Consider the following 115,343-nt stretch of genomic DNA (forward strand, 5'->3'; position numbering starts at 1 on the left):
TACCCGTCGTCGTCCAGGGCGCCGAGGTCACCGGTCGCGAACCAGCCGCCGGTGAGCACGGCGTCGGTCGCCCGCGGGTCGTTCCGGTACGCGGCGAAGACGATGCCGCCCTTGACCAGCACCTCCCCGTCGTCCGCGATCCGTACGGAGGTTCCGGGGACCGGGGGGCCGACCGTGCCGGGGCGCGGCTCGAGGGGCGGGACGATGGTGGCGGCCGCGGTGGTCTCCGTCAGCCCGTAGCCCTCGTAGACCATGATCCCGGCCGTGTAGAAGAAGAGGTTGAGGTCGCGGTCGAGCGGGGAGCCGCCGCTGATGGCGTAGCGCAGCCGGCCGCCGAGCTCCTTGCGGACCCGCCGGTAGACCAGCAGGTCGTACAGCGCCCAGGCGGCGTACAGGCCGGGGCCGGGGCCCTTGCCCTCCCCCAGGAACCGGCGCAGATGCGCCTCTCCGAAGCGGACGGCGACGCGGTCCGCGCGGTCGAAGGAGGCGCCCCGGCCGATCTTCTCGGCGGTCGCGCGGCCGGTGTCGTGGATCTTCTCGAAGAGGTAGGGGACGCCCACCACGAAGGTGGGGCGGAACTCCCTGAGCTGGGGGCGCAGTTCATCCGGCTTGAGGCTCGGGCAGTGGCCCAGCTCGATCCGGGCCATCAGGCAGGCGATCTGCAGGGTGCGGCCGAGGATGTGGGCGAGGGGGAGGAAGAGCAGGGTCGAGGCGACCTGGCCGGTGACCTCCTTGAAGAGGGGGTGCAGGAGTTCGACGGTGTTGGCGGCCTCGGCGTGCAGATTGGCGTGGGTGAGGGCGCAGCCCTTGGGGCGTCCGGTGGTCCCCGAGGTGTAGCAGAGGGTGGCGACGGTGCCGGGGGTGAGCGCGGTGCGGCGCTCGGTGACCTCCTCGTCCGGGATGTCCCGGCCCAGTGCCGCGAGTTGGCCCATGGCGCCGGCGTCCAGCTGCCACAGGCGCGGGCGCCCGGGCAGTCCCTCGGTGCCGGCGGTCACCGCGGCGGCGTTGCCGGGGGTCTCCGCGATCACGAGGCGGGCGCCGGAGTCCCGTACGATCCACTCGATCTGCTGGGGCGAGGACGTGGCGTAGACGGGGACGGTCTGGCCGCCCGCCGCCCACACCGCGAAGTCCAGGACCGTCCATTCGTAGCGGGTGCGGGACATGACCGCGACCCGGCCGCCCGGCTCCAGGCCCGCGGCGATCAGCCCCTTGGCGGTGGCGGTGACCTCGCGGGCGAAGGCGGCGGCGGTCACCGGGCGCCAGACGGCATCCTCGCCCCTGCGGCGCAGGACCACGGCGTCCGGGGCCTCGACCGCGTTGGTGAAGGGCAGGTCGGCGGTGCTGCCCGTGGTGGGCGGCGCCACCAGGGGCAGCGCGCGCGCCTCGCGGACGGTGCCGGTGTCGTCCCTGGTCAGCTCGACCGGGGCGCGGGACGCGAGGTCGGTGCGCCGCCGTGCCCGTCTCAGTTCCCTGCGTACGCCCATGACGGCTCCTGATCGCGGCTCTCGGTGCGGACGTGCTGCTGCCGTACGTGTGGAGCTACTTACTCTGGAGTCAACTTACTCGGGCGTAGCACAAAAGAGAATGGGCGGAGGGCGGCCGGCCCCAGGGCGGGCGGACCCGAGGCGGCCGGCCCTCAGGACACCACGTCCTTGCGGGCGAACCCCCGGAAGGCCAGGGCGAACAGGACGAGCGCGTACGTCACGGAGACCGCCGAGCCCTGGATCATCCCGCCCCACTCCGGCTGCGGCTGTACGGCGTCCGCCCAGGCGAACTGCCAGTGCGCGGGCAGGAAGTCGCGCCAGTCGCCGAGCGCGGTCACGGCGTCGAGGACATTGCCCAGGATGGTCAGACCGACCGCTCCGCCGACCGCCCCGAGCGGCGCGTCCGTCCTCGTCGACAGCCAGAACGCGAGCCCGGCGGTGACCAGCTGGGACACGAAGAGATACGCCACGACGACCAGCAGGCGCTGTGCGGCGGTGCCGGGGGCGAGCGAGCCGCCGGTGGGGATCTCCAGCGGCCCCCAGCCGTACGCGGCCGTCCCCACCACCAGCGCGACCACCGGCAGCAGCACCATCGCGGCCAGGCTGAGGCCGAGGGCGACGGCGAGCTTGGACCACAGCAGCCGCACCCGCGGGACCGGGGCCGCCAGCAGATACCGCAGTGACGACCAGCTCGCCTCGGAGGCGACGGTGTCCCCGCAGAAGAGCGCCACCGGGATGACGAGCAGGAAACCGGCCGAGACGAAGAGGTTCACCGCGGCGAAGTTGGCCCCGGACGCGGTCGCCGTGTCCATCAGCGTGACCCGGCCCCCACGGGAGTCCGGGCCGCCGCCGACGGCGAAGGCGACGGCCAGCACGAACGGCAGCACGGCGAGGACCGCGCCCATGACCAGGGTGCGGCGGCGCTTGAGCTGCCGCACGAGCTCCACGCGCAGCGGGAGCGTGCGGCGGGCCCGGTAGCCGGAGGCCACCTCGGCGCGTTCGGCGAGCGTGGTCATGCGGAGCCTCCGATCAGGGTGAGGAACGCGTCCTCGAGCCGGCGGTGCGGGCCGAGCGACGCGACGGGCACGTCGAGGCGGACGAGCTCGGCCAGGAGCCGGGCCGCGGCCATCGAGCCGTTCGGGACGGGCGCCCCGTCAGACCGCGCGCCGCCTCGGCCGCCGCTCCCGTCGGCCGGGTCCGCCTCCGCCCCGACGGCGGCGCCGGGGACGGTGGCGCCGAGCGGGCCGGCGTCTGCCTCGCGCGCCCCGGCGCCCACGGGGACGGGTGCGCCGCCGGTGGGCGTCAGCCGTACCAGCAGGCCGCCGTCCGCACGCACCGCGGACTCCACGCCCGGCAGCGCGGCCACCTTGTCCACCACCGGATCGGCGATGCCGGCCGCGAGGCCCACCAGGAGCGTGTCGCCGGAACCGGTGATGTCGGCGACCGGGCCCGCCTGGACGAGCCTGCCGCGGTCCATGACCACCAGATGCGTGCAGGACTGCTCGACCTCCGCGAGGAGGTGGCTGGAGACGATGACGGTACGGCCCGCAGCGGCGTAGCGGATCATCACCTCGCGCATCTCACGGATCTGCGGCGGGTCGAGGCCGTTGGTCGGCTCGTCGAGGATCAGCAGGTCCGGCAGGCCGAGCATGGCCTGGGCGAGGGCGAGGCGCTGGCGCATGCCCTGGGAGTAGGTGCGCACGGCGCGGGCCAGGGCGTCGCCGAGGCCCGCGATCTCCAGGGCCTCCTCCAGGTGCGCGTCCCCGGCCGGGCGCCCGGTGGCACGCCAGTACAGCTCCAGGTTCTCGCGGCCGGAGAGGTGCGGGAGGAAGCCCGCGCCCTCGACGAAGGCGCCGACCCGGGAGAGCACCGGCGCGCCGGGCCTGACCGCGTGGCCGAAGACGCGGATCTCCCCCGCGTCGGGCTTGATCAGGCCCATGAGCATGCGCAGGGTGGTCGTCTTGCCCGCGCCGTTCGGGCCCAGCAGGCCGAGGACCTGGCCGCGCTCCACGCGGAAGGACAGGTCCCGGACCGCGTACCGGTCCGCCGACCTCGCGTACCGCTTGCTCAGGTCCGTGATCACCAGCGGGACCTCGGCGAGTCCGGGCAGCGGCGGCGGGGTCGCGGTGCGGCGGCGGCCGGTCAGCAGCAGCGCCAGGGCGGCCGCCGCCCCGGCGGCGGGCAGCCACCACACCCAGGCGGGCAGCGGCGCGGCCGCGGTCCGCACGCCGGGTGCCGTCGGCACCCGCAGTGCGCTCTTCAGGGACACCGTGTACGTCGCCGGGGCCGTCGGAGAGGCGAAGCCGAGGTCGGTGGAGGCGAGGACCAGGCGCAGCCGGTGGCCCTTGCGCACCTCGTGGTCGACGGCGGGCAGCACGACGTGTACGTCCTTGCCGCCGCCCTCGCCCGCCCCCTCGACCCGCATCGGGGTCACCAGTTGCGCGGGCAGGCCGGGCCGGGCGTCGCCGGGTCCGACGTCGTACACCTTCCCGAAGAGCACGGCGTCCTCGCTGGTGGACCGCACGTGCACGGTGACGGTCGGCGAGCCGGTGATCCGCAGGTCGCGCGTCAGGGGCGCCGACTCGAAGCGCGCGAACTGGCCGGGGAAGTCGAGGGCCACGCCGACGCCGAGGGAGGTCAGCTGGGAGAGGCCGCCGGAGTCGCCGAGGCCGGGGAGTCCCGAGATCGCGGGCGGGCTCGCCCCGGCCGGGTTGTCGAAGCTCTGCTCGCCGCCGCGCAGCACGGCGGTGCGCGGTCCGCTCTCCAGGCCGGGGTAGGTGTCGCCGCTCGCGCCCCGCAGCCGCGCCGCGCCGTCGGTGGAGTCGATGCCGCCGGTGCGGGTGACGCGGAAGGCGGGGCCGGTGTCGGCGTTCTCGTCGTCCTTGAGATAGCGGTCGAACCAGGAGGTCACGCGCCCTTCGACGCGGTCGGTCTCCCGGTCGCCGCCGTCGTGGCCGCCCGCGATCCAGTCGACGTCGACAGGCGCGCCGTTCGCCCGGACCGCCCTGGCGACGGCGTCGGCCTGGCCGAGCGGGAAGAGGGAGTCGGTCTGGCCCTGCAGGAGCAGGGTGGGCACGTCGATCCGGTCGCCGACGGCCGACGGGGAGCGCGCGTCGAGCAGCGCCCGCGCCTGGGCGTCCGGGTTCCCTGACTCGGCGACCCGCTGGTACATCCGGCACAGCCGTGCCTCGAAGTGGTCGCAGCCGCCGCCGGAGTTGACGAAGAGCCCGGCCCACAGCTTCTTGAGCACGCCGTTCGGGAACAGCGCGTCCGCCAGGTTCCAGTAGGTGATCGACGGGGCGATCGCGTCGACCCGCCGGTCGTACCCGGCGGCCAGCAGCGAGACCGCGCCGCCGTACGAGGCGCCGGTGACGCCGACGCGGGGGTCGCCGTCGCCGTCGAGCCGGACCTCGGGGCGCTTCGCCAGCCAGTCGATCAGCCGTGAGGCGTCGGCGACCTCGCCCTTCGGGTCGTTCAGGCCGATCTTGCCGGTCGACTTCCCGAAGCCGCGCGCCGACCAGGTCAGCACCGCGTAGCCGTCGCGGGCCAGGTCCTCCGCCTGGCCGCGGACGTCGTCCTTGCTGCCTCCGAAGCCGTGGGCGAGCAGCACGGCGGGGCGGCGGCCGGAGCCCGCCGTGAAGTACGAGGTGTCGATCCGCACTCCACCGCCCATGTCCAGCGCTCTGTCGGCGCGGTGCACCCGGGGCGCGTCGTCGGAGGCGGCGGCCGTCCACGTGCCGGCGCCGGCCAGCACGGCGACGGCGGCCACGGCGGCGAGCCACCGCCTCGGTCCGCGCCCTCGCCGGCCGGGGCCCCCGGCTCGGAGCGGTCGGGGCAGTCGAAGATCCATGCGTCAACCGTAAGGGCGGCCGCGCCCGTCCGACGGGGCCCCGGGGCTGAACCCCCGGCCTCCCGTGGGCGTACGTCCGCGCGGCCGTGTACCGCGTCCGTGGTACGCACCCGGGGCACGGACGTCTCCCTGGGGATCCGTCGCGCCGCCCCCGTCGCCGAACTCACCGCCGCGGGGCATCTGTTCGCTCATCCGGTGCGCCCGGAGCGGGCCCGCCGCTTCCCGGGCGTCCCCGGCCACCACCTCCCGCCCGCCTTCGCGTGCGAGGGTGACCGGGAACACCCCGGCGGGGTCCGTCAGACCTGGGTGTCCTCAGGGAGGGAGACCAGCCAGCGGGTCTCGCTGTGCGGGCGGAGGTAGAGGGCCCAGTAGAGGGTGGCGACGGCGGTGATGCCGCCGGTCCACAGCAGGTAGGCCGTCTCCTGCTGGGTCAGGATGTACGCGAGGACGCCGATCAGCAGCACGGGCACGGTGGGCCACAGCTGCATGCGCCAGGCGGGCGTGTGGGCGTGGGTGCCGCGCCGGCACAGCAGCGCGGCGATCGCGACGAGCAGGTACATGCCGGTGACGGAGACCCCGGTGACCCCGTACAGGGTGTCGAGGTTGACGAAGCACAGCGCCGCGCCGGGGACGCCCACGACGAGGGTGGCGACCCACGGCGAGCCGAAGCGGCCCAGCTTGGAGAGCAGCCCGTTGACCGGTCCGGGCCAGGCCCTGTCGCGGGCCGAGGCGAACAGGACGCGGGAGTTCTGGATGACCATGACGATGCCCGCGTTGATGATGGCGAGGGCGACGCACAGGCTGACGAAGGTGCCGACCGCCGAGTTCGACCAGGTGGTGACCATGGTGCCGATGTCGCCGCCGGTCAGCGCCTCCAGGTCCGGGGCGCCCATGGTGATCGCGACGACGGGCACCAGGATGACGACCGTGGAGATCGCGAGGGTGGCGAGGACGGTGCGGGCGACGTTGCGGCGCGGGTCGTCCAGTTCCTCGGAGAGGTAGACGGCGGTCGAGAAGCCCTGCGTGATGAAGAGGGCGATGGCCAGCCCGGAGACGACCAGCATCGCCGTGACGGTGTCCGCGTGCCCCGAGGGGCCGGCCACCTCCATCGAGACGAGGCTGCCGGCGCCGCGCTCGCCGTGGGCGAAGCCGAGGACCGCCACGACGGCCGCCGCGATGACCTCCAGGACCAGGAAGACGCCGGTGATCCAGGCGTTGGCCCGCAGGTCCAGCAGTCCGGCCAGGGTGGCGAGCAGCATGACCGCCGCTCCCGCGAACGCGGGGTCGAGGTGCACGATCGGCGCCAGGTAGTCCGCCGTTCCCATCGCGATCACCGGCGGCACGATCATGACCACGAGCAGCGAGAGGACGAAGACCAGCCAGCCCGCGAGCCGTCCGGCCATCGTCGACACCATGGCGTACTCGCCGCCCGCGCTGGGGATGAGGGTGCCCAGCTCCGAGTAGCAGAACGCCACGGCGACGCAGAGCAGCGAGCCGATGGCGATGGTGAGCGCGGTCGCCGTGCCGAGCGAGCCGAACAGGTCGGGGACGACCACGAAGAGCGTCGAGGCGGGGGTCACGCAGGAGAGCGTGAGCAGGGTGCCCCCGACGACGCCGATGGAACGCTTGAGCTTCTGGGGAGTGGCCGGGGCCGCGGGGACGGCGTCCGCGGGGGCGGGGCCCGGGCCGGCGGTGGCGACAGGGCGGAGCGTGTCGGTCATGAGGAGCGGTTCCGATCGACTCGTGCGTCAGACGCTGCGGTGGTGCGCTTGGTTCGGTCGGGAGCGCTATCGCCTCCGGCGGCTGTCGGTGCATGTGATGTCGGCCGCTCCCGGCGCTGATAGAACATCGACGAAAACCGTGCCGTCAATGGCTGTTCACCTACTGAATCCGTAGGTAGATCACCGTTTCTGATGCCGTTCAGGTCACAACTGCTCAAGCCGAACGGCCCAGCGCGGCCCTACGGGAACCGCAGCGGATGCCCGAAAAAAAGTGAGGCCGTCCGCAATGCGGACGGCCTCGGTCGCGGATGCGGGAGGGCTCAGTGGTTGCGCGGGAAGCCGAGGTCGACTCCGGCGGGGGCGTCCGCCGGGTCGGGCCAGCGGGTGGTGACGACCTTGCCTCGGGTGTAGAAGCGCGTGCCGTCGTTGCCGTAGATGTGGTGGTCGCCGAAGAGGGAGTCCTTCCAGCCGCCGAAGGAGTGGTAGCCGACGGGGACGGGGATCGGCACGTTCACGCCGACCATGCCCGCCTCCACCTCCAGCTGGAAGCGGCGCGCGGCGCCGCCGTCCCGGGTGAAGATCGCCGTGCCGTTCCCGTACGGCGAGGCGTTGATGAGGGCGATCCCCTCGTCGTAGGTGTCCACGCGCAGCACGCACAGGACGGGGCCGAAGATCTCGTCGCGGTAGGCGTCGGAGTCGGTGGACACCCCGTCGAGCAGCGACAGGCCGATCCAGTGGCCGTCCTCGTAGCCCTCGACCGTGTGGCCGGTGCCGTCCAGGACGACCTCGGCGCCCTGCGCGGCCGCCCCGTGGACGTAGGAGGCGACCTTGTCGCGGTGGGCGGCGGTGATCAGCGGGCCCATCTCGGACGCCGGGTCGTCGCCGGGACCGATCCTGATCTTCTCGGCGCGCTCGCGGATCTTCGCCACCAGCTCGTCGCCGACGGCACCGACCGCGACGACGGCCGAGACGGCCATGCAGCGCTCGCCCGCCGAGCCGTAAGCGGCCGAGACGGCGGCGTCGGCGGCCGCGTCCAGGTCGGCGTCCGGGAGGACCAGCATGTGGTTCTTGGCGCCGCCGAGCGCCTGTACGCGCTTGCCGTTCGCGGAGGCGGTGGCGTGGATGTGGCGGGCGATCGGGGTGGAGCCCACGAAGGACACGGCGGCCACGTCCGGGTGCTCCAGGAGCCGGTCGACGGCCACCTTGTCGCCGTGGACGACGTTGAACACACCGTCGGGCAGACCGGCCTCGGCCAGCAGCTCGGCGAGCTTCATCGCGGCCGACGGGTCCTTCTCGGACGGCTTGAGCACGAACGTGTTGCCGCAGGCGATGGCGAGGGGGAACATCCACATCGGCACCATCGCCGGGAAGTTGAACGGCGTGATGCCGGCGACCACGCCCAGCGGCTGCCGGATCGAGGACACGTCGACCCGGGAGGCCACCTCCGTCGACAGCTCGCCCTTCAGCTGCACGGCGATCCCGCAGGCCAGGTCGACGATCTCCAGGCCGCGCGCGACCTCGCCCAGCGCGTCCGAGTGCACCTTGCCGTGCTCGGCGGTGATCAGCGCGGCGATCTCGTCCCGGTGGGCGTCGAGCAGGGCCCGGAACGAGAAGAGGACCGCGGTGCGCTTCGCCAGCGACGTGGTGCCCCAGGAGGCGTAGGCGTCCTTCGCCGCGGCGACGGCGGTGTCCACCTCGTCCACGCTCGCGAAGGCGACCTTCGTGGTCACGGCGCCGGTCGCCGGGTCGGTGACCGGCCCGTACGTACCCGAGGCGCCTTCGACGGCCTTCCCGCCGATCCAGTGGTTGACGATCTTCGTCATGCCAGAAACTCCCTCACAGATGGCGGCGTCGGGCGGCGACGTGCCGGTCGTACTCCTCGCGCGCCTTGACCGCCGACGCCCTGGTCGCGGTCTCGGCCACGGGTACATCCCACCAGGCCTGGGCCTCAGGCGCGCCCGACACAGTGTCTGCCGTTTCGGTCTCCACGTAGACACATGTGGGAGTGTCCGCGGCGCGTGCCTCGGCGAGCGCGGCCCGCAGGTCGCGGACGGTCCTCGCGCGCAGCACCCGCATCCCCAGGCTGGCCGCGTTCGCGGCGAGGTCCACGGGCAGCGGGGCCCCGGTGTACGCCCCGTCGGCGGCCGGGAAGCGGTAGGCGGTGCCGAAGCGCTCGGCGCCCACGGACTCCGAGAGGCCGCCGATCGAGGCGTACCCGTGGTTCTGCAGGATCACGATCTTGACGGCGACGTTCTCCTGCACGGCCGTGACGATCTCCGTGGGCATCATCAGATACGTGCCGTCGCCGACCAGCGCCCACACGGGGCGATCGGGCGCCGCCATCCGCACCCCGATCGCGGCCGGGATCTCGTAGCCCATGCACGAGTACCCGTATTCGACGTGGTACTGGTCCCGTGACCGCGTCCGCCACAGCTTGTGCAGGTCGCCGGGGAGCGAACCGGCGGCGTTGATGAGCACGTCGTCCCCGGTGACCAGCTCGTCGAGCACTCCCAGGACCTGCGGCTGGGTGGGCCTGGCGTCCACGTCCCCGGCCCGGTAGGCCGCGTCGACCCGGTGCTCCCAGCGCTCCTTGCCCCGCGCGTACCCGGCGACGTACGCGGGGGCGGCGCGGTGCCCGTCGGGCCTCAGTGCGCCGGTGAGTGCCGTGAGTCCGGCGCGGGCGTCCGCGACGAGCGGCAGCCCGGAGAGCTTGTGCCCGTCGTGCGCGGCGATGTTGAGGTTGAGGAACCGGACACCGGGGGCGGCGAACAGGGTGCCGGACGCGGTGGTGAAGTCCGTGTACCGGGTGCCGACGCCGATCACCAGGTCGGCGGTGCGGGCCAGTTCGTCGGCGGTCGCCGTGCCGGTGTGGCCGATGCCGCCGACGTCCTGCGGATGGTCCCAGCGCAGCGAGCCCTTGCCCGCCTGGGTGGAGGCGACCGGGATCCCGGTCGCGGCGGCGAACTCGGCGAGCGCGTCCTCGGCCCGGCTGTGGTGGACGCCGCCGCCCGCGACGATCAGGGGGCGCCGGGCCTCCCGTACCGCCCGGACCGCCGCGGCCAGCTCCGCCCGGTCCGGCTCGGGACGCCTCACCGTCCAGGTGCGCTCGGCGAAGAACTCGACGGGCCAGTCGTACGCCTCCGCCTGCACGTCCTGCGGCAGCGCGAGCGTGACGGCGCCCGTCTCCACGGGGTCGGTGAGCACGCGCATCGCCTGGAGGGCGGCGGGGATCAGGGCCTCGGGGCGGGTGATCCGGTCGAAGTACCGCGACACCGGGCGCAGGCAGTCGTTGACGGACACGTCGCCCGCGTACGGGACTTCGAGCTGCTGGAGCACCGGGTCGGCGGGGCGGGTGGCGAAGACGTCGCCGGGCAGCAGGAGGACCGGGAGGTGGTTGACCGTGGCGAGCGCCGCGCCCGTGACGAGGTTGGTGGCGCCCGGTCCGATGGAGGTCGTGACGGCGTGCGTGGACAGCCGGTTCGACTGGCGGGCGTGGCCGACCGCGGCGTGCACCATCGCCTGCTCGTTGCGGCCCTGGTGGTAGGGGAGGGCGGAGGAGGCCGAGAGGGCGGAGGGAGTGCCGGGTGCGTTGCCGCCGACGGCGGCCGCGTGTTCGACGAGTGCCTGGCCGATCCCGGCGACGTTGCCGTGGCCGAAGATGCCCCAGACCCCGCCGATCAGCCGCTGCCGCCCGCCGTCCCGCTCGGTGTACTGCGCGGCCAGGAAGCGGACGAGCGCCTGGGCGACGGTCAGCCGCGTGGCCGCCGGTTCCCGGGCCCCTTCCCCCGTCGCCACCTGCTGCGTCGCCGCCTGGTCCGTCGCCGTCGGCCTGGTCATCGGTAGCCCTCCGCGCTCTCTCGGTGGTCCGGGTGGAAGCAGATCCGCCATTCCCGCTCCTCGCCCGGCCCCGCCATCACGTTCAGGTAGTACATGGCGTGCCCGGGAGCCGCGATCGACGGTCCGTGCCAGCCGTCGGGGACCAGCACGGCGTCACCGGTGCGGACCTCGGCGAGGACGTCGCTGCCGCCCTCCCGGGAGGGGAACACGCGCTGATAGCCGAACCCGTGCGGTCCGTCGATCTCGAAGTAGTAGATCTCCTCCAGCTCGGACTCGACGCCCGGCCGGTGCTCGTCGTGCTTGTGCGGCGGATACGAGGACCAGTTGCCGCCGGGTGTGACGACCTCGACGGCGATCAGCCGGTCGCATTCGAAGGCGTCGGCGGAGGCGAAGTTGCGCACCTGCCGGGCGCATCCGCCGCTGCCGCGGTCCTCGACGGGTACCTCCGGTGCGGGGCCGTAGCGGGCGGGGAGTCGGCGCTCGCACTTCGCTCCTGCCAGGGCGAAGCGGCCTCCCGCACCGGAGGCGATCTGTGCCTGGGAGTCACGGGGCACGTACGCGAAGTCGGTGACCCCCGCGAACACGTCTGCCCTCCCCAGGAGTGAAAACTCCGTCAGGTCCGTCAGGTCCGTCAGGTCCGTCAGGTCCGTCAGGTCCGTCAGGTCCGTCAGGTCCGTCTGCTTGGTCGGCTCCGTCGGCTCCGTATCGGTCGTGCCCGTCACGGAGACGGTGCAACCGCCGGCGAGCGGGACGACGATCCACTCGCTGCCGCCGGTGGCGAAGGTGTGCGCGGCTCCCGGCTCCAGCTCCACGACCCGCAGGCTGCTGTGGGTCCAGCCGGCCCGGGCGGGGTCGATGTCGAGGGCGTACGGCGCCAAGGCGGCGGCACCCTTCGGGACGTACAGGCCGGTCATCGAGTGGTCCCCGTTCATCCGTTCCTCACAGGAGTCCTACGGCGGTGTCGACCGCGGCCGCCACGTCACCGTCGGCCGGGTAGAGCAGCGAGCGGCCGACGACCAGGCCGTGCACGGTGGGCAGCCGCAGCGCGCCCCGCCACTTCTCGTACGCGCCCTCCTGGTCCTCGCCGACGTCACCGCCGAGGAGGACGGCGGGCAGGGTCGAGGTCTCCATGACGCGGGCCATGTCGTCGGGGTTCTCGGTCACGGGCACCTTCAGCCAGGTGTACGCCGAACTGCCGCCCAGACCGCTGGCGATGGCTATGGACTTGGTGACGGCCTCGGCGCTCAGGTCGTTGCGCAGGGTGCCGTCGCCGCGTCGCCGGCACAGGAAGGGTTCCACGAAGACGGGCAGCCGGCGCTCGGCCATCTCGTCGATGACACGGGCGGTGGACTCGAGCGTGCGCAGCGATCCCGGGTCGTCGTAGTCGATCCGCAGCAGCAGTTTGCCCGCGTCGAAACCGAGCCGCTGGATGTCCTGGGGGCGGTGCCCGGTGAACCGGTCGTCCAGTTCGAAGGCCGCGCCCGCGAGACCTCCGCGGTTCATCGAACCGATGACGACCTTGTGGTCGAGGGCTCCCAGCAGCAACAGGTCGTCGAGGACGTCGGCGGTCGCGAGCACGCCGTCCACTCCGGGCCGGGACAGCGCGAGGCAGAGCCGCTCCAGCAGCCGGGCGCGGCTCGCCATGGCGAACTCGCGGTCGCCGACGGCCAGCGCGCCGCGGGCCGGGTGGTCGGCGGCGATGATCATCAGCCGTCCGGTGTCGTCGACCAGGGCGCGGCGCGGACGCCGGGCGGCCGCTTCCGCGACGGCCTCCGGGTGGTGCACCCGGGTCCGGACGAGGCGGTCCACGTCCACGGGCGCGAGGGGTGCGGGGTGCGCGGGTGGTGCGGGGGTGCCGGGGCGGTCCGTGCCGGTAGGGGCGGGCGCGGGGTGGGCCGCGTCGGCGGCGGGGCGCGCGTTCACCGGACCGCTCCGGCCGCCAGCGCGTCCTCGACCTCGTCCGGGGTGGGCATCGCGGAGGAGCATTCCAGGCGGGAGGCGACGATCGCGCCGGCGGCGTTCGCGTACCGCATCACGCGCTCGACGTCCCAGCCGGCGAGCAGTCCGTGGCAGAGGGAACCGCCGAAGGCGTCCCCGGCGCCGAGGCCGTTGAGCACGCGCACCGGGAGCGGCGGCACCTCGGCGGACGTGCCGTCGCGGTGGACGGCGAGGACGCCCTTGGGGCCCTGTTTGACGACGGCGAGCTCGACGCCCGCGTCCAGCAGCGCGCGGGCGGCGGCGTGCGGATCGCGTTCACCGGTGGCGATCTCGACCTCGTCCACGTTCCCGACGGCGACCGTGGCGTGGCGCAGGGCCTCGGCGTAGAAGGGGCGCGCGGAGGCAGGGTCCGTCCAGAACATCGGGCGCCAGTCGAGGTCGAAAACGGACGTGCCCGCCCCGGCCCGGTGGGCGAGGGCCGCCAGCGTCGCCGTGCGGCTCGGCTCCTCGCTCAGCCCGGTGCCCGTCATCCAGAAGACGCGTGCGCGGCGCAGGGCGTCCAGGTCCAGCTCGTGCGCGTCGATCTCCAGGTCGGGTGCCTTGGGCTGCCGGTAGAAGTAGAGCGGGAAGTCGTCCGGCGGGAAGACCTCGCAGAAGGTGACCGGCGTGGGCAGTCCGGCGACCGGAGCGACCCAGCGGTCGTCGACCCCGAACCGGCGCAGCTCCTCGTGGAGATACGTGCCGAAGGGGTCCTCACCCGTCCGTGTGACGACCGCCGTACGCCGTCCGAGCCGCGCCGCCGCCACCGCGACGTTCGTCGCCGAACCGCCGAGGAACTTGCCGAACGACGACACCCGGGCCAGCGGCACACCCGTCTGCAACGGGTAGAGGTCCACGCCGATCCGCCCCATGGTGATCACGTCGTACGGCTCGGACGCCCCCTCCGCCGCCCGGGGCCCCGCCTCCGGCACTCCCGGCTCCGCCGCTGCCGCTCCGGGCCGCCCGGACACGCCCGGCTCCTCGGACCCCCTGGACCGCTCCATCGAGTTCCCTTCGCGTCGGCTGTCCCCAGGTCTAGTCGCGCCGCGGGAACCCTGTCAACGTTTTGTCCAGACATTCGGACGACGCCTTGACACCTCCCCGGGGGCGCCGGAAGCTGACGCCCATGACGCCGTTGTCGCCTCAGTCCTCCCCGTCCTCCGAGTCCTCCGCGTCCTCACTGTCCCGCATCCGGATCGGTTCGGCCCCCGACTCCTGGGGGGTCTGGTTCCCCGACGACTCCCGGCAGGTCCCCTGGCAGCGCTTCCTCGACGAGGTCGCCGAGTCCGGTTACGAGTGGATCGAGCTGGGCCCGTACGGCTATCTGCCCAGCGACCCGGCCGTGCTGCGGGAGGAGACCGGGCGGCGCGGGCTCAAGGTGTCGGCCGGCACGGTCTTCACCGGACTGCACCGCGGGCCGGACGTGTGGGAGTCCACGTGGGCTCACGTCTCGGCGATCGCTGAGCTCACCCGGGCGATGGGGGCCGGGCACCTGGTCGTCATCCCGTCCTTCTGGCGGGACGACAGGACGGGCCGGGTGCTGGAGGACAGCACACTGACCCCGGCGCAGTGGCGCACCCTGGCCACGCAGACGGAGCGGCTCGCCCGCGAGGTGCGCGAGCGCTACGGACTGCGGATCGTCGTCCACCCGCACGCCGACACCCACATCGACAGCGAGGAGAACGTCACCCGGTTCCTCGACGCGACCGACTCCTCGCTGGTGTCGCTGTGCCTGGACACCGGCCACTACGCCTACTGCGGCGGCGACAGCGTCGAGCTCATCGAGACGTACGGCGAGCGCATCGGGTATCTCCACCTCAAGCAGGTGGACCCGCTCGTGCTGGCGCAGGTCAAGGCGGACGAGGTGCCGTTCGGGCCCGCTGTGGCACGCGGTGTCATGTGTGAACCGCCGTCCGGCGTACCGGCGCTGGAGCCCGTCCTCGCCGCCGCGCGGAAGCTCGACGTCGACCTCTTCGCGATCGTCGAGCAGGACATGTACCCCTGCCCGCCGGACAAGCCGCTGCCCATCGCCCGACGGACCCGGGCGTTCCTGAGGTCCTGCGGGGCATAGGCCGACCGGCTCCGGGCAGGCGGGCGGCGCGGTTTTCGTCACCCCTGTCACAAATGACACCCCCGTGTCACAGGGGTCCCAACTCCGTACGGGCTCCGTCATACCTGGACGACAGGCCCTGTCCCCCGTCCGGGCCGCGCCGTTCACCGGACGAGGCTTTGTGATCGCCGACGCGGCGCCCGGCTCCCCCGACGGCCACCCGGCCGCCGCCGTGGCGCGCGCGGGGAGGACCGCTGATGACCGACCGCAGGCTCTGGTCGTACAAGGAGATCGCCGCGCACATCCGGGTCCAGCCGGACACCGTGCGCTCGTACCGCAAGCACGGTCTGCTGCCCCCGCCCGACCATGTGGAGGGCGGGAAGCCCTACTGGTACGCGGACACCGTCCGGGCCTGGGTGGCCTCCCGGCCCGGCAACCGCGGCCGCAGGCACGACTGACGCCCGCCCGGGACACGACCGGCGCCCGCCACCGGAGCCGCCGGCCGTGCCCCCGCGGCCGATATCGCGTTGCCGCCGCCCCCGCCCGTACCGACAATCCCGAGATGAGCGATCACTCCCTGCCAGCGCCGTCCGCCCCCGCCGCGGACTTCTCCGTGAAACCCGTCCTCCTCGGTGAAAAGGTCCTGCTGAGGCCCTTCACGGAGGAGGACGTGCCGGTGATGGCGCGGATCCTGGACGATCCCGAGGTGGGCCGCCTCACCGGCAGCCCGCCGGGGCTGTTCGACACGGACCGGCTGCGCGCCTGGTACGGCACCCGGAACGATCAGAAGGACCGGCTCGACCTCGGCATCGTGGACCGGGCCGGCGGCGGACTCGTCGGCGAGGCCGTGCTAAACGAATGGGACCCGCACAACCGCAACTGCATGTTCCGCATACTGATCGGCCCGGGAGGCCGGGGCCGCGGTCTCGGCACCGAGGCCACCCGGCTGATCGTCGGCCACGCCTTCGAGCAGCTGGCCCTGCACCGGGTCTCGCTGTACGTCTACGCCTTCAACCCCCGGGCCCGCCGCGCCTACGAGAAGGCCGGCTTCGTGGCCGAGGGCGTCGAGCGCCAGGCGCTGTGGCACGAGGGCGAGTGGATCGACGCCGTACGGATGTCGGTCCTCGCCCCGGAGTGGGCCGCCCACCGAGGACGCCCCTGATACGACGTCCTCACGCCGTTTCGCCGAGGCGCTCGGCCCCCGTCACGGCCCCGGTCACGGCCCCGGTCCACGCACGCGGTGCCGCGCCACTGGTCAGCTCCACGGCTCGATGACCGTGACACCCGCCGTGGGTGCCGTGTCCAATGCCGTCAGGGCTCCCGGTGCCGCGTCCAGGGGGATGGTGGAGGTGATGAGCAGGTCGGGGCGGAGGGCCCCGGACCGGACCAGTTCCATCATCGGCGGGTAGGCGTGGGCGGCCATGCCGTGGCTGCCCAGGAGCTCCAGTTCGAGGGCGATCGCCCGGGCCATGGGGACGGGGGTCGCCCCGGTCTCCGAGGGCAGCAGGCCCACCTGGACGTGCCGGCCCCGGCGGCGCAGCCCGTTCACGGAGGCCGCGCAGGTGACCGGGGAGCCGAGGCCGTCGAGCGACAGGTGGGCGCCCCCGCCGGTCAGCTCCCGCACGGCCGACGCCGTGTCCGCGCCCCCGGAGGCGTCCACGGTGTGGGCGGCGCCGAACCTCCGGGCCAGCTCCAGCGCCCCGGAGGAGAGATCGACCGCGATCACCCGCGCCCCGGCGGCCGCCGCGATCATCACGGCCGACAGCCCCACACCCCCGCAGCCGTGCACGGCCACCCACTCCCCCGGCGCCACCCGCCCCTGGGCGACGACCGCGCGGAACGCCGTGGCGAACCGGCAGCCCAGCGACGCCGCCGTCCCGGACGCCATCCCCTCCGGCACCGCGACCAGGTTCACGTCGGCGTGGTCCAGCGCCACGTACTCGGCGAAGGAGCCCCAGTGGGTGAAACCCGGCTGGGTCTGGCGTTCGCACACCTGCTGGTCGCCGGCCGCGCAGGACGGGCAGCGGCCGCAGGCGCAGACGAAGGGCACGGTGACCCGGGCTCCGGGCCGCCACCCGGTGACCCCGGCACCCACCGCCTCGACGACCCCGGCGAGTTCGTGCCCCGGCACGTGCGGCAGGACGATGTCCGGGTCGTGACCCATCCAGCCGTGCCAGTCGCTCCGGCACAGGCCCGTGGCCTCCACGCGCACCACGACCCCGTGCTCCGCGGGCTCCGGATCCGGCACGGACCTGACCTCGGCCGGATCCCCGTACCGCTCGAACACCACCGCGCGCATCCGTCCCGCCTCTCCCGGAGATCACCCTCCACGTCCGGAGGAACGCTAACCCCGCACTTCGGCCTTGTCCCGGTCCGGATCGCCCGCGGCCTCCCGCGTCCCGGGCGCCCCTGTCCCGGCCGCCGCCTCGTCCGGCGCCGCCTCGCCCTCCGCCGTCTCGCCCTGCGGCCCGGGAGCGTCCGGGCTCGCGGCCGGTTCACCGGCCGGGCGCGGCCGCGGCCCGTCCGCCTCGCTGAGTCCGAAACGGTCGTGGAAGCGCCGCAACGGGCCGGGGGCCCACCAGGTGGCGCGGCCGGTGAGGCGCATCACGGCGGGGACCAGCAGGCTCCGCACGACCATCGCGTCCATCAGGACCGCGAGGGCGATACCGAGGCCGAGCATCTTGGTGTTGGTCACCCGCGAAGTGCCTATCGCGACCATCACCACCGCGAGGATGACCGCCGCCGCGGTGATCAGCCCGCCGGTGCGCTGCAGGCCGAAGCGCACCGCCGACCGGTGGTCGCCCGTCTTGTCGTACTCCTCCTTCATCCGGGACAGCAGGAACACCCCGTAGTCCATGGAGAGTCCGAAGGCGACGCAGAACATCAGCACCGGCAGGGTCGTCTCGATGGACCCCGGGCTGGTGAACGCGAGCGCGCCCGACAGGTGACCGTCCTGGAAGACCCAGACCACCGCGCCGAACATCGCCGTCAGGCTGAGGGCGTTGAGCAGCACCGCCTGGAGCGGGATCAGCACACTGCCCGTCAGCAGGAAGACCAGCAGCAGGGTCACGATCGCGATGAAGACCGCCGCCCAGGGCAGCCGCTCGCCTATCGCGTCCTTCGAGTCGACCAGCACGGCCGCCGTACCGGTCACCGAGGTGTCGAACGGGGCGTCGGCGGCCCGGAGGTCCCCGACGAGGCGCTGGGCGGCGGCGTCGACGGCCTCGCCCTTCGGCAGCACGGTGAAGTACGCCGAGTCGCCCTCGACCAGGGGTCCGTCCACGCGGAGCACCTGGGGAAGTGCGCTGATCCGCTCCTTGTACGCGGCGTACTGGGCCGGGGTCGCCCGCCCCTCGGCGAGCACCTCGAGACCGCCTCCGGGGCTGCCCGGGAAACCGTCCCGTATGTGCTGCTGCACGACGTGCGACTCGGCGCCGTCGGGCAGCTGGCGGTCGTCGGCCGTGCCGAACCTGACGCCGAGGAAGGGGAGCCCGAGGACGACCAGTCCGACCGTGGTGGCCACGGCGAAGACGGGCGCCCTGCGCATGACCAGCGTGGCCAGACGGCCCCACACGGCACCTTCGCCGTCGCGGTCCTTCTCCGCCGTGCCCGAGGGCTCCCGTCCGCCCCGGCGGAACAGCCGGCGCAGGTCCAGCGAGTCGACGCGGTGCCCGAGCAGGATCAGGGCCGCGGGGAGCAGGATCAGCGCGGCTCCGGCGGCCAGCACGACCACGGCGATGCCCGCGTAGGCGAAGGACCTCAGGAAGTACTGCGGGAAGACGAGCATCGCCGCCAGTGACACCGCGACCGTGAGCGCCGAGAACAGCACGGTGCGGCCTGCGGTGCGCAGGGTCGTCCCGATGGCCGCCAGGGGCTCCGCCCCGTCGGCGAGCTCCTCGCGGAACCTGCGCACGATGAACAGCGCGTAGTCGATGGCGAGCCCGAGTCCCAGTGCCGTGGTGAGGTTGATCGCGAAGACCGAGACGTCCGTGAGCTCCGTCAGCCCGCGCAGGACGGCGTTCGTCCCGAGGATGGCGATGATGCCGACGCCGAGCGGAAGCAGCGCGGCGACCGCGCTTCCGAAGACCATCACCAGCAGCACCAGCGTCACCGGGAGGGCGATCATCTCGGCCCGCAGCAGGTCCTCCTGGATGGTCCGCTGCATCTCGTGCCGCACGGCGACCGGGCCGCCCACCGTGACCTCGACCGGGCCGTGCGCGCCCCGGTAGTGGGGTGCAAGGCGGTCCAGGGTCTCGCCCGCCGCCTTCTCCTCCCCGGTGACGCGCGCGGCGACGAGCGCCTCGTGCCCGTCCTCGGCCCGCAGCGCCGGTGAGCCCGACCGCCAGTACGAACCGACGCCCGTCACTCCCGGTTCCGCGGCGAGCCGCTCGGCGAGCCGCTTCCCCTCGGCGGCCACCTCGGGATCGTCGACCGAGGCGCGCCCCGCGTCGACGAGCAGGAGCAGATTGGGCTGGGAGCCGGGGAACTCCCGCTCCAGCGCCTTGGTCGCGTAGGTGGACTGGGCGTCCGGGTCCTCCCAGCCGCCGCTGCCCATCCGGTCGGCGACGCCGCTGCCGGCGACCACCGCGAGCGCGGTGAACAGCAGCGCGACGAGCAGCGAGAGTCGGGGCCGTGCCGTGACGAAACGGGTCCAGCCGCCCACCGGCCGGCCTCCGCTCCGGCGCCCCCGCGCGCTGTTGACTTCGGACATGTTGCGGTGTCCCCTTCACCGTGACCCGTGCCCGGCACGTCGGGCGTCCGGCGTCCGTGCACCTCGGTGCGTCGGCGCCGGTGTGCGTTCCCGCATCCGTGCAGGCAGCATGGGTCGACCATTGCCATAGAATTGGCAAACACGAGTGACCGCTCGCGTTTCACTAGAATGCGAGCGACGTCTCGTGTTTGTCAATCACGTCCCGAGAAGCTGGGGATAACCCGTGCCCGAGAAGCAGCAGACGGAGGGGCGGCGGCCCGAGGGGCGACGGCCCGGAGGGCAGCGGCCCGGAGGACGGAACCGCGAGCAGGGCCCTGCCTCCGAGCCGGAGCGGAGCCGAGAGCCGGAGCAGGACCAAGTGCCGGAACAGAGCCCGGAGCAGGAGCAGAGCCCGGAACCGGAGCAGAAGCCGCGCCGTCGCCAGGCGCGCGGGGAGCGTCGTATCGCCCAGCTCCTGGACGCCGCCGCCACCGTCTTCAGCACGACCGGCTACACCGCTGCCAGCACCAACGCCATCGCCCGCGAGGCCGGCGTCTCCCCCGGCACGCTGTACCAGTTCTTCCCGAACAAGGAGGCCCTCGCGATCGAGCTGAGCGGCCGCCTCATCCACGAGATGCGGGAGACGTACGGCGAGGCGTTCGCCCCGGTCGACGTCACGGCCCCGCTGCGGGAGACCCTGGACGCGGTCGTCGACCGCTTCCTCTCCTTCAACTGCCAGCACCCGGTCTTCTTCGCCCTGATGCACGGCCCGGACGTGCCCGGACGGATGGCCGAGGAGCACGACGCCCTGGAGAGGACCCTGCGCTCCCGGGTCGAGGAGCTGATCTCCTCCTATCTGCCCTCCGCGCCCCCGGCGGAGGTCACCCGCACCGCCCAGATGTCGTTCGGCCTGTACAAGGCGGGCCTGGAGCTCGTGCTCGCCCACGAGGGCGCCGAGCGGGAGGCCTACGTCCAGGAGGTGAAGAACGTCATCTTCCGCTACCTGGATCCCGTGATCGGCGACCGCGCGCCGGGCCGCGCCGGCCTCGCGACGGCGAGTGCGCCCGCCCCCCGGGAAGCCTGACGCCGCGGACCGCCCGCCACCCCGCCCGCGCGCCCGCGTCCGGCGGGGTTTCCGGCTGCCCGCGGCCGGTACCCGCCCCGCACACCCGCCACACGGACCGAGACCGGCACCGCCACCCGGACCCCCGGCACCGGCACCGGCACCGGCACACGAACCCGGCACCGACACCGACACCGACACCGACACCGACACTTGACGATACCCCCTAGGGGTATAAAGTGAGTCCCACAGGCAACAGAACAGGCCGCACGCCGCACGCGGCACCCCGGTGAGGAGAACGCCATGACCGCCCAGTCCGACGCCCGAGGCACCCAGGACGCCCACGACGCCCAGGGTTCCGTCACGACCGTCTACAAGGTGAGCGGGATGAGCTGCGGCCACTGCGAGGGCGCCGTCTCCGGCGAGATCTCCGAGATCACCGGCGTGCACTCGGTGAAGGCCGTCGCCGCCACCGGCGAGGTGACCGTCGTGTCGTCCGCCCCGCTCGACGAGGAGGCCGTGCGCGCCGCGGTCGACGAGGCGGGCTTCGAGCTCGTCGGCCCCGCCGCCTGACGTCCGGACGCCGGTGCCGCACCTCGCCACCGGCGTCCGCCCCACCCACACCGCGCCGCACCGCACCGGCCGACACCGGCTCCGTACGGCACGGACCGTTCGACGGAGCCGGACATGCCCACCGCGACACCCGCGACACCGCCCGCGCCGAAGCGGTCGGCGCCGCCGCAGGACCCGGCGGCCGCCCCGCACCCCGGGACGTCCGACGTCGAGCTCCGGATCGGCGGGATGACCTGCGCCTCCTGCGCGGCCCGCGTCGAGAAGAAGCTCAACCGGATGGACGGCGTCACCGCCACCGTGAACTACGCGACGGAGAAGGCGAAGGTGTCGTACCCCCCGGGGGTACAGGTCGCCGATCTGATCGCCACGGTGGTGAAGACGGGGTACACCGCGCACGAGCCGCCGCCCCCGCCACCTCCGTCGCACGAGCGGGCAGGGGCGTCCACCCCGACCCGGCCCACACCGGCCCCGGACGGCACGGAGGCCGCCGCCGGCACGGCTCCGGGCGCGGACGGGCACGCGGGCCCGGGCACGGCTTCGTACGCGCCAGGGGCGCGGTCAGGACGGCAGGACGCCGAACTCGCCGCCCTCCGGCAGCGGCTCACCGTCTCCGCCGTCCTCGCCGCCCCCGTCGTCCTGCTGGCGATGATCCCCGCCCTGCAGTTCGACAACTGGCAGTGGCTGTCCCTGACGCTCGCCGCGCCCGTGGTCGTCTGGGGCGGGCTGCCCTTTCACCGGACGGCCCTCACCAACGCGCGGCACGGCGCGGCCACCATGGACACGCTGGTCTCCGTGGGCACGCTGGCCGCCTTCGGCTGGTCCCTGTGGGCACTGTTCCTCGGGGACGCCGGGATGCCCGGGATGCGGCACGGGTTCGAGCTGACCGTCCGGCGGACGGACGGCGCGTCCACGGTCTACCTGGAGGTCGCCGCGGGTGTCGTCGCCCTGATCCTGCTCGGCCGCTATCTGGAGGCCCGCTCCAAGCGGCGCGCCGGGGCCGCCCTGCGCACGCTGATGGAACTGGGTGCCCGGGACGTCGCCGTGCTGCGCGAGGGCCGCGAGGCGCGGATCCCGGTGGACCGGCTGGCCGTCGGCGACCGCTTCGTCGTACGGCCCGGCGAGAAGATCGCCACCGACGGCACGGTCGTCGAGGGCGTGTCGGCCGTCGACGCCTCCATGCTGACCGGCGAGTCGGTCCCCGTCGACGTCTCCGCGGGCTCCCGGGTGACGGGCGCGACCGTGAACGCCGGGGGCAGGCTGGTCGTCGAGGCGACCCGGGTCGGCGCCGACACCCAGCTCGCGCGCATCGCGCGGCTCGTCGAGGACGCGCAGAACGGCAAGGCCGAGGTGCAGCGCCTCGCCGACCGGGTCGCCGGGATCTTCGTGCCGGTGGTGCTGGCGCTCGCACTCGGCACGTTCGGCGTCTGGCTCGGAACCACCGGCGACACTGCCGCCGCCTTCACCGCGGCCATCGCGGTGCTGATCATCGCCTGTCCGTGCGCGCTCGGTCTCGCCACGCCGACGGCGCTGATGGTCGGCACGGGACGCGGCGCCCAGCTCGGCATCCTCATCAAGGGACCCGAGGTCCTGGAGTCCACCCGGCGGGTGGACACCGTCGTCCTGGACAAGACCGGCACGGTGACGACCGGCCGGATGACGCTCCAGGAGGTGTACGTGGCCGAGGCGTACGCGGCCGAGGGCGCCGGCGAGCGGGAGCTGCTGCGGCTCGCGGGCGCCGTGGAGCACGCCTCCGAGCACCCGGTCGCCCGGGCGGTCGCGGCGGGCGCGCAGGAGCGCGTGGGGGCGCTCCCGGTACCGGAACACTTCGAGAACGTCCCCGGCCTCGGCGTGCGGGGCCGCGTGGACGGCCACGACGTCGTGGTGGGCCGCGCCTGGCTGCTGCCCGGGGCGCTCCCCGGCGAACTGGCCCGGGCGCTGGACGCGGCCGAGGCGGAGGGCCGTACCGCCGTCGTGGTCGCCCGGGGCGGCACGGCGCTCGGGGTCCTGACGGTGGCCGACGCGGTCAAGGAGACCAGCGCCGAGGCCGTACGGGAGTTGCGGGCCCTCGGGCTCACGCCGGTGCTGCTGACCGGTGACAACCGGGCCGTCGCGGAGTCGGTGGCCCGCGCCACCGGCATCGACGAGGTGATCGCCGAGGTGCTGCCGCAGGACAAGGTGGACGTGGTGCGGCGGCTGCGCGACGAGGGCCGCGGGGTGGCGATGGTGGGTGACGGGGTCAACGACGCGGCCGCACTCGCCGCCGCGGACCTGGGACTGGCGATGGGTACCGGCACGGACGCGGCGATCGAGGCGAGCGATCTGACCCTCGTCCGCGGTGATCTGCGCGTCGCCGCGGACGCGATCAGGCTGTCGCGGAGGACGCTCTCCACGATCAAGGGAAACCTGGTGTGGGCCTTCGGGTACAACGTGGCCGCGCTGCCGCTCGCCGCGGCGGGGCTCCTCAATCCGATGATCGCGGGCGCCGCGATGGCCTTCTCCTCGGTGTTCGTGGTGACGAACAGTCTTCGGCTCAGGTCATTTTCGTGACGGGAAGGTGGGAGTGCCCCTAGAGTCCAACGGCAGCCTCACATAAGCTCTTCACAAGGCTCACGCATCTTCCTTACGCTTGGGGCCCGGATGACATTCCGGACGTCTCGCGCATGTTCAGGGACAAATGCAAGAGACGCAGATCACAGTGATCTGAAGGTAACCATCGAAGGGGTTCGTGAGTCTAAGTTGGCGATGTCAGGGACGTCTTGGGGGGCGTGTCTGGCATCTGGGGACGTCTTGGGGGACGTTCCCGGAACTGCGATGCCGGGGCACGTACACCGGGGAGCTTTGAGCGGCCCTCCCGTCGGTACGGGTCCCGGCACATCGCGGCCACACCGCAGTGCACGGAGTTCTCGCAGTACAGCGAGTTCTGCTCGTTCTGCTCGCAGCTTTCAGGCGCTGCCCCGAACGCCCGGCCGGATCCCGTGGGGGGAATCCGTACCGGGACAAGGAAAGCGCCCCGACTGCCGGCCCGTGGGGGGACCGTCAGCGGGGCGCTTTCCGTTTTCCCGGCTCGCAGGAGACGGGAAAGCTCCCGGGCCAGGGGCCCGGGAGCTGGAGTTCCGGTGACTCAGCGGCTCTCGACCGGGGTGAAGTCGCGCAGGACCTCGCCCGTGTAGATCTGGCGCGGGCGGCCGATGCGGGAGCCCGGCTCCTTGATCATCTCGTGCCACTGGGCGATCCAGCCCGGCAGCCGGCCGAGGGCGAACAGGACCGTGAACATCTCGGTCGGGAAGCCCATGGCCCGGTAGATCAGGCCGGTGTAGAAGTCCACGTTCGGGTAGAGCTTGCGCTCGACGAAGTAGTCGTCGGCCAGCGCGTGCTCCTCCAGCTTCAGCGCGATGTCCAGCAGCTCGTCGGACTTGCCGAGCGCCGAGAGGACGTCGTGCGCCGCCGCCTTGATGATCTTCGCCCGGGGGTCGAAGTTCTTGTAGACGCGGTGCCCGAAGCCCATGAGCTTCACGCCGTCTTCCTTGTTCTTCACCTTGCGGATGAAGGTGTCGACGTCGCCGCCGGAGGCCTGGATGCCCTCCAGCATCTCCAGCACCGACTGGTTGGCGCCGCCGTGCAGCGGGCCCCACAGGGCGGAGATGCCGGCGGAGATCGAGGCGAACATGTTCGCCTGCGAGGAGCCGACCAGGCGGACGGTGGACGTCGAGCAGTTCTGCTCGTGGTCCGCGTGCAGGATCAGCAGCTTGTCGAGCGCGGAGACGACGACCGGGTCCGGCTCGTAGTCCTGCGCCGGGACCGAGAAGGTCATGCGCAGGAAGTTCTCGACGTAGCCGAGGTCGTTGCGCGGGTAGACGAAGGGGTGGCCGATCGACTTCTTGTACGCGTACGCGGCGATCGTCGGCAGCTTGGCGAGGAGGCGGATCGTCGAGAGGTGACGCTGCTCCTCGTCGAACGGGTTGTGGCTGTCCTGGTAGAACGTCGACAGCGCGGAGACCACCGAGGAGAGCATCGCCATCGGGTGGGCGTCGCGCGGGAAGCCCTGGAAGAACCGCTTGACGTCCTCGTGCAGCAGCGTGTGCTGGGTGATCTCGTTCTTGAAGGTGGAGAGCTCGTCGACGGTCGGCAGCTCACCGTTGATCAGCAGGGAGGCCACCTCGAGGAAGGTGGAGTGCTCGGCCAGCTGCTCGATCGGGTAGCCGCGGTACCGGAGGATGCCCTCTTCACCGTCGAGGTAGGTGATCGCGGATTTATAGGCGGCGGTGTTCCCGTAGCCGCTGTCCAGCGTCACCAGACCGGTCTGGGCGCGGAGCTTCCCGATGTCGAAGCCCTTGTCGCCGACGGTGCTGTCGATCACCGGGTAGGTGTACTCGCCATCGCCGTACCGCAGTACTACAGAGTTGTCGCTCACGTCATCCCTCACCGACGTTGTGCCTCTTCTTCGAGGTGCCCTGACTGTCTCTACCATCCCCCATTTGGCCCTGGAGAGTGCACTCGGGGTCGACCATTGGGCCTATTGGCGGCACTCAGTGCCGCCAACCTGCTCATCCTGCCTTCCCGTCTCCGGTTGGGGAAGTGCTCTGTGACCTTTGCGACTCGTTTGATCGATCATTTTTTTCCTGACGGCGGACACGCGGGCCGTGAAGCTTGCGGATCAGGCTCCCGAAAGCCGGAAGTCGAGCGCCGTGCACCGGCGTCCGGCCGACACCGTACGCACCGCCTGGCCGATCGCCCTGCGCGAGCCGACGAGGACGACGAGCCGCTTGGCGCGGGTGACGGCCGTGTACAGCAGGTTCCGCTGGAGCATCATCCAGGCGCCGGTCGTCACGGGGATCACCACCGCCGGGTACTCGCTGCCCTGGGAGCGGTGGATGGTGACCGCGTAGGCGTGCGCCAGCTCGTCCAGCTCGTCGAAGTCGTACGGCACCTCCTCGTCCTCGTCCGTCAGCACGGTGAGGCGCTGGTCCACCGGGTCGAGCGAGGTGACCACGCCGACCGTGCCGTTGAAGACGCCGTTCTCGCCCTTCTCGTAGTTGTTGCGGATCTGGGTGACCTTGTCGCCGACGCGGAAGACGCGGCCGCCGAAGCGCTTCTCGGGCACGTCCGGGCGCCCCGGGGTGACGGCCTGCTGGAGCAGCCCGTTCAGCGTGCCGGCGCCGGCGGGCCCCCGGTGCATGGGCGCGAGGACCTGCACGTCCCGGCGCGGGTCGAGACCGAACTTCGCCGGGATGCGGCGGGCGGCGACGTCCACCGTGAGGCGCCCGGCCTCCTCCGTGTCGTCCTCGACGAAGAGGAAGAAGTCGTTCATGCCGTCGGTGAGTGGGTGCTGCCCCGCGTTGATCCGGTGCGCGTTCGTCACCACGCCCGACTGCTGGGCCTGGCGGAACACGCGGGTGAGCCGGACGGCCGGGACAGGGCTGCCGTCGGCCAGGAGATCCCGCAGCACCTCCCCCGCGCCGACGCTGGGCAGCTGGTCGACGTCCCCGACGAAGAGCAGATGGGCACCGGGGGCGACGGCCTTGACCAGCTTGTTGGCGAGGAGGAGGTCGAGCATGGAGGCCTCGTCGACCACGACCAGGTCGGCGTCCAGCGGGCGGTCCCGGTCGTAGGCCGCGTCGCCGCCCGGCTTGAGCTCCAGCAGCCGGTGCACGGTGGACGCCTCGGCGCCGGTCAGCTCGGCGAGGCGCTTGGCGGCGCGGCCGGTCGGTGCGGCGAGGACGACCTTGGCCTTCCTGGCACGGGCCAGCTCCACGACGGACCTGACCGTGAACGACTTGCCACAACCCGGCCCGCCGGTGAGGACGGCGACCTTCTCGGTCAGCGCCAGCTTGACGGCGGCCTCCTGCTCGGGGGCGAGCTCGGTGCCGGTACGGCCCTTGAGCCAGCCGAGCGCCTTGTCCCAGGCCACGTCCTGGAAGCCGGGCATCCGGTCCTCGTCCGTCCGGAGGAGGCGGCGGAGCTGTCCGGCCAGGGCCAGCTCGGCGCGGTGGAACGGGACGAGGTAGACGGCGGTGACGGGGTCGCCGCCGTCGGGTCCGGGGACCTTCTCCCGTACGACGCCGGGGTCGCCGCCGTCCTCCTCCGGCTCGGCGGCCAGCTCCGCGAGGCACTCGATGACCAGGCCGGTGTCCACCTGGAGCAGCTTCACCGCGTCGGAGATCAGCTTCTCCTCGGGGAGGTAGCAGTGCCCCTGGTCGGTGGCCTGCGACAGGGCGTACTGCAGGCCCGCCTTCACCCGGTCCGGGCTGTCGTGCGGGATGCCCACGGACTGGGCGATCTTGTCGGCGGTGAGGAAGCCGATGCCCCAGACGTCCGACGCGAGCCGGTAGGGCTGGTTCTTCACGACGGAGATCGAGGCGTCGCCGTACTTCTTGTAGATACGGACCGCGATCGACGTCGACACCTCGACGGTCTGGAGGAAGAGCATGACCTCCTTGATCGCCTTCTGCTCCTCCCAGGCGTCGGCGATCTTCTTCGTCCGCTTGGGGCCGAGGCCGGGGACCTCGATGAGCCGCTTGGGCTCCTCCTCGATGATCGTGAGGGTGTCGAGGCCGAAGTGCTGCGTGATCCGGTCGGCGAAGACCGGGCCGATGCCCTTGACCAGCCCGGAGCCGAGGTAGCGCCGGATGCCCTGGACCGTGGCCGGGAGCAGCGTCGTGTAGTTCTCCACCGTGAACTGCTTGCCGTACTGCGGGTGGGAGCCCCAGCGGCCCTCCATGCGCAGGGACTCGCCGACCTGGGCGCCGAGCAGGGCGCCGACGACCGTCAGCAGGTCACCGGCGCCGCGGCCGGTGTCCACGCGCGCGACCGTGTAGCCGTTGTCCTCGTTGGCGTACGTGATGCGTTCCAGGACGCCTTCGAGGGTGGCGAGCCGCCGTTCGCCGGGGGCCGGGCCGGGCTGGTTGGGCATGGTCCGACGGTACCGGTGGGGTGTGACAGCGCGTACGGGACCCGGACGCGGGGCGACGGGACGGACACCCGGCGGATCGGGGACACCTGGCGGATCGGGGAACACCCGGCGGCTCGGGACATGGGGCCACGGACACAGGAACGTGGACGTGGCCGGTGCGCGCCCCGCGGTCAGAGTGCGGCGAGCAGACCGGCGAGGGGAGCGGGGACGCGGCCGGGTTCGAGTGCCTCGACGAGGACACGGCCGTAGTGGATCTTGCGGCCCTTCTTCGTGCCGAGGAAGCGGCGCACCTGCTGCCCGGCCGGGCGGTCTCGCTGCGCGGGCTGGCGCAGGAAGGTCCGCAGGGGCCGCAGGTCGCCCTCCGCCTCGACGAGTTCCGTCACCCGGGCCACGCCCAGCGCGCGGATGAGCTCGTCCTCCAGATCCGCCGCGCAGACGAAGAGGCCGGTGAGCGCCGTGCCGCCGCCCGCGAGACCGGAGGGCGCGGTACCGCTGCCGACGAGGCCGGCGGATGCCGTACGGCTGTGCGGTGCGGGGGCCGCCGGTGTCAGGGCGCGGACGTAGAAGCCCCGCTCGCGCTCGTCGCAGAGTCCCGTGAGGCGGAGGCCGAGGCCGGACGGTCCGAGGACGCGGGCGAAGCGGCCGACGTTCATCGCGCCGCCCATCGGCAGGACGCAGATCCCCTCGGCCGCCGGGTCACGGCCGTGGCGCGCGGCCAGCGCGTCGACCGCGGCCCTGTCGCTCGCGCCTTCGAGCAGGACGGCCGTACGGACGGACAGCCGCGCGGCCAGCTCGCGCGCGGGCCCGCCCGGGCCGCCGGCCGCCCACGCCGTGACCGCCGTACGGAACGCCCCCATGTCCGCCATGGAACGAGTCTCCGCCCTTCGTGGCCATGGCGGTACGGGTTTTCCCTGAGCACCGGCTGCCCGGCCTCGGCATCCCGCGAAGGCCGCGTCCCCCTGCCCGGCACCGGGCCCCACGGGGCCGCAGGGCCCGCTGGAACGACGGCGGCCGCGCGCGGGTGACGGCGGGCAGCGCTCGGGTGACGGCGGGCGTCGCGCTCAGCGGCCCAGGGCGTTCTCCCTCCGCATCCGGGTGAGCTTCTCGGGGTTGCGTACGGCGTAGAGCCCGGTGATGAGGCCGTGGTCGAGGCGCGCCGCGACCACGGTGTCGAGCTCGCCGTCGAGCCGGATGATCAGGCCGGGGTAACCGTTGACCTGGGCCGGTGCCATCGACATCTCGACGGACAGCCTGGTCAGTCCGCCGAGCAGGAGGCGGGCCACCTTGTCGGCGCCCGTGACGGGCCGCAGGACGGCCTGCTTGATGCCGCCGCCGTCGCCCAGCAGGACGACGTCCGGCGCGAGGACGTCCAGGAGGCCTTGCAGGTCACCGGTCTCGACGGCCCGCTGGAAAGCGGCGAGCGCGTCCCGGGTCTCGGGCGGGGAGACGGCCCCGCGCGGCCGGCGCGCCGCGACGTGCGCGCGGGCCCGGTGGGCGGTCTGGCGGACGGCTGCCGGGCTCTTCTCGACGGCCTCGGCGATCTCGTCGTAGCCGAGTTCGAACACCTCGCGCAGCACGAACACCGCCCGCTCGGTGGGCGTGAGCGTCTCCAGGACCAGCATCATCGCCATCGAGACGCTGTCGGCCAGCTCGACGTCGTCGGCCACGTCGGGCGCGGTCAGCAGCGGCTCGGGCAGCCAGGAGCCGACGTAGGACTCCTTGCGGCGGCCGAGCGTACGCAGCCGGGTCAGCGCCTGGCGGGTGGTGATCCGGACCAGGTACGCACGCCGGTCGCGGACCGGGCCGAGGTCGACCTCCGCCCAGCGCAGCCAGGTCTCCTGGAGGACGTCCTCGGCGTCGGCGGCCGAGCCGAGCATCTCGTAGGCGACGGTGAAGAGCAGGTTGCGGTGGGCGACGAAGGTCTCGGTGGCCGGATCCGGGTGTCCGGGGCCGTCGCCGGGCCGCCCCGCCGCCGCGCCCTCCCGCACGCGGGAACCTTCGCCCTCAGGCCCGCCCGCCCCAGGGCGCTCGCCTGCGCGCTCGCCCTCGTGCTCGTCCCCGCGCCGGCCGTCCCGCCCGCTCCCGGGGCCGCCCTCGGGCCCGCTGTGCTCGCTCGTCACCGGCAGCTCCCGCTTCTTCGCCTCCAACGGTGTCATGTGCACAGGACGCCGGTCACCGCGCTTCTGTGACGCCTCCCGAGGGTGGTCCACGTCACATCGGCGCCGCGTCACAGGGACCGGCCGGTCGGCATCTTGTGAGCGTCATCGCGGCGTGAACGAGTGCCGCGGCACACCACGAGTGAGGACGAGATCATGGACACCCGATTCAACCTGCTCGAGAACGAGCTCGCCGCCCGGTTCGCCAAGCGGTTCGCGGGCGCCGGCCTGATCGTCCACCAGTCGGCGCTGCCGAGTTCCACGCAGGAGCTGGTGTCGTTGCGGGCCAGCCAGATCAACGGCTGCGGGCACTGCATCGACATGCACACCAAGGAGGCCGCGGCCGCCGGTGAGAGCGCGGTCCGGCTCCACCTGGTCGCCGCCTGGCGGGAGTCCACGGTGTTCACGGAGGCCGAGCGGGCCGCGCTGGCACTCGCCGAGGAGGGCACCCGGCTCGCCGACGCCCACCAGGGCGTGTCCGACGAGACCTGGGCCCTGGTGCGCGAGCACTACGACGACGACCAGGTCGCCGCGCTGGTCTGCCTGGTCGCCCTCATCAACGCGGCCAACCGGCTCGCCGTGATCACGCACCAGGCGGGCGGCTCCTACGAGGCCGGCATGTTCGCCGCCGTGCTCGGCGACCAGGCGGCGGTGAGCTGACCCGGCCGCAGGGTCGAGCGGACCCGGCCGCCGGGGCGACGCGCCGAGAGTCGCCGGGGCGACGCGCTGGGGGGCCGCCGGGGCCGGAACGCCGCAAGCCGGTGAGGGACCCGTCACAGTGGAGCGGAGAACAGGGCGGCCTCACCGGCTGAGGCCTCGGGCGCGGGTAGGGAGAGACGGTTCATGGACGACTGCGGCTACGATCTGCTGGTCGTGGGGTCGGCCAACGCCGATCTGGTGATCGGTGTGGAGCGGCGGCCGGCCGCCGGCGAGACGGTGCTCGGCTCCGACCTGGCCGTCCACCCGGGCGGCAAGGGCGCCAACCAGGCGGTCGCCGCCGCCCGGCTCGGGGCCCGTACGGCCCTGCTGGCCCGGGTCGGCGACGACGCGCACGGCCGGCTGCTGCTCGACGCGCAGCGCGAGGCGGGCGTCGACACGGCCGGGGTACTCGTCGGCGGGGCGCCCACCGGGGTCGCGCTGATCACGGTGGATCCGTCCGGGGACAACAGCATCGTCGTCTCGCCGGGCGCGAACGGGCGGCTGACTCCCGAGGACGTGCGGGCGGCCGAGGGCCTGTTCCTGGCCGCCCGGGTGGTCTCCACCCAGCTGGAGATCCCGCTGCGCACCGTCTCCGCGGTCGCGGCGTCCCTCGCCCCCGGCAGCCGTCTCGTCCTGAACGCGTCGCCGCCCGTGCGGCTGCCCGCGGTGGTGCTCGCGGCCTGCGACCCGCTGATCGTGAACGAGCACGAGGCGCGGGTCGTCACCGGTGGCGCGCTCGGGGAGTCGCCCGGGGAGTGGGCGGCGGCGCTGCTCGCCCTCGGCCCGCGGTCGGTGGTGATCACGCTGGGCGCCGAGGGCGCGCTGGTGGCGGACGGATCGGGCACGGCGCGGGTGCCGTCCGTCCCGGTCGACGCCGTGGACACCACGGGGGCGGGCGACGCGTTCACCGCGGCGCTGGCCTGGCGGCTCGGAAGGGGCGAGAGCCTGCCGGCCGCCGCCGGGTACGCGGCCCGGGTGGGGGCCGCCGCGGTCACCGGGCAGGGGGCGCAGGGCTCGTTCCCCACGGCCGCCGAGGTGGCCACGCTGCCGGCCGCGTCGCTGTCCTGACGCCCCGTCCGGCGGACGGACGGCTCCGCGCCGTGCGCGTACGTCGGACTCCGCGCCGTGGGCATACGCCCCCGTGCCGTGGGCGTACTTCGAGGGGCCCGGTCCGTCGACCGGGCCCCTCGGCTTTTCCCCTCCGTCAGAACCCCCGTGATCCCCCCCGGATCCCCCCTCCGGAGGTTCTGATGCCACGTACGACCCACGAGCGGCCGGGACGGTTGCACGGCAGTCGGTGATTTTTTTCGCGGAGCCGGGGTTCTCCTCTCCCCCCGTCAGCACCGTGTCCGGGTTGTGTCGCGATCACGTCACTCCCCGGGGAACGGCGTTGCGGCTGCAACGCGTTGTGGGAGAGCATGTTCGACGTACAGTGATGCGAACGTGACAAACGGAACACCGCATACTCAACATGACATACGGGGGTGTGTGAATGAAGTTCGACATGGGATCGACGACCCTGGCGGACCTCGGCAAGAGCACGGTCGGTTCGAGCACCGACCTGGGCACGCTGATCCAGTGGCTGATCCAGGCCGCCGAGCCGCTCGAGGGCAAGTTCAACGGCTCGGGCAAGGCCGCCTTCGACTCGTTCAAGAACCGCGCGGACGAGATCACCGACGCGCTGAACGGCTCGCTGGGCGCGATCCTCGGCGGCCAGGGCGGCATGGACACCGCGTTCGGCACCGGTGACCAGGAGCAGCACGACAACGCCCACCAGAACATGGGCGCCGCCAACTTCGACGCGGCCCGCTTCGGCGCCCGATAAGCAGGGAAGAGGGGGAATCAGACGATGGGTCAGAACCAGGACCGCCGCTCGTACGACACCGGCGCCTCCAGCGAGGTGCAGGGCAGCCTGCAGAGCATCATCGGCCAGCTGGAACGCGTCCTCGGCGACCGCGACCGCGCGGTGAAGGCCGCGATGACCGAGTTCCAGGCCGACGGTGTCTCCGACGAGTACCACGGCAAGGAGATCCGCTGGAACCGCGCGGCCAACGAGGTCCGCGACATCATCCGCCTCGTGCGCACCACCCTGGAGCAGAACGACGGCACCGCCCAGGCGACGCTGGCCAAGGCCCGCGCGGCGGTCGACAACATCGGCTGATCCGGCGGGCGTTCGGCCGCGCGCCCGCACCCGCGGCCCGCGGCCGGCACCGCCGGGCGGACGACGAACGCAACCAGCGGAACCAGCACGGCGAGCACAACCAGCACGACCAGCGGGACGATGGCGGAGGACCGGCGAATGACGAGTGGTGACGGGTAGTTGTGACGGCTCAGGATTACGACAGTCAGCTGCTGGAGTCCGTGTCGGTGCGCCGGCGGCGGCTCCGGGACGCGCTGCTGTTCGGGGCGCAGCGGCAGCGGCGCTCCGTGGACGAGCGCATCGGCAAGGTGTTCGCCGGTGTGGTGATCGCCGCCGTGCTGTGCGCGGGGTGCGTGGGGTGGTCGTTCGTGTCCCACCGGGTCATCGGCAAGACCCAGAACGGCATTCCCGTGCAGCCGACTTCGGGCGTCTCCGCGACACCGTCGGCCGGGTCCTCCCCGCCGTCGCCGTCGCCCTCCGTGTCCTCTTCTGCTCGATGATAGGTTCGAAAACGTGATATCTCCGGGGGCCCTGACCAGCAAGGGGAGCGGTATCGGCGGTGGCGGGAGCGGTGGCGCCGGGAGTGTCGGACGTACCCCGCTGAGCCGCGTCACCCTGGTCGGCGAGCGACGTCGCGTCGACCTCGTCCTGCCCTCCACGGAACCGGTCGGACTGCTGCTGCCCGAGATCATGCGGCTGCTCGACGACCGCGTGGCGGGCCGGCCCGAGCTACGCCACCTCGTCACCGCCGACGGTTCCGCCCTCGCGCACGCCAGCACGCTCCAGTCGGCCGGTGTCCCGGACGGCGCGGTGCTGCGGCTGGTGCGCGCCGAGGACGCCCCGTCGGCGCCCGTGGTCCACGACGTCACCGACGAGGTGGCCGAGGACCTGGATCTGCGCGCCTGGCGCTGGCGGCCCGCCGCCCGCCGGGTCGTCGCCGGACTCGCGACCGTCGTCTGGGCGACGCTCGCGGGGGTCTTCGCCCGCTCCGAGTACGGGCACGCGGCGGTCGCCGGCACGCTGCTCGCCGTCGCCGCCGTGTGCGCGCTCGGCGGGGCGCTGCTCGGGCGCGCCGGGCGGCGCGGGCTCGCCGCGACGCTGATCGCCACCGCGGGTGCGGTGGGCGCCCTGGGCGCGTGGACGCTCGCCGGCGCACGGGACTGGTCCGGCGCGGCCGGGCCGGCGGGGGTCGCCGGGGTCCTCGTCCTGACCCTGCTGCTGCTCGGCCTGTTCACCCCGCTCGGGCGCGGCGGACTGGTCGGCGCCGGGGCCCTCGCGGCCTGCGGCCTCTGCTGGCTGGGCGCCGTCACGCTGGAGTCCGGCGCGGAGACGGGCGTCGGGCAGTCCCGTACGGGAACGCTGCTCGCCGTCGTCTCCGTCGTGGTGCTCGGTCTGCTGCCCCGGCTGGCGCTGATGGCGTCGGGGCTGTCGGGTCTCGACGACCGGCGGTCAGGCGGGGTGTCGGTGAGCCGCTATCAGGTGTCGGCGGCTCTCGCGGCCACGCACCGGGGGCTGGCGCTCGCCACGGTCACGACGGCCGTCTCGGCGGCGGTCGCCGGTGTGTTCGCGCTGCGCGACGCCACCACCTGGACGGTCGCGCTCGTCGCCGTCGCGGCGGTGGTCCTGGCGCTGCGGGCGCGCGCCTTTCCGCTGGTCGCGGAGGTCGTGGTGCTCCTGGCCGGTGCGGCCGTGCTCGTCGTGCGGCTGATCGCGGTGTGGCTGGACCAGCGCGCGGACTCGACGGGCCCGCTCGCCGTCCTCGCCGTCCTGGCGGTGCTGCCGCTGGTGGTCCTGGCCCTGCAGCCGGCCGAACATGTACGGGTACGGCTGCGGCGGGCGGGTGACACCCTCGAGTCCTTGGGTGTGATCGCCCTGTTCCCGCTGCTCCTCGGGGTGTTCGGCGTGTACGGGCGACTGCTCGACACCTTCGCTTAGGGGGACGGTGCGGACATGACGCAGGGGTCGCGGGGAGCGGAGGGGTTCCCGAACGAGCCGGAGACCGGGGCCGCCCCGGGAGCCACCGGCGCCGGATCCCCGGCCGGGGACTGGCAGCGTGACGTGCTCCGGGAACTGGGCCGCCCCGACGCGGACGCCGCACGGCGCGGCGACGGTGGCGCCTCCCGGCAGGGCGAGGCGGATGCCTTCCGGCAGGGTGACGCGGGTGCCTTCCGGCAGGGTGACGCGGGGGACGGCTCCGGGCCGGCCGCCGTGGCCCCGCCCCACGACGCCCTCGCCCGGCAGGCCGGCCCGGCGGCCCCGCCGCCGCTGCCCACGGCCCCGGATCCTCGGCCCGGCGGCCCGGCCCTGCGCCTCGTCCACCCCGTGCCCTCGGAGGAACCGGAACGCTCGCAGAGCCCGTCGGGCCCCCCGGTGGGTCCAGCCGGACCAGGTCCCGCCAGTCCCGCGGGCCCTCTGGGTTCCGAGGGCCCGGTGGGTCCCGTGGCCCCCGCGAGCCCCGTCGGCCCGCAGGGAGCGCGGGAGCCCGTGCGTCCGCCGGCCCCTCCGCATCCCGTACACCCCTCCGCCCCTGCGAACCCGGTCCCCCCGGCCCCGCCCGCTCCTTCCGGCCTCCCCGCCGTCTCCGCCACCCCGCCCTCCGACCCCCAGGGCACCCCTGGCCCGCGTCCCGGAGAGGGTGCCGCGCCGGTTCCGCGTACGCCCCGTGACCCGCGTGTCCCGGCGCCCGCGCCCGAGTCCGTGCCCACCGTCGACCCCCGGCTCGCGCGTGCCCTGGGGCGGCAGCAGCACGGGGACTCGGTGGCCCGGCGCACCGGCCGTTCGCTGCGCAGGATGACGGCGTCGGCCGCGCAGGACGTGGCCGAGGAGACGCGGATCGCCCAGGAGCTGCAGCAGCCGGTCACCACGGGCCGGGTGATCGCGGTGACGTCGATCCGGGGCGGTGTCGGGAAGTCGACGGTGTCCGCGCTGCTGGGCCGGACCTTCAACCACTACCGGCACGACCCGGTGCTCACCCTGGAGGCGGACGGCGCGCTCGGCACGCTGCCGGTGCGGATGGGCGCGGAGTCGGTCCGCTGGGCGTGCGCCGACCTGGCCGGAATCCTCGAACCGTCCATGCAGCTCACCGACGTCACCGGCTACCTGGTGCCGGTGACCGACGGCGGCTGGCTGCTGCCCGCGAGCCGGGGCCGGGTCGGCGCCCCCCTGGACATGCGGACGTACCGGACCGTGACCCTGGCGCTGCGCCGCTACTTCGCGGTGACGGTGGTGGACTGCGAGTCGCTGCCCGGTGTGGTGGCCCGTACCGCGATGGACACCGCGCACGCCCGGGTGATCGTCGCCCCGACGACCGCGGAGGGGGTGAACGGCACCCGGCAGGTCCTGGACTGGCTGGGCCAGCTGCCGCACTCCGCGCTCGCCACGACCGTCGTCGCCCTCACCGCCAATTCGCCCGACCTCATCCTGGACGCCAAGGAGGCCGCCGCCCACCTGCGGGAGGCCGGGGTCACCGTCGTCACCGTGCCCTACGACCGCCACCTGGCCGGCGGCGGCCCGATCCGCACCGACCTGCTGGGCCGGTCCACCCGCGACGCGGCGGTGCGGCTGGCCGCCGAGGCGATGCGGCGCGCCACGAGGACCCGGTGACCGGGCGGCCTCCTGGGCCTCCGGGCCACCGGGAGCCCTCCGCCCCCTCACCCGCGCTCCTCATCCCCTGACCCCAGTCACCCACCCACCGAAGAAGGCCCCCGTCCGTGACCCAGCGTCAGATCCACCGGCCCGCGCGCAGCACGCGTCCGCTCGTGTCCGCCCCGCCGCGCACGGTCGAGCCGCCGCCGAACCTGCCCGAGGGCAAAATGGGCAACGCGGCGACGGCGCTGCTGCCCATGGCCGGTGTCATGGGCTCGGTCGTGATGATGACGGTGGTCCGCAACAGCCAGTTCGCCGCGCTCGGCGCGGTGGTGCTGGTCATCGCGCTGCTCGGCGCGGTCGGCCTGTTCCTGTCGCAGCGCGGCAAGGCGCAGCGGACCCGGCGCACCCAGCGCGAGCGGTATCTGGAGTATCTGGAGGAGCTGCGCGAGGAGTTCGGCGAGGGCGAGCGGGAGCTGCGCCGGCTGTCGCGGGAGCTCAACGCGCCGCCGCAGGCCCTGTACGACCTGGTGCGCGACCCGGCGCGACTGTGGGAGCGGCGGCGGCAGGACGCGGACTTCCTGCGGGTGCGGGTGGGCACCGGCGACATACCCGTGCAGGAGCTGTCGGTCGGGCAGAACAGCGCCGGCGGGGTGCTGACGCCGCCCGACCCGTTCATGCTGAACGAGGCGCGGGCGCTGCTCGGGCGGTTCTCGGTCGCCGGTGACTGCCCGCTGACGGTGCCGCTGGACCGGGCGGGCAACGTGAGCGTCGTCGGCGACCGGGAGGGCGTGCTGCGGGTGGCGCGGGCCCTGCTGGTGCAGACGGCGGTCACGCACGCGCCGGACGACGTGGCCGTGGCCCTCGGGGTGCCCGGGGAGAAGCTGGCCGACTGGGAGTGGGCGAAGTGGCTGCCGCACGTCCTGGACGACCTGGAGCACGACGGCCCGGTGGCCGCCCGCCGGATCGCGCCGAGTCTGCCGCAGCTGGCCCGGCTGTGCCGGCACGACCTGGGGCAGCGCGCCTCGTACGCGGCGGAGGTGCGCCGGGGCCTGTCCGACCGCAACGCGCTGCGGCTGACCGGCCGGCTGCTGGTGATCAGTGACGAGTACGGGGAGACGGCGGCCGAGCTGCCCCGGCCGGACTCGGCGGTGGACCTCGCCGACATGGGCGTCACCGTGCTGCACCTGCTGGAGCGGCAGGTGCACGAGCCGGACCAGGTGACGGTCCGTATCACCGTCGACGGCGACCAGGTCGTCGTGGAGGACCTGCGCGGGCCCGGCCCGCAGGCGGCCCCGGGCGCGGCACAGGCCCCGGCCGCCCGGGGCACGTCGGACGAGGTGTCCGTCGCCGGCGCGGAGGGCCTGGCCCGGCTGCTGGCGCCGCTGCGGCTGTCCGCCGAGTCCGCGGCCGAGGGCACCCCGGTCTCCGGCCCGGTGGACTTCCCGGGGCTGCTGGGCGTCGAGGACCCGGCGGTGCTGGACGTGACCCGGATGTGGGCGCCGCGCGGGGAACGCGAGTTCCTGCGCGTGCCGATCGGCCTGACCGACCGTCACGAGCCGGTGCTGCTCGACCTGAAGGAGTCGTCCGAGCTGGGCATGGGCCCGCACGGGCTGTGCGTGGGCGCCACCGGTTCCGGCAAGAGCGAGCTGCTGCGCACCCTGGTCCTGGCGCTGACCGCCACGCACTCCCCCGAGGACCTGGCGCTCGTCCTGGTCGACTACAAGGGCGGCGCCACGTTCGCCCCGTTCACCGGTCTCCCGCACGTGGCCGGTGTCATCACCAACCTGGAGAACCAGGCCGGACTCGTCGAGCGCGTCCACACCTCCCTCGCCGGGGAGGTCAAGCGCCGCCAGCAGGTGCTCAAGGACGCGGGCAACGTCGCCGACATCGGGCACTACGCGGCCCTGCGCGCGGACGGGCGCCCCGACCTGGACCCGCTGCCCCACCTGTTCGTCGTCATCGACGAGTTCGGTGAACTCCTCACCGCGAAGCCCGACTTCATCGACCTGTTCCTGTCCATCGGCCGGATCGGCCGGTCCATCGGCGTCCATCTGCTGCTGTCGAGCCAGCGCATCGAGGGCGGCAGGCTGAAGGGCCTGGACACCTATCTGTCGTACCGGCTCGGGCTGCGCACCTTCTCCGCCGACGAGTCGCGCACGGTCCTCGACACCACCGACGCCTTCCACCTGCCGCCGCTGCCCGGCTTCGGCTACCTGAAGGTGGACACCTCCACGTACGAGCGGTTCAAGGCGGGCTACGTCTCCGGTGCCTACCGGGGGCCCGCGCTGCGGGAGGCGGCCGACGACACGCCGCTGGTCCTGCCGTACCCGACGTTCAACACGCTGGAGGCGCCGCGGACCGAGGCCGCCGGCGAGGGGCCCGTCGCGACGAAGCGGGAGACCGGTCCGACCGTGATGTCGGTGATGGTCGACCAGCTCGCCGCGGCCGCCGGACCGGTGCGCCGGATCTGGCTGCCGCCGCTGCCGGACGCCGTCGCCCTCGACTCCACCGCCGGACCGGTCCAGGTCTCCGAACGCGGGCTGCACCTCGCGGGGCCGACCCGGCCGATGCGGGTGCCGCTGGGCGTCCTCGACGACCCGGCGCGCCAGTGGCAGGGCCGCTGGGAGCTGGACCTGACGGTCGCAGGCGGCCACGTCGCCGTGATCGGCGGCCCGCAGTCCGGCAAGACCACGCTGCTGCGCACCCTCGCGCTGTCCCTGGCCACCACCCACACCCCGTACGACGTCGCCGTGTACGGCCTCGACCTGGTCGGCGGCGGGCTGAGCGCGCTGGCGGGGCTGCCGCACGTCGGCGGGATCGCGGGCCGCGCCGACCACGAGCGGGCCGCCCGTACGGTCGCCGAGGTCCGCGGTGTGCTGGACGCGCGCGAGGAGCTGTTCCGCGAGCACGGCATCGACTCCGTGGACCAGCTGCGCGCCCTGCGTGCCGCGGGGAAGCTGCCGGAGCTCGGCTCGACCGACGTGGTGCTGCTCGTCGACGGGTTCGGCGCGCTGCGCGACGAGTTCGACGACCTCGACGACGCGGTGGCCGACCTCCTCAAGCGCGGCGGCGGCTACGGCATCCACGTGGTGGCCGGCATGCTCCGCTGGAACGACGTCCGCATCGCCACCCAGTCCATGTTCGGCACCCGGGTCGAGCTGCGGCTCAACGACCCGGCCGACTCGTCCGTGGACCGCAAGCTGTCCGAGACGCTCGCCCCGGACACCCCGGGCCGGGTGCTGACCGACACGAAGCTGTTCGCGCAGGCCGCGCTGCCCCGTCTGGACGGCTCGACGTCCACGGGCGACCTCGGCCCCGCCCTGGAGGACGCCGCCCGGACGATCCGGGCGACCTGGCACGGCGAACTGGCGTCCCCGGTGCGGGTGCTGCCGACCCGGCTGCCGGCCGAGCGGCTGCCGTCCCCGGCCGCCGAGCCCCGCCGGGTGCCGCTCGGCGTCGACCAGGACGCGCTCGCGCCCGCCCTGCTCGACCTGTTCGGCGCGGACCAGCACCTGCTGGTCCTCGGCGACAACGAGTGCGGCAAGACCAACCTGCTGAAGCTGATCGCCCGGCAGCTCGTCGCCCGCCACTCGGACGAGGAGCTGGTCTTCGGCGTCTTCGACCCGCGCCGGGGCCTGCGCGGGGTGGTCCCGGAGGCGTACCGCGGGGGCTACGCCCACAACGCGAAGCTCGCCGCCGCGCTGTCCGGCGGGATCGCCGCCGAGCTGGAGAAGCGGCTGCCGGAGACCGCCGACCCGGACGCGGTCACCGACGAACCGTCGTTCACCGGGCCGCGGATCGTGATCCTCGTCGACGACTACGACATCCTCACCACGGCGGGGCAGCAGCCCCTGGCGCCGTTCCTGCCGTACGTGTCGTCCGCGCAGGACATCGGTCTGCACTTCGTCGTCGCCCGGCGCGTCGCCGGCGCCTCCCGGGCGCTGTACGAGCCGCTGCTGACGACGCTGCGGGAGACCGGGACGACGGCGCTGGTGATGACCGGCGACCGTACGGAGGGCCAGCTCTTCCCCGGTTTCTACGCCTCCGCGCAGCCGCCGGGCCGGGGCACGCTGATCCGGCGCGGCCGCAGCCACCAGCTCATACAGACCGCCCTCACCGACGAAGAGGCCCGCACCCCGTGACCAAGGACGTCATCGCCCTCACCCCGAAGATGCCCGACACCTGGTCCCTGGTGGCCGGCCTGTACGCGGGCGGCCCCGACCTGGAGCTGACCGCGGCCGCCGACGGCGCCGTGCTCCAGCTGAGCGGACCCGGCGGCCGTCCCCTGGTCTCCGTCGAGGCACCCGTCCTGGTCCAGGTGCCGGGCGAGGCCGGACGGCTGCTCGGCCAGGACGTGCCCGTGCCGTTCTGGTGGACGGAGGCCCGCGCCGCGACGGCCGTACCGGAGGCCGAACGGCTCGCCGGGGCGGTGTGCGGGCGGCTGAACGCCCTGCTCGGCGGCACGACCTGGCCCCCCGGGGCCGCCGGTACCGACGTCGTCGACCTCGACGGTGTCACGGCCTCCGACACGGTCCGCCCCACGGTGGACGTGGTGACCGAGAGCACGGCCGTCGTCCTCGTCGACCGTCCGGTGGTCGCGGTGACGTCCTGGCTGTCGGAGATCTTCCGGGTCACCGCCGCCGGCGGCCGCGCGCTGCACATCGTCACCCCGCCCCATGTGCGCCTCAGCGCCCCCGCCCGGACCCTGCTCGCACAGGCCCCCAACCGCTGGGTCGTCCAGGACCCGGACGCCGGGTATCACGACGGGCTGTCGGGCGCGGTGCTGCACTGGAAGGGCGGCACGTTCGCGCCGGTGCTGCGGCCGACGGCCGACGGGACCGGGGTGGAGGGGTCGGTGGCCGAGGCGTTCGCCAGGACGGCGCCCGCCGGGGAACGGCAGCTCGTCGTCGCGATCCGGACCCGGCTGCCCGCCGACGAACGGCTCGTCCTCGGGCGGGCGCTGGAGAGTGCCTGGGAGGCGCTGACCGGCGCGGCCCCGGCCGGCTGGGGCACGGCGGAACCCGTGAACCTGCCCTGGTCGACCCGTCAGCTCACCGACCTCGCCCGCGACCGCGCGCCCGAGCCCAGCGCGTTCGTCGTGGTCGGCGACCCCGGCCGGCCCGCCGTCGCCACGATGCGCGTGACCCGGACGAGCGCGGGCGTGGAGGAGGACATCACCCTCACCCTCGGCTTCGGGGAGGACGAGGCCATCCCGCTGGACGCGCTGGAGGGGCTGGCCGGGACGCTCGTCGCCAAGCACGGCCTCGTCACCATGCTCACCTCGCTGCGGGCCGCCCGCCGGGACCTGACGGCTCCCCCGCGGCTGGAGGCCCCGCCGGTCCCGTACACCTTCACCCTGGGCCCGGCCGACGTGAGTGCCATCGGCGTCGGTCACGCCCGCCGGCCCCCGCTGGCCCTGAGCCCGGTCCCGCTCGGCCCGGCGGCCGCCCCCGGTCTGCACTATCCGCTGGGCGACGCCCTGGACCCCGAGGCGTGGCCCCGCTTCCGGCGGCTGACGGCGCACCTCGGGGCCGTGTGACGAATCCGCGGGTACGGGGCGGGGGGCGCCCGCGTGGACGGGTCGCCCTCCCCCGGCCCTGCGGCGCGCGGACTCCCGGCCCTACAGCGCGTGGGCCACGTACCGTGCCGCCGTCTCGGCCAGCACCTCCCGTCCGTCGCGCGCCCACAGCGCGTCGTTGAACAGCTCGACCTCGACGGGCCCGGAGTACCCGGCCGCGTCCACGAGACCGCGCCACTCCCGCATGTCGACGGCGCCGTCACCGACCTGTCCGCGGCCGTTGAGGACACCCTCGGGCAGCGGGGTCGTCCAGTCGGCGAGCTGGAAGGTGTGGATGCGGCCGCCCGCGCCGGCGCGGGCGATCTGCGCGGGCGCCGTGTCGTCCCACCAGACGTGGTAGGTGTCCACGGCCACCCCGACCTGCTCCGCCGGGAAGCGTTCCGCCAGGTCCAGGGCCTGGGCGAGGGTGGAGACGACGCAGCGGTCGGCGGCGTACATCGGGTGCAGCGGCTCGATGGCCAGCCGTACGCCCCGCCCGGCGGCGTACGGGCCCAGCTCGCCGAGCGCGTCGGCGATGCGCTCCCGGGCGCCGCGCAGGTCCTTCGACCCGGCGGGCAGCCCCCCGGAGACCAGCACCAGGGTGTCCGTGCCGAGCGCCGCCGCCTCGTCGACGGCGGCCCTGTTGTCCGCCAGGGCCCGGGCCCGCTCGTCCGCGTCGATCGCGGTGAGGAATCCGCCCCGGCACAGCGTGGTGACCGCGAGCCCGGCGTCCCGGACCAGCCTGGCGGCCGCCTTGACCCCGAAGTCCTGGACGGGCTCCCGCCACAGACCCACGCCGGGCACGCCCAGCTCCCCGCAGGCCGCGGCGAGTTCGGGGAGCGACAGCTGTCTCACGGTCATCTGGTTGATGCTGAAGCGGGCCAGGCCGGCGGGGTCCGCCGGACGGTCCACCGCGGGGACCTTCGGCCGGTCGTCCAAGTCGCTCACCGGTCCACCCCGTACGTCGTCAGCAGGTTCCTCATCCGGCTCTCCGCGAGCGCCGGGTCCGGGAACAGGCCCAGCCCGTCCGCCAGTTCGTACGCCCGCGCGAGGTGCGGCAGCGAGCGGGCCGACTGAAGTCCGCCGACCATCGTGAAGTGCGACTGGTGGCCCGCGAGCCAGGCCAGCAGCACGACGCCCGTCTTGTAGAAGCGGGTCGGCGCCGTGAAGAGGTGGCGGGACAGCTCCACCGTGGGGTCGAGGAGTTCCCGGAACCCCTTCGCGTCCCCCGTGTCCAGGACCCGTACGGCCTCGGCGGCCAGCGGGCCGATCGGGTCGAAGATGCCCAGCAGGGCGTGGCTGAAGCCGTGTTCGTCACCGGCGATCAGCTCGGGGTAGTGGAAGTCGTCGCCGGTGTAGCAGCGCACCCCCTGGGGCAGCCGGCGCCGCAGGCCGGTCTCCCGCCGGGCGTCGAGCAGGGAGATCTTGACGCCGTCCACCTTGTCGGGGTGGGCGGCGACGACCTCCAGGAAGGTGCCGGTCGCCGCGTCCAGGTCCGCGGAGCCCCAGTAGCCCTCCAGCGCCGGGTCGAACATGGGGCCGAGCCAGTGCAGGATCACCGGTTCGGACGCCTGCCGCAGCAGGCGCCCGTACACCTCCAGGTAGTCCTCGGGCCCCCTCGCCGCCGCGGCCAGCGCCCGCGACGCCATGAGGATCGCCTGCGCGCCCGTCCCCTCCACGAGCGCGAGCTGCTCCTCGTAGGCCGCGCGGACCTCGTCGAGGGTGCCCGAGGCGATCTGGTCGGTGCCGACGCCGCAGGCGATCCGGCCGCCGACGGCCTGGGCCTCGGCCGCCGAACGCCGGATCAGCTCGGCGGCTCCCGCCCAGTCCAGGCCCATCCCGCGCTGCGCGGTGTCCATCGCCTCGGCGACGCCCAGCCCGTGGGACCACAGGTGGCGCCGGAAGGCGAGGGTCGCGTCCCAGTCGACGGCGGCCGGGGAGTCCGGCGAGACGTCCGCGTACGGGTCGGCCACGACGTGCGCGGCGGAGAAGACCGTGCGGGAGGTGAGCGGGGCTCCGGTGGCGGGCGCGAACGGCTCGGCGCGGGGCGTGTACGCGCGCAGCCCGCCGCGCGCGTCGGGCAGGTGGAGGGTCACGGCGCGATCTCCGGTACGGCGAGACGACGGCCCTGCGCGCAGGACCTGAGGCCGAGTTCGGCGAGCTGGACGCCGCGGGCGCCGGCCAGCAGGTCCCAGTGGTAGGGGGCGTCGGCGTAGACGTGGCGCAGGAACAGCTCCCACTGGGCCTTGAAGCCGTTGTCGAACCCACCGTTGTCAGGGACCTCCTGCCACTGGTCGCGGAAGGCCTCGGTGGCGGGGATGTCCGGGTTCCACACCGGCTTGGGGGTGGCGCTGCGGTGCTGGACGCGGCAGTTGCGCAGCCCGGCGACGGCCGAGCCCTCGGTCCCGTCGACCTGGAACTCGACCAGCTCGTCCCGGTTGACGCGCACGGCCCAGGACGAGTTGATCTGCGCGACGGCGCCGCCCTCCAGCTCGAAGATGCCGTACGCGGCGTCGTCGGCCGTGGCGTCGTACGGCTTGTCCTCCTCGTCCCACCGCTGCGGGATGTGGGTCGCGGTGAGCGCCTGTACGGAGGTGACGCGGCCGAACAGCTCGTGCAGGACGTACTCCCAGTGCGGGAACATGTCGACGACGATGCCGCCGCCGTCCTCGGAGCGGTAGTTCCAGGAGGGCCGCTGGGCGGACTGCCAGTCGCCCTCGAACACCCAGTAGCCGAACTCGCCGCGCACGGACAGGATCCGCCCGAAGAAGCCGCCGTCGACGAGCCGCTTCAGCTTGAGCAGTCCGGGGAGGAACAGCTTGTCCTGGACGACGCCGTGCCTGACGCCCGCGGCGTTCGCGAGGCGGGCCAGCTCCAGGGCGCCGTCGAGGCCGGTGGCGGTGGGCTTCTCGGTGTAGATGTGCTTGCCGGCCCCGATCGCCGCCTTGATCGCCTCCTCGCGGGCGGAGGTGACCTGCGCGTCGAAGTAGAGGTCCACGGCCGGGTCGGCGAGGACGGCGTCCAGGTCGGTCGACCAGTGCTCCAGACCGTGCCGCCCGGCGAGCGCCCGCAGCGCGTGCTCGCGGCGGCCCACGAGGACCGGTTCGGGCCACAGCACGGTGCCGTCGCCCAGGTCGAGCCCGCCCTGCTCGCGCAGGGCGAGGATCGAGCGGACGAGGTGCTGGCGGTACCCCATGCGCCCCGTCACACCGTTCATGGCGATGCGCACCGTCTTGCGTGTCACGTCTTTCCCTTCGTACGCGTGTCCGCGCCGCGTACACCCCGGAGGGAAGGAGGTAGCAAGCGCTTTCTATGTGTCAAGAAGCTAACCTCTGTCCAGCGGATCGGACAAGACCATGACGTCGACGAGATGTTCACGGCGGGCGACTGGACGCGGCGGCGCCGGACCGGTCGGATGGACCCGCGCCGCCGACGAGGACGACGACGCGGGCGACGACGCGAGCGAGCTGGGGACGAGGGCGAGAGATGCGCGACCGGAGGACGACGAGATGACCGTGACCCTGGCGGACGTGGCGGCCCGCGCACAGGTCTCACCCGCGACCGTGTCCCGGGTGCTGAACGGCAACTACCCGGTCGCCGCGTCCACCCGCGAGCGGGTGCTCAAGGCGGTGAACGACCTGGACTACGTGCTCAACGGGCCCGCGAGTTCACTGGCCGCCGCCACCTCCGACCTGGTCGGCATCCTGGTCAACGACATCGCCGACCCCTTCTTCGGGATCATGGCGAGCGCGATCCAGTCGGAGATCGGCGGACCGGGCGGACGCGCGGGCGGCGAACGGCTCGCCGTCGTCTGCAACACGGGCGGCTCCCCCGAGCGCGAGCTGACCTACCTCACGCTCCTGCAGCGCCAGCGCGCCGCCGCCGTCGTCCTCACCGGCGGCGCCATCGAGGACCCCACGCACGGGGCGGCGGTCTCCGCGAAGCTGCGGCGGCTCGCCGAGGCGGGCACCCGGGTCGTGCTCTGCGGGCGGCCGCCCGCCTCCGACGCCGAGGCGATCGCGCTCACCTTCGACAACCACGGGGGCGGCCGGCGGCTCACCGAGCACCTGATCGGGCTCGGGCACCGGCGCGTCGGCTACATCGCGGGCCCGCGGGAGCGGACCACGACCCGGCACCGGCTGGAGGGGCACAGGGACGCGCTCGCCACGCACGGGATCGAGGACGACCCGGCGTGGACGGTGTACGGGCGTTACGACCGCCGTTCCGGTTACGAGGCGACGCTCGAACTCCTGCGCCGCGAACCGTCCCTGACCGCCGTCGTCGCGGCGAACGACTCGGTCGCGCTGGGCACGTGCGCGGCGCTGCGCGACTCCGGCCTGCGCATCCCGGACGACGTGTCGGTCGCCGGCTTCGACGACCTGCCGTTCAGCGTCGACGCGGTCCCCGCGCTCACGACCGTACGGCTGCCGCTGGCCGAGGCGGGCGCCCGCGCGGGCCGCATCGCCATGAGCCGCGAGGACCCGCCCCCGGGCGGCATCGCCACCATCAGCGGCGAACTGATGGTCCGGGGCTCCACGGCCGCCCCGCGCGCCTGAGGCACCCCTGACCGGCGGGGCGCGGCGCGGAACGGTCATGCCGCGCGGGTTCGCGGGTAGGTTCGCGGCATGAAGCTGGCGTTTTCCACTCTTGGTGTTCCCGGGACGGCCCTCTCCGACGTGGTGCGGCTCGCCGCGGAGCACGGCTATCACGGTGTCGAGCTGCGGACGCATCCCGAGGAGCCGGTGCACACGGGACTCGGGCGGGCCGAGCGGGCGGCGGTGGCCGACGAGTTCAAGGCGGCGGGCGTCGAGATCCTGGCGCTCGCCGGGTACGTGGACGTCGCGGCGCCCGGCGACGACGCCCCCGTACTCGCCGAGATCGGCGAACTCCTCGAACTGGCCCGGGACCTCGGCGCCCCGTACGTACGGGTGTTCCCGGGCGGCGGTACGGGCCAGAGCCCCGAGGAGGCCGACGCCGTCGCGGCGCGGCGTCTGGGCACGGCGGCGGAGTACGCGACCGACGCCGGGGTGCGGGTCCTCCTGGAGACCCACGACTCGCACCGCACCGGCGCCGACGCGATCCGGATCCTCGGGCCGGTCGGCCACGGTCAGGTGGGCGCCGTCTGGGACGTCATGCACACCTGGCTCGGCGGCGAGGAGCCGTCCGAGACCTTCGCGGCGCTCTCCCCGCACCTCGGGTACGTCCAGGTCAAGGACATCGCCTCGGCCGACGACACGGCCCCGCTCCCGCTGGGCGCCGGCGTGCTGCCCCTGGCGGAGTGCGTCGACGTGCTCGCCCGCGAGGGCTGGGACGGCTGGCTGTGCTGGGAGTACGAGAAGCGCTGGTACGAGGACGCCGCGCCCCTCCCCGCTCTGCTCGGTCCGGGCCACGACCATCTGGCCCGGCTGCTGAACGACTCCGTCTGAGCCCCCGGCGCGCGCCCTCACCCGGCGCGTGCCGGCGCGGCCCGCCCCGACGCCCTCGCGCCGTCCCCCGTCCCCGAGGCCCCGCTCCCGCCCTCGTCCCCGCGGGTCTACGCGCCCGTTCCCGTGTCCGCCTTCCGGCCCGCGCCCGTCCCCGTGCCCGGGGCGGTCGCCGGTGCGCGGGACGCCAGCCGGGCCTCCAACGCCGTGCGGCAGCGCGGCCACTCCTCGGCCGTGACCGAGTAGACCGCCGTGTCGCGGAGCAGTCCGTCCTCGCCCGGGGCCCAGGAGCGGGACCAGTTGCGCAGGACGCCCTCGAAGCGTGCGCCCAGGCGCTCGATCGCGGCGCGTGAGCGGGCGTTGCGGGCGTCCGTCTTCAGGTCGACGCGGGCGGCGTTCCACCGCTCGAAGGCGTGCCGGAGCAGCAGCAGTTTGGACTCGGTGTTCAGGCCCGTGCGCTGGGCCGACCTGGCGAGCCAGGTGAAGCCGATCTCCACGGCGGACAGTTCGCCCTCCGCGAGCCACGAGCGGGGCTCCCAGTAGGCGGTGGCACCGACCGCGCGGCCGGTGGCCCGGTCCACCTGGGCGTACGGGGCGAGCGCGCCGGTGGCGGCGCGGGCGAGCTGCGCGTCGACGTACTGTCCGACCTCGTGCGCCCGGGGCACCCAGGTGAAGGAGTACGCGTCGCGGTCCTCCTCCGCGGCGACGGCGAGGTCTGCCGCGTGCCGGTGGTCCAGCGGCTCCAGGCGCACGAGCGCGCCCTCCAGAACCGGCCCCTCAAGCCTGTACCCCACTCCACGCCCCTTGTCCGATGGTCCGACCGGCCGATGGCCGAAGGCCCGGGTCAGTCTCGCGCACGCGTGCGCTCGGGCGCGCGCCCTTTTCCGCCGCCGCCCCGGCCCAGGGCGGGCCGCCGCCCCCGGCGCGCCCCTCCGGCGGCGCCGGCGGCGGCCACTTGACGGTTACGGTGCACACTCTTGACTGGAAGAAACTTCCTGGATATTCGTGACTCCTGGAAGTTTCCTTCACGGCTCTTCCTCCCTGGCAGCCCCTCCTCGGATCCGCTCCCCGCGGGTCTCCTCCGGAAGGAGCGCACGTGCACGACATCAGCACGGGAAGCGGTCCGCGTCCCTCCAGACGCACCCTTCTCACCGCCACCGCGGTCGCCGTCGCGGCGATCGGCGCGGGCGGCACCGCCCAGGCGGCCCCGGCCGGGCCCACCGGCGACCGGCACGACGGCGCGGCCCGCCACCACGACCGCAGGCTCCGCGCCCTCATCTCCCGTATGACGCTGGAGGAGAAGGTCGGCCAGCTGTTCGTGATGCGGGTCTACGGCCACTCGGCCACCGAGCCCGACCAGGCCGACATCGACGCCAACCTCAAGGAGATCGGCGTCAGGACGGCCGCCGAGCTCGTCGCCACGTACCACGTCGGCGGCATCATCTACTTCGCCTGGGCGCACAACACCCGTGACCCGCACCAGATCGCGGCCCTGTCGAACGGGATCCAGCGCGCCTCGCTCGGCCGCCCCCGAGGGCTTCCGGTCCTGATCTCCACCGACCAGGAGCACGGGATCGTGGCCCGCGTGGGCAAGCCCGCGACGCTGTTCCCCGGCGCGATGGCGCTGGGCGCGGGCGGGTCCCGGTCCGACGCGCGCAGGGCGGGCGCGATCGGCGGCGCGGAGCTGCGCGCCATCGGCATCCGGCAGGACTACGCGCCGGTCGCCGACGTGAACGTGAACCCGGCCAACCCGGTCATCGGCGTCCGCTCCTTCGGCGCCGATCCCGAGGCGGTCGCGGGAATGGTGGCCGCGCAGGTCAAGGGCTATCAGAGCGCGGGGGTCGCGGCCACCTCGAAGCACTTCCCGGGGCACGGGGACACCGAGGTCGACAGCCACTCCGGCTTCCCCGTCATCGGGCACAGCCGGGAGCTGTGGGAGGAACTGGACGCCGTCCCGTTCCGGGCGGCGATCCGCGCCGGCATCGACGCGATCATGACCGCGCACATCATGGTCCCGGCGCTCGACCCGGCCGGCGACCCCGCCACGCTCTCGCACCCGATCCTCACCGGCATCCTGCGCGGGGAACTCGGCTACGACGGGGTCGTGGTGACCGACTCCCTCGGCATGGAGGGCGTCCGCACGAAGTACGGCGACGACCGCGTCCCCGTCCTCGCGCTCAAGGCCGGCGTCGACCAGCTCCTCAACCCGCCCTCCCTGGACGTGGCGTGGAACGCCGTGCTGAAGGCCGTGCGCGAGGGCGAGCTGACCGAGGACCGCCTCGACGAATCGATCCTGCGCGTCCTGCGCCTCAAGGCGAAGCTGGGGCTCTTCGACGACCCGTACGTCAGCGACCGCGGCGTGGACCGCACGGTCGGCACCGCCGCGCACCTGGCCGCCGCCGACCGGATCGCCGACCGCACGACGACGCTGCTCGTCAACAAGGAGAACCTGCTGCCGCTGTCCCGGCGCACCCACCCGAAGGTGCTCGTCGTGGGGGCCGACCCGGCCTCGCCGTCCGGGTCCGACGGCCCGCCGACCTCCGTGCTGGCGGGCGCGCTCACCGAGCTCGGCTTCTCGGCGACCGCGCTGTCCACCGGCACGGCTCCCTCGGCGGCGACCGTCGCCAGGGCGGTGGCGGCGGCCGAGGGCATGGACGCGGTGGTCGTCGGCACGTACAACGTGACGGCGGCCAGTACGCAGCGGACGCTGGCCGACCGGCTCGCCGCGACCGGTGTCCCGGTCGTCGCCGTCGGTATCCGCAATCCGTACGACGTCGCCCAGCTTCCCGGCGTGAACGCCTTCCTGGCGGCCTACGCCTGGACGGACGTCGAGGTGCGGGCGGCGGCCCGGGTCATCGCGGGCCGCGTCGAGCCCCGGGGGAAGCTGCCGGTGGCGGTGCAGCGGGCCGACGACCCGGCGCAGGTGCTGTACCCGATCGGCTTCGGCCTGTCGTACTGACCACGCGCCGCGCCCGCCCGCTGTGACAACGGGCGGGCGCGACCGCGTGGTTCAGGCCGGGCTCACGGCCGCAGCGCCGGCTCGCGCTCGACGTCGTGCCGGTCGAGGCGGGCGTCGTACCTGGCCAGCGGCCTGGCCTTCGCCGGGTCGTCCTGGACGGCGGCGGGGGCGACGCCCGCCCAGTCGAGGATGCGGGCCGTGGCCATCGCCTTCTCGTCGGCGACGAGTCCGGCGACGTTGGCTCCGTGGTTCATCCCGGGCGCCGTGAGGACGTACGCGTCCCGTGCGCCCGCTCCGACGCGGAAGCGCTCGGCGCCCCACGGGTCGTTCTGGCCGTAGACGAACAGCATGTGGTGCGCGTGGTGGCGGACCCAGCTGTCGACGTCCCGCATCGCCCACGGCTGGAACCGCATGTCGATGGTGCGCGGCACGAAGTTGCGCGGCGGCTGGTAGCCGTAGCGGATCAGCTTCTTCTCGATGTGCGGGAAGTGGATGGTGGGCGCGCCGAGCTGGGTGCCGGCCTGGTAGTAGTACGGCGTGTAGGTCTCCAGGCCCTGGTCCGTGTAGGCGGAGAAGCCGGAGATGGTGTCGATGGAGTCCCAGATCGCGTCGTCGCTCGCGTGCGCGGCGTCGGCGGGGATCGTGTCGCAGTCGGACAGCAGGCTGTACTGCCAGAAGCCCCACACGTAGTCGAGGACGACGGCCTCGTAGGCACGGTCGAGGCTGCCGATGGTGGAGAAGGTGTAGTCGTTGTCGGCCGCGTAGGCCTCGTACTTCTTCTCCAGCGGCTCCCGGCGGACGAGCGCCTCGCGCTGGACCGCGTTCAGCCGGTCGCGGCACTCCGCGCTGCCGACGGTGCGGAAGAACCGGTCGTAGGCCGAGTCCTCCTTGTTCACCACGTCGTTGGGGGCGACGTACGCGACGACGCCGTCCATGTCACGCGGGTAGAACCGCTCGTAGTACGTGGCGGTCATGCCGCCCTTCGAGCCGCCGGTGGACAGCCACTTCTGGCCGTAGAGCGGCTTGAGCGCCCGGAAGATGCGGTGCTGGTCGCTGGCCGCCTGCCAGATGTCCAGCTTGGACCAGTCGGCGGGGGCGGGCCGGGACGGAGTGAAGAAGCGGTACTCCATCGAGACCTGGTTGCCGTCCACGATCTGGGTCGGCTCGCGGCGGCTGGGGTTCGTCGAGACGTTGTAGCCGCCGGTGTAGAAGACCGTCGGGCGGGACGTGTCCTTGTGCAGCACGGTGATGCGCTGCTGGAAGGTGCCCTTGGACGGGTGCCGGTGGTCGACCGGCTGGGTGTAGTTGAGGACGAAGAAGCGGTAACCGGTGTAGGGCTTCTCCTCGACGAGGCTCATCCCCGGTATGGCGAGCAGTCTGTCCTTGATGTCTCCGGTCGCGGAACCGGCCGTGCCGTCGGACCCGGTGGCCTCCGGCGATGGGGGTCCCCCCTGGTCGAGCGGAGCCGAGAGCTTGGGGGCCGCGGTGGCGGCCCCGGCCGTGCTCAGCGTGCCTATGAGCACCACGAGCGCCAGCAGCCATCTGAGCGCCTTGCGCATGCACCCTCCCCTGGGTTCAAGCAGATGTCCGCCGGAACCTAGCGGAGCAAGTGGCCTGGCACCAGAGGAGGTTGGCGCTATGTCCCTTTCAGCACAGGATCCAACCCGTACTCACCGAACCCGGGCCGACGCTGCCCCTGACGCGGACGCACCGGTGTCCGGCGTGCACGGTCACGGGACCTGCGTGATGGGTGAAGCGACCCGTGTCGACGACGGCCCGGCTGCCGCGGGCCTGCACGCTGACGGCCATCGACGCGCGCCTCCCCGGCTTCTTGGTGAGGGTCACGGCGCAGACGTAGCCGCCGCTGCGCTTGTAGACCTGCACGGACCCCGAGGAGAACGGCAGCGTACGGACCTTGCGCCCGGAACAGTACGCGGCCGCCTGCGCGTTGCCCGGGACGGCGAGCGCGAGCAGCCCGGACGCGGTCAGCACGGCAGCGGCGAGCGCCAGCCGCCGGCGAATCACACCACTGTCCACTGTCACCCCTCCCACCGCACAAGCGTACGGGTGTACGGACGCGGAACGGGCATCGGATGGTTGCACCGCGGCGTCACAGGGACGTGGCGACCGGCTCCCCCACGAAGGTGCGCCACAGCTCGGCGTAGAGGCCGCCCCGGCGCAGCAGTTCCTCGTGGGTGCCGTCCTCCGCGACCCGGCCGTGGTCCATGACGACGACCCGGTCGGCGCGGGCGGCCGTGGTCAGCCGGTGGGCGACGACCAGGGTGGTGCGCCGCCCCGCCAGCCGGTCGGTGGCCTGGTTGACCTGGGCCTCGGTCGCCAGGTCCAGCGCCGCCGTGGCCTCGTCGAGGAGCAGGATGTCGGGGTCGACCAGCTCGGCGCGGGCCAGCGCGATCAGCTGGCGCTGCCCGGCGGAGAGGTTGCGCCCGCGCTCGGCGACCTCGTGGAGATAGCCGCCGTCGAGGGTGGCGATCATCTCGTGCGCGCCGACCGCGCGGGCGGCGGCCTCGACCTCGGCGTCGCTCGCGCCGGGCCGGCCGTAGGCGATGGCGTCGCGCACCGTCCCGGGGAACAGGTACGCCTCCTGCGGCACGACGCCCAGCCGGTGGCGGTAGGCGGTGATGTCGAGGTCGCGCAGATCGGTGCCGTCGACGGTGACCCGTCCGCCCGTGGGGTCGTAGAAGCGGGCGACCAGCTTGACCAGCGTCGACTTGCCCGCGCCGGTCTCGCCGACGAAAGCGACGGTCTGCCCGGCGGGGATCACCAGCCGAATCCCGCTCAGCGCCGCCTCCGCGGCGCGCTTGCCGCCGGCGCCCTTGCCATCGGCACCCGCCTCGCCGGCGTCGCTCTCATCGCTCCCGGCGCTCCCGTACGCGAAGTCGACGTCCTCGAAGGCGAGGTCGCCGCGCAGGGACTTCACCGGCAGCGGTGCGGCCGCGGCCTGGGTGGAGGTGGGTTCGCGCAGCAGCTCCTGGATGCGGCCGAGCGAGACGGTGGCCTGCTGGTAGCCGTCGAAGACCTGCGAGAGCTGCTGCACGGGCGCGAAGAACAGGTCGATGTAGAGGAGGTAGGCGACGAGCGCGCCGGTGGTCAGCGTCCCGGCGTCCACCCGGTGCGCGCCGACGACGAGGACGGCCGCCGTCGCGACCGACGCCAGCAGCTGGACGAAGGGGAAGTAGACGGAGATCAGCCACTGACCGCGGATGCGCGCCCTGCGGTAGCTGTCGCTGCCCTCGGTGAACCGCCGCACGCCGGCGCCCTCGCGTCCGAAGACCTGCAGGATGCGCAGGCCCGACACCGACTCCTGGAGGTCGGCGTTGACCGTCGAGACCCGCTCCCGGGCCAGCTCGTACGCCTTGACGCTGGCGCGGCGGAAGAAGAACGTGCCGATGACCAGCGGCGGCAGCGTCAGGAAGACGACGAGGGCCAGCTCCACGTCGAGCACCAGCAGCACGCCCATGATGCCGAAGAAGGTGACGAGGGCGACGAACGCGGTGACGAGCCCGGTCTGCAGGAACGTCGACAGGGCGTCGACGTCCGTGGTCATGCGGGTCATGATCCGCCCGGTCAGCTCCCGCTCGTAGTAGTCGAGCCCGAGGCGCTGCAACTGCGCGAAGATCTTCAGCCTCAGCGCGTACAGCACGCGCTCGCCGGTGCGGCCCGTCATCCGGATCTCGCCGGTCTGCGCCGCCCACTGGGCCAGCACGGCGGCGAGGCCCAGCGCGGCCGCCGTCCACACCGCGCCGAGCGCCAGCTGGGAGACGCCCTGGTCGATGCCGTGCCGGATCAGCACCGGCAGCAGCAGGCCCATGCCCGCGTCCACGGCGACCAGGGCGAGGCTGATGAGCAGCGGCGCCCCGAAGCCGCGCAGCAGCCGGCGCAGACCGTACGACTCCTCGGGCGTGACCGCGCGGACCTCGTCGACGTCGGGGACGTCGTCGGCCGGGGGCAGCGCCGCGACCTGGGCGAGGAGTTCCTCGCTGGCCGGGGTCCCGGCCAGCGCGCTGTCCCTGGGTTCGCGGTCGCCGCTCCACAGGTGCGGGGTGACTCCGCGTTCGGCGTCGTACTCGGCGTCCAGCTCGGCGCGGACGGAGGTGTCCTCGCGGGGTGCGGCGGGCGGGGTGTGGCCGGGCGAGACACCGCCGAGCTCGTCCGGGTCGGTGAGCAGCCGCCGGTACAGGGCCGAGCGCCGCTGGAGCTCGTCGTGGGTGCCGAGGTCGGCGAGGCGCCCGTCGTCGAGGACGGCGATGCGGTCGGCGAGGTTGAGGGTGGAGCGGCGGTGCGCGATCAGCAGGGTGGTGCGGCCCTCCATGACCTGGCGCAGCGCCTCGTGGATCTCGTGTTCGACGCGGGCGTCTACGGCGGAGGTGGCGTCGTCGAGGACGAGCAGCCGGGGGTCGGTGAGGATGGCGCGGGCGAGGGCGACGCGCTGGCGCTGGCCGCCGGAGAGGGTGAGGCCGTGCTCGCCGACCTTGGTGTCGTAGCCGTCCGGCAGCTCGGCGATGAAGCGGTCGGCCTGCGCGGCGCGGGCGGCGGTCTCGATCTCGTCCTGGGTGGCGTCGGGCCGCCCGTAGGCGATGTTCGCGCGCACGGTGTCCGAGAAGAGGAAGGAGTCCTCGGGGACGAGGCCGATGGCGGCGCGCAGGGAGCGCTGGGTCAGCTCGCGGACGTCGTGGCCGCCCACGAGGACGGCGCCGTGCGTCACGTCGTAGAAGCGCGGCAGCAGGAGGGAGACGGTGGACTTGCCGGAGCCGGAGGAGCCGACGACGGCGAGGGTCTCGCCCGGCCGGATCTCGAAGCTCAGCCCGTCGAGGACGGGGCGCCCCTCCTCGTAGCCGAACGACACGTCGTCGAACTCGACGGTCGCGGGCGCGTCGGCGGGCAGCTCCTTGGTGCCCTCCTGGATCGAGGGCTCGGTGTCGATGAGCTCCAGGACCCGCTCGGCGCCCGCGCGCGCCTGCTGCCCGACGGTGAGGACCACGGCCAGCATCCGCACCGGGCCGACGAGCTGGGCGAGGTACGAGGAGAACGCGACGAACGTGCCGAGCGTGATCTGGCCGCGCACCGCGAGCCAGCCGCCGAGCGCGAGCATGGCGACCTGGCCGAGGGAGGGGACGGCCTGGAGGGCCGGGGTGTACCGGGCGTTCAGCCGGATGGTGCGCAGCCGCCCCGCGAACAGCCTGCGGCCGACCTCGCGCAGCTTCCCGGTCTCCTGATCCTCCTGCCCGAACCCCTTCACCACGCGTACGCCGCTGACGGCACCGTCGACGATGCCCGCGACGGCACCGGCCTGGGCCTGCGCGTACCAGGTGGCGGGGTGCAGCCGGGTGCGGCTGCGGCGGGCGATGAACCAGACGGCGGGCGCGACGGCGAGGGCGACGAGGGTGAGCGGCAGGGACAGCCACGCCATGATCACGAGCGAGATCACGAACAGCAGGAGGTTGCCGATGGTCATCGGCAGCATGAAGAGCAGGCCCTGGATCAGCTGGAGGTCGCTGGTGGCCCGTCCGACGACCTGCCCGGTGGACAGCTCGTCCTGACGCCGCCCGTCGAGCCGGGTGATCGTCCCGTACATGTCGGTGCGCAGGTCGTGCTGGACGTCGAGGGCGAGCCGTCCGCCGTAGTAGCGGCGGACGTAGGTGAGCGCGTAGACGAGCACGGCGGCCCCGACCAGGGCGCCCGCCCAGGGGGCCATGTCCCGGGTGTGGTCCCCGACGACGTCGTCGATGATCACCTTGACGACCAGCGGGACCAGGGCCATCACGCCCATCCCGGCGAGCGAGGACCCGAGCGCGAGGACCACGTCCTTGGGATGCCGCCAGGCATACCCGCCGAGCCGCCGGGCCCAGCCGTCCTTCCGCTCCCCCTGCTGCGCTGCCACGCCGGTGCCTTCCGTAGATGTCACTCCGCCGGAAGGCGTCAACGCCGGAAGCAGCGGATTTCATCCGTTGCCGAGACGGTAGTCAGGTCTCGGCCTTCCGGGCGTTTCTGCCTGGAAGGTCCGTCGCATCACCAAAGCGTGAGGGCTTCGGTTTGAGTACGGTCTCTCGTTTCTGTCTGCCGCTGGTGCGGCAGGGTTGCGCCACCTGCCCGCCCCGCGCTCACCTTGCGGCGGGTGCGGGTGGTGCGGGTCTTCTGGTCGGCTCCACGAGGCTTCGACACCGCCGGGGCGGTGTCCTGGTCTCCGGCCACTCCGGTACCAGTTCCTGCGGCTGCCGCGAGTGCGGCGAGGTTGCGTGCGGCGTTGTCGTCCCGGTCGATGACCAGGTGGCAGGCGTCGCATGCGTAGGTTCGGATGTGCAGCGGCAGTTTGGCTTTCACCGCGCCGCACCCGGAACAGGTCTTGGAAGAGGGATACCAGCGGTCGGCCACGATGATGCGGGTGGCGTGGCGCCGGCGGGTCTTGTATTCGAGCTGGCGGCGGATCTCACCGAATCCGGCGTCGGCGATCCGGCGGGCCAGACGCCGGTTGCGGAGCATGCCGGCGACGCCCAGGTCTTCGACCACGAGGGTGCCGTACTCGGCGGTCACGGCGGTGGTGAGCTTGTGCAGGGCGTCTTCGCGGAGGTTCGCCACCCGGTGATGCACCTTGTTGCGGGCGGCGTTGGCCTTCTCCCACCGCTTCGACGGCTTCTGTCCGGTGCGCCGGTCGGGGCCCCGGCGGCGGGACACGGCCCGGGAGGCCCTGCGCAGCTGCTTACGCGCGACGTCGTAGTGGCCGGGGTTGGGGATCTGCCGGATCTCGCCGGTGCTGTCGGCCATGACCGCGAGGGTCTTCACGCCGAGGTCGATACCGACCGCGACATCCGGCCGCGCGACGCGGTCGAGGTCCCGCTTCACCTCGGCCTGGAAGGACACGAACCAGCGTCCGCGTTCGTGCCGCACCGTCGCGGACAGAATCCGCGCCGTCCCGGCCCGGACGCGGTCCAGGAGTTTCACGGCCGACTCATGGACACGGATCGCGCCCAGGCGGGGCAGTGTCACATGCCGACCACCCGCTTCGACGCGGATCGTGCCGGTCGTGAACCGGCAGGACAGCCGCGCCTTCCGCTTCGACTTGAAACGAGGCATACCGACTCGCTTGCCCTTGCGCTGTCCACGCTTGGACTTCGCGTAGTTGTCGAACGCGGCGGCGGCGTTCGCGAGACCGGTGGAGTACGCCTCCTTGGAGTTCTCCTCCCACCAGGCCGCAAACCTCGGGTCGGTGCGCTTGGCCTCGTTGAACGCCTTCCGCAGTGACGGCAGCGACCACGGCCGCCACTGGGTCAGCTGCTCCTCGGCGATCCCGTAGGACTCCTCCGCGCGGCGCTGCCACCACGACGCCTCGACCCAGCCGACAGCCCAGTTGTACGCGGCACGGGCGGCACCGCAGTGCGAACACAGCGAATGTTCCTGGGTGGCGTTCGGGTCCAGAGCGAACCGGAACGCCTGCACCACAAAACCCGGCTGCGCCTGGAACATCTTCATTCGGCGTCCTTGGCGGTCGCGACGGCCACGGCGCGGGCGGCGCGGTCCTTCGCGGCCCGCTGCCCGTACAGGCGGGCGCACATCGAGGTCAGTACCTCGGTGATGTCGCGCACCAGATCGTCAGCGGTCTCGGTGGGATCGAGGACGACCAGGCGCCGCCCGGAAGCCGACAGAACGGCCTCCAGATGCTCAACACCGAAACAGGCCACCCGGTCACGACGCTCGACCATGATCACCACCACCTGAGGGTCCGACAGCAGGCGGTGCAGCTTGCGGCGCCGCCCGTCCAGCCCCGACCCGACCTCGGTGACGACCTCCGCGACCGGCAGACCGAGCACGTTCGCCCCGGCCACCACCCGTGACACCTGCCGGTCCAGGTCAGCTTTCTGGCCGGCGGACGACACGCAGCAGTACGCCACCACCCGCCCCGATGCCGCAGAGACGTCCGGAGCGGGCTCAGCGACCAGCCACGTCCCGGACGGCGCCTGCCGGACCGGAACGGGCATCCTCCCGGCCTTCACCCACCGCCAGGCCGTCTGGTAGCTCACGCCCTGCTGCCGCGCCCACTCCGAAAGCTTCACAAGACCAACATATGTGAGAGGTCCGACTAGTGATGACTATTAATGATTAGAAAATCCGTAGCAGCTTTCACCCCTCCGTAACAATCGGGGTGATCGCGGACGCTTCCCCGCCCGGCCGCGTCGAGCCGGTCGGGCGCCGCCGGAACGGGGCGAGGGTGGCCCGTACGAGGTCGGCGGCGCCCCAGTCGGGGTCGAACTGGGCGATCACGGCCAGGTGCTGGCGCAGCTGGAGGAGCGGCATCCGTGCGCGCCAGTCGCGGTCGAGCCCGGTCAGCTCGGCGTACAGTCCGAAGAACGCGTCCGCCTCGGGCGGTGGGGCCGTCGTCCACAGGTGAGCCAGGTCGACCTCGGCCCAGGTGTACGACACGGCGGGGTCGATCAGCGCGGGCCGCCCGTCGGAACCGGCCATGACGTTCTGTGTCCACAGGTCACCGTGGGTCAGGCAGGCGGGCCCGTCCGGCAGCAGCTCGGGCAGGCGGTCGCACAGCCGCTCCAGCGCCGCCCGGTCCTCGGCGTCGAGCGCGGCTTCGACGCGGGGCTCGCCGAGCCAGCGCAGCAGACGGTGCCGGGCTAAGAACTCGAACCCGTCGTCCTCCCAGGTGTTGACCTGGCGGCGACGGCCCAGCCAGTTGTCGCGGTGCCACCCGAACCGCGGGTGCCGTGTGCCGGTGTGCAGATCCGCCAGCGTGTGCGCGAGCCGCTCCCAGAACTCCGCTGTCTGCGGCCGGGGGCCGCAGCACGGACACCACGAGCAGATCGCGGTCCGCGACGATCACCTCGGGCGTGTCGACGCCGCCCGCCTCGCGCAGCACGGTGAGCCCTTCCGCCTCCGCGGCGAAGGCGTCGTCGGCCGGCGGCTCGCCGAACGCCTTGACGAACACGGACGTGCCGTCACCGCGCCGCGCGAGCCCCGCGGTGGCGGCGAGGCCCCCCGCGGCGGGCTCGACCTCGACGACGTCGGTCAGACCGGCCGCGTGCAGGCGTTCGAGCAGGAGGGATGTCTCGTCGGACACGGATGTACTCCTCACCGTTGATCGATCGCCCGCCAGTATGCAGCGAGGTCCCCCCAACGGCCCCCGGCCAAAGGGCTTTTCGCGGACGCGCCCTCCCTCTCAGTCAGTCACGGCTGGCGTCCTCGTGCGCGGGCGCGGGGAGGCGGGGCTGCCTGTCCACGGAGACGGGCGGCGCGGGTTCCTCGTTCGCGGGCGCGGGAAGGCGGGCGCCGCGGCTCTCGGCGACGCGGTGGACATCACGCAGCGCTTCGACCAGCCGGGCCGCCAGAAAGCGGAGCTGTGCGGCGGTGGTCCGGTCGTCGGCCAGCATGTCGGCGGCGTGCCCGAGAAGCTCGCCGGCCATCCCGAGCTGCACGCACTCGACGCGGTCGGCGACCCGGGAGACGTACCCGTCCCCATCCCCGACGAGATAACAGGGCTTCCCCTCCGCCCCGCCCCACGGCAGCAGCCGCGCCGTACCGATACGGCTCGTACGGCTCTCCTGGCTCTCCCTGTTGCCGATCACGCGGTCACCTCCACGCCGTGGATGACCCGCGGCCCGATGTCGACGCCGCGCACGGCCAGCCACAGGGCCCGGCGCCTGGCCCGCTGCCGCCGCTCTTCCTCCCGGCGCCGGTCGTGGGCGGCGCGCTGCTCATGGGCGACGAGGTAGGGCCGGACCCTCGCGTGGTCCTCCCCTCGCAGGGGACCGAGCCGGGCGAACCGGTCGCGACAGGCGGGACACAGGGGGGCGGAGGAGAGGCAGGCGGCGGGGGCAGCGGCAGGCCGCTCCGGCCCCCTCCCCCGGCGACGCCGTCCGGTCCCCGGCATCAGCAGTCGCAGCACCGGTTCGAGGAAGCGGGCGATACGGTGACTCATGTCGTCAACTCCTTGGGTTTCGTTGATGGCCATGCCCCCGGACCGGTCGCTCGGTCGCGGGGGTCTCGCGTTCTGTAGCGAGCCAGTCACAGAGTGGGGCGGCGCGGGCTAGGCTCGCCAGGGGGTCGGATGTGACCAGGCATTTGTCACATGGGAGTTGGCCATGGCCACCACGTACGGTGACTGGCTCAAGCAACAGCGCGAGACGGCGGGACTGACGCAGCAGCAACTGGCCGACATGGCGGTGATGACCCGTTCGCACATCGCCCACATCGAGGCGGGCCGCCGCATCCCCTCGAAGGAGGACGCACGACGCCTGGACGGGGCCCTGAACACGGGGAACGTGCTGAGCAGCTTCCTGCCGGCCGAGCACGCTGCGGTCGCGGACTACTTCGAGTCGGCCCGGCTGCTCGAACAACAGGCGGTGATGATCCGCGAGTTCGCCCTGTCGTTCATCCCAGGCATCCTCCAGACGGAAAGGTACGCACGTGCGGTCCTGGGCACGTCGTTCCCTCGGGTGAGTGACGAGGAATGTGACAGGCGCCTTGTCACACGCCTTGAGCGCGCGAAGATCCTCGATGACCCGGTGACACCCGTAGTGTGGGCATTGCTGGACGAGGCGGTGCTACGCCGCCAAATCGGCGGGCGTGACGTCATGGCGGAGCAGCTCAGCCACCTTGCAGCCCTCGGAGAGAGCGGCCGGATCCAGGTACATGTGCTGCCGTTCGCGTTGGGCGTCCACCCGCTTCTGAGCAACATGCTCACCCTGCTGTGGTTCGAGGACCAGCCACCCACGGCGTACGGCGAAGGTCTGCACATGGGGAAGGTCCACGACGTTCCCTCCGTGGTGCAAGACCTGCAGCATCGCTACGATTTCGCACTGGGTAACGCACTGCCACTCAAGGAATCACTGGCCTTCCTCAGGGCGACCGCAAAGGACTACGAGAACCATGGCTGACCGCACCGTCTCGGACCTGACTGCGCTGAAGGGCTGGCGAAAGTCCTCCTACAGCAATGACCAGGGCGGCAGCTGCGTCGAGGTACTGGACGGCCACCCTTCGGGCATCCCCGTCCGCGACTCCACGGTCCCGCACGGGGCGGCGGTCGTGTTCCCCCGGGCCGACTGGACCTCGTTCATCACGGCCATCAAGAACGACCGCTTCCCGACCTGACGGCGTTCGCCGCTGCTTCAAGCTCTCTCCTGAGGCGATCCCGGAGCTGACCAGCCTGCCGGCGCCGTGAGACACGCGGCGCTGAGCCGCCTGTGCGGGCGCGCGACCCGGGTCCAAGGCGGCGTCGTCCACGGTTGTGCGGGCACAGCTGCGCCGGTGTCGGCGGGATCGCCGCGTCACGCGGCCGGCGGATGCCCGGCAGGGCAGGGCGGGCTGCGGCCGGAACAGGACCGTACGATGTCCGCATGCCCTGTGCCGTCCGACCGCCGAGCCGCCGCCCTGCCGGGCGCGGGTTCGTGCTGCTGGTGCTCGCGGTGCTGGCCGGGGTGCTGGCGATGCACGGACTGGCCCCCGGCCCGGCGCCCGCGAAGGCCACGGTGCCGGGCAGCGCCCACGCCGTAACGATGGCCCACGAGAAGGGCGGCCAGGCGGCCGGGGACTGCTTCCACGCCGCCGGCGGACCGAAACACGCGCATCACGCGGACGCGACATGCGCGGCGTCCGGCGTCGGCGCCCCTTACGCCCCGCCCCCGCTGGCCTCCGCCCCCGGCATCCCACTGATGGCGCAGGTGCAGTCTCCCGGTGCGGCCGGGGCGCCCGAGGGCGGGCGCGCTCCCCCCGACCTGGCTGAGCTGCAACTCCTGCGGATCTAGGGCGGCCCGCACGGCACCTCCCTGCCCCGGCACTGCCCGGGCGGGATGGCGCCGGGCTCCGGCCGTGTCCTCTTTTCGCCTCGGCGCATGCCCGCATCAGGGCTGCGCATCAAGGAGTCGCACCACCGTGAACAAGAACCTCATCCGCCGCACGGCCCTCATCGCCGCCGCGGGCGCCGCCTCCCTCGTGCTCGCCGCGTGCGGGTCGAACGACGACGCCTCGGCCGGGCACGACGGCCACGGCTCCTCGCCCTCGGCTTCCGCGTCCGCCGCGGCGTCGCAGGGCAAGCACAACGCCGCCGACGTCGCGTTCGCCCAGGGGATGATCCCCCACCACCGGCAGGCCGTGGAGATGGCCGACCTCGCCCCCGGCCGGGCCGAGTCCGCCGAGGTCAAGAAGCTCGCCAGTGACATCAAGGAGGCTCAGGACCCTGAGATCGAGACCCTGTCGGGCTGGCTGACCTCCTGGGGCAAGGTGGTTCCCGCCGAGGGCGCCATGGACCACTCCATGCACGACATGGGCAGCATGGGCGGCATGATGACCGCCGAGGACATGGACAGCCTCAAGAAGGCATCCGGCAAGGCGTTCGACACCGCCTTCATGGAGATGATGATCAAGCATCACGAAGGTGCGGTGGAGATGGCGAAGACGGAGAAGACCGACGGCTTCTTCCCCGGCGCCAAGAAGATGGCGGACGCCATCATCACCTCCCAGACCGCCGAGATCTCCCGGATGAACGGCCTGCTCGGCAAGAACTGACCCGCCCTGCATCAGGGGGCCGTGCACACCGATGGGCGTGCGCGGCCCCCTGCTGTGTTCCGACCCGCGCGGAATACCCCAGGGGGTATATGGTTCTGGTGTGGGCCACAGCAGGACGGGCCACGCTGGACGGACAGGGAGATGACGGCCATGGACCACAGCGCACACCACGTCGACGCCGCGCACCAGGCGCACGAAGACCACGGTGGGCACCACGCGGGCCCGGTGACGTGGGGGGCGGCGGCGAAGGCGACGCTGCACTGCCTGACCGGGTGCGCGATCGGCGAGATCCTCGGCATGGCGATCGGCACGGCCCTGATGTGGGGCAACGCGGCGACCATGGTCCTGGCGATCGTGCTGGCCTTCGTGTTCGGCTACTCGCTGACCCTGTTCGCGGTCCGCGAGGCCGGCCTGGGCTTCAAGACCGCGGTCAAGGTGGCGCTGGCCGCCGACACCGTCTCCATCGTCGTGATGGAACTCGTCGACAACGGGATCATCGCCCTGGTCCCCGGCGCGTTGGACGCCCACCTGGGCGAGACCCTGTTCTGGACGTCCCTGCTGGGCGGCTTCGTGATCGCCTTCCTGCTGACGACCCCGGTGAACAGGTGGATGATCGGCTGCGGCAAGGGCCACGCCGTCGTCCACGCCTACCACTGACTCCCGGCGGGCCGGCACCTGCCCGGGCGCACCCTCGCGGTGTGGCCGGGCAGTTTCGCCGCCTCCCGCATCATGCCCACCAGCCGGGCCAGACGGCTCACCCCGGCAACAGCACCAGCACCGCCACGACTGGGCAAGGTCATTACTCTGCATGAGTGCTGTCATATAGCGAGTTGACCCCACCGGAGCGCGCGGTGTGGGATGCCTTTCCCGAGGGGTATCGAGTTGATCTGCGCACGGGCATGCCCGAGGCGGATGACCCCGCTGCGGGGCAAGAGTGGGGCCCCGAACGCACCGTCCGCGCAGCCGTCGTGGCGACGCTGCTGCTCGGGGGGAACCACGATCGGTCTGGCGCCGTCGCCGCCCTCCGGCTCGCCGGGACTCGTATCACCGGCCATCTCGACCTGCCAGCAACGGAGATCTGCCACACGATCTCACTTGAGGGCTGCCGGCTGGACGAGGCGGTGAACGTACATGGCGCCACGACCCGGACGATCGCGATCACGGACAGTTGGGTCCCCGGGATCGACGCTGAGGCCGCCCGGATCGGGGGTGATCTGGACCTGAGACGGTCTGCCCTCGAAGGCGGCCCTCTCATACTCGCCAACGCTCACGTGGCCGGAAATCTGCTGCTCACAGACGTCAGAATCTCCGGCCCCGGAGAGTGGGCGGTGCTCGCGGGCAGCCTCATTTTGGAAGGCGGCGTCTTCGGCGAGCGGCTCACCACACAAGGCGGGCTGCGAGTGCCCAGTGCGCACATACCCAGCGGCCTGTTTCTGCCGGCCGCACGGCTGGAGAACGCCGGCGGCGTCGCACTTGCCGCAGGCGCCTTGGTCGCCTCGACCGTGGACTGCTCCCAGGGGTTCACCGCACAGGGAGAGGTACGGCTGCGAAGGGCCCGTGTTGAAGGTCTGCTGACCTTCGAGGGGGCCTGTCTGAACGGAGGCGGCATCGCCCTGGACTGCACATCGATGCAAGTGGCGGACTTCGACTTCAGGGCCGCCGCACCGCTCTCAGGATCGGTTGACCTCCGGTTCGCACAGGCAGCCTGGTTCCAGGACAGCGAACAGAGTTGGCCGGGGAAGGTGCTGCTGGACGGGTTCAGATACGGCTCCATCCGGTTCGGAGACGCGGCATCGGCGGCAGGCGACAGCGCAACGCTCGCGAGGGACGACGTTGCGCGTCGCCTGGCGTGGGTCCGCCGAAATCCCGGCTATTCCCCCCAACCGTACGAACAGCTTGCGGGCTGGTACCGACAGATCGGCCACGACGACGACGCCCGGCGCGTGCTCCTGACCAAACAGCGTCACCGGCGCCTCACCTTGTCCCTGCCAGCACGCGCTTGGGGGCACCTGCTCGATGTGACCGTAGGTTACGGCTACCGACCGTGGCTGGCGGGCGTGTGGCTTCTGATACTGACCCTGCTGGGCGCCCTGGCCTTCCGCACGCAGTCTCCGACACCGGTGAAGCAGGGCGAAGGCGCCCCGTTCCAGCCCCTCGTCTACACACTTGACCTCTTGATCCCTATTGGAGGGCTCGGTCAGCGCGGAGGGTGGTACTGGTCGAACGGCGGTCTCCAATGGTTGGCCTACTTGCTCATCGCCTTCGGCTGGATGCTGACGACGGCCGTCATCGCGGGTGTCACCCGCACCCTGCAGAAGAGCTAAGGGCTGCCCCGTGATCCCCGGTGGATCAGCAACGCGGCGTCAGATGCGGTGCATCGCAAGGCGGAGGGCCGCCCTCATACTGGGTGTATTCGGGCGATCCGACAACGCGGCGAGGTGCCGTAGCTGTCGTCGCGCGCCCGCCGGGGATTAAGGCCGGGGGCGGGACCTCGCCGGTCTCGATGCTGTGCCTGATGTGGTCGGCGAGGCAGGTCAGCCACTGCTGGATCTCGGGCTCGGGCAGACCCACGTCGGGGATCGCGTAGAACTCACCGAGGCGAAGGCGGAGCCGGCCGGGAGGGTTGCGGGCGTACTCCCGCAGTTGGGTCTCGGCCGTGGCCAGCGCCCAGGGGCGGGTGTGCCAGGTGTGGCGGAGGTAGGCGGTCAGGGCGACCCCGGGCTCCTCCGGAGTATCGTCGGCCGGCTGTCCGGCGTAGGCACGCAGGACCTGGTCCAGCTCGCCGTAGCGGCGGTCGTGTTCGAGGGAGCTCAGCGGCACGGCGGGCGGCCTCTACAGGTAGACGGGGAACGTGGAGTGGACGACGAAACCGTGCGGACTCGCCTCGTCCCGCCGCAGGATCACACGCGCGGCACGCACGTCGACGGGATCACGCCCGGCCAGCATCATCGCCTGCAACAGAACCCGGCCCACCGGGCCCGGCCGCGACGGCCACGACGCCTCGATGACCAGCCTCGGACGCGCGGACTGCGCCAGCCAACGATGAATCACCTGCTCATTGGCGGTGACGACCTGCTGCGTAGCCCACTGGGCGGTCTCACGGTCGGGGTAGGTGGCGGAACGCGTACGCACTGTGGAATCCAGTCTCTTCTCGCGCTAGCTCGGGTCCCACAACGGCGAATGGGCTTCCCTGAGGTGATCTATGCACAGGCGGGCGAACAGCGGGAAGAAGTCCACGAAGTCCGCGTCGCCCGAACCACCGCTCATCGCCGCGCTGCTGAAAAACCTGTCCATCTGGTGCTCGGTGTGGAACACGGACACCGCCTGATAGCACTCGGCGACCACGCTCGGCAGGTGCCACGGACAGCGCGGGTGCGTCTCCTCAATGTACAAGAGTATGCCCTCTTCGACCGTGGCGTCCTGCATGTCGTCGCTGATGGCCACGCCGTCCTGACCGAAGTAGATCGGAAGGATCTGTTGGAAACGAGGAAAGCGAAGTTTCAGCTCCCAAGTGTCCATGGGAACATCGCCGTAACTCCTCCAGTCAGGGTTCCATTCTTCCAGATGATCCGCGATCTCCCGCAGGACTTCCGGCGTACGTTCGACCGTCTCGGCTCGCGCCACACGACTGAGGGCCCGATGGGACCCGTCGGGCTCCTGAATGAAAAGCTCTGCGGCCAGGCGCAGTTCAGCCGCGATCTCGCGCAGAGTACGGCCGCCGTCCGATGCGGCGTTGTTCATACCGCGAATGATCGGGAAGAGCCTGCTCCGCCAGACTTCCGCATCGTCGGGAATTCCACGCCCCCACCCCTCGTACACCTCGAGGAGCAATCGGGCTCCCTCAAGGTTTCGATAGTCGACGGCACCAAAGTCACTCATGCGGGTCATTCTACTTCGACACCTTCTTCGGCATGGAGGTCATCACCGTGAAGGGCGGATCCAGGTCCTCGTTGTAGACGAGCCTGGTTTCGACCCCGTCCACGAACTCGGCCTTGTCCGCGGGGAAAGGATCCCTCTTCATCTCTTCCTTGTCGATACTTCGACCACTGTGGCCGTAAGGAGTCTCGGCAACCGTCACATCTATTCGATCACCCTTCTTGGGGTGCTCCTCAGCGATCCAGGTCTGGATGACGTCGGCATTCCGATCGAGGTTGTACTGCGTCATCTTCTGCGCCGAGTCCAGGTCCTTGAACGTGGAGGCGTTGCCCACCTTCGGCTGCCCGTACGGCCAGTCCGAGCCCGGGCGGGGCGGCTTCTTCAGGTCGTCGCGCAGGCGCTGGGCCAGTTGGTCGTCGGTGAGGGCGACGTGCTTGGAGATCGTGTGGGAGTTCTCCAGCCACTCCGTGGACGCCAGATCCAACTGGTAGGAGCCGCGGGCCGCGTTGCCGGGGGTGCTCCACTTGTGCTCGGGCTTGAACTCGTTCAGGGAACGCGCCCCGAACGCCTCGGCGCGGGCCTCCTCCGCCTCGTACCGAGGGGCACTGAGCGACGCCTCCGCGAGTTCGGGGAGCAGCTTGCGGAGCTGGTCGGCCCCTTCGTGGAATGCCTTGTGGCACGCCTCGACGGCCCTGTCGGCGCCGGACTTGTCCATGTGGGCACGGAAGACGGCGGTGATCTCCACAGCGGTCAGCACCGCCGTCATCTTGGTGAACTCCTCCCAGCTGAAGCTGTCCGGGACGAGGTCTCTGAGCGTCGCCTTCGTGGCCTCCATGGCCAGATGCTGAGTGGTTTCGCGACATCTGTCAGCGGCGTCCGCGACAGCGTCGAACGCCTTTTTCATCTCGTCGCCGGTCTGCTTCAGGACCTCGATGATGGGGCGCCGCGCGGACGGCCTCTCCTTGAAATTGGTGCGCCAGTCCCGGCCCCCCGGCTGCTTCGGGGGCACCGCTTTGCCGTCCGCGTCCCACTTCCCGCCCCACGCCGTGGTGCCCCAGATCGACTGGCAGAAAGCGTTCATGGCGCCCTGCCATTCGCTGTCGCTTCCATCGGTCAGGTAGGCGATGCAGTCCGTGAAGTTGTCCGCGGATTTCTGTGCCGATTTCCCCGCGGCCGCCCAGGTGTCCCCGATGCTGCGCAGGTTCCCGGTCTCCGCGCCGGGCGTGATCTCGTGAGTTTTTCCCAGCCGGAGCCCGTCCTCGATCGCCGGTTTGATCAGATCGGCCAGGAAGTCCGGCACCTCACCGATCCCGGCCAGGAAGTCGGTGTCCGTTCCGTCGCCGGTCCCGGTCCACTCGATGGACGCGACCGGGCCGTACGTGACGTCGCCGACGCCGATCGGCGCGTCCCTGCGGGGCGGTGGGCCCTGCAGACCGCGGGAGTGCCAGTCGGCCGCCGCGTAGTTGTTGGCGGTGTTGGTCAGGCCGAACGAGACCCCGCCGATGCTGGCGACGCCCTTCGCCCAGACGTCCAGGAACGCCTTGGCCACCTCGCCGTACGCCTTGGCGAAGTCGTCGGCGCCGCTGCCGTTGCCCGCCGCCTGCCGGTGATGCACGTCCTCGACGAGCTGTGCGGCCACCTTGTGGAAGGCGAACTGTTCGTCGCGTACGAGCGCGGAGGTGTAGTAGACGTGCCCCGTCCGCACGTCGAAGCGGCCACCGCTGTCGGGCGCGGGCTGCTTGAGCTGCTCCCGCTCCCACTTGCGGCGAGCGTCCGACGGGCGGCCGTCGTAGCCCGTCGGTGGCGGGGGTGGCGGCTCGTAGTCGGGATCCGGGGAGGTACCGGGGCTCGGATCGGGCTCCTTGCCGCTCGGGCCCGGGGCCGGGTGCGTGTCGCCGGCGGACGGGCTGGCCGACGGGCTCGGCGCCGGAGGGGGAGGCGTCGCCATCAGCCCGCCCCCCAGCCCCGCAGTACCGCCCGGTGGGCCGCCGCGTAGTTGGTGTGGCCCGTGGTCACGTAGGCGTGCAGCCACTTCTGGGCCGCCTGGAGGTCCTGGGCCGAGCGGTCCCAGTCGTCGAGCTTGTCGACGAAGACCTCGCGGGTCTCGCCCTCCCAGGACAGGACGACCGGTACGACACGGTCGTAGAGGCCGTCGAGCTTGCCGTTGAGCTTCTTGAGGATGTCCTCCAGCTCCGCGGCGAGGTCGTGCAGCGTCGTGAAGGCGACGGCTATGTGATCGTCGTCGGCGGCGTTTGCGGGCGCCATCCTGTCCTCCCCCTTGATGTGGGCCACTTCGGGCCGTGCGCGTGAACGGTCGGGCGGTCTGCGGCGGTGCGCGTCAGTAGCCGTCCAGCGGGCTGTACGGCGCGGCGCTCCCGGGCGCCGGGTTCGGCGTGGAGAGCCGCTCGGCCTCGCCAGCAGCTCCCTCGCCGAGGAAGGGTGGTTCCGGGCTGAACGTCAGCCCCGGGGCGGGCCGTAGTCGGCGCGTGGTCCGCTGATCCGGGCGGCGAGGTGGGCGAGCCAGCCGCTGGGGCTGTAGGGGGCGGGCGGGTCGACCTCCATGCCGAGTTCGGCGACGGCGAGGGCGTAGTCGCTCTCGTCGAGGTCGAGCGCGAGGAGTTCGGCGAGTTCACCGGCGAGGCGGGCCACGAGGTGCCGGTCGGTGCCGGTCACGTAGTCGTCGGTCGCCGCGTCGTGGTCGGTGAACTCGTCGGGCATGTCCTGGGAGAACCAGCCACCCAAGAACTGGGCGAGTTCGGGGAAGCGGGCGTGCCATTCCCAGTGAGTGACGGCTGTGGCCGGGGGCGGGACCTCGCCGGTCTCAATGCTGTGCCTGATGTGGTCGGCGAGGCAGGTCAGCCACTGCTGGATCTCGGGCTCGGGCAGACCCACGTCGGGGATCGCGTAGAACTCACCGAGGCGAAGGCGGAGCCGGCCGGGAGGGTTGCGGGCGTACTCCCGCAGTTGGGTCTCGGCCGTGGCCAGCGCCCAGGGGCGGGTGTGCCAGGTGTGGCGGAGGTAGGCGGTCAGGGCGACCCCGGGCTCCTCCGGAGTATCGTCGGCCGGCTGTCCGGCGTAGGCACGCAGGACCTGGTCCAGCTCGCCGTAGCGGCGGTCGTGTTCGAGGGAGCTCAGCGGCACGGCGGGCGGCCTCTACAGGTAGACGGGGAACGTGGAGTGGACGACGAAACCGTGCGGACTCGCCTCGTCCCGCCGCAGGATCACACGCGCGGCACGCACGTCGACGGGATCACGCCCGGCCAGCATCATCGCCTGCAACAGAACCCGGCCCACCGGGCCCGGCCGCGACGGCCACGACGCCTCGATGACCAGCCTCGGACGCGCGGACTGCGCCAGCCAGCGATGAATCACCTGCTCATTGGCGGTGACGACCTGCTGCGTAGCCCACTGGGCGGTCTCACGGTCGGGGTAGGTGGCGGAACGGCTACGCATAGAGGGTGCCTCCTGCACAGTGATGAGGCTGAACCGGGTGTGCGAGTACCCCACCGTCGGCGCCCACCGAAGCCTGGACGCGACGCGCGGCCGCCGTGGCCAGAACATGGACAAGGCGGGCAAGCGAGGCAGCGCCGATCGGGTCATCGGCGTACCTGCGTATCTGAAGAGGACCGACCTCGTCCAAATAGATGCCCTCACGCGCCAGGACGAACGCCAGCGTGAGCAACGCCGCGCGTCCGTTCCCGTCGTCGAAGGGGTGGAAGAAGCACACGTCGAGGTAGGCACGGGCGCTTCGAGCAGGAAGCGGGACATCGGAGTCGACGGCGGTGGCCTGCGTCAGATATTCCTCGAACAGTAAAGGGGTTTCAGCACGCAGCCCATACCGCTCGCGTCCACCTTTCGCGTATGCCGGGAGTGTCCGAAATTTGATCGTCGGGCGTCCGAGGACGCACTTCTGCCATTCGGCGACGAGCGAGAAGCCGAGCGAACGGGCGGCTGCAGCATCCGCCTGGACCAGCCGCCAAGCCGCGCGCATGCCCTCGCCGCGGGTCGCCTCATCCGGCTTGTCGCGCGCATCTGCGGCCAGTTCGACCCCATCGCGGCGTCCCCGGATCGGCCCAGTCAGGTCTTCAGAAGACCGCTCCCAAGCGATCTGCGACCGTACTCGAAGCCAGGTCTGGAGATCGTCACGCACCGTATCCTCCGATGGCCTCCCGGGCACGCCCGACTGCTTCTTCGTCCGGGGCCACCCAGCTTTCGAATTGGGCATCCACGACCTCGTCCGCCAGGTCCTCCGCCTCTTCGGGCGACATACCGGTCGACTCCAGATACCAGGCCAGTGCCTGCCCGCATGCACCGCGCCATGCCTCACCGGCACCGGTGCGCTCGACGACCAGTGTCACGAGAGGCGCAACACCGCGTTCACGCAGGCGGAGAGTCTCCTGCTCATCAAGGTCCGGCCGGGCGGCAAACCGCTCGAATACGGCGGCTAGCTCTTCCAGCCAGGCTCGCCATTGAAGCAGCTCGCTGGCGTACCGCAACGCCTGCTGTTCCAGGCCACCGACGCCGTGCCCTCCTACGGGAAGCTCTTGGATGATGTACCCGGAGTCAGGGGACCACCCCACAGCCCCGATCCAACCGAACGCCCAAACCCCGTAGTGCTCGGCAAGTCCGCGGGCGACCGAGTCCTCCGACCAAAGCCCTCGCGGGCGGCCTGACCCCGGGTCCGGAGCGGACACAACCGCGCGGACCACGTCAAGTACCTGACCAGGGTCGAAGGGGTGCGTGGCGGGATCCATGTCCCGCCACGTCATGGACTCGGGGTACCAATCCGAATTGATGACTGCTCCTCACATCTCCCTACCGGCGCTTCACTGCTGCGGCATCGACGTCAAGACAACGAACGGCGGATCAAGTGATGCGTCATACTTCAAGACGGTTCTCACACCTTGCACGTTGATGGCCTTGGCTTTCAAACCCTCGCCCTTGAATCCCTCATTGTTGACAACATTGGGCTGTTTCGTCACACTGCGTCCACTGTATTCGCCATTTGGTGCTGTGATTTCGACGGGTAGTTTTAGATCGCCATTCTCAAGCTTTGGTGGGCGCCCAAGCCATTCCTTGATAGTACGCGAGTTCTTGTCGATATTGTACTGCGTCAACTCTTGAGCACTGGCGGCTGACGTAAAGGTGGAGGCGCTGCCGATCGAGGGTTTACCGTGGGGCCAGGAAGCGGTAGGAGGGCCACCCTGATCCCGCAGACGCTGAGCCAGCTGCCCGTCCGTCTTCCCTACATGTTTGTCGAGAGTATGCCCACCCCCGAGCCATTCGTTGCTCGCCAGATCGAGCTTGTAGACACCGTTCTTGGTGTCATCCGGGTCGCTCCACGTTTGTTCGTGCTTGAAGTCGTTGAGCGCACGCGCTCCGAATGCCTCAGCCCGCGCTTCCTCGGCGGAGTACCGAGGAACACTGAGACCTGCTTCCTCCAGCGCGCCCTTGAGCCCAGTCAGGTCATCAGCGAGGGCATGAATATCACGATTGTACTCATCGACCGCATGATCCAAGCGCCCCGTGTCAATGTTCCCGATGAACTCCAGAGCGATTTCGGGGAGCTTACCCAAGAGCTCGAACGCGTCCCCGATGTTCTTCACCGCGAAGGTCTTCTCGGCCGCGTCCTTGTAGCACTCGGTGATCGTCGACCTGACCTTGGTCACCTCGGTGCTCAGGCTGTCGCACGCCGCGGCGACATCGCGTGCCGTGTCCCGCAGGACCTCCAATGCCGGCTGCTGCCCGTCCGCATGTTTCCACTTGTAGCCGTGATGTTCCTTGCCCCAGGCCGTCGTACCCCAGATCGCGCTGCAGAACTGCTTCATCGCGTTCTGCCACTCGTCGTGCCCCGGTGCGGGGTTCGTGATGTACGCGATGGCGTCGTCGAAGGCGTCCGCCGACGTCTTGGCGTCCTTCGCCGCCATGCGCCAGGCCTGCGCGATCTTCGGGAGGTCGATGTCGTCGCCGCCGGGCGTGATGTCGGCGACCTTTCCGTGCCGGAGGGCGTCCCTGAGAATCGGGCGCAGGATCTGGTCGCCGATCTCGCTCAGTCCACCGGCCACCTCATCGATGATCTTGTTGCCGAAACCCGTCTCAGCGGGAGCGTTGCCCCAGCCGAGCTCAGCCACCGGGCCGCCCGCACCGGGTTTCTTGATGACGTCCGGCAGGCTCTTCTTCACCACCGCCGGCGTCAGGGGGTTGGTCGCGTGCTCCGCTTGTGCGTAGTTGTTCGCCGTCACCGTGAGGCCGACGGCCGCGCCACCGACACCTTCAGCCGCTCGTGTCCAGACCTGGAGGAAGAGGGCCGCCACTTCCGCGTACGCCTTTACGAAGGCCTCTGGCCCGGTTCCACAACCCGCCGCGTGGGCATAGCCGTCGAGCGTGTCGACGAGGCTCTTGATCCGTTCCGCGAAGTCGTACTGAGCGTTGCGCAGCATGTAGGACGCGTAGTACACGTGCTGCGGCTCGACATCGAAGCCCACGGCATTGCCGGGCGGCGCGGGCTTCATCGCGGCCAGCTCTTCCGACCGCTTCCTGCGCTCCGACCCGGTGTCCTGGCGGGAGATGTCCTTGCCCTGCGGGTCTGTTAGCGCACCCGGTGACGGAGCCGGTGTCGCGCCGGAACCGGACGGCGGGGCCGGTGGCGAGCCGCCTCCCGTCGGAACCGGGGGTGTAGGTGTCGTCGTGGGTGTCGGAGGCGTCGCCATCAGCCCGCTCCCCAGCCCCGCAGCACCGCCCGGTGGGCCGCCGCGTAGTTCGTGTGGCCTGTGGTCACGTACGCGTGCAGCCACTTCTGGGCCGCCTGGAGGTCCTGGGCCGAGCGGTCCCACTCGTCGAGCTTGTCGACGAAGACCTCGCGGGTCTCGCCCTGCCAGGACAGGACGACCGGGACGACACGGTCGTAGAGCCCGTCGAGCTTGCCGTTGAGCTTCCTGAGGATGTCCTCCAGCTCGGCCGCGAGGTCGTGCAGCGTCGTGAAGGCGACGGCTATGTGGTCGTCGTCGGCGGCGTTTCCGGGCGCCATCGTGTCTCCCCCTTGATGTCGGCGATGTCGGCCACTTCGGCAGGGCGCTTGCGGCTCGCGGCAGTTCGCGTCCGTCGGCTCAGTAGCCTTCGAGCGGGCTGCGCGGCGCGGCCGGCGCGGCGCTCCCGGGCGCCGGGTTCGGCGTGGAGAGCCGGTCGACCTCGCTGTCCACGTCCACCTGGACCGACCGCATCCGCTGGAGAACGTCCAGTTCCTGCTCGGTGAACCCGTCCCGGCTCAGCCGGACCGCCTTCTCCAGGTGCCGCATCACGTCGCGGATGCGTACGGCGTCCTCTGCGGCGGCGCGGTGGAACTCCCGGTACGCCGTCGCCGCCGGGCCGCGCCAGCCGCCCTCGATGCGGTCCACGAGCGCGTCCATGCGCTTCACCTGCTGGTCCAGGTGGTCCTGCATGTCGTCGAGATCGTCGGCCAGCTTGGTCAGGTCCTGGCTCGACACCCGCAGATCGGAACGCCCGGCCTTGCCCGCGCCTGGCCCCGCGCCTGTCCCCCGCGTTCCCACGACGCACCCCCGTCCGTCTCCTCCGCGACGGCCCGCCTCAACTCCCGTCGCTCGCACAGGCATCCTAGGGGCGAGGGGTGACGGCGTGACGCACGAGGGCCGCCTGCTCAGCCACCTCGGCAATGGGCGGATGTGGGCCACCCCGGCCCACTGTGAGCAGGGACTTCCTCGGGATTCGTGGCCCAAAGGTGCCTGTCAGGGGTACGAGGCGGCGCGTGGACTCCGGTGCCGGGCGGGAGAGTTGCGCGGGGCGGGGCGGGGCCGCGCCCGGCGCTTTCCATGTCGACACACAATCGCCGCACTCTGTTCACGCATTGACATGTGCACGCGTGCCACGCTCCCGTTGGCCCTTCAATCAACCCGCGTAGAACGGACGTCCCCACATGCCCGCTTCGCAGATGCGCCCCTGGAAGACGCCGGCCCTGGCCCTCTCCGTCGTGCTCGCAGGCCTCGTCCTGCCCGCCGTCGCCTCGGCCCCCGCGAACGCCGCCCCGGCCCCGGCAGCCACCTCCACGACGTCGGCCGTCACGACCACCGCGTACGACGACTCGTACTACGCCGACGCGATCGGCAAGACCGGCGCGAGCCTCAAGTCCTCGCTGCACACGATCATCAAGAGCCAGTCCAAGGTCTCCTACTCCGGGGTCTGGGACGCGCTCAAGGTCACCGACCAGGACCCGAACAACAGCAACAACGTGATCCTGCTGTACAGCGGCGTCTCCCGGAGCAAGTCGCTGAGCGGCGGCGACACCGGCGACTGGAACCGGGAGCACGTGTGGGCCAAGTCCCACGGCGACTTCGGCACCGTGACCGGTCCCGGCACCGATCTGCACCACCTGCGTCCCTCCGACGTCCAGGTCAACTCCATCCGCGGGAACAAGGACTTCGACGAGGGCGGCAGCCCGGTCAGCGGGGCGAGCGGCAGCTACACCGACTCCGACTCGTTCGAGCCCCGGGACGCGGTCAAGGGCGACGTGGCCCGCATGATCCTCTACATGGCCGTCCGCTACGAGGGCGACGACGGCTTCGCCGACCTGGAGCCGAACGACAAGGTGTCCAACGGCAGCAACCCGTACATCGGGCGCCTGTCCGTCCTCAAGGAGTGGAGCGACGAGGACCCGCCGAGCGCCTTCGAGGAGAACCGCAACCAGGTCATCTACGACCGCTACCAGCACAACCGCAACCCGTTCATCGACCACCCGGAGTGGGTGGAGGCGATCTGGTAGGCGGCCGACGGCCGAGCGACCGATCGGAAACCGAACGCCTCCTCCCCGAGGGGGCGTTCGGCGTCCGGGCCACCGGCGTTCGGCGTCCGGGCCACCGGCGGCGGGCGTCCGCGCGGTTACCGGCTTATGACATTCGCTCGTACAACCAGTGCCGGTCCCTCCGAGTCGCACTCCATGAACACGGCGAACGTGTGAACGCAGCGGTCACGACGGACACTTCGGTCACCGCGTTCCGCCGCACCGGACGACTCGAAAGGCACCCCCCATGTCCCGAGCACGACGAGGACCAGTCGGCACCCGCAGCATCCGCTCCGCACGCCTGACCGCGCCGCTGGCCGCCGCGGCCCTGCTCGCGGGCGGCCTGGGAAGCCTGGCCCTCACCGCGACACCGGCCGCGGCCGCCACCGGGTCGGTGGAGGCCGGGGACGACTTCAACGGCGACGGCTACGCCGACCTGGTCGTCGGCGCCCCCGACGCCACCGTGTCCGGCGCCGCCAAGGCGGGTTACGTGGCCGTCACCTACGGCTCCGCCGACGGCGTCTCGACCGCGCACAAGAACCACAAGGTCATCAGCCGCTCGTCCAGCGGCATCCCCGGCGCCGCCATCGCCAAGCAGCGGTTCGGCGCCACCTTCACCAAGGCGGACCTGGACCGCGACGGCTACGGCGACCTCGTGATCGCCGGCGGCGAGGCGGGCTCCGTCGTCCTGTGGGGCTCCTCCTCCGGTCTCACCGGCGGCACGAAGATCGCCGGGTACGGGTCCACGCCCGAGGCCGGTGACTTCGACGGGGACGGCAAGACGGACCTCGCCCTGTTCGCCACGGCGTCGGTCCACGGAGACGACCCCGAGGGCTCCCCGGCGACCATCTGGAAGGGCCCGATCTCCCGCGCCGGGACCCCCGCCTCGACCATGAACATCCTCGACCCGTCCGAGTGGTGGGGCTACCCCGAGGACGACGAGACCTGCGCCACCGGCGGCGGCTGCGAGGACGGCCCCGACTCCATCACCGGCCCCTCCCGCTCCGGTCAGGTCGGTGACGTCAACGGCGACGGCAAGGACGACCTCGTCCAGTGGACCTACGGCGGTGACGGGGTGTGGGGCAACCGGATTCTGTACGGGAACGCCTCCGGCTTCAAGCGCGGCTTCGTGCCCGGGGACGGCACGGGTGGCACGCCGGGCACCGGGATCGGCGACGTGAACGGCGACGGCTACGACGACGTGGTGGTCGGCGGCGACGACTGGGACCCGAAGGTCCGGGTCGCCTACGGCTCGGCGTCCGGTCTGTCCGAGGCGAACACGAAGTCGTTCGACCAGAGCCTGCCCGGCTTCCCCGGCGCCGAGGAGGAGGGCGACGGCCTGGGCTCCGCGGTCTCGGTCGCCGACGTCACCGGTGACGGCTACGCCGACATCGCGCTCGGCATCTCCGGCGAGGACGTCGGCGACGTCGCCGACGCGGGTTCCTTCGCCCTGGTGCCCGGTGGTCCCTCCGGTGTCACCGGAGCGGGGACCCAGGTCTTCCACCAGAACACCGCCGGGGTCCCCGGTGCCGTCGAGGCGGGCGACGCGTTCGGGGCGGCGACCGCGCTGCTCGACGTCGACGGCGACGGCCACCGCGACCTCGCAGTCTCGTCCATCGCCGAGAACGACCAGAACGGCGCGGTCTGGGTCCTGCGGGGCGCCTCCACCGGCCTCACCACCAGCGGAGCGAAGTCCTTCGGCGGCGCCGACCTCGGCGCCCCGGCGACCGACGCGCACTTCGGAGCGTGGCTGCGCTGACCGGCGCCGACGCCGACGCCTGAGGGTGCCGTACGCGCGGCGTGTCCCGCGTGTACGGCGCCGCCGGCGCGGACATCCGCGCCGGCTCAGGGCGCACGGCCACTCGGGCGCCGGGCGTCGCCGGTGCCACCGGGCCGTGGCCGGAGGTCACTTCGCGCGGGCCTCCGCGATCTGCCGCGCCATGATCGTGGTCAGCTCGTACGCGGTGTGCGAGGCGGCGACCGCGGTGATCTCGGCGTGGTCGTAGGCCGGGGCGACCTCGACGACGTCCGCGGAGACCAGGTTGCAGGAGGACAGCCCGCGCAGGATCTCCAGGAGCTCGCGGGAGGTCATGCCGCCGGCCTCGGGGGTGCCGGTGCCGGGGGCGTGGGCCGGGTCGAGGCAGTCGATGTCGATGGAGATGTACAGCGGGCGGTCGCCGATGCGCTGGCGCAGCTGGTCGGCGACCTCGTCGGCGCCCCGGCGGTAGATGTCGGCGGAGGTGACGATGCCGAAGCCCATCTTCTCGTCGTCGGTGAGGTCCTGCTTGCCGTAGAGGGGGCCGCGGGTGCCGACGTGGGAGAGGGCGGAGGTGTCGAGGATGCCCTCCTCGACGGCCCGGCGGAACGGCGTTCCGTGCGTGTACTCGGCGCCGAAGTAGGTGTCCCAGGTGTCCAGGTGCGCGTCGAAGTGGAGCAGCGCGACCGGGCCGTGCTTCTTGGCGACCGAGCGGAGCAGCGGCAGCGCGACGGTGTGGTCGCCGCCGAGCGTCATGAGCCGCGCGCCGGTGCCGAGCAGGTCGTCCGCGGCGGCCTCGACGGTCTCCACGGCCTCGTTGATGTTGAACGGGTTCGCCGCGATGTCACCGGCGTCGGCGACCTGCGCGAGGGCGAACGGGGAGGCGTCCTGCGCCGGGTTGTACGGGCGCAGGAGCCGGGACGCCTCGCGGATCGCGTTGCCGCCGAAGCGGGCGCCCGGCCGGTAGGAGACACCCGAGTCGAACGGCACGCCGACCACCGCGACGTCGGCGGCGCCGACCTCGTCGAGCCGGGGCAGCCGGGCGAAGGTCGCGGGGCCCGCGTAGCGCGGGATCCTGGAGGAGTCGACGGGGCCGCGCGGCGAGTCGGCGGGGCCTCGGGACGTCTCGTTGCTGCTCATGGAACTGCCTTCTTTCCTACGCTTCGCCGCATGCGCACGACGGGGGTCGCCGACTGCCTGTGCCATCCACCCTAGGCGGCCGGAAAGCGACTCCGACTTGTACGTTTCGTCGAGTCCCGCCCTCCCGGATGGAGAAATGGTCCACCCGCCCGGGCGCGCGCCCCTCCCCGCTCCCGCCGCGGAGCGGCGCACACCCCCGGCCGCGGGCGGCCGCCGGGTGATCCACATCCCACGGCCGGAACATCCCGCCCTGCGGGCGCGGCACCCCGGCAGAATGGGACCATGCCGATACCCGGGATCCCCAGCCGCGCCGAGCTCGTCGACCACCTCGTACAGACCCGTATCGCGGGCGACGTCGCCACGCCCCGCGAGAACAACCTGTCCCACTACCGCAAGCTCGCGAACGGCGACCGCAACTTCTGGCTCGGCCTGGAACTCGGTGACCGCTGGGCGGACGAGCAGGACGTGCTCGCGGTGATGGCGGAGCGCGTCGGGGTGAACGACGACCCGGAGCACCGGTACGGCCAGGACACCATCGACCCGGAGCTGACGGCCGACGCCCTGGAGCGGATGGCGGCCCGGCTGCGCAAGGCGGCGGCCGGACGGCAGCGGGTGCTGTTCGCGACGGGCCACCCGGGCGGCCTGCTGGACGTGCACCGGGCGACCGCGGCGGCCCTGCGCGCGGCGGGCTGCGAGATCGTCGTGATCCCGGAGGGGCTGCACACGGACGAGGGGTACGTCTTCCAGTTCGCGGACGTCGCGGTGCTGGAGCACGGCGCCACGCTGTGGCACACCCACTCGGGCGAGCCGATGCGCGCGATCCTGGCCGGCCTGGAGCGCGAGGGCCGCCCGCGCCCCGACCTGGTGGTCGCCGACCACGGCTGGGCGGGCTGCGCGGCCCAGCTGGGCGTCGACGCGCTGGGCTACGCCGACTGCAACGACCCGGCCCTCTTCCTCGCCGAGTCCGAGGGCACCGTCCAGGTCGCCGTCCCCCTCGACGACCACGTCACGAGCCCCCGCCACTACGACCCGATGACGGCCTACCTGCTGAGCGAGGCGGGTCTCGCCTGACAGGGTCCCGGCGGCGCTCTCACCGGGGGACCCGGACCACGCCCTCCTGGATGACCGTGACGGCGAGGCGGCCGTCACGGGTGTGGATGCGGGCCTGGCCGAGGCCGCGTCCGCCGGACGCCGACGGGGACTCCTGGTCGTACAGGAGCCATTCGTCGGCGCGGAAGGGGCGGTGGAACCACATCGCGTGGTCCAGGGAGGCGCCGACCACGTCGCCGACGGCCCAGCCGCCGCGGCCGTGCGCGAGCAGGACCGAGTCGAGCAGGGTCATGTCGGAGACGTACGTGGCGAGCACGACGTGCAGGAGGGGGTCGTCGTCGAGCTTGCCGTTGGTGCGGAACCAGACCTGGGAGTGCGGCTCGCGCGGCTCGCCGAAGTCGCCGTACGGCGGCTCGTCGACGTAGCGCAGGTCGATCGCCTCGCGGGCCTCCACGAAGCGGTCGACGACCTCGGGGTCGAGGTGGCCGTAGCCGCGCAGGCGCGCCTCGTTGGTGGGCAGCGTGGCCGGGTCCGGCGCGGCCGGCATCGCCGCCTGGTGCTCCAGGCCCTCCTCGTACGTCTGGAAGGACGCGGAGAGGTGGAAGATCGGCTTGCCGTGCTGGACGGCGACGACGCGGCGCGTGGTGAAGGAGCGGCCGTCGCGGATGCGGTCGACCGTGTAGACGATCGGCGCGCCGGGGTCGCCGGGGCGCAGGAAGTAGGCGTGCAGGGAGTGGGCGGACCGGTCCGCGGGGACCGTCCGCCCGGCGGCGACCAGCGCCTGCGCCGCGACCTGCCCGCCGAAGACGCGGGGGACGACGGCGGAGCGGGACCGGCCGCGGAAGATGTTCTCCTCGATCTGCTCGAGGTCGAGCAGATCGAGGAGGTCCTGGAGTGCCTGGCTCATGGCGTCTGGTGGTACGGGCCGGTGCTCGCCGGTCCTACAGGCCCATGTCCTTGGCGATGATCATCTTCATGACCTCGCTGGTGCCGCCGTAGATGCGGTTGACGCGGTTGTCCGCGTAGAGGCGGGCGATCGGGTACTCGTTCATGAACCCGTAGCCGCCGTGCAGCTGGAGGCAGCGGTCGATGACGCGGTGGGCGACCTCGGTGCAGAACAGCTTGGCGCTGGCGGCCTCGGCGGGGGTCAGCTCGCCCTTGTCGAGGGCCTCCAGGGAGCGGTCGGCGACGGCCTGCGCGGCGTCCACCTCGGCCTGGCAGGCGGCCAGCTCGAACTTGGTGTTCTGGAAGGCGGCGACGGGCTTGCCGAAGACGGTGCGCTCCTGCACGTACTCCTTGGCGAACCGGACGGCGGCGGCGGCCTGCGCGTAGGCGCCGAAGGCGATGCCCCAGCGCTCGGAGGCCAGGTTGAGGCCGAGGTAGGAGAAGCCCTTGTTCTCCTCGCCCAGCAGGTCCTCGACGGGCACCTTGACGTCGACGAACGCGAGCTCGGCGGTGTCGGAGACCTTCAGGCCGAGCTTGTCGAGCTTGCGGCCGACGGAGTAGCCCTCGGACTTGGTGTCGACGGCGAACAGGGATATGCCGAAGCGGCGGTCGTCCTCGCGCGGGGCGGAGGTACGGGCGCAGACGATGACCTTGTCGGCGTGCACGCCGCCGGTGATGAAGGTCTTGGCGCCGTTGAGGACGTAGTGCGTGCCGTCCTCGGAGAGCTTCGCGGTGGTCTTCATGCCGGCGAGGTCGGAGCCGGTGCCGGGCTCGGTCATCGCGAGCGCCCACATCTCCTCACCGGTCACGAACTTGGGCAGCCACCGCTTCTTCTGCTCGTCGGTCGCGAGCATCTTGACGTAGGGCAGGCCGAGCAGCACGTGCACGCCGGAGCCGCCGAAGGAGACACCCGCGCGGGCCGTCTCCTCGTACATCACGGCCTCGAACTTGTACGAGTCGATGCCGGCGCCGCCGAACTCCTCGTCGACGCGGATGCCGAAGACGCCGAGCTCGGCGAGCTTGTAGTAGAAGTCGCGCGGAGCCTGGCCCGCGGCGAACCACTCGTCGTAGACCGGGACGACCTCGGCCTCGATGAAGGCCCGCAGGGTCTCCCGGAACGCCTCGTGGTCCTCGTTGAACACCGTACGGCGCACCCGCGCCACCTCCACCTGGTCACCATGTCTAAGCGCTTGCTCAGACAGAGGCTACCGGTGAGTCACGACGGTCGTCCAGAGTCACCCCCACATGACGCTCGTCACGCCGCCCCCGCCGCCGCGAAGGCCCCCCGCGCCATCCGGTGGAGCAGGGTCGCGGTGGCCGTGCGGCCCGGCAGGGAGCCGGGCCTGCCCAGGTGCGGGGTGGAGTTGAGCAGCCCGAAGACCGAGTGCACGGCGGAGCGCGCGGAGAGCTCGGTGAGGTCCGGATAGACCTCGCGGACGACCTCCACCCACAGCTCGACGTACTGCCGCTGCAACTGCCGTACGAGCTTGCGGTCGCTGTCCCGCAGGCGGTCCAGCTCACGGTCGTGCAGGGTGATCAGGGGCCGGTCGTCGAGCGCGAAGTCGATGTGGCCCTCGATCAGCGAGTCGAGCAGCGTCTCGGCACTGCCGCCCGCCTCCGCGACCCGGCGCCTGCCGCCGGTCAGCAGCTGCCCGCTGATCCCCACGAGCAGCTCGGCGAGCATCGCGTCCTTGCCGGCGAAGTGCCGGTACAGACCCGGGCCGCTGATGCCGACGGCGGCTCCTATCTCGTCCACGCCCACACCGTGGAAGCCGCGCTCGGCGAAGAGCCGGGCGGCCTCTCTGAGGATCTGCTCGCGCCGAGTGGAGGCGTCGGTTCTCGTGGCCATGGAGGCAATTCTAGACAGGGAGGTTAGCGGTCGTTAACCTGAAGGAAATGCGTTAACGCTCATTAACTGGTCGACCACTGGTGAGGGGACCGCGGGATGCACGAGGCACCGGAGCTGACGAGCGCGGCAGATCCCGCGTCGGAGGCCTGGCGGGCCAACGAGGCGGCGCACGGCGCGCTCGCCGAGGAGCTGCGGCAGAAGCTGGCCGCGGCCCGGCTGGGCGGCGGTGAACGGTCGCGCGCCCGGCATGTGGCACGCGGCAAGCTGCTGCCGCGCGACCGGGTGGACACACTCCTGGACGCGGGCTCGCCCTTCCTGGAGCTCGCCCCGCTGGCCGCCGACGGGATGTACGAGGGCCAGGCGCCCGCGGCCGGGGTGATCGCCGGTATCGGCCGGGTGAGCGGCCGGGAGTGCGTGGTCGTCGCCAACGACGCCACCGTCAAGGGCGGCACGTACTACCCGATGACGGTGAAGAAGCACCTGCGCGCCCAGGAGGTGGCGCTGGAGAACCGCCTCCCCTGCGTGTACCTCGTGGACTCCGGGGGCGCCTTCCTGCCGATGCAGGACGAGGTCTTCCCGGACCGCGAGCACTTCGGGCGGATCTTCTACAACCAGGCGCGGATGTCGGGCGCCGGCATCCCGCAGATCGCCGCGGTCCTCGGCTCCTGCACGGCGGGCGGCGCGTACGTGCCCGCGATGAGCGACGAGGCCGTGATCGTGCGCGGGCAGGGCACGATCTTCCTCGGCGGTCCGCCGCTGGTGAAGGCCGCGACGGGCGAGGTGGTGACCGCCGAGGAGCTGGGCGGCGGCGAGGTCCACTCGCGCGTGTCGGGGGTGACCGACCATCTGGCGGAGGACGACGCGCACGCGCTGCGCATCGTCCGGAACATCGTCTCCACCCTCCCCGCGCGCGGAGACCTGCCGTGGTCGGTGGAGCCGTCAGCCGAGCCGAAGGTGGACCCGCTCGGGCTGTACGGGGCGGTGCCGGTGGACTCGCGCACCCCGTACGACGTGCGCGAGGTCATCGCGCGCGTGGTCGACGGTTCACGGTTCGCCGAGTTCAAGTCGGAGTTCGGGCAGACCCTGGTGACGGGCTTCGCCCGGATCCACGGCCACCCGGTCGGCATCGTCGCGAACAACGGCATCCTGTTCTCCGAGTCCGCCCAGAAGGGCGCCCACTTCATCGAGCTGTGCGACCAGCGCGGCATCCCGCTGGTGTTCCTGCAGAACATCTCCGGGTTCATGGTGGGCCGGCAGTACGAGGCGGGGGGCATCGCCAAGCACGGCGCGAAGATGGTGACCGCGGTCGCCTGCGCGCGGGTGCCGAAGCTGACCGTCGTGATCGGCGGCTCGTACGGCGCGGGCAACTACTCGATGTGCGGCCGGGCGTACTCGCCGCGCTTCCTGTGGATGTGGCCGGGCGCCAAGATCTCCGTGATGGGCGGCGAGCAGGCCGCCTCCGTCCTCGCCACGGTCAAGCGCGACCAGCTGGAGGCCCGCGGCGAGTCCTGGCCCGCCGAGGACGAGGAGGCCTTCAAGGCCCCCGTCCGCGCCCAGTACGAACAGCAGGGCAGCGCCTACTACGCGACGGCCCGGCTGTGGGACGACGGCGTGATCGACCCGCTGGAGACCCGGCAGGTGCTGGGTCTGGCTCTGACGGCTTGCGCGAACGCCCCGCTGGGTGACCCCGGCTTCGGCGTCTTCCGGATGTGAGGGGACCCCTGACGATGTTCGACACGGTACTTGTGGCCAACCGCGGCGAGATCGCCGTCCGCGTCATCCGTACGCTGCGGGCGCTGGGCGTGCGCTCGGTGGCCGTCTTCTCCGACGCCGACGCCGACGCCCGGCACGTGCGCGAGGCGGACACGGCGGTGCGGATCGGGCCCGCGCCCGCCTCGGAGAGCTATCTGTCGGTGGAGCGGCTGCTGGAGGCGGCGGCCCGCACCGGCGCGCAGGCCGTCCACCCCGGCTACGGCTTCCTCGCCGAGAACGCGGGCTTCGCGCAGGCCTGCGCGGACGCCGGCCTGGTCTTCATCGGGCCGCCCGCGTCCGCGATCGACCTGATGGGTGACAAGATCCGCGCCAAGGAGACGGTGGCGGCGGCCGGTGTGCCGGTCGTCCCGGGCTCCTCGGGCAGCGGCCTCACCGACGCCGAACTGGCCGACGCCGCGCGGGAGATCGGCATGCCCGTGCTGCTGAAGCCCAGCGCGGGCGGCGGCGGCAAGGGCATGCGGCTGGTGCGGGACGCGGCGGTGCTCGCCGACGAGATCGCCGCCGCCCGGCGCGAGGCCCGCGCCTCCTTCGGCGACGACACGCTCCTCGTCGAGCGCTGGATCGACCGCCCCCGGCACATCGAGATCCAGGTCCTCGCCGACGGCCACGGGCAGGTGGTCCACCTCGGCGAGCGCGAGTGCTCACTCCAGCGCCGCCACCAGAAGCTGATCGAGGAGGCGCCGAGCGTGCTCCTCGACTCCGCGACCAGGGCCGCGATGGGCGAGGCCGCCGTCCAGGCCGCCCGCTCCTGCGGCTACCGGGGCGCGGGCACGGTCGAGTTCATCGTCCCCGGCGGCGACCCGTCCGCGTACTACTTCATGGAGATGAACACCCGCCTCCAGGTCGAGCACCCGGTGACCGAGCTGATCACCGGCCTCGACCTGGTCGAGTGGCAGCTGCGGGTCGCGGCGGGCGAGCGGCTGCCGTACACGCAGGACGACATCAGCCTCACGGGTCACGCCGTGGAGGCCCGGATCTGCGCGGAGACGGTCTCCGTCCGGGAGGGCGCGCGCGGGTTCCTGCCGTCGGGCGGCACGGTGCTCGCGCTGCGCGAGCCCGAGGGCGGCGGCGTCCGCACCGACTCCGGACTCGTCGAGGGCACGGAGGTCGGCAGCCTGTACGACCCGATGCTCTCCAAGGTCATCGCGTACGGCCCGGACCGCGCCACGGCCCTGCGCAAGCTGCGGGCGGCGCTCGCGGGGACCGTCACCCTGGGCGTGCCGACCAACGCGGGATTCCTGCGCCGGCTGCTGGCCCACCCGGCGGTCGTCGCAGGCGACCTGGACACGGGCCTCGTCGAGCGCGAGATGGACGCGCTCGTCCCGGCCGAGGTCCCCGAGGAGGTGTACGCGGCGGCGGCGGCGGTCCGCCTCGACGCCCTGACGCCGGACCCCGCCCCCGGCGGCGCGGGCTGGAGCGACCCCTTCTCCGTGCCGAGCGGCTGGCGGCTCGGCGGCACACCGGCCCCGCTCGCGTTCCACCTGCGGGTGCCAGGGCTCGACCCCGTGTCGTACGAGGCCCGGGGCGCCCACACCGTCACCGCCGACCGGGTCTCGGTGACCCTGGACGGCGTCCGCCACACCTTCGACCGCGCCGGTGACTGGCTCGGCCGGGACGGCGACGCCTGGCAGGTGCGCGACCACGACCCGGTCGCCGCGTCCCTCACCGGCGCCGCGCACGCCGGAGCCGACTCGCTCACCGCGCCCATGCCCGGCACGGTGACCGTGGTGAAGGTCGCCGTCGGCGACGACGTCGCGGCCGGCCAGAGCCTGCTGGTGGTCGAGGCGATGAAGATGGAGCACGTCATCTCCGCCCCGCACGCCGGCACGGTCACCGAGCTGGACGTCACCCCGGGCACGACCGTCGCGATGGACCAGATCCTCGCGGTGATCACCCCGCACGAGGCCGAGGAGACCACGGAGAGGACGCCATGAGCACTCCCGAACCGAACAGCACCCCCGAACCGGGCACCACACCCGCGTCCCCTCCGGACGCCCCGGGCACCGCGGCGGGCTCCCCCGCCCCCGGTCTGCCCATGACCGTCCCGGCCCCGGGCCTGCCCTCCCGTGTCCGCATCCACGAGGTCGGCGCCCGTGACGGACTGCAGAACGAGAGCGCGGCCGTCCCCACGGCGGTCAAGGCCGAGTTCATCCGCAGGCTGGCCGACGCGGGTCTGGGCACCATCGAGGCGACCAGTTTCGTCCACCCCAAGTGGGTGCCCCAGCTGGCCGACGCGGAGCAGCTGTTCCCGCTCGTGCGCGACCTTCCCGCGGCGCTGCCGGTGCTCGTGCCGAACGCCCGCGGTCTGGAGCGGGCGCTGGCCCTCGGCGCCGACCGGGTCGCCGTGTTCGCCAGCGCCACCGAGTCCTTCGCGAAGGCCAACCTCAACCGGACCGTCGACGAGGCCCTGGCCATGTTCGAGCCGGTGGTCTCCCGCGCCCGGCAGGAGGGCGTGCACGTGCGCGGGTACCTCTCCATGTGCTTCGGCGACCCCTGGGAGGGCGCGGTCCCCGTGGACCAGGTCGTCCGCGTCTGCGCGGCCCTGCGGGACATGGGCTGCGACGAGCTGAGCCTCGGCGACACCATCGGCGTGGCGACCCCCGGGCACGTGAGCGCGCTGCTCACCGCGCTCGGCGACGCGGGCGTTCCGGTGGGCGCGCTCGGCGTGCACTTCCACGACACCTACGGCCAGGCGCTCGCCAACACCCTGGCCGCCCTCCAGCACGGCGTCACCACCGTCGACGCCTCGGCGGGCGGCCTCGGCGGCTGCCCGTACGCCAAGTCCGCCACCGGCAACCTCGCCACCGAGGACCTCGTGTGGATGCTTCAGGGCCTCGGTATCGACACCGGGGTCGACCTCGGCCGCCTCACCGCCACGAGCGTGTGGATGGCCGGGCACCTGGGCCGGCCCAGCCCGTCCCGTACCGTTCGCGCCCTCTCCCACAAGGAGCAGTGACACCCATGGACCACAAGCTCTCCCCCGAACTCGAGGAACTGCGGCGCACCGTCGAGGAGTTCGCCCACGACGTCGTCGCGCCGAAGATCGGCGACTTCTACGAGCGGCACGAGTTCCCCTACGAGATCGTCCGCGAGATGGGCCGGATGGGACTGTTCGGGCTGCCCTTCCCCGAGGAGTACGGCGGCATGGGCGGCGACTACTTCGCCCTGTCCGTCGCCCTGGAGGAGCTGGCCCGGGTCGACTCCTCCGTCGCCATCACCCTGGAGGCGGGCGTCTCCCTCGGCGCCATGCCCCTCCACCTGTTCGGCACGCCCGAGCAGAAGGCCCAGTGGCTGCCCCGCCTCTGCTCGGGCGAGATGCTCGGCGCGTTCGGCCTGACCGAGCCGGACGGCGGTTCCGACGCGGGCGCCACGCGCACCACCGCCCGTCTGGACGAGTCGACGAACGAGTGGGTGATCAACGGCACCAAGTGCTTCATCACCAACTCCGGTACGGACATCACCGGTCTGGTGACGGTCACCGCGGTCACCGGCCGCAAGGAAGACGGCCGTCCGCTCATCTCCGCGATCATCGTGCCGTCCGGCACGCCCGGGTTCACGGTCGCGGCGCCCTACTCCAAGGTCGGGTGGAACGCCTCCGACACCCGTGAGCTGTCCTTCGTGGACGTGCGGGTGCCCGCGGCGAACCTGCTCGGCCAGGAGGGCCGCGGCTACGCGCAGTTCCTGCGGATCCTCGACGAGGGGCGCATCGCCATCTCGGCGCTGGCGACGGGCCTCGCGCAGGGCTGCGTGGACGAGTCGGTGAAGTACGCCAAGGAGCGGCACGCGTTCGGGCGGAACATCGGGTCGTACCAGGCGATCCAGTTCAAGATCGCCGACATGGAGATGAAGGCGCACACGGCCCGCCTCGCGTGGCGGGACGCGGCGTCCCGTCTGGTCGCGGGCGAGCCGTTCAAGAAGGAGGCGGCGCTCGCCAAGCTGTACTCGTCGACGGTGGCCGTCGACAACGCCCGCGAGGCCACGCAGATCCACGGCGGGTACGGCTTCATGAACGAGTATCCGGTGGCCCGGATGTGGCGCGACTCGAAGATCCTGGAGATCGGCGAGGGCACCAGCGAGGTCCAGCGGATGCTGATCGCACGGGAGTTGGGGCTCACGGGCTGACGCTCCGGTCCACCGCGTCCCGGGTCCCGCGGGGGCCCGGGACGTTCGGCGTGCCCGGGCCCGGAACCCGGACCCGGACCCGGAGCCCGGTGCCGTCCGGCGTGCCCCGGGATGTGCGGCGCGCCCGGGGGCCGTTCGGCCGGAGCGCGGGGGCCGACCCGCCCTCTGGACAACTACTGAGGTTAGGCTAACCTACCTTCGAACTTGTCCCGCGGGCGCTCCGCCCCGTGCCGAAAGCAGCCACGCTCATGCCCAACGCCCGTTCCACCAGCCTCACCCGCCGCGGCATCCTGGCCGCGGGCGGCGCCCTCGGCCTCGGCGCCGTCCTCGCCGCCTGCGGCGACGACGACGCGAAAGGCGGCGGCGCGAAAGGCGGCGGCGCGGGCAGCGGCGCCTCCGAGACGGCGAAGCCGGGCCCCTGGTCCTTCAAGGACGACCGCGGCAAGACCGCCGAGGCCGACAAGGTCCCGGCGAACATCGTCGCCTTCACCGGCGTCGCCGCCGCCCTCTACGACTACGGCATCGAGGTCAAGGGCGTCTTCGGCCCGACGAAGACCAAGGACGGCAAGGCCGACGTCCAGGCCGGCGACATGGACGTCAGCAAGCTGACGGTCCTCGGCAACGAGTGGGGCCAGTTCAACATCGAGAAGTACGCGGCCCTCGCGCCCGACGTCCTGGTCTCCACGATGTTCGACGCCGACACCCTCTGGTACGTGCCCGAGGAGTCCGCGGACACGATCCTCGGCCTCGCCCCGAGCGTCGGCGTCTCCGTGTACGACCGCCAGATGACCGAGCCCCTGCAGCGCCTGCTGGCACTCGCCGAGTCGCTCGGCGCGGACGTGAAGTCCGACAAGGTGACCAAGGCGAAGAAGCGCTTCGAGGACGCCGCCGCCAAGCTGCGCTCGGCCGCCAAGGCCAACCCCGGCATCAAGGTCCTCATCGGCTCCGCCAGCCAGGACATCTTCTACGTCTCCGGCTCCAACCTCTCCACGGACCTGGAGTACTTCAAGGCGCTCGGCGTGAACCTCGTCGAGCCGCCCGCGAAGACCCTGAAGGCGAGCGGCGGCTGGTACGAGAACCTGAGCTGGGAGAACGTCGACACGTACGACGCGGACATCATCATGATGGACAACCGCACCTCGGCCATCCAGCCCGACGACATCACCGAGGGCACCTGGAAGAAGCTCCCGGCCGTCAAGGCGGGCCAGGTCATCCCCCGCATCACCGAGCCGATCTTCTCGTACGACAAGTGCGCCCCGATCCTGGAGGACCTCGCCGCCGCCATCGAGAAGGCGAAGAAGGTCGGCTGACGCCCGCCCGCCCGTGACGCCGCCGGCCCTGTCACGACGCTCCGCGGGCCGGCACCCCGACCGCCGCCGAACCGACCGCCGACTCCGACACTCCGACTTCGACTCGCAGGAGCCATCGTGACGACTGCCGTAGCCGCCCCGTTCCGCTTCTTCTCCCTCCAGGTCGTACGGACGAGGCGGCTCGGCCCGTCCCTGCTCCGGGTCACGTTCGGCGGCGCCGACCTGCACGCCTTCGCCTCCGACGGCCGGGACCAGAGCCTCTCGCTCTTCCTGCCGCACCCCGGCCAGCCGGAGCCCGTCGTCCCGCTCGAACTGGGCGACTCCTGGTGGCAGGGCTGGCGTGAACTCCCGGACGACGTGCGGGCGGTGATGCGCTCGTACACCCTGCGGGCGCTGCGCCGCGACGACCGGGGAACCCCCATGGAGATCGACATCGACTTCGTCCTGCACGGCGTGGAGGCGCACGGTACGGCGCCGCACGCCGGGCAGGCGGGCGCCCCGGCGGGCCCGGCCTCCCGGTGGGCGGCCGGCGCGCGGGCGGGCGACCGCGTCCTGGTGCTCGGCCCGGCCCTGCGGGACAACCGGGCCATCCGCTTCCGTCCGCCCGAGGACACCGACCTGCTGCTGCTGTGGGGCGACGAGACGGCCGTACCCGCCGTCTCGGCGATCCTCGAGTCGCTGCCGGCCGGCGTCCCCGCCCGGGTCTGGCTGGAGGTCCAGCACGCCGGCGACATCCAGGACCTGGCCACCGCGGCCGACGCCGAGATCACCTGGCTCGTACGGGACGAGGCCGCTCCCGGCACCCTGGACGCCGTACGCGCCACCCGGCTCCCCGACGCCGCGCGCCCGTACGCCTGGATCGCGGGCGAGGCCGGCCACGTCAGGGAGCTGCGCCGCCATCTCGTACGCGAGCGGGGCATCGACCGCACCCGCGTGACCTTCGTGGGCTACTGGCGGCGCGGGCTGAGCGAGGAGCAGCTGCGCGAGGCGGGCTAGACGGCGCCTGGCGCACAACTGCCGCATCGCGAGGGGCGGTTGGGTGACGGGACCGAGAGGCGTACGTCACGGAAGAGGCAGGTGGGGCGGGGTCGCACGTTCAACTTAGGTTAGGCTAACCTAAGTTGAACGTCGGACCCCGCCCCGTTCGCGTCCCGCTCCGCTTCCGTCCCGCTCGGACTCTCCCCCGCACGGAGGACCCCCCATGCGCTCGCACCTGCTCAATGACACGACCGCGGAGCGGTACCGCCGCTCCGTGACCGAAGGAGTCGAGCGGGTGGCGGCCACGATCGCCACCACGAAGCAGCCGTTCACCGGTGTCACGGTGGACGAACTCGTCCCCCGCGTCGACGGGATCGACCTGGACCGGCCGCTGCACGACACCGCGGCCGCCCTCGACGAACTGGAGGACGTCTACCTCCGGGACGCGGTCTACTTCCACCACCCCCGCTACCTGGCCCACCTCAACTGCCCGGTCGTGATCCCCGCGGTGCTCGGCGAGGCGGTCCTGTCCGCCGTCAACTCCTCGCTGGACACCTGGGACCAGTCGGCCGGAGGCACCCTGATCGAGCGCAGGCTCGTCGACTGGACCGCCGAGCGCATCGGCCTCGGTCCCGCCGCCGACGGCGTCTTCACCAGCGGCGGCACCCAGTCCAACCTCCAGGCCCTCCTGCTCGCCCGCGAGGAGGCCACGGCCGGCGCCCGGACGGACAGGACGGGCGGTGACGGTACGCGCGGTGACGGGACGGACGGCGCGGGCGAGGACGCCACCGCCCTCCTCGCCCGCCTGCGGATCTTCGCCTCGGAGGTCAGCCACTTCAGCGTGAAGAAGTCGGCGAAACTCCTCGGCCTGCCCGCCCGTTCGGTCGTCCCGGTCCCGGTGGACCACGACAAGCGCATGCAGACCGTCGCCCTCGCACGCGCACTGGAGCGCTGCGAGCGGGACGGTCTGATCCCCATGGCCGTCGTCGCCACCGCCGGCACCACCGACTTCGGCTCCATCGACCCGCTGCCCGGGATCGCCGAGCTGTGCGCGCGGTCCGGCGTCTGGATGCACGTGGACGCCGCCTACGGCTGCGGGCTGCTCGCCTCCCGCACCAACCGGGACCGCCTCGACGGCATCGAGCACGCCGACTCCGTCACCGTCGACTTCCACAAGTCCTTCTTCCAGCCGGTGAGTTCGTCCGCGCTGCTGGTCCGGGACGCCGCCACCCTGCGGCACGCGACCTACCACGCCGAGTACCTCAACCCGCGCCGGATGGTCCACGAGCGCATCCCCAACCAGGTCGACAAGTCCCTGCAGACCACCCGCCGCTTCGACGCCCTCAAGCTGTGGATGACCCTGCGCGTGATGGGCGCCGACGGCATCGGGCAGCTCTTCGACGAGGTCTGCGAGCGGGCCGAAGAGGGCTGGCGGCTGCTCGCCGCCGACCCGCGCTTCGACGTGGTCGTCCGGCCCACGCTCTCCACCCTCGTCTTCCGCTTCGTCCCGCCCGGCGTGACCGACCCGGCCGAGACCGACCGCGCCAACCTGTACGCCCGCCGTGCCCTGTTCGCCTCCGGTGACGCCGTCGTCGCCGGGACGAAGGTCGGCGGCCGCCACTACCTGAAGTTCACCCTGCTCAATCCCGAGACCACGGCCGACGACATCGCCGCCGTCCTCGATCTGATCGCCGGCCACGCCGAGCAGTACCTGGGAGAGTCCCTTGACCGCGCTTCCTGAAGCCTCCGGGCACGTCCACGACTTCGTCGGGATCGGCCTCGGCCCCTTCAATCTCGGGCTCGCCTGCCTCACCGAGCCGATCGCCGCTCTCGACGGCCTCTTCCTGGAGTCCAAGCCTGATTTCGCGTGGCACTCCGGGATGTTCCTGGAGGGCGCCCATCTCCAGACGCCGTTCATGTCGGACCTGGTGACCCTCGCCGACCCCACGTCCCCGTACTCCTTCCTCAACTACCTGAAGGAGTCGGGCCGGCTGTACTCGTTCTACATCCGCGAGAACTTCTATCCCCTGCGCGTCGAGTACGACGACTACTGCCGCTGGGCCGCCTCGAAGCTGAGCAGCGTCCGCTTCTCCACGACGGTCACGGAGGTCACGTACGACGAGGCGGCCGAGGTGTACGCCGTGCGGACCGGGGCCGGTGACGTCCACCGCGCCCGCCGCCTGGTCCTGGGCACCGGGACACCGCCGCACGTCCCCGAGGCCTGCGCGGGCCTGGGCGGCGACTTCATCCACAACTCCCGCTACGCGCACCACAAGCGGGAACTCCAGGCGAAGAAGTCGATCACCCTGGTCGGCAGCGGCCAGTCCGCCGCCGAGATCTACCACGACCTGCTCGGCGAGATCGACGTCCACGGCTACGAGCTGAACTGGGTGACCCGCTCACCGCGCTTCTTCCCTCTCGAATACACCAAGCTCACCCTGGAGATGACCTCCCCGGAGTACGTCGACTACTTCCACGCGCTGCCCGAACCGACCCGCTACCGCCTCCAGGACCAGCAGAAGGGCCTGTTCAAGGGCATCGACGGAGAACTGATCAACGAGATCTTCGACCTGCTGTATCAGAAGAACCTCGGCGGCCGGGTCCCCACCCGGCTGCTCACCAACTCCTCGCTGAACAGCGCGCGCCACCAGGACGGCACGTACGTCCTGGGGCTGCGCCAGGAGGAGCAGGGCAAGGACTACGAGCTGCGCTCCGAGGGCCTGATCCTCGCCACCGGATACCGGTACGCCGAGCCGGAGTTCCTGGGGCCCGTGCGCGACCGGCTGCGCTACGACTCCCGCGGCAACTTCGACGTCGCCCGCAACTACAGCGTCGACATCACGGGCCGCGGCGTGTTCCTGCAGAACGCCGGGGTCCACACCCACTCGGTCACCTCGCCCGACCTGGGCATGGGCGCGTACCGCAACGCGTACATCATCCGTGAGCTGCTCGGCACCGAGTACTACCCCGTCGAGAAGACCATCGCGTTCCAGGAGTTCGCCGTATGAGCACGACCGCCGCCGGTGCCCCGGGCACCTTCACGATCCGCCCCCTCGACCCCCTGCGGGACGCCGGACCGCTGCACCGCTGGGTGACCCACCCGAAGTCGGCGTTCTGGATGATGGGGGACGCCCGCGTCGAGGACGTCGAGCGCGTGTACATGGCGATCGCCGCCCATGAGCACCACGACGCGTTCCTGGGCCTGCTGGACGGCGAGCCGGTCTTCCTGATGGAGCGCTACGACCCCCGGTACGTCGAACTTCCCGGCCTGTACGACCCCGAACCGGGCGACGTCGGCATGCACTTCCTGGTGGCGCCGGCCGACACCCCCGTGCACGGGTTCACCCGCGCCGTCATCACCGCGGTGATGACGTACCTGTTCGACGACCCGGCGACCAGGCGGGTCGTCGTGGAGCCCGACGTACGCAACACAGCCGTCCACGCGCTCAACGAGGCCGTCGGCTTCGTGCCCGAGCGGGAGATCGAGAAGCCGGAGAAGACAGCGTTGCTGAGTTTCTGCACCCGCGAGCGGTTCACCGCGGCGGTGACGGCATGACCGTCTCCGACGCCGTGGCCCACCTCTCCCCCGAACGCTGGGAGAAGGCCAACCGCCTACTGCTGCGCAAGGCCCTCGCCGAGTTCGCCCACGAGCGGCTGTTCACCCCCGAACCGGCCGGCGACGGGCACTACGAGGTCCGGAGCGACGACGGCCGCACCGCCTACCGCTTCATCGCCCACCTCCGCGCCCTCGACCACTGGGACGTCGACGCCGGCTCGATCACCCGGCACCGCGAGGGCACCGCGCTCCCGCTCGCCGCGATGGACTTCTTCATCGAGTTCAAGGACGCCCTCGGCCTGAGCGACGAGGTCCTGCCCGTCTACCTGGAGGAGATCTCCTCCACCCTCTCGGGCACCTGCTACAAGCTCACCAAGCCCCGCGTCGGTGCCGCCGAGCTGGCCCGCCGCGACGACTTCCAGGCCGTCGAGACCGGGATGACCGAGGGCCACCCCTGCTTCGTCGCCAACAACGGACGGCTCGGCTTCGGCGTCCACGAGTACCTGTCGTACGCGCCCGAGACCGCGAGCCCCGTCCGGCTCGTCTGGCTGGCCGCTCACCGCTCCCGCGCCGCCTTCACGGCGGGCGTCGGCATCGACTACGAGTCCTTCGTCCACGACGAGCTGGGGACGGCGGCCCTCGACCGCTTCTCGGCGGTCCTGACCGGCCAGGGCCTCGACCCCGGCGACTACCTCCTCATACCCGTCCACCCCTGGCAGTGGTGGAACAAGCTCTCCGTCACCTTCGCCGCCGAGGTCGCCCGGCGCCACCTGGTCTGCCTCGGCGAGGGTGACGACGAGTACCTGGCCCAGCAGTCGATCCGGACCTTCTTCAATCGCAGCGCCCCCGAGAAGCACTACGTCAAGACGGCGCTCTCCGTGCTCAACATGGGCTTCATGCGCGGCCTGTCCGCCGCGTACATGGAGGCGACCCCGGCGATCAACGACTGGCTGGCCGGGCTCGTCGAGAGCGATCCGGTGCTGAAATCCACCGGCCTGTCGGTCATCCGCGAGCGGGCGGCCGTCGGCTACCGGCACCTGGAGTACGAGGCCGCCACGGACCGCTGCTCCCCGTACCGCAAGATGCTCGCCGCCCTCTGGCGCGAGAGCCCGGTCCCCTCCCTCGGCGACGGCGAGACCCTGGCGACGATGGCGTCGCTGCTCCACGTCGACGACGAGGGCGCGTCCTTCGCCGGGGCGCTGATCGAACGCTCCGGACTCGGCCCGGTGGAGTGGCTGCGCCGCTACCTGCGCGCCTACCTCACCCCGCTGCTGCACAGCTTCTACGCCTACGACCTGGTCTACATGCCGCACGGCGAGAACGTCATCCTCGTACTGGAGAACGGCGCCGTTCGGCGCGCGGTATTCAAGGACATCGCCGAGGAGATCGCCGTCATGGACCCGCACGCGGTCCTGCCCCCGGCGGTCGAACGGATCCGCGTCGAGGTCCCCGAGGACAAGAAGCTCCTGTCCATCCTCACGGACGTCTTCGACTGCTTCTTCCGCTTCCTCGCCTCGGTCCTCGCCGCCGCGGGCGTCCTCGACGAGGACACGTTCTGGCGCACGGTCGCCGAGTCCGTCCACGCCTACCAGGACGCCAACCCGCAACTGGCCGACAGGTTCTGCCAGTACGACCTCTTCACCCCCACTTTCGCCCTCTCCTGCCTCAACCGCCTCCAGCTCCGCGACAACCGCCAGATGGTCGACCTGGCCGACCCGTCGGGGGCACTGCAACTGGTGGGGACGCTGAGGAACCCGATCGCGGGGCTGTAGCGGCCGCGGGCAGGAGCCGGGGGGTGCCCCTATCTGTTTCGTCAACCCCGGTGGGGTCGGCTTGTAGGGGTTGATCCTGGTTTTCGGGAACATCCCGCGAAGCGGGACGTTCCCGGCGGATCGGGTGGCTGACGGGCAGCCCGGTGGCCGGCAGGGGCGGAGTGGCCGTGCCGGTGCGCGGGCGTGATGGGGCCTGGAGGGTAGGGGTGGTGGAGTCGTCAGGCGGCGAGGCCGATGCCGCCCGGGGTGCGTGCTTCGTAGAGGGCCCCGGTGCGGATCATCGCGTGGATGACGTTCACGCGCTGGCGGGCCAGATGGAGGATCGCCTGGGTGTGGGTCTTGCCGCGTGCCCGTTGCCGGTCGTAGTAGATCCGGGAGGACGGGCCGGTTTTGCAGCCGATCGCGGCGAACGCGGCCTGGAACAGGGCGCGTTTGAGGAGCCGGTTGCCGCGATGGGGTGCGTGCTCGCCGCGGATCGAGGTGCCGGAGGACTTCGTGGCGGGGGCGAGGCCGGCGTAGGAGGCGAGGTGCCCGGCGGTGGGGAAGCCGGTGCCGTCGCCGATCGCGACGATCACGGCCGCTGTGGTCCTGACGCCCAGGCCGGGCAGGGAGGTCAGGAGGTGGAAAAGAGGGAGGGCCTCCAGCAGGGCGGCGATCTCCTGCTCGGCCTGGCGGCGCTGGGTGTGGGCGGCGGCGAGCTGGGCGGCCAGGCCGGGCACGATCAGCGCGGATGCCTCGGTGCCCGGAACGACGAGGGTCTGCTCGGCGAGCGCGTCGAAGATCTCGGTGGTGAGGTGGTGGGCCTTGCGCGAGCCGTGTGCCTTGAGCAGGGCCTCGCAGCGGGCCGGGCCGAGTTTCTTCAGTCTCGCCGGGGAGCCGTGCCGCTGGAGGAGGGCCTGGACATAGGGGTAGGCCAGGCGCGGGCCGAGCACGCGCTCGAGAGAGGGGTGGATCTGGGAGAGCAGGCCGCGCAGCGGGTTGGTGGTGCGGTTGACCTCGCCGGCCAGGTCGTTGTCGTGGCCGGTGAGCATGGTCAGCTCCGCCAGCACCTCGTCGTCGCGGTCTACTGCGCGCAGAGTGTGCGGCATGGTGCGGGCGGTCTCCGCGATCACGAACGCGTCGCGGGCGTCGGTCTTGGCCTCGCCCGGGTGCAGGTCGGCGGCCCGCCGCATCGACAGCCCGGGCAGGTAGGCCACCCGGCAGCCCGCCGCGCGGGCCACCGTCAGCGGCAGCGCGCCGATGTTGGCGACCTGGTCCACGATCACCAGAACCGTGCCGAACTTCGCCACCAGCCTGGTGAACAGCTCCAGCAGTTTCGGCTCGGTGTTGGGCAGCCGCTTGTCGTGCACGGTCCTGCCGTCCCCGGTCCGGCCGTGGGCGTGGTGGAACTCCTTGCCCAGGTCCAGGCCGAGGAAAAGATCTATCGCGGTCGTGTCGACCATGTGCGCGTGCCTCTCACCACTCGTCTCCTCAGCTCCCGGCCGTCCCTGCGGCACCACACGCCGGCAACCACGTTACGCAGACATGCCGCCCGTGAAGCGGCCCGGCATTGCGCCGGACCAGGCGGTCGTCAGGCCCCTCATCAGCGGTCAAGCGGTGCCCCGAAGCCCGGCGGCAACACCCCCCAGGTCATCCGTACGACAGGGGGCACACAGCCATACCGGACCCGGGGGCCAGGCGCCCCATTACGGGGCCACGGAAAAGGTAACGGGGCGTCCTAGGAGCCGGTCCGCCCGTCGAGGAGTTCGCGCACGATGTCGAGGTGGCCGTTGTGGCGGGACGTCTCCTCGATGAGGTGGAGGATGATCCAGCGGAGGTCGACGTGGCGGCCGTCGCGGATGGGACGCGCGGCCGTCGCGTCCAGGTCGTGGTCGGCGACCAGGCGGCGGAAGCGGGCGCTCTGCTCCTCGTACTCGGCGAGGAGCCGCGGCAGCGGGATGTCGACCGCCGTCCGCATCTCGGGGTCCGGGTCCTCGTCGGTCTCCTCGGTGAGCGGCCCCCTGAGCTCCTCGCCCAGGAAGACCACCTCGAACCAGTAGTGCTCGACCCAGCGCAGATGGCTGATCAGCCCGCACAGGGTCATCAGAGGTGAGCCCGGGAGCGGTGCCTTGCGGGCGTCCTCCGCGGAAACGCCCTCGCACTTGGCCCGCGCGGTGTCGCGGGCGTAGTCGAGGAAGGTGGCCAGCTGCGTGCGCTCGTCCCAGGCGGGAGGCGTATCGGTTCGTTGAGTCATCGCGGGGAGTTTGCCGCAGCCCGGAGCGGGTGTCGACCGAATTGATCGCAGGGAGGCACCCGACGCCACAGCCCCTCACCCGTCGTCGTCGATGTGCCCATCACGAGGCTGTTCAGCGTTCGTGGAACTGTGTGACTGTCGCTCGACTGGATCGAGTTCATGCAGTGGCGGCTCTGCGTTCATGCTCCGTCAGCGGGGGGCCGTCAAGGTGAGGTTTCTTTCTGCCCAGGTAGACCAGCGCAAGCATGTCGGGCATGAGGAGCCGGGCAGGCGGCTTCTCCATGCTCATCACGTCCAGCAGGATGCGGAGGGCGCGGGGGTTGCGCGCTCCGGCGTCGACGGCTCTGTCGATGAATCCGGCGAGGAGCTCTTCGCTCCGGGTGGGGGGCTGTTCGCTGGCGCCTGGGTAGAACACGTCCTGGCCGACGGCCAGGTTCCAGGCGTTCTCGACGGGACGGGCCGCGGCTCTTTGGATGCGCCGGGCTGTGCCGGGTGTACGCAGGTCCTGCCGTTGCAGGGTGCGGCGCAGGGCGATCACGCTCTGCGCGGCAGCGCTCAGTCCGTGGCCGTACACGGGGTTGTAGCCGGCGATGGCCTCGCCGAGGATGACGAAGCCGTCGGGCCAGCTGGCGGCCTTCTCGTAGTAACGCCTCCTGTTGGCGGTGCTGTGGGTGGTGACGACGTCGGTCTCGGGCTCGGCGTCGGCGAGGAGCTCACCGATGAGGGGATGCGGCAGTTTGAGCGCGAAGGGAACGAATTCCTCGTTGTTGCTGCTGGGGTGCCCACCGCGGGTACCGGCGAGTGTCACCAGCCAGCGGCCTCCTTCGATGGGCGTGATGATGCCGCCCCTTCCGGGGCTATGGCGGGGGTCCGCCTGGACGTTGACGATGGGGAAGTCGTCGGCGGCGGTGCCGGGAGCGCGATAGATGCGGCTGGCGTAGCCGACGCCGGCGTCGACCGTGCGTTCGGCCACAGGTCCGATGCCCAGGTTCTGCAGCCAGAGGGGGGCACGGCTTGTGCGCCCGCTGGCGTCGATGACCAGATCGGCGGGGATGGTCCTGGCGGTGCAGTCCGCGCGGATGTGGACCCCGGATACACGGCGGGCGGTGCCTTCCAAGCCTTGCGGTTCGGTCTGCTGCAGCAGGTTGATGTGCGGATTCTTCAGCACCCTGGCGCGTATCACAGCATCGAGCAGATCGCGGCTGCACAGAAGGTTGACATGGCGGGCGTGTGTGAACCGGCGGAACCACTGGCCTGAGGGAGCTTTGGAAACCAGGTCGGTCATGATGCGAGGTCGCCTGGCGTCGTGGTCGACGAGCTGATCGATGATGCCGGGCAGGAGTTCCTCGAGAGCCTTGACGCCACCGGACCACAGCACGTGGGCGTGCCGTGCCTGCGGCAGCCCTTTGCGGGGCTGCGGGCCGTCTGGCAGGCGGTCACGCTCGACGATGGTGACGTCAGCGTGGTCGGCGAGGACCGCTGCGGCGAGCATGCCCGTCATGCCGCCGCCGATGACGACTGCCGTGTGCCGACGAGCGGTGGTCCTCTCAGGCATCAGTGCTGGCCCTCTCTGTGTTGGCTGTCCGGTAGCGTCCCGCCTCGGCGCCCAGGCAGCGTGCCCATGTGATCGCTGTTCAGGTCAAGGGGCAAGAGCGCCTCCGTCGTGGTTATCGGGGAAGCCGCTGGCGGTATCGGCGGTTGCGAAGACGCCGATTGCGCTCCGGCGATGCCTCGCCCGGGGTTCTCGACCCGTCCGGTTTCGGCCGGCGCCTCGTTCGCCGCTGCCTTACCAGCAGGCCACACTAACCGGTCGTGTCAGAGAACTTGGCTGGGGGCAAGCAGCGCTTGTTCCTGCGGCGTCAGAGGAGGGCCCTGCAAAGGATGGTGCCTCAGTGGACCGACCGCGGCGGTCAGCAGCGCGTCGGGGCGCAGCAGCCGTGTGGAGGTGGCTTCCATGGCTGTCACCATCAGGGACGTCGCAGTGGGTGAAGAACCGGCGGCGGTCCGGGCCAGGCGCCTGTGGAAGCGGTGGATCACACGGTCTGTGAGGGTGGGCGTCTGGTCCAGGGCTCCCGGGTAGACGGCGTCCTGGGCCGTGGCACTCGCCCAGGCAGCGTCTGTCAGGCGTGCGACGGCGCGCTGCACGCGTCGTGCCAGGCCGGCCCGGCGAAGCCCCGTCTGCTTCAGTTCGTTGCGCAGGAGGCGGGCTGACAGGGCTGCCACGGACATGCCTTGTGCGTATACGGGGTTGTAGGTCGCGAGCGCGTCGCCCAGGACGACCAGGCCCTCGGGCCAGGCCTGAGCCTGTTCAAGGTAGCGACGGCGGTTGCCGGTGCTACGGGTGGTGGACACGTCCGTGAGCGGTGTGGCCCGTGCGATCAGCATGCCCACGAGGGGGTGAAGCATGTCCAGGGCGAAGGGAACAAAATCCTTGCCGTTGGCGGTGGGCTCGCCGCCGCGGGTCCCGCTCAGGCTGACCAGCCAGCGTCCGTTCTCGATCGGGACCAGGGTTGCGGCCTGTCCGGGCTGTGAACGGTGTGGGAGAGCCTGGATGTTCACCACGGGAAAGTTGCTGATGGATGTCGGCGCTTGGTAGACGCGGCTGGCATACACGAGGCCGGCGTCCACGTTCCGTTCCCGTATGCCGGAGATCCCCAGCGAGGAGAGCCAGTGAAGGGCGTACGAGTCGCGCCCGCTGGTGTCAATGACGAGGTCCGCCTCCAGGATCCGTGAGGCGGAGTCGCCGGTGAGAATCTCTACGCCGGTGACCCTGCGCTTGTCGCCGGTGAGAGCGACTGCCTCGGCACCGTCGACGAGCCGAATCCGGGAGTCGCGCAGCACCTCGTCGCGGACGTGCCAGTCGAGGACGTCACGGCTGCAGGCGACCAGGTAGTGAGGCGTGGGCTGCTTCCCTCGCCGGGACCAGCCCTGGGGTGTGTAGGTCACGACGCCCGAACTGAGCGGGATCTTCCGCGCACCGGCCTCAACCCAGCGGTCGGCTACGCCCGGTACGAGTTGCTCGATCACCTTCGCCCCGCCGGACCAGAGCACGTGGACGTGCCTGGCCTGGGGCAGGCCCTTCCGCGGCTCGGGCCCGCGGGGCAGGATATCGCGCTCCACGATCGTCACCGCGTCGGCGAACGGGACCGCGGCGGCAGCGGCGAGCATGCCGGCCAGCCCTCCGCCGATCACAACTGCGCAGCGCATACCGGTGCCTTCCACTGATCTAATCATGACTTACTACCTCCAGGGCTGCCCTGCGGCGGGCCTCGGCGACGACCGGCGAGGACGAGAGGGCCTGGGCGAGCTCCACCATCAGATGTGGCTGCCCGACGGACCGCAACAGAGTGGTGACCGCGGGCAGTTCAGCGCTGCGGGCGGCTGAGACCCGCACTTTGGCCACTGCGAGCATGGCCGCCTCGGCGACGATCTCGGTGGGATCCAGCGTTGCCTGATGGCTGTCCGCCCCCCGGTCAGGGTGGGGTTCGTCCGCGCCCGGCCCTTGTAGGGCGGGTGTCGGCACGCGAAGGCCTTTCCACGCTGTGCTGCTCCGCGGGTGCGAGCCGGAAGCGGTTGCATCCTGCGCGCGTGCGGCGCTGTAGACCGCCTCGCGGACCTCGATGTCGAGGTAGGGCGAGCACACCAGGACCCCGTCCAGAATCGTGATCTCCTGCTGGACCAGGCGTACTACGGGCAGGTCCCACCAGCTGGCGTCGGAGGTCGGCGTCCGCAGATCACGCATTTCCATCCAAAGGGGCCTGAGGGACTGAAGGCGTCTCCAGGCGCGAAGGTTGTCGGCCGTGGCCGGGCCGATACGGGGCAGCGCGAAGCCGGAGGCGACGGTGACTCCCGCTATCGCCACGAGGGGAGGCGCCACGTCGGTGGAGAGGAAATCCAGGTTGTGTTCGACCCGATGGGCGGCCATGGCTGTGTACTTGGTGACTTGGTACGCCAAGTCGAACATGGCGCCGATGACGATCAGGGTCAGGCCCTTGTGCGTCAGGTCGCGCACTTGCCGCAGCCAGCTGATGCACATGCTGGTGAGGGTGACCGTGGCCACCGTATGGGAGACCAGATAAAGCAAGATCATCTCACGCATGTAGGGCGTGGTCGCGTAGTACGTATCCAGATCTCGGGTCCGCTCGACAGGCGCGTGGGCCAGGGAGAAGAGGGCCACGATGCCGACAATCACCAGCGCGTAGAAGGACACCACCAGGCGGGACGCCCGGCCGACCCTGTCCGGTGGCCCGCCTCGCCAGGTGATCATCAGGACGAGATAGCAGGCGCTGAGTGCGGACATCCCGGAGTAGACCAGCGGCGCGCTGAAGTTGGCGATACCCGTGAGGCCGTTGACGACACTGATGGTGGGAGGCGCGGACAAGATGCATACGAAAGCGCCGATGAGCAGGACCGAGGCACTCGCAGCCATCAGCGGGTCGCGCCACGACCCCCTCATGGTGGACAACTTGAAGACGCCGGTGATGAGGAGAATGACGCCCGGAATGTAGAAAACAATGTCCATGGCGTCAGCGGCCTCCTGCGACGAGGGGCCCGCAGATCGCGCCGCCGCTGTGACTTGATGCGGGTATCCGGAGGGCCGGCAGCACCGGGGCTGCCGATTCAGTCGGCAGGGCGGGGCTGCCCGGACGGACCGTTGCTGCGCCTGGTGCGGCGCCGGGACCTGCAGGCGTCTGCCCTGATAAGGGCCGCGCTTGTCTGGCGCTCAGGTGAACAGGAGCGGCGGTAATGGGGTGGGTCATGTGGGGGATTTTTCGCCGTCTTCGAGCAGGAACGCTGGTGAGCCGGCGCGGACCGCCTCGACGATCGGGGACGTACGCAGCGCGAGTGAGGCTCCTGCCAGCGCGCCCCGCAGCGCCTTGACGTCTGCGTGGGAGGGAAGGCTGTGAGGGACGCAGGGCGTGTTCTGGTGGGCGGCTCGCACAGCGGCGGCAATCAATGCGGCATAGCCGATATTTGTGGCCTCGGCGACGGAGTGGCCCGCAGCTTCGGCTGCTGTCTGTGCGCGTGCGCGGATTCCGTCGTCGAACCACGGGCGTACGCGGCTGAGTCCGTCCTGGATGCCCGCCTCACGTCGGGTGAGACGGACATGGGGCGAGGAATACCAGGGGATGGGCCCGGCGAGGGCGGTCCTTGGTGACGCACTGCCGAGCTCCCGCCACAGGGGACCGAGCCGCCGGTAGATTCTCACTGCTCGCCAGTGGGAGATCAGCGCGGGCCCCATCAACGGCAGGAGAAATCCGACCGTGGCGCACGGCGCGGCCATGGCGGAAAGCAGCGGGGCCAGGGTCGTACTGAGGGCGGCCCAGTCCTGACCTGTCCAACGGGCGGCTACCGCGGCGAGTTTAAGGCCACTGAAGGTCAGGTTGAGCAGCCAGCCCACGACGAGAATCGACAGGCCGGCGCGCAGCCAACCCGTGACCTGCAGAGCCCAGCGCCAGCACAGCACAGTGGTGACGAGCGCTGCGGTCATGTGGGCGAGCAGGTACAGCACAATCATTTCGCCGATGAACGGCGTTGTCGCGTAGTAGGTGTCGAAGTCGGTGTGCCGCTCCACCGGAGCGTCACCGAGCACGAACAAGACGATCAGCGTGACGATGACCAGCGAGTAACCGGTCTGCCAGCGTCGCGAGATGCGCTGCATGTACTCGGGCGGACCACCCCGCCAGTGGACGATCAGCAGCAGGCACGAGGCGCTGAATGCGCTGATGATGCTGTAGACCAAGAGGCTGCTGAAGTTCGCTATGCCGCTGGTTTCGTTCACGGCTGTGATCGTGGGAGGAGCGGCGAAGAGGAATCCGACGGCACCCAAGGTGATCACAAGGCAGACCGACCGAATGAGGGGGTCGCGCCAGCCGCGCACCAGCCCTGGCAGCTTTACGGTCAGGCCGACCAGCAGGGCCGCGGCGGGCAGGTAGTAGTTCGAGGAGTCCACGGTTCAGACCTGGGGCCGGCGGTGTCCCAGGGATGCCCCGATGCGGCCTGCGATCCGGTCACGGTCCGTGGACGTGCTGTCGGGTTCTCCCTCCAGCCAGACGCGGACTTGGGCGACCGCCAGCAGGCCGAAGCGCTCGGCGTCCGCCTCTTCCCTCCGGTTGAACTCGGTACGTGCGGCTACCTTCCGTACCGTTTCATGGAGCTCAGGGAGGCTGGTATATGTCGAGAGCAGGCGGGTTGCGACCGTCTTGCCCACGAGGTGATTGCCGCAGTCCCCTTTCAGCATGTGCCAGACCTCATGGAAGAAGATCGCCAGCTGGTGCAGAGGAGTCGCCCGTTTGTCGACGACGATCAGGTCGTAAGCCGGGAGGTCAAGGAACAGTCCGCTTGCGGTCTGGTGTGGGAATTCCTCTTTGATGAGCAGCACCTCACGGCCCCTCATCTCACTGACGCTCGCGATCAGTGCAGCGAACAGCGCATCAGGATCCGTGGGGATGGGCAGACGTAGGCCGTCGACCAACTGGCCGATCAGGGCCCGCATCTCCCTGGCCTTGCCTCTACGCACTATTCTCCCCGCGAACCTCAGCGTGGGGCACCCGTCGCACCACATCCGCCGATCCCCACCGTGCCTGCAGAAACACCTCAGCCGAACCCGTTCGTCACCCGTGGCCATGAGCCAGACACGGCACCGCGACTGTGGCAGTGCTGCCAGCACGGGCTCGGACACGCGCAACCCAGTCTGCCAATATGTCAAACGTGGTGCCCCGTCGGCCACACCAGGATCTACGGAGCGCAACAAGCTGAGGGGTACCAAGTACCGATCAAGCGCGACTTGCCCCGGTGTGGGCCTGGCGCACCTGATGCGCTCGCAAGGCGCTGCAACCCGGTCACGCCGAGTTCAACGGCCGACGACACACATCGAGATGGGCGGTGTCGGCGTGACGCCTCTGACGGCATCCTGCCTGTACACGACTCGATTCCTCCGTCGATTAGTGAGAGTCGGAGTTCGGGCTGCCCATGTCCGTTCGCTGGGCGCCCTGCGTGTTCCTGCGCTTCAAAAGCATGTCGATCCAGTCAAACGTCAACTCGAGCTCGTCATCGGTCATTTCCGCGCCGCGCGCCGCCAGCCTCTGCAGTCCGTGAACGTTGCGCAGTCGAGCTGCCGGATTGGCGGCGTGACGCTCCAGGTCGCTCAGGACAGGCTGCAGAGCGTTGTTGAGTGCGGTTTCCGGTTCCGCCGAGAGCCATCCGTTGGGCTGACCGAAGAAGAACTTCTCGATGCCTGCCTGAGTGGAAGCCAGTGGGCCACCGGAGCGGGCCGGTCGCCGCTCCGGCTGCTGCTGGGACATGCGTGGCTCTGTTTGGTTCCGGCTTCTTCGACTGTTGACGAGATTGGACAGAGACGCACGCGACGCACCGTAAGAGGCAGCGATCTCATCGTAGGAGTGGCGGGTCCCGTCGGGACGCAGTCGCGTCTCCCTCAGATGAACGATGCGGCGGACGATCCGGTCGGTTATGTCCTCGACCGGAGGCTTCTTTTCGGCCAGGAGAAGCCCGATGACACCCTGCGGGACGCCACTTTCGATCGAGAGCCTCTCCGTGTCGAGCTCATCATCACGACTCCGCCCTTCTCCTAGGAGGGAATCGATGCGGCTCAGCGTCTCGGCGAGCGCGCAGCGCGGATCTCTCACCGGCGGTCTCCTGACGTCAAGGGGGTGTGACCTACGAGTTCACGCCTCAGACGATAGCCGGTAGCGAGGCACGCCAACCAGCCATGAAGGACACTGATGTAGCCGCACACGGCTACATCAGTTGACATCGCTTGCTACAGGGCGCGAGGATCACGACGTGACGGTCGGCCGCTCCGCGCCACGGATGTAAGACCCCCGCGCATCCCGGCGCCCGGCGCAGCCGAACCTCCGTCCGGCTGTCGGCTGCCCACCGTCCACGGGTGCAGCCGACAGCCCGGGCTGCTCCCGTCACCCCAGGCAGGAGCTGCACCGCCCGGGGAGCAGCACGGTCGGCAGTCACACAGCTGACGCAGTCTGACCCCTGACGTCCGGAGGGCGCCATCGTGCACACCACACCACGTCACCCCCTTCTATTGGTCGGTGCAGGCATCCGCGAAGACCACGCTCACAACCTCCTGCAGATCGCTGCTGCCCGCCCTCTGATCCTCGTCGACCAGGCCGCACCGGACTGGGCCCGCCCGTATCTGGTGGGTGAGATCACCACCGACGTGACGGTCGAAGCCGGAGTCGAGGCCACCGTGCGGCAGTTGAGTGGCCACCAGGCCGTGCGCGGAGTGACGACCTACCTTCCGGAACGCACGGCGCAGTCCGCTCGCCTGGCGCATGCGCTACAGCTACCCGGCAACCCACCTGCTTCCATGGTCTCGCTGCAGGATTCCTCGTGGGCCCTGCGCATGATGCGCGGCCAAGGCGTTCCCACCATCTCGCCGTACATGGCCGGCCATGAGGACAGTGCCACCGATGTCGCCCGCACGCTTGATGGGCCCGCCACGGCGACAAATGCGGCGGGTGGCGAGCCGATGCGCACAGACAGCGAGGGCGAGGCCAGGACCGCCTACCGGAGTATCCGGGCGCGCGACCCAGGAGATCCTTCCGCTGCCGCGGTGAGAGCCGACGAGTTCGGCTTGGACGGCGAGGACATCGGCGTCGAGGACGCGGTCGTCGCGCCCGACGACATCCGCGTCATCGCGATGACCCGCCAGGACACCGATCCGTGCACGGCCTCCAGCCCGCTTGGCTACAGCGTCGACGCGCATCCGCTGAGGCCGGCGAACGACATTTTGCTCCGCGGTATGAGAGGTGACGTCAGCGTGTTCAAGAGGTCAGGCCCCACCATCGGGACTGCAGCAATCTTGGCGGTCCTCTTTTCTCTGTCAGCCTGCACGGGAGAAAATGCGGAAGACGGCGATGCAAGGGCCATGAGGGAGGCGTTGCAACAGCTGCACGACGCTGGCTCCTTCAGAATGGCGGGCGAACTCCATACTGCAGAGGGAACATCCTCATTCGACGCGATGCTGGACGGCCGCGGCAACTGCCAAGGAATGATCGGCAGGGCAAAGAGCCTGCTCGTGGGGGAGCGCGTCTGGACTCATTGGGACGATTCCGCTCTGCACGAGGCTGTCCGTACCTTGCACGGCGGGCCGCTTGATCAGGTTGACCCTGCCGCACCCGAGGCAGACGACCGCGAGTGGACTGCCACCCGGCTACTGCAGGATGCCTTCATGGTCACCGATCTACCAGGCGAAAGCTCCTCCGCAGAAGGCATTGCGCCCGTGTGCAAGACGGGCCAACTGCTGGCTGGAGCCGGTCGCGCCGGTGGTGACGTCACTGCCGGACCTGCCGCAACGTACGACGGTGAACGCCTCCGGCCGCTGACCCGCGTAACAGGTCCCGTCACCGTCCGGGTTCTCATCCAAGAGAACGGCAACCACACCATCCGGCGGGCTGAGTACATCATCGACGGCGCCACCCATCTCACGGCCCGGCTCAGCGAACTTGGCAAAACGGTGTCGGTGAAGCCTCCTACAGATACCCAAACGGTGGCGGCAAGCGACGTACTGAAACTGATCGGGTAGCCCGAGCCCACTATGGCGTAGTTGCACAGGAACAGCGACGCAACTACAGCGAAGGCTGGGGGCTTACAGGAATCGGTTCTCACTGGAACCGCCGCAGCCCAGGGGGATTGGCCGCGGCGGTCGTTCAGCGTGCCGGACCGACTATCCGCCCAGCACAAGGGAATTCTCAGAGACGTGAGAAGTGGAGGCCCGGAATCACCCGCAGTGCACGTTCGTCCACTGATCACCGACAGCCGCGCCATTACCGGGCGCCGTCACCCAGCCGCTGAGTGTCACGCACTTGCCGTCCATGTGGGTCAGTTTGACCGGTCCGGCGTACTCGGTGTAGATGCCGTCGTCCGAGTCGGCCTGAGAGCCGCTACTGATACGCACCTCGAGAAGATGTCTCTGTCCAGCGTACTTCTTGGCGGCGTTCACGGCACAGTTCGTCCCACCGCTGGCGCTTGAGTAGTAGAGGTATATCGACCCCCAAGTACTTCCGTCGGTGTTCTTGATGTTGTAAGTACCGACCCGGGACCCGGTACATCCATACGCACCCTGGGGCGTCGCTGAAGCCGTGGCCCCTGTGGCTACGCCCAGACCGACAGCCGCCGAGAGAGACAACAGTCCGACCAGCGTCCTACGCATACACATTCCCCTTTCCTCGTTTACTGGCGCGCCATGGTAGACACACCCCGGGGAATGAAGGCGAGGCAAACAATTGGATTGACGTAATTGCGCCGAGTCGACCTGACCGGGAAAGCTTGGCGTGAACCGGCAGAGATGAATACGGCGAACCACGCCGGCGGAGCCCTCCCATCTATGCCGAATTGGCGTAATCGCGTCAAGAATAATGCCCCATTAGGTGTTGTTTCTTCTGTCTTGTGCGGCTGTTGCGAGTCTCCGAAATTCTCTAACCTGATTCTCAGGTAGCCATGACCAGCTGCTGCAGGGGGAACCTTGACTCACGTAACGGACATAGCAGCAACGGACAGGGAGATCCTGGAGCTGCTGTACAAAGGACTGGACGACGCGACGGTCGCGCGGAAACTGGGGCTAGGACATCGAACAGTCCAGCGACGCGTGCAGAATCTGATGGCCGCTCTGGGGGTGAGAGGTCGCGTCGCTTTGGGGGCTCGAGCCCAGGAGATCGGGCTCTTCTATCGTCAGCAGCAAACCCCCTGATTGCAGGAAGAAACAGCGTGAGATCAATACGCGATGAGCTCGTGCAGAGTGTTCCGTCTTGAGCTTCTCCAACTAACGATGCATCGGCCAGGCATCGCGCAAGGGAACCGTCTCAGTAAGTGGACCGAGCTGCCGAGTGTCATTGGTGGGCGCTCCCTGAGCTCTCCCTAAAAGACCGCTACTAACACAGTGCGCTTTAGGCGCAAGCGTGCGACTCAAAGGAGAACTATGCGTAGGTCACTCGGAGGGCTGGTCGGCGCTACGACCGCACTCGCCCTCACGGTGGGCGCGGCGTCGGATGCGCAGGCCTCAAGCGGCGATGATGCCAACCTGCACAGCATGGAGGCGTGCCAAAAGGAGCCTTGGAACTCTGACTTCAAATTCCACCTCTGGTACAACTCAGGCCAGAACGGCACGTACAGAAACATCGGTTACAGCGTCTACGACTTCAACGCCATCCGGCCCGGCGGAAGTGACCCGGGCACTTATGCCCTGAGGTTTTGCATCCTCGGTGCGAGTTCTCCCTGGCCCGGATCCGGACAGAAGATCAAGAACAATGCGGCGTCAGGAGAGAACGACCACCACAGGTACTGGGCGAGGGTGTACTTCCACAGCGGCTACAAGGGCGCTCAGGACGTGATGGCCCCCTACCAGCACATCGACAGATTCAGGAACGTCTACAACGAAAACGCTTCCTTCCGCTGGACGTCGTCCTGACCGCAGATGGACACAAGGGGTAACAACGTGAGACAGCGCAGCACCGTCGTCGCAAAGGCCGGCATGCCAGCCCTGGCAGCCACAGCAGTCGCAGCCGTGGCCTTTTCCGTCACGATCGGGGCACCGTTCGAGGAGCGAGGAGGAGCACAGGGCCCTACCGCAGTCAGTCACCAGCAGGCCGCGGCCGAAGCCGCGGCGAACGACCCAAGCGACCCGTCGACTTGGCGGCTGCCCATCGAGGCATACATGCCGACCAGGGCCCAGGCGCAGCTGATCGGAACTACCCGTGAAGATCAGATCGACGTGTGCATGTCCGACGCCGGCTACGCCAACTGGACTCCCGCACCTGACTTGCCCGAGGTCGGGGGGAAGACGCTGACCGACTGGCGCTACGGCGTCCACGACGCGGGCCTCGCGGCGGAGTACGGCTACCACCCGGACGCCCAGGAGCAGCAGGCCTACGACACGGCCATGGAGGCAGGTGCGGTCGACAAGTCGGGGGCCGACCAAAACGTCTTGGAAAGCTGCGTTACACAGGCGGGCAACGAGATTCCTCCGGCCGGGAATGCAGACTTGGTGCAGCAGATCAGCGGTGACTCCTATCTGAAGTCAGAGAAGGCCCCAAGCGTCGTCGATGTCTTCGCGAAGTGGTCATCTTGCATGAAGGAAAAGGGCTACAGCTACGCCAAGCCGATGGACGCCAACGACGACCCGAGCTTCACTGACCCGACCAAGGTCAGCAAGACCGAGATCGCCACGGCGACCGCGGACATCGAATGCCGCGACAAGTTCAATGTGGAAAAAACCTGGTTCGACGCGGAAGTCGCCCTCCAACAGACGGCCATTGCACGGAACCGGGACGCGCTCGATGAAGCGATGACTGACATCAAGTCGGTAGTCGCCAAGGCGAAGGCAGCAGCCGACCGGTAGTTCTCGGACCCGCACCTCAGTCTTCAGCGCAGACAGATGTACGGCATGGGTGTGCACCGTTGCATCCGGCACGCGGGCCCCACGTACCACGCACGTCATCAGCTAGCCGTCCCTACGCTCCGCAAAGGCCTTGAGCGGCTCGCCAAGCGACATTTCCCACCGCAGGAGACATGCGGCCCAACCAGCACAGCGGGCCGCCGATTGACAGGCGCCATCGCACCGCGGGGCCCCACTCCCAACGAACGTGGCGCCCCTGATTCCCATGGCCACGTGAGAACGCGTGGCCGCCTACGGTTCAGGAAGGCAAAGTGAGACTCCGAAGACAAGGGAAGAAGTGGGCTGCCGCCGTGGCTTCAGCTTTGACGATAACGCTGCTGCCGCCGGCATACGCCTGGGCCTCGCCGCAGGGACAGACCACTGGCCAGACATCAGTACGCAAGACCCCGGCCGCCTCAGCATCCGGAAAGACAGATCCTGATCCGTCAAAGGTCACCAAACCGGACAGCAAGCTGCCGAACGGCTGGCGTTCCTCGGGCGACCGCGCCGTCACAGCCGTCGGAGACCGACAGGGACTTCACGTGCTCGTCGCGGACAGCGCACAGGCCTACCAGTGGCGGGAAACGGCGACGCTGCGGGAGGACGGATTCGACGCCGACGCCTGGATCGGCAACGTCTGCGTCACCGGCTCGGGAAAGCGGGCTGTGGTCGTCTACGCCCCACGCACGTTCACCAACCGGCCCCCGCTCTTCGACCGAGGAGCGTTCGCTGCAGTCGTCGACCTCGACAAGCACACCGTGACGAAACTGCGCCAGCAGGTCTCCCTCTCCTACTTCAACCCCGGGTGTGGAACGGGCGAAGAGGTGGTGCTGACACGGGCCGCCGACGAGGAGCTCGGCAAAACCCAACTGCTGCGCCTGGACACGGCCACCGCCAAGGTGACCCGCACCCTCACCGTCCGGGGGGAGGCGACCTCCGCCGTCCCGGTGGGCAAGAACATCGTCACCGCCCTCGGCAACCGCCTCACCCGCGTCCACCAGGACGGCAGCCGGCAGCTCATCGCCACAACCTCCGGGCCCGCCTTCCACCTGCATCCCGACAGCACGGGAGCGGTGGCCTTCCTCGACCGCCAGGCCAACCGCGCAAACGTCAAGCGGGCAGCCGGGTCCAAGGTCACCACACTCGCCCACGGCAGCCTCGGCGCGGTCGGTCTGTCTCCCGGCGCAAGAGGGCGGCTGTTCCTGACCGGCGAACCGAAGGGCGTCACCTCGCTTCCCGCCGGCATCCAGCAGACCACGGCCGCTGCCACCGCCGTGATGTCCTCCCGGGGGCAACTGGCCGTGGACCAGGCCGTCTCCACCGGGCTGCGGTCCCACGTCACCGATCCCCTCGCCGCGCGCGTAGACGACGAGGCACTTCCCTACAAGATCACGGCACACGTTCCGGCGACCGGGAAGAAGCTGAACTTCACCGTGCCGGGCGCCTCCACCGAACGTACGGACAAGCAGTCGCCCGCACTGGCCAGCGCCACGGCCGGCAAGCCCGCCGCCACGCTCCGAACGGCCGCCGCCTCCTCAGCGTCCACCCAGGACCCGGAACGCGCCTGCTCCATCGCGCGCAACGACGAGGGCGCGCAGGCCCTGCAGCCCACCCCCAACCAGGTGGAATGGGCCGTCGATATGGCCATCCGGGGCAACCTCACCAGCGGCTATATCACCCAGGGCAGCTGGCGCGCGGGGGACAGCCTCGGCTCCTCCGTCTCGCCCTCGACCATGTTCCCGCTGCCCGCGCTGAAGGGAGCCGCGTCCGGCTCGCGGATCCCCGCGCAGGTACTGCTCGGCGTCCTGGCCCAGGAATCGAACCTGTGGCAGGCCTCGTACCACGCGCTGCCGGGCCAGACCGGCAACCCGCTCATCGGGAACTTCTACGGCACCAACATCTACCCCGGCACACCCGGTTACGACCCGGACAAGATCTGGACGATCGACTGGAGCAAGGCCGACTGCGGTTACGGCATGGGCCAGCAAACGGACGGAATGAGCGTCGCCTCCCGGGCGCAGCCCGGCAAGCCCGCAGCCTTCCCCGCCGACCAGCAGCAGGCCATCGCCCTCGACTACACGGCGAACGTCGCCGTCGCCGCGCAGACTCTCGCCAAGAAGTGGAACGAGCTGCACACCGACGGCCAGACCATCAAGATCAACGATGATGACCCCAAGTACATCGAGAACTGGTTCGCCGCCGCCTGGAACTACAACCTCGGCTACAACACGCCTGATTGGACAGGCAAATGGGGGCTCGGCTGGCTCAATAACCCGGCCAACCCGAAGTACCCGGCCGACCGCTCCGCCTTCCTCGACAAAAACCACTACGCAGACGCCGCGTCACCACAGAAGTGGCCCTACCCGGAGAAGGTGATGGGCTGGGCCGCCTACCCCATCGACACCGGCCGCTCCTTCAGCGACACGGGCGTGCAGGACAACGGCAACACCCACGGCTTCCAGGCCGCCTGGTGGGGCAATGAGGGTGCACGCACCAGGGTCAAGCCGCCACTGGACACGTTCTGCAACAGCAGCAACGGCTGCAGCGCCGGCAACCCACCTCAGTGCACCACGGAGGACTGTTACAAGCAGCATTGGTACCACTCCAACGCGATCTGGAAAACGGCTTGCTCCGTCGAATGCGGCAACGAAACCCTCACCTACAAGACCCTGCGCGCCGAACTCGGCAGGGGCAACAGCGCCCCGCCCAACTGCTCCACCAGCGGCCTACCGCCAGGCGCCCTCGTCATCGACGACGTGGCCGCAAGTGCGCCGACTCTGCGCAGCGACTGCTCCAAGTCCTGGACCAACAGTGGCTCCATGGAGTGGGCTTTCGCGGGGACCAGCGGCAGTAACGGCACCACTTATGAGGGCAAAGAAGACTTCCACCAGGTCGGCGGCGGCTTCGGTGCGCACTTCTGGTTCGCCCACACCCGCAACGACCAGTACCGCATCAAGCAGATGAAGGTCACCGGGACCTGGACACTGACCCAGCGGCTCAACCAGTGGGCCCGCGTCATGGTGCATCTGCCGTCCACCGGATCCGAGTCGCAACAGGCCCGGTACGACATCGCACTGGGCAACGGCAACACCCGGCACCGGACCATCAACCAGTGGACGTCGAAGAACGGGTGGGTCCCCCTCGGCACCTACCACTTCGTCAACGGAAGCAAGCCGCAGAGCGTCTCCCTGAGCAACGCGGCGAGCGATGGCACCGCCGACGACGACGTAGCCTGGGACGCGGTCGCGTTCGTGCCGCTTTCCGCGAAACCGGCGGACTTCGTCGTCGCGATGGGCGACTCATTCTCGTCCGGTGAGGGCGCAGGCTCGTTCGCGCCCGAGTCGGACCGGGACTACGGCAAGCGGACGTGGAACGCCTGCCACCGCAGCGCGAACGCCTGGAGCCGCAAGGCCGTCCTGCCGGGCCGTTCGTCGTCCATCGGAGCGCTCGCCGACGCGAACGATCCCACGCTGGACTACCAGTTCGTCGCGTGCTCGGGCGCATACACGGACAACGCGCTGGGCAAGAGCACGTCGGGAATCCGTGATGGCCAAGCAGCCCCTTGGGGCTGGGGGAACGACGGGGAATTCGACGAGATTCCGCAACTCGGTTCCGGTGTGCTGAGCGGCGACACCACCCTCGTCACGCTTTCCATCGGCGGCAATGACGCACGCTTCTCGCCGCTGGCGGCGGCTTGCGCGGCCACGGACTGTTCGGACAGTGGATACACGTACAAGAATGACCCGAAGCCGCTCAAGGAGTACGAGCCGGAGTACATCGCCAACTATGTCGGACTATGGGTCAACGAGACACTGACCGAAATCCGGCACCAGGCTCCGAACGCCAAAATCGTCCTCATGGGATACCCCAGACTGTTCAGCCCCACGGCATGTGCCGTCGAGTACAACGACCACGAAGTCGCGATCTTCAACTCATGGGCGGACAACCTTGCCACGGCGATGAAGAAGGCAGCCACAGGCCTGGGCGATCCGAAGATCGTCTACACGAATCCGCAGTACAAGTTCGAGGGCCACGCCTTCTGCGACGGGCCCCACTACATCAATCCCATTCAGTTCAGTCCGAACGGTCCGGGAGATTTTCAGGAATCCACGATGCCGAGTCGTGCTTCCATCCATCCCAATGATCTCGGTACCACTGCTTACGCGGAGGTACTGCAGGACGCTCTGAACGGCAACCTGCACTGACAACTGGTGGTCGGGGTGCTGCCCGAGCGAAGGGCGGCACCCCAGGGCTTCGGCGTAGTCGGCTGACGTCCGGTTGCCGACGGTTTGTCGGGTTGGGTGGGGTCCGGAACAGAGCAGGCACGGACGTCCGTGATCATGGAGTTCTCGACGCTCTGTGACCTTGGACTGCCCGTGCCTGCCGACGCATCATCTCTGATCTCCCCTGCCCTTGACCAGCTCAGACCGCATCCGGAGGCGTCCGGGAGTGAGGTCCCCAGCCTGCTGGAACGCCTCGCTCAGGTCCCGGACCCGCACGATCCGCGGGGAGTACGGCATGGGCTCGTTACGGTCCTCGCTCTCACGGCCTGCGCGGTCCTGGCCGGGGCACGGTCCCTGCTGG

General features: G+C 71.3%; 94 protein-coding genes and 2 pseudogenes (2 of these 96 only partly in view). 44 read left to right on the forward strand and 52 right to left on the reverse strand.

Annotated elements, in window-relative coordinates; genetic code table 11:
* The 9 genes from ACFY93_RS09310 to iolC all read right to left on the reverse strand — a co-directional run.
* On the reverse strand, positions 1–1,484 hold the 5' portion of the coding sequence (locus ACFY93_RS09310; RefSeq protein ID WP_391355252.1) for an AMP-binding protein. 439 nt of this gene lie to the left of the window's left edge; the window shows 1,484 of its 1,923 coding nt (coding positions 1–1,484); the start codon lies at positions 1,482–1,484; its stop codon lies off the left edge, out of view.
* Positions 1,485–1,636: 152 nt separating this feature from the next.
* Entirely contained in the window at positions 1,637–2,500 is an 864-nt protein-coding gene (locus ACFY93_RS09315; protein ID WP_391355255.1) for an ABC transporter permease, read from the reverse strand.
* On the reverse strand, positions 2,497–5,334 hold the full coding sequence (locus tag ACFY93_RS09320; RefSeq protein WP_391355257.1) for an alpha/beta fold hydrolase: 2,838 nt from the start codon (positions 5,332–5,334) through the stop codon (positions 2,497–2,499). The genes ACFY93_RS09315 and ACFY93_RS09320 overlap by 4 nt, the downstream gene beginning before the upstream one ends.
* 296 nt (positions 5,335–5,630) lie before the next feature.
* Positions 5,631–7,055 carry an amino acid permease gene (locus tag ACFY93_RS09325; protein ID WP_391355260.1) on the reverse strand — a complete coding sequence of 475 codons (1,425 nt, stop codon included), beginning with the start codon at positions 7,053–7,055 and terminating at the stop codon, positions 5,631–5,633.
* A gap of 320 nt (positions 7,056–7,375) precedes the next feature.
* Positions 7,376–8,878, reverse strand: coding sequence for a CoA-acylating methylmalonate-semialdehyde dehydrogenase (mmsA, locus tag ACFY93_RS09330; protein WP_391355262.1), 1,503 nt, complete (start codon positions 8,876–8,878; stop codon positions 7,376–7,378).
* A 13-nt stretch (positions 8,879–8,891) separates the two neighbouring features.
* Positions 8,892–10,892, reverse strand: a complete 2,001-nt coding sequence (gene iolD, locus ACFY93_RS09335) for a 3D-(3,5/4)-trihydroxycyclohexane-1,2-dione acylhydrolase (decyclizing) (RefSeq protein ID WP_391355265.1) — start codon at positions 10,890–10,892, stop codon at positions 8,892–8,894.
* The gene (iolB, locus tag ACFY93_RS09340; protein WP_391355268.1) at positions 10,889–11,824 is read right to left on the reverse strand and encodes a 5-deoxy-glucuronate isomerase; all 936 of its coding nucleotides are present in this window, start codon (positions 11,822–11,824) and stop codon (positions 10,889–10,891) included. Before iolB ends, iolD begins: the two co-directional genes overlap by 4 nt.
* Positions 11,825–11,831: 7 nt before the next feature.
* The gene (locus ACFY93_RS09345) at positions 11,832–12,815 is read right to left on the reverse strand and encodes a deoxyribose-phosphate aldolase (protein WP_391355270.1); all 984 of its coding nucleotides are present in this window, start codon (positions 12,813–12,815) and stop codon (positions 11,832–11,834) included.
* Positions 12,812–13,801, reverse strand: coding sequence for a 5-dehydro-2-deoxygluconokinase (gene iolC / locus ACFY93_RS09350; RefSeq protein ID WP_391355508.1), 990 nt, complete (start codon positions 13,799–13,801; stop codon positions 12,812–12,814). Before iolC ends, ACFY93_RS09345 begins: the two co-directional genes overlap by 4 nt.
* A 194-nt stretch (positions 13,802–13,995) precedes the next feature.
* Between iolC and ACFY93_RS09355 the strand changes: the two genes are divergently transcribed.
* The 3 genes from ACFY93_RS09355 (at position 13,996) to ACFY93_RS09365 (ending at position 16,081) form a co-directional block, all read left to right on the forward strand.
* Positions 13,996–14,940 carry a TIM barrel protein gene (locus ACFY93_RS09355; RefSeq protein WP_391355272.1) on the forward strand — a complete coding sequence of 315 codons (945 nt, stop codon included), beginning with the start codon at positions 13,996–13,998 and terminating at the stop codon, positions 14,938–14,940.
* A gap of 236 nt (positions 14,941–15,176) precedes the next feature.
* Positions 15,177–15,377: a MerR family transcriptional regulator gene (locus ACFY93_RS09360; protein ID WP_391355274.1), complete on the forward strand. Its 201-nt coding sequence runs from the start codon at positions 15,177–15,179 to the stop codon at positions 15,375–15,377.
* Between the two features lie 104 nt (positions 15,378–15,481).
* A complete protein-coding gene (locus tag ACFY93_RS09365) occupies positions 15,482–16,081 on the forward strand; it encodes a GNAT family N-acetyltransferase (RefSeq protein WP_391355277.1) in 600 nt (199 codons plus the stop codon).
* Positions 16,082–16,174: 93 nt separating this feature from the next.
* On the opposite strand, the gene ACFY93_RS09370 is transcribed toward ACFY93_RS09365, so the two are convergent.
* Both ACFY93_RS09370 and ACFY93_RS09375 read right to left on the reverse strand, forming a co-directional pair.
* Positions 16,175–17,218 (reverse strand): zinc-binding dehydrogenase, encoded by a 1,044-nt coding sequence (locus ACFY93_RS09370; protein ID WP_391355280.1) that lies wholly within the window; start codon positions 17,216–17,218, stop codon positions 16,175–16,177.
* A gap of 45 nt (positions 17,219–17,263) precedes the next feature.
* Positions 17,264–19,630: an MMPL family transporter gene (locus ACFY93_RS09375; protein WP_391355283.1), complete on the reverse strand. Its 2,367-nt coding sequence runs from the start codon at positions 19,628–19,630 to the stop codon at positions 17,264–17,266.
* Between the two features lie 358 nt (positions 19,631–19,988).
* Between ACFY93_RS09375 and ACFY93_RS09380 the strand changes: the two genes are divergently transcribed.
* The 3 genes from ACFY93_RS09380 to ACFY93_RS09390 all read left to right on the forward strand — a co-directional run bounded on the left by ACFY93_RS09380 (position 19,989) and on the right by ACFY93_RS09390 (position 23,792).
* A complete protein-coding gene (locus ACFY93_RS09380; protein WP_391355285.1) occupies positions 19,989–20,693 on the forward strand; it encodes a TetR family transcriptional regulator in 705 nt (234 codons plus the stop codon).
* A gap of 282 nt (positions 20,694–20,975) precedes the next feature.
* Positions 20,976–21,245, forward strand: a complete 270-nt coding sequence (locus ACFY93_RS09385; RefSeq protein ID WP_391355288.1) for a cation transporter — start codon at positions 20,976–20,978, stop codon at positions 21,243–21,245.
* A 114-nt stretch (positions 21,246–21,359) separates the two neighbouring features.
* Entirely contained in the window at positions 21,360–23,792 is a 2,433-nt protein-coding gene (locus tag ACFY93_RS09390; RefSeq protein WP_391355289.1) for a heavy metal translocating P-type ATPase, read from the forward strand.
* A gap of 574 nt (positions 23,793–24,366) precedes the next feature.
* Here ACFY93_RS09390 and ACFY93_RS09395 read toward each other — a convergent pair.
* The 4 genes from ACFY93_RS09395 to ACFY93_RS09410 form a co-directional block, all read right to left on the reverse strand.
* The gene (locus ACFY93_RS09395; RefSeq protein ID WP_391355291.1) at positions 24,367–25,656 is read right to left on the reverse strand and encodes a citrate synthase; all 1,290 of its coding nucleotides are present in this window, start codon (positions 25,654–25,656) and stop codon (positions 24,367–24,369) included.
* 243 nt (positions 25,657–25,899) lie between these two features.
* A complete protein-coding gene (locus ACFY93_RS09400; protein WP_391355294.1) occupies positions 25,900–28,155 on the reverse strand; it encodes an ATP-dependent RecD-like DNA helicase in 2,256 nt (751 codons plus the stop codon).
* Positions 28,156–28,325: 170 nt separating this feature from the next.
* Positions 28,326–29,021, reverse strand: coding sequence for a TOPRIM nucleotidyl transferase/hydrolase domain-containing protein (locus tag ACFY93_RS09405; RefSeq protein WP_391355297.1), 696 nt, complete (start codon positions 29,019–29,021; stop codon positions 28,326–28,328).
* Between the two features lie 195 nt (positions 29,022–29,216).
* Entirely contained in the window at positions 29,217–30,311 is a 1,095-nt protein-coding gene (locus ACFY93_RS09410) for an RNA polymerase sigma-70 factor (protein WP_391355299.1), read from the reverse strand.
* Positions 30,312–30,467: 156 nt separating this feature from the next.
* Here ACFY93_RS09410 and ACFY93_RS09415 point away from each other — a divergent pair, with 156 nt between their 5' ends.
* The 9 genes from ACFY93_RS09415 to ACFY93_RS09455 all read left to right on the forward strand — a co-directional run bounded on the left by ACFY93_RS09415 (position 30,468) and on the right by ACFY93_RS09455 (position 42,277).
* Complete coding sequence (locus ACFY93_RS09415; protein WP_391355302.1) at positions 30,468–30,971, forward strand: carboxymuconolactone decarboxylase family protein; 504 nt, start codon at positions 30,468–30,470, stop codon at positions 30,969–30,971.
* A 183-nt stretch (positions 30,972–31,154) separates the two neighbouring features.
* Positions 31,155–32,078: a PfkB family carbohydrate kinase gene (locus ACFY93_RS09420; protein WP_391355304.1), complete on the forward strand. Its 924-nt coding sequence runs from the start codon at positions 31,155–31,157 to the stop codon at positions 32,076–32,078.
* 424 nt (positions 32,079–32,502) lie between these two features.
* Positions 32,503–32,835: a hypothetical protein gene (locus ACFY93_RS09425; protein ID WP_391355307.1), complete on the forward strand. Its 333-nt coding sequence runs from the start codon at positions 32,503–32,505 to the stop codon at positions 32,833–32,835.
* Between the two features lie 24 nt (positions 32,836–32,859).
* A complete protein-coding gene (locus tag ACFY93_RS09430) occupies positions 32,860–33,171 on the forward strand; it encodes a pore-forming ESAT-6 family protein (protein WP_391355310.1) in 312 nt (103 codons plus the stop codon).
* A gap of 161 nt (positions 33,172–33,332) precedes the next feature.
* On the forward strand, positions 33,333–33,650 hold the full coding sequence (locus tag ACFY93_RS09435; RefSeq protein WP_391355312.1) for a hypothetical protein: 318 nt from the start codon (positions 33,333–33,335) through the stop codon (positions 33,648–33,650).
* A 100-nt stretch (positions 33,651–33,750) separates the two neighbouring features.
* Positions 33,751–35,085, forward strand: a complete 1,335-nt coding sequence (eccD, locus tag ACFY93_RS09440; protein ID WP_391355510.1) for a type VII secretion integral membrane protein EccD — start codon at positions 33,751–33,753, stop codon at positions 35,083–35,085.
* 762 nt (positions 35,086–35,847) lie between these two features.
* Positions 35,848–36,753: a type VII secretion protein gene (locus ACFY93_RS09445; protein WP_391355315.1), complete on the forward strand. Its 906-nt coding sequence runs from the start codon at positions 35,848–35,850 to the stop codon at positions 36,751–36,753.
* Between the two features lie 107 nt (positions 36,754–36,860).
* Positions 36,861–40,880, forward strand: coding sequence for a type VII secretion protein EccCa (eccCa, locus tag ACFY93_RS09450; RefSeq protein ID WP_391355318.1), 4,020 nt, complete (start codon positions 36,861–36,863; stop codon positions 40,878–40,880).
* Positions 40,877–42,277 (forward strand): DUF6177 family protein, encoded by a 1,401-nt coding sequence (locus ACFY93_RS09455; protein ID WP_391355321.1) that lies wholly within the window; start codon positions 40,877–40,879, stop codon positions 42,275–42,277. Before eccCa ends, ACFY93_RS09455 begins: the two co-directional genes overlap by 4 nt.
* A gap of 81 nt (positions 42,278–42,358) precedes the next feature.
* Here the strand turns inward: ACFY93_RS09455 and ACFY93_RS09460 are convergent, their stop codons facing one another.
* The 3 genes from ACFY93_RS09460 to ACFY93_RS09470 form a co-directional block, all read right to left on the reverse strand.
* Complete coding sequence (locus tag ACFY93_RS09460; RefSeq protein ID WP_391355513.1) at positions 42,359–43,156, reverse strand: TIM barrel protein; 798 nt, start codon at positions 43,154–43,156, stop codon at positions 42,359–42,361.
* Between the two features lie 83 nt (positions 43,157–43,239).
* A complete protein-coding gene (locus ACFY93_RS09465; RefSeq protein ID WP_391355324.1) occupies positions 43,240–44,391 on the reverse strand; it encodes a DUF993 family protein in 1,152 nt (383 codons plus the stop codon).
* Positions 44,388–45,539 carry a Gfo/Idh/MocA family oxidoreductase gene (locus ACFY93_RS09470; protein WP_391355326.1) on the reverse strand — a complete coding sequence of 384 codons (1,152 nt, stop codon included), beginning with the start codon at positions 45,537–45,539 and terminating at the stop codon, positions 44,388–44,390. Before ACFY93_RS09470 ends, ACFY93_RS09465 begins: the two co-directional genes overlap by 4 nt.
* A gap of 265 nt (positions 45,540–45,804) precedes the next feature.
* Between ACFY93_RS09470 and ACFY93_RS09475 the strand changes: the two genes are divergently transcribed.
* Together ACFY93_RS09475 and ACFY93_RS09480 are read left to right on the forward strand one after the other, a co-directional pair.
* Positions 45,805–46,851 carry a substrate-binding domain-containing protein gene (locus tag ACFY93_RS09475; RefSeq protein ID WP_391355516.1) on the forward strand — a complete coding sequence of 349 codons (1,047 nt, stop codon included), beginning with the start codon at positions 45,805–45,807 and terminating at the stop codon, positions 46,849–46,851.
* Between the two features lie 69 nt (positions 46,852–46,920).
* Positions 46,921–47,721 carry a TIM barrel protein gene (locus tag ACFY93_RS09480; RefSeq protein WP_391355329.1) on the forward strand — a complete coding sequence of 267 codons (801 nt, stop codon included), beginning with the start codon at positions 46,921–46,923 and terminating at the stop codon, positions 47,719–47,721.
* Positions 47,722–47,828: 107 nt separating this feature from the next.
* Here ACFY93_RS09480 and ACFY93_RS09485 read toward each other — a convergent pair whose 3' ends face one another.
* Entirely contained in the window at positions 47,829–48,512 is a 684-nt protein-coding gene (locus ACFY93_RS09485; RefSeq protein ID WP_391355333.1) for a GNAT family N-acetyltransferase, read from the reverse strand.
* A 302-nt stretch (positions 48,513–48,814) separates the two neighbouring features.
* On the opposite strand from ACFY93_RS09485, the gene ACFY93_RS09490 reads away from it, so the two are divergent.
* Positions 48,815–50,677: a glycoside hydrolase family 3 N-terminal domain-containing protein gene (locus tag ACFY93_RS09490; RefSeq protein WP_391355336.1), complete on the forward strand. Its 1,863-nt coding sequence runs from the start codon at positions 48,815–48,817 to the stop codon at positions 50,675–50,677.
* Positions 50,678–50,739: 62 nt separating this feature from the next.
* On the opposite strand, the gene ACFY93_RS09495 is transcribed toward ACFY93_RS09490, so the two are convergent.
* The 6 genes from ACFY93_RS09495 to ACFY93_RS09520 all read right to left on the reverse strand — a co-directional run bounded on the left by ACFY93_RS09495 (position 50,740) and on the right by ACFY93_RS09520 (position 59,500).
* The gene (locus tag ACFY93_RS09495; RefSeq protein ID WP_391355339.1) at positions 50,740–52,236 is read right to left on the reverse strand and encodes a S28 family serine protease; all 1,497 of its coding nucleotides are present in this window, start codon (positions 52,234–52,236) and stop codon (positions 50,740–50,742) included.
* A gap of 88 nt (positions 52,237–52,324) precedes the next feature.
* The gene (locus ACFY93_RS09500; RefSeq protein WP_391355518.1) at positions 52,325–52,714 is read right to left on the reverse strand and encodes a hypothetical protein; all 390 of its coding nucleotides are present in this window, start codon (positions 52,712–52,714) and stop codon (positions 52,325–52,327) included.
* A gap of 73 nt (positions 52,715–52,787) precedes the next feature.
* Complete coding sequence (locus ACFY93_RS09505; protein ID WP_391355343.1) at positions 52,788–56,576, reverse strand: ABC transporter transmembrane domain-containing protein; 3,789 nt, start codon at positions 56,574–56,576, stop codon at positions 52,788–52,790.
* 128 nt (positions 56,577–56,704) lie between these two features.
* The gene (gene tnpB, locus ACFY93_RS09510) at positions 56,705–58,162 is read right to left on the reverse strand and encodes an IS607 family element RNA-guided endonuclease TnpB (RefSeq protein WP_391355346.1); all 1,458 of its coding nucleotides are present in this window, start codon (positions 58,160–58,162) and stop codon (positions 56,705–56,707) included.
* On the reverse strand, positions 58,159–58,743 hold the full coding sequence (locus tag ACFY93_RS09515; RefSeq protein WP_391355349.1) for an IS607 family transposase: 585 nt from the start codon (positions 58,741–58,743) through the stop codon (positions 58,159–58,161). Before ACFY93_RS09515 ends, tnpB begins: the two co-directional genes overlap by 4 nt.
* 67 nt (positions 58,744–58,810) lie before the next feature.
* Positions 58,811–59,500 (reverse strand): fructosamine kinase family protein, encoded by a 690-nt coding sequence (locus ACFY93_RS09520; protein WP_391355521.1) that lies wholly within the window; start codon positions 59,498–59,500, stop codon positions 58,811–58,813.
* On the opposite strand from ACFY93_RS09520, the gene ACFY93_RS09525 reads away from it, so the two are divergent.
* Entirely contained in the window at positions 59,412–59,777 is a 366-nt protein-coding gene (locus ACFY93_RS09525; RefSeq protein ID WP_391355352.1) for a hypothetical protein, read from the forward strand. The genes ACFY93_RS09520 and ACFY93_RS09525 overlap by 89 nt on opposite strands.
* Before the next feature lie 82 nt (positions 59,778–59,859).
* On the opposite strand, the gene ACFY93_RS09530 is transcribed toward ACFY93_RS09525, so the two are convergent.
* The gene (locus ACFY93_RS09530; protein WP_391355523.1) at positions 59,860–60,219 is read right to left on the reverse strand and encodes a hypothetical protein; all 360 of its coding nucleotides are present in this window, start codon (positions 60,217–60,219) and stop codon (positions 59,860–59,862) included.
* 38 nt (positions 60,220–60,257) lie between these two features.
* The gene (locus tag ACFY93_RS09535) at positions 60,258–60,614 is read right to left on the reverse strand and encodes a hypothetical protein (protein ID WP_391355354.1); all 357 of its coding nucleotides are present in this window, start codon (positions 60,612–60,614) and stop codon (positions 60,258–60,260) included.
* 163 nt (positions 60,615–60,777) lie between these two features.
* Here ACFY93_RS09535 and ACFY93_RS09540 point away from each other — a divergent pair, with 163 nt between their 5' ends.
* From ACFY93_RS09540 to ACFY93_RS09565, 6 genes are all read left to right on the forward strand, one after another.
* Positions 60,778–61,572, forward strand: a complete 795-nt coding sequence (locus ACFY93_RS09540; protein WP_391355356.1) for a Scr1 family TA system antitoxin-like transcriptional regulator — start codon at positions 60,778–60,780, stop codon at positions 61,570–61,572.
* Positions 61,565–61,786 (forward strand): DUF397 domain-containing protein, encoded by a 222-nt coding sequence (locus tag ACFY93_RS09545; RefSeq protein ID WP_391355359.1) that lies wholly within the window; start codon positions 61,565–61,567, stop codon positions 61,784–61,786. The genes ACFY93_RS09540 and ACFY93_RS09545 overlap by 8 nt, the downstream gene beginning before the upstream one ends.
* A gap of 245 nt (positions 61,787–62,031) precedes the next feature.
* Positions 62,032–62,439 carry a DUF6153 family protein gene (locus tag ACFY93_RS09550; protein ID WP_391355362.1) on the forward strand — a complete coding sequence of 136 codons (408 nt, stop codon included), beginning with the start codon at positions 62,032–62,034 and terminating at the stop codon, positions 62,437–62,439.
* 127 nt (positions 62,440–62,566) lie between these two features.
* Positions 62,567–63,199, forward strand: coding sequence for a DUF305 domain-containing protein (locus ACFY93_RS09555; protein WP_391355364.1), 633 nt, complete (start codon positions 62,567–62,569; stop codon positions 63,197–63,199).
* A gap of 150 nt (positions 63,200–63,349) precedes the next feature.
* Entirely contained in the window at positions 63,350–63,856 is a 507-nt protein-coding gene (locus ACFY93_RS09560) for a DUF4396 domain-containing protein (protein ID WP_391355367.1), read from the forward strand.
* Between the two features lie 155 nt (positions 63,857–64,011).
* Positions 64,012–65,523 (forward strand): oxidoreductase, encoded by a 1,512-nt coding sequence (locus tag ACFY93_RS09565; RefSeq protein ID WP_391355370.1) that lies wholly within the window; start codon positions 64,012–64,014, stop codon positions 65,521–65,523.
* A 148-nt stretch (positions 65,524–65,671) separates the two neighbouring features.
* Here the strand turns inward: ACFY93_RS09565 and ACFY93_RS09570 are convergent.
* The 12 genes and pseudogenes from ACFY93_RS09570 to ACFY93_RS09625 all read right to left on the reverse strand — a co-directional run.
* Positions 65,672–66,019: pseudogene (locus tag ACFY93_RS09570) on the reverse strand (hypothetical protein); the annotation flags it as partial.
* A gap of 12 nt (positions 66,020–66,031) precedes the next feature.
* The gene (locus ACFY93_RS09575; protein ID WP_391355526.1) at positions 66,032–66,343 is read right to left on the reverse strand and encodes an RNase A-like domain-containing protein; all 312 of its coding nucleotides are present in this window, start codon (positions 66,341–66,343) and stop codon (positions 66,032–66,034) included.
* Between the two features lie 12 nt (positions 66,344–66,355).
* Positions 66,356–67,078, reverse strand: coding sequence for a hypothetical protein (locus ACFY93_RS09580; RefSeq protein ID WP_391355372.1), 723 nt, complete (start codon positions 67,076–67,078; stop codon positions 66,356–66,358).
* Between the two features lie 10 nt (positions 67,079–67,088).
* Positions 67,089–69,023, reverse strand: a complete 1,935-nt coding sequence (locus ACFY93_RS09585; RefSeq protein WP_391355375.1) for an RNase A-like domain-containing protein — start codon at positions 69,021–69,023, stop codon at positions 67,089–67,091.
* Entirely contained in the window at positions 69,023–69,340 is a 318-nt protein-coding gene (locus tag ACFY93_RS09590; protein WP_391355378.1) for a WXG100 family type VII secretion target, read from the reverse strand. Before ACFY93_RS09590 ends, ACFY93_RS09585 begins: the two co-directional genes overlap by 1 nt.
* Before the next feature lie 192 nt (positions 69,341–69,532).
* Entirely contained in the window at positions 69,533–70,216 is a 684-nt protein-coding gene (locus tag ACFY93_RS09595) for a contact-dependent growth inhibition system immunity protein (RefSeq protein WP_391355381.1), read from the reverse strand.
* 12 nt (positions 70,217–70,228) lie between these two features.
* Complete coding sequence (locus ACFY93_RS09600) at positions 70,229–70,528, reverse strand: RNase A-like domain-containing protein (protein ID WP_391355383.1); 300 nt, start codon at positions 70,526–70,528, stop codon at positions 70,229–70,231.
* Positions 70,521–71,225 carry a Fic family protein gene (locus tag ACFY93_RS09605; RefSeq protein ID WP_391355386.1) on the reverse strand — a complete coding sequence of 235 codons (705 nt, stop codon included), beginning with the start codon at positions 71,223–71,225 and terminating at the stop codon, positions 70,521–70,523. Before ACFY93_RS09605 ends, ACFY93_RS09600 begins: the two co-directional genes overlap by 8 nt.
* Positions 71,218–71,571 (reverse strand): hypothetical protein, encoded by a 354-nt coding sequence (locus ACFY93_RS09610; protein ID WP_391355388.1) that lies wholly within the window; start codon positions 71,569–71,571, stop codon positions 71,218–71,220. The genes ACFY93_RS09605 and ACFY93_RS09610 overlap by 8 nt, the downstream gene beginning before the upstream one ends.
* A 330-nt stretch (positions 71,572–71,901) precedes the next feature.
* The gene (locus ACFY93_RS09615) at positions 71,902–73,587 is read right to left on the reverse strand and encodes an RNase A-like domain-containing protein (RefSeq protein WP_391355390.1); all 1,686 of its coding nucleotides are present in this window, start codon (positions 73,585–73,587) and stop codon (positions 71,902–71,904) included.
* Between the two features lie 197 nt (positions 73,588–73,784).
* Positions 73,785–74,102, reverse strand: coding sequence for a WXG100 family type VII secretion target (locus ACFY93_RS09620; protein WP_391355393.1), 318 nt, complete (start codon positions 74,100–74,102; stop codon positions 73,785–73,787).
* Positions 74,103–74,181: 79 nt separating this feature from the next.
* On the reverse strand, positions 74,182–74,559 hold the full coding sequence (locus ACFY93_RS09625; RefSeq protein ID WP_391355396.1) for a WXG100 family type VII secretion target: 378 nt from the start codon (positions 74,557–74,559) through the stop codon (positions 74,182–74,184).
* A 446-nt stretch (positions 74,560–75,005) separates the two neighbouring features.
* Here ACFY93_RS09625 and ACFY93_RS09630 point away from each other — a divergent pair, with 446 nt between their 5' ends.
* Positions 75,006–75,848: an endonuclease gene (locus ACFY93_RS09630; RefSeq protein WP_391355399.1), complete on the forward strand. Its 843-nt coding sequence runs from the start codon at positions 75,006–75,008 to the stop codon at positions 75,846–75,848.
* A 265-nt stretch (positions 75,849–76,113) separates the two neighbouring features.
* Positions 76,114–77,625: an FG-GAP-like repeat-containing protein gene (locus ACFY93_RS09635; RefSeq protein ID WP_391355401.1), complete on the forward strand. Its 1,512-nt coding sequence runs from the start codon at positions 76,114–76,116 to the stop codon at positions 77,623–77,625.
* Between the two features lie 147 nt (positions 77,626–77,772).
* Here the strand turns inward: ACFY93_RS09635 and speB are convergent, their stop codons facing one another.
* Positions 77,773–78,762 (reverse strand): agmatinase, encoded by a 990-nt coding sequence (gene speB / locus ACFY93_RS09640; protein WP_391355404.1) that lies wholly within the window; start codon positions 78,760–78,762, stop codon positions 77,773–77,775.
* 282 nt (positions 78,763–79,044) lie between these two features.
* On the opposite strand from speB, the gene ACFY93_RS09645 reads away from it, so the two are divergent.
* On the forward strand, positions 79,045–79,833 hold the full coding sequence (locus ACFY93_RS09645) for a phosphatase (protein ID WP_391355407.1): 789 nt from the start codon (positions 79,045–79,047) through the stop codon (positions 79,831–79,833).
* A gap of 19 nt (positions 79,834–79,852) precedes the next feature.
* Here the strand turns inward: ACFY93_RS09645 and tesB are convergent, their stop codons facing one another.
* The 3 genes from tesB to ACFY93_RS09660 all read right to left on the reverse strand — a co-directional run bounded on the left by tesB (position 79,853) and on the right by ACFY93_RS09660 (position 82,606).
* Positions 79,853–80,719 (reverse strand): acyl-CoA thioesterase II, encoded by an 867-nt coding sequence (gene tesB / locus ACFY93_RS09650; RefSeq protein ID WP_391355410.1) that lies wholly within the window; start codon positions 80,717–80,719, stop codon positions 79,853–79,855.
* 34 nt (positions 80,720–80,753) lie between these two features.
* Positions 80,754–81,911 (reverse strand): acyl-CoA dehydrogenase family protein, encoded by a 1,158-nt coding sequence (locus ACFY93_RS09655; RefSeq protein WP_391355413.1) that lies wholly within the window; start codon positions 81,909–81,911, stop codon positions 80,754–80,756.
* Between the two features lie 101 nt (positions 81,912–82,012).
* On the reverse strand, positions 82,013–82,606 hold the full coding sequence (locus ACFY93_RS09660) for a TetR family transcriptional regulator (RefSeq protein ID WP_391355416.1): 594 nt from the start codon (positions 82,604–82,606) through the stop codon (positions 82,013–82,015).
* A gap of 96 nt (positions 82,607–82,702) precedes the next feature.
* On the opposite strand from ACFY93_RS09660, the gene ACFY93_RS09665 reads away from it, so the two are divergent.
* From ACFY93_RS09665 to ACFY93_RS09710, 10 genes are all read left to right on the forward strand, one after another.
* Positions 82,703–84,319 (forward strand): carboxyl transferase domain-containing protein, encoded by a 1,617-nt coding sequence (locus ACFY93_RS09665; protein WP_391355419.1) that lies wholly within the window; start codon positions 82,703–82,705, stop codon positions 84,317–84,319.
* Between the two features lie 14 nt (positions 84,320–84,333).
* Positions 84,334–86,313 (forward strand): biotin carboxylase N-terminal domain-containing protein, encoded by a 1,980-nt coding sequence (locus tag ACFY93_RS09670; RefSeq protein WP_391355422.1) that lies wholly within the window; start codon positions 84,334–84,336, stop codon positions 86,311–86,313.
* A gap of 101 nt (positions 86,314–86,414) precedes the next feature.
* The gene (locus tag ACFY93_RS09675) at positions 86,415–87,335 is read left to right on the forward strand and encodes a hydroxymethylglutaryl-CoA lyase (RefSeq protein WP_391355528.1); all 921 of its coding nucleotides are present in this window, start codon (positions 86,415–86,417) and stop codon (positions 87,333–87,335) included.
* Between the two features lie 5 nt (positions 87,336–87,340).
* On the forward strand, positions 87,341–88,501 hold the full coding sequence (locus ACFY93_RS09680) for an acyl-CoA dehydrogenase family protein (RefSeq protein WP_391355425.1): 1,161 nt from the start codon (positions 87,341–87,343) through the stop codon (positions 88,499–88,501).
* A 248-nt stretch (positions 88,502–88,749) separates the two neighbouring features.
* Positions 88,750–89,811, forward strand: coding sequence for an ABC transporter substrate-binding protein (locus tag ACFY93_RS09685; protein WP_391355428.1), 1,062 nt, complete (start codon positions 88,750–88,752; stop codon positions 89,809–89,811).
* Positions 89,812–89,928: 117 nt separating this feature from the next.
* Positions 89,929–90,807, forward strand: coding sequence for an SIP domain-containing protein (locus tag ACFY93_RS09690; RefSeq protein ID WP_391355431.1), 879 nt, complete (start codon positions 89,929–89,931; stop codon positions 90,805–90,807).
* Positions 90,808–91,012: 205 nt separating this feature from the next.
* A complete protein-coding gene (gene desA / locus ACFY93_RS09695; RefSeq protein WP_391355434.1) occupies positions 91,013–92,530 on the forward strand; it encodes a lysine decarboxylase DesA in 1,518 nt (505 codons plus the stop codon).
* Positions 92,514–93,797 carry a SidA/IucD/PvdA family monooxygenase gene (locus ACFY93_RS09700; RefSeq protein ID WP_391355436.1) on the forward strand — a complete coding sequence of 428 codons (1,284 nt, stop codon included), beginning with the start codon at positions 92,514–92,516 and terminating at the stop codon, positions 93,795–93,797. Before desA ends, ACFY93_RS09700 begins: the two co-directional genes overlap by 17 nt.
* Positions 93,794–94,345 carry a GNAT family N-acetyltransferase gene (locus ACFY93_RS09705; protein ID WP_391355438.1) on the forward strand — a complete coding sequence of 184 codons (552 nt, stop codon included), beginning with the start codon at positions 93,794–93,796 and terminating at the stop codon, positions 94,343–94,345. Before ACFY93_RS09700 ends, ACFY93_RS09705 begins: the two co-directional genes overlap by 4 nt.
* A complete protein-coding gene (locus ACFY93_RS09710; protein WP_391355441.1) occupies positions 94,342–96,117 on the forward strand; it encodes an IucA/IucC family protein in 1,776 nt (591 codons plus the stop codon). Before ACFY93_RS09705 ends, ACFY93_RS09710 begins: the two co-directional genes overlap by 4 nt.
* A gap of 218 nt (positions 96,118–96,335) precedes the next feature.
* Here the strand turns inward: ACFY93_RS09710 and ACFY93_RS09715 are convergent, their stop codons facing one another.
* The 8 genes from ACFY93_RS09715 to ACFY93_RS09750 form a co-directional block, all read right to left on the reverse strand.
* Positions 96,336–97,559 (reverse strand): IS110 family transposase, encoded by a 1,224-nt coding sequence (locus tag ACFY93_RS09715; protein WP_391355443.1) that lies wholly within the window; start codon positions 97,557–97,559, stop codon positions 96,336–96,338.
* A 275-nt stretch (positions 97,560–97,834) separates the two neighbouring features.
* Entirely contained in the window at positions 97,835–98,350 is a 516-nt protein-coding gene (locus ACFY93_RS09720) for a DUF664 domain-containing protein (protein WP_391355445.1), read from the reverse strand.
* Positions 98,351–98,507: 157 nt separating this feature from the next.
* The gene (locus ACFY93_RS09725; protein ID WP_391355447.1) at positions 98,508–99,905 is read right to left on the reverse strand and encodes an FAD-dependent oxidoreductase; all 1,398 of its coding nucleotides are present in this window, start codon (positions 99,903–99,905) and stop codon (positions 98,508–98,510) included.
* 260 nt (positions 99,906–100,165) lie between these two features.
* A complete protein-coding gene (locus tag ACFY93_RS09730; RefSeq protein WP_391355449.1) occupies positions 100,166–101,584 on the reverse strand; it encodes an FAD-dependent oxidoreductase in 1,419 nt (472 codons plus the stop codon).
* Complete coding sequence (locus ACFY93_RS09735) at positions 101,577–102,872, reverse strand: hypothetical protein (protein WP_391355450.1); 1,296 nt, start codon at positions 102,870–102,872, stop codon at positions 101,577–101,579. The genes ACFY93_RS09730 and ACFY93_RS09735 overlap by 8 nt, the downstream gene beginning before the upstream one ends.
* Positions 102,873–103,106: 234 nt before the next feature.
* Positions 103,107–104,303: an MAB_1171c family putative transporter gene (locus ACFY93_RS09740; RefSeq protein WP_391355453.1), complete on the reverse strand. Its 1,197-nt coding sequence runs from the start codon at positions 104,301–104,303 to the stop codon at positions 103,107–103,109.
* 3 nt (positions 104,304–104,306) lie between these two features.
* Positions 104,307–105,032: a toxin-antitoxin system, toxin component gene (locus tag ACFY93_RS09745; RefSeq protein ID WP_391355455.1), complete on the reverse strand. Its 726-nt coding sequence runs from the start codon at positions 105,030–105,032 to the stop codon at positions 104,307–104,309.
* A gap of 262 nt (positions 105,033–105,294) precedes the next feature.
* Positions 105,295–105,996 (reverse strand): hypothetical protein, encoded by a 702-nt coding sequence (locus tag ACFY93_RS09750; RefSeq protein ID WP_391355457.1) that lies wholly within the window; start codon positions 105,994–105,996, stop codon positions 105,295–105,297.
* A 383-nt stretch (positions 105,997–106,379) separates the two neighbouring features.
* Between ACFY93_RS09750 and ACFY93_RS09755 the strand changes: the two genes are divergently transcribed.
* Positions 106,380–107,912, forward strand: a complete 1,533-nt coding sequence (locus ACFY93_RS09755; RefSeq protein WP_391355460.1) for a hypothetical protein — start codon at positions 106,380–106,382, stop codon at positions 107,910–107,912.
* 195 nt (positions 107,913–108,107) lie between these two features.
* Here the strand turns inward: ACFY93_RS09755 and ACFY93_RS09760 are convergent, their stop codons facing one another.
* A complete protein-coding gene (locus ACFY93_RS09760; protein WP_391355461.1) occupies positions 108,108–108,539 on the reverse strand; it encodes a hypothetical protein in 432 nt (143 codons plus the stop codon).
* A 312-nt stretch (positions 108,540–108,851) separates the two neighbouring features.
* Here ACFY93_RS09760 and ACFY93_RS09765 point away from each other — a divergent pair, with 312 nt between their 5' ends.
* The 5 genes and pseudogenes from ACFY93_RS09765 to ACFY93_RS09785 form a co-directional block, all read left to right on the forward strand.
* On the forward strand, positions 108,852–109,076 hold the full coding sequence (locus tag ACFY93_RS09765; protein ID WP_391355463.1) for a LuxR C-terminal-related transcriptional regulator: 225 nt from the start codon (positions 108,852–108,854) through the stop codon (positions 109,074–109,076).
* Between the two features lie 228 nt (positions 109,077–109,304).
* Entirely contained in the window at positions 109,305–109,793 is a 489-nt protein-coding gene (locus tag ACFY93_RS09770; RefSeq protein WP_391355465.1) for a hypothetical protein, read from the forward strand.
* A gap of 27 nt (positions 109,794–109,820) precedes the next feature.
* On the forward strand, positions 109,821–110,723 hold the full coding sequence (locus ACFY93_RS09775) for a hypothetical protein (protein ID WP_391355468.1): 903 nt from the start codon (positions 109,821–109,823) through the stop codon (positions 110,721–110,723).
* Between the two features lie 578 nt (positions 110,724–111,301).
* Positions 111,302–114,964 carry an SGNH/GDSL hydrolase family protein gene (locus ACFY93_RS09780; protein WP_391355470.1) on the forward strand — a complete coding sequence of 1,221 codons (3,663 nt, stop codon included), beginning with the start codon at positions 111,302–111,304 and terminating at the stop codon, positions 114,962–114,964.
* Positions 114,965–115,099: 135 nt separating this feature from the next.
* A pseudogene (locus ACFY93_RS09785) lies at positions 115,100–115,343 on the forward strand (transposase family protein); its annotated part runs 107 nt beyond the window's last position; the annotation flags it as partial.

Source organism: Streptomyces sp. NPDC008313 (assembly GCF_042956125.1).
GTDB lineage: Bacteria > Actinomycetota > Actinomycetes > Streptomycetales > Streptomycetaceae > Streptomyces.

Excerpts from the sequence above, each read along its gene's own strand:
- ACFY93_RS09600 (WP_391355383.1), bottom strand. The coding sequence starts at position 70,528 with ATGCGTAGCCGTTCCGCCACCTACCCCGACCGTGAGACCGCCCAGTGG.
- iolD (WP_391355265.1), bottom strand. The coding sequence starts at position 10,892 with ATGACCAGGCCGACGGCGACGGACCAGGCGGCGACGCAGCAGGTGGCG.
- ACFY93_RS09535 (WP_391355354.1), bottom strand. The coding sequence starts at position 60,614 with ATGAGTCACCGTATCGCCCGCTTCCTCGAACCGGTGCTGCGACTGCTG.
- ACFY93_RS09540 (WP_391355356.1), top strand. The coding sequence starts at position 60,778 with ATGGCCACCACGTACGGTGACTGGCTCAAGCAACAGCGCGAGACGGCG.
- tnpB (WP_391355346.1), bottom strand. The coding sequence starts at position 58,162 with ATGAAGATGTTCCAGGCGCAGCCGGGTTTTGTGGTGCAGGCGTTCCGG.
- tesB (WP_391355410.1), bottom strand. The coding sequence starts at position 80,719 with ATGAGCCAGGCACTCCAGGACCTCCTCGATCTGCTCGACCTCGAGCAG.
- ACFY93_RS09635 (WP_391355401.1), top strand. The coding sequence starts at position 76,114 with ATGTCCCGAGCACGACGAGGACCAGTCGGCACCCGCAGCATCCGCTCC.
- ACFY93_RS09730 (WP_391355449.1), bottom strand. The coding sequence starts at position 101,584 with ATGATTAGATCAGTGGAAGGCACCGGTATGCGCTGCGCAGTTGTGATC.
- ACFY93_RS09355 (WP_391355272.1), top strand. The coding sequence starts at position 13,996 with ATGACGCCGTTGTCGCCTCAGTCCTCCCCGTCCTCCGAGTCCTCCGCG.
- ACFY93_RS09620 (WP_391355393.1), bottom strand. The coding sequence starts at position 74,102 with ATGGCGCCCGGAAACGCCGCCGACGACGACCACATAGCCGTCGCCTTC.
- ACFY93_RS09710 (WP_391355441.1), top strand. The coding sequence starts at position 94,342 with ATGACCGTCTCCGACGCCGTGGCCCACCTCTCCCCCGAACGCTGGGAG.
- ACFY93_RS09415 (WP_391355302.1), top strand. The coding sequence starts at position 30,468 with ATGGACACCCGATTCAACCTGCTCGAGAACGAGCTCGCCGCCCGGTTC.
- ACFY93_RS09720 (WP_391355445.1), bottom strand. The coding sequence starts at position 98,350 with ATGACTCAACGAACCGATACGCCTCCCGCCTGGGACGAGCGCACGCAG.
- ACFY93_RS09680 (WP_391355425.1), top strand. The coding sequence starts at position 87,341 with ATGGACCACAAGCTCTCCCCCGAACTCGAGGAACTGCGGCGCACCGTC.
- ACFY93_RS09420 (WP_391355304.1), top strand. The coding sequence starts at position 31,155 with ATGGACGACTGCGGCTACGATCTGCTGGTCGTGGGGTCGGCCAACGCC.
- ACFY93_RS09375 (WP_391355283.1), bottom strand. The coding sequence starts at position 19,630 with ATGTCCGAAGTCAACAGCGCGCGGGGGCGCCGGAGCGGAGGCCGGCCG.
- ACFY93_RS09360 (WP_391355274.1), top strand. The coding sequence starts at position 15,177 with ATGACCGACCGCAGGCTCTGGTCGTACAAGGAGATCGCCGCGCACATC.
- ACFY93_RS09410 (WP_391355299.1), bottom strand. The coding sequence starts at position 30,311 with ATGACACCGTTGGAGGCGAAGAAGCGGGAGCTGCCGGTGACGAGCGAG.
- ACFY93_RS09715 (WP_391355443.1), bottom strand. The coding sequence starts at position 97,559 with ATGGTCGACACGACCGCGATAGATCTTTTCCTCGGCCTGGACCTGGGC.
- mmsA (WP_391355262.1), bottom strand. The coding sequence starts at position 8,878 with ATGACGAAGATCGTCAACCACTGGATCGGCGGGAAGGCCGTCGAAGGC.
- ACFY93_RS09760 (WP_391355461.1), bottom strand. The coding sequence starts at position 108,539 with ATGCGTAGGACGCTGGTCGGACTGTTGTCTCTCTCGGCGGCTGTCGGT.
- ACFY93_RS09585 (WP_391355375.1), bottom strand. The coding sequence starts at position 69,023 with ATGGCGACGCCTCCCCCTCCGGCGCCGAGCCCGTCGGCCAGCCCGTCC.
- ACFY93_RS09645 (WP_391355407.1), top strand. The coding sequence starts at position 79,045 with ATGCCGATACCCGGGATCCCCAGCCGCGCCGAGCTCGTCGACCACCTC.
- ACFY93_RS09320 (WP_391355257.1), bottom strand. The coding sequence starts at position 5,334 with ATGGATCTTCGACTGCCCCGACCGCTCCGAGCCGGGGGCCCCGGCCGG.
- ACFY93_RS09405 (WP_391355297.1), bottom strand. The coding sequence starts at position 29,021 with ATGGCGGACATGGGGGCGTTCCGTACGGCGGTCACGGCGTGGGCGGCC.
- ACFY93_RS09325 (WP_391355260.1), bottom strand. The coding sequence starts at position 7,055 with ATGACCGACACGCTCCGCCCTGTCGCCACCGCCGGCCCGGGCCCCGCC.
- ACFY93_RS09385 (WP_391355288.1), top strand. The coding sequence starts at position 20,976 with ATGACCGCCCAGTCCGACGCCCGAGGCACCCAGGACGCCCACGACGCC.
- ACFY93_RS09365 (WP_391355277.1), top strand. The coding sequence starts at position 15,482 with ATGAGCGATCACTCCCTGCCAGCGCCGTCCGCCCCCGCCGCGGACTTC.
- ACFY93_RS09370 (WP_391355280.1), bottom strand. The coding sequence starts at position 17,218 with ATGCGCGCGGTGGTGTTCGAGCGGTACGGGGATCCGGCCGAGGTCAGG.
- ACFY93_RS09475 (WP_391355516.1), top strand. The coding sequence starts at position 45,805 with ATGACCGTGACCCTGGCGGACGTGGCGGCCCGCGCACAGGTCTCACCC.
- ACFY93_RS09315 (WP_391355255.1), bottom strand. The coding sequence starts at position 2,500 with ATGACCACGCTCGCCGAACGCGCCGAGGTGGCCTCCGGCTACCGGGCC.
- ACFY93_RS09660 (WP_391355416.1), bottom strand. The coding sequence starts at position 82,606 with ATGGCCACGAGAACCGACGCCTCCACTCGGCGCGAGCAGATCCTCAGA.
- ACFY93_RS09630 (WP_391355399.1), top strand. The coding sequence starts at position 75,006 with ATGCCCGCTTCGCAGATGCGCCCCTGGAAGACGCCGGCCCTGGCCCTC.
- ACFY93_RS09735 (WP_391355450.1), bottom strand. The coding sequence starts at position 102,872 with ATGGACATTGTTTTCTACATTCCGGGCGTCATTCTCCTCATCACCGGC.
- iolB (WP_391355268.1), bottom strand. The coding sequence starts at position 11,824 with ATGAACGGGGACCACTCGATGACCGGCCTGTACGTCCCGAAGGGTGCC.
- desA (WP_391355434.1), top strand. The coding sequence starts at position 91,013 with ATGCGCTCGCACCTGCTCAATGACACGACCGCGGAGCGGTACCGCCGC.
- ACFY93_RS09545 (WP_391355359.1), top strand. The coding sequence starts at position 61,565 with ATGGCTGACCGCACCGTCTCGGACCTGACTGCGCTGAAGGGCTGGCGA.
- ACFY93_RS09670 (WP_391355422.1), top strand. The coding sequence starts at position 84,334 with ATGTTCGACACGGTACTTGTGGCCAACCGCGGCGAGATCGCCGTCCGC.
- speB (WP_391355404.1), bottom strand. The coding sequence starts at position 78,762 with ATGAGCAGCAACGAGACGTCCCGAGGCCCCGCCGACTCGCCGCGCGGC.
- ACFY93_RS09480 (WP_391355329.1), top strand. The coding sequence starts at position 46,921 with ATGAAGCTGGCGTTTTCCACTCTTGGTGTTCCCGGGACGGCCCTCTCC.
- ACFY93_RS09460 (WP_391355513.1), bottom strand. The coding sequence starts at position 43,156 with ATGACCGTGAGACAGCTGTCGCTCCCCGAACTCGCCGCGGCCTGCGGG.
- ACFY93_RS09675 (WP_391355528.1), top strand. The coding sequence starts at position 86,415 with ATGACCGTCCCGGCCCCGGGCCTGCCCTCCCGTGTCCGCATCCACGAG.
- ACFY93_RS09550 (WP_391355362.1), top strand. The coding sequence starts at position 62,032 with ATGCCCTGTGCCGTCCGACCGCCGAGCCGCCGCCCTGCCGGGCGCGGG.
- ACFY93_RS09430 (WP_391355310.1), top strand. The coding sequence starts at position 32,860 with ATGGGTCAGAACCAGGACCGCCGCTCGTACGACACCGGCGCCTCCAGC.
- ACFY93_RS09590 (WP_391355378.1), bottom strand. The coding sequence starts at position 69,340 with ATGGCGCCCGCAAACGCCGCCGACGACGATCACATAGCCGTCGCCTTC.
- ACFY93_RS09615 (WP_391355390.1), bottom strand. The coding sequence starts at position 73,587 with ATGAAGCCCGCGCCGCCCGGCAATGCCGTGGGCTTCGATGTCGAGCCG.
- ACFY93_RS09425 (WP_391355307.1), top strand. The coding sequence starts at position 32,503 with ATGAAGTTCGACATGGGATCGACGACCCTGGCGGACCTCGGCAAGAGC.
- ACFY93_RS09495 (WP_391355339.1), bottom strand. The coding sequence starts at position 52,236 with ATGCGCAAGGCGCTCAGATGGCTGCTGGCGCTCGTGGTGCTCATAGGC.
- ACFY93_RS09705 (WP_391355438.1), top strand. The coding sequence starts at position 93,794 with ATGAGCACGACCGCCGCCGGTGCCCCGGGCACCTTCACGATCCGCCCC.
- ACFY93_RS09725 (WP_391355447.1), bottom strand. The coding sequence starts at position 99,905 with ATGCCTGAGAGGACCACCGCTCGTCGGCACACGGCAGTCGTCATCGGC.
- ACFY93_RS09390 (WP_391355289.1), top strand. The coding sequence starts at position 21,360 with ATGCCCACCGCGACACCCGCGACACCGCCCGCGCCGAAGCGGTCGGCG.
- ACFY93_RS09580 (WP_391355372.1), bottom strand. The coding sequence starts at position 67,078 with ATGAGTGACTTTGGTGCCGTCGACTATCGAAACCTTGAGGGAGCCCGA.
- ACFY93_RS09665 (WP_391355419.1), top strand. The coding sequence starts at position 82,703 with ATGCACGAGGCACCGGAGCTGACGAGCGCGGCAGATCCCGCGTCGGAG.
- ACFY93_RS09685 (WP_391355428.1), top strand. The coding sequence starts at position 88,750 with ATGCCCAACGCCCGTTCCACCAGCCTCACCCGCCGCGGCATCCTGGCC.
- ACFY93_RS09400 (WP_391355294.1), bottom strand. The coding sequence starts at position 28,155 with ATGCCCAACCAGCCCGGCCCGGCCCCCGGCGAACGGCGGCTCGCCACC.
- ACFY93_RS09770 (WP_391355465.1), top strand. The coding sequence starts at position 109,305 with ATGCGTAGGTCACTCGGAGGGCTGGTCGGCGCTACGACCGCACTCGCC.
- ACFY93_RS09560 (WP_391355367.1), top strand. The coding sequence starts at position 63,350 with ATGGACCACAGCGCACACCACGTCGACGCCGCGCACCAGGCGCACGAA.